This is a genomic window from Variovorax sp. CCNWLW235, from assembly GCF_037204085.1.
GTDB lineage: Bacteria > Pseudomonadota > Gammaproteobacteria > Burkholderiales > Burkholderiaceae_C > Variovorax.
Genome location: NZ_JBBCBW010000012.1, coordinates 1 through 114,079, shown reverse-complemented (window position 1 = coordinate 114,079; position 114,079 = coordinate 1). Strand labels below are relative to the sequence as shown.

103 protein-coding genes (1 of these 103 cut by a window edge) are annotated in these 114,079 nt (G+C 65.6%); 55 read left to right on the top strand and 48 right to left on the bottom strand.

The genetic code is table 11. From position 1 onward, the window contains the following. The 3 genes in view from V9L21_RS15385 to V9L21_RS15375 are tightly spaced (at most 11 nt apart) and all read right to left on the bottom strand, a layout consistent with a single transcriptional unit that may run on beyond the window. Nucleotides 1-787, bottom strand: partial view of an ABC transporter ATP-binding protein gene (locus V9L21_RS15385; RefSeq protein ID WP_337313236.1) — the 5' portion only. The gene continues 56 nt to the left of window position 1, outside the view; the window shows 787 of its 843 coding nt (coding positions 1-787); it begins with the start codon at nt 785-787; its stop codon lies off the left edge, out of view. Nucleotides 788-798: 11 nt separating this feature from the next. Then, nucleotides 799-1,650 (bottom strand): nitrate ABC transporter permease, encoded by an 852-nt coding sequence (gene ntrB, locus V9L21_RS15380; protein ID WP_337313234.1) that lies wholly within the window; start codon nt 1,648-1,650, stop codon nt 799-801. A 2-nt stretch (nt 1,651-1,652) separates the two neighbouring features. Then, complete coding sequence (locus tag V9L21_RS15375) at nt 1,653-3,185, bottom strand: CmpA/NrtA family ABC transporter substrate-binding protein (RefSeq protein WP_337313233.1); 1,533 nt, start codon at nt 3,183-3,185, stop codon at nt 1,653-1,655. A 48-nt stretch (nt 3,186-3,233) separates the two neighbouring features. Here V9L21_RS15375 and V9L21_RS15370 point away from each other — a divergent pair, with 48 nt between their 5' ends. Together V9L21_RS15370 and V9L21_RS15365 are read left to right on the top strand one after the other, a co-directional pair. After that, complete coding sequence (locus V9L21_RS15370; protein ID WP_337313230.1) at nt 3,234-4,274, top strand: carbon-nitrogen hydrolase family protein; 1,041 nt, start codon at nt 3,234-3,236, stop codon at nt 4,272-4,274. Further along, nucleotides 4,267-5,328, top strand: coding sequence for a molybdopterin-dependent oxidoreductase (locus V9L21_RS15365; RefSeq protein ID WP_337313228.1), 1,062 nt, complete (start codon nt 4,267-4,269; stop codon nt 5,326-5,328). The genes V9L21_RS15370 and V9L21_RS15365 overlap by 8 nt, the downstream gene beginning before the upstream one ends. An 86-nt stretch (nt 5,329-5,414) precedes the next feature. Here V9L21_RS15365 and V9L21_RS15360 read toward each other — a convergent pair whose 3' ends face one another. The 8 genes from V9L21_RS15360 to V9L21_RS15325 all read right to left on the bottom strand — a co-directional run bounded on the left by V9L21_RS15360 (nt 5,415) and on the right by V9L21_RS15325 (nt 14,193). Then, a complete protein-coding gene (locus V9L21_RS15360; protein ID WP_337313226.1) occupies nt 5,415-6,881 on the bottom strand; it encodes an aldehyde dehydrogenase family protein in 1,467 nt (488 codons plus the stop codon). Nucleotides 6,882-6,915: 34 nt separating this feature from the next. Next, nucleotides 6,916-8,124, bottom strand: a complete 1,209-nt coding sequence (locus V9L21_RS15355) for an ABC transporter substrate-binding protein (RefSeq protein ID WP_337313223.1) — start codon at nt 8,122-8,124, stop codon at nt 6,916-6,918. Between the two features lie 42 nt (nt 8,125-8,166). Continuing rightward, nucleotides 8,167-9,147 carry a branched-chain amino acid ABC transporter permease gene (locus V9L21_RS15350; protein ID WP_337313221.1) on the bottom strand — a complete coding sequence of 327 codons (981 nt, stop codon included), beginning with the start codon at nt 9,145-9,147 and terminating at the stop codon, nt 8,167-8,169. A gap of 1 nt (nt 9,148) precedes the next feature. Beyond that, on the bottom strand, nt 9,149-10,018 hold the full coding sequence (locus V9L21_RS15345; RefSeq protein WP_337313220.1) for a branched-chain amino acid ABC transporter permease: 870 nt from the start codon (nt 10,016-10,018) through the stop codon (nt 9,149-9,151). Then, nucleotides 10,018-10,755, bottom strand: coding sequence for an ABC transporter ATP-binding protein (locus V9L21_RS15340; RefSeq protein WP_337313218.1), 738 nt, complete (start codon nt 10,753-10,755; stop codon nt 10,018-10,020). Before V9L21_RS15340 ends, V9L21_RS15345 begins: the two co-directional genes overlap by 1 nt. Continuing rightward, on the bottom strand, nt 10,742-11,467 hold the full coding sequence (locus V9L21_RS15335; protein ID WP_337313216.1) for an ABC transporter ATP-binding protein: 726 nt from the start codon (nt 11,465-11,467) through the stop codon (nt 10,742-10,744). The genes V9L21_RS15340 and V9L21_RS15335 overlap by 14 nt, the downstream gene beginning before the upstream one ends. A gap of 253 nt (nt 11,468-11,720) precedes the next feature. After that, entirely contained in the window at nt 11,721-13,292 is a 1,572-nt protein-coding gene (locus V9L21_RS15330; protein ID WP_337313214.1) for a carotenoid oxygenase family protein, read from the bottom strand. Nucleotides 13,293-13,521: 229 nt separating this feature from the next. Next, nucleotides 13,522-14,193, bottom strand: coding sequence for a TetR/AcrR family transcriptional regulator (locus V9L21_RS15325; protein WP_337313212.1), 672 nt, complete (start codon nt 14,191-14,193; stop codon nt 13,522-13,524). Nucleotides 14,194-14,572: 379 nt separating this feature from the next. Here V9L21_RS15325 and V9L21_RS15320 point away from each other — a divergent pair, with 379 nt between their 5' ends. Continuing rightward, entirely contained in the window at nt 14,573-16,789 is a 2,217-nt protein-coding gene (locus tag V9L21_RS15320; RefSeq protein ID WP_337313210.1) for an Ig-like domain-containing protein, read from the top strand. 98 nt (nt 16,790-16,887) lie between these two features. On the opposite strand, the gene V9L21_RS15315 is transcribed toward V9L21_RS15320, so the two are convergent. Further along, nucleotides 16,888-18,489, bottom strand: coding sequence for a peroxidase family protein (locus tag V9L21_RS15315; protein WP_337313208.1), 1,602 nt, complete (start codon nt 18,487-18,489; stop codon nt 16,888-16,890). 137 nt (nt 18,490-18,626) lie between these two features. Next, on the bottom strand, nt 18,627-19,250 hold the full coding sequence (locus V9L21_RS15310) for a TetR/AcrR family transcriptional regulator (protein WP_337313206.1): 624 nt from the start codon (nt 19,248-19,250) through the stop codon (nt 18,627-18,629). A gap of 149 nt (nt 19,251-19,399) precedes the next feature. Here V9L21_RS15310 and V9L21_RS15305 point away from each other — a divergent pair, with 149 nt between their 5' ends. The 3 genes from V9L21_RS15305 to adeC are packed head-to-tail and all read left to right on the top strand — an operon-like array spanning nt 19,400 to nt 25,239. Next, nucleotides 19,400-20,608 carry an efflux RND transporter periplasmic adaptor subunit gene (locus V9L21_RS15305; protein WP_337313204.1) on the top strand — a complete coding sequence of 403 codons (1,209 nt, stop codon included), beginning with the start codon at nt 19,400-19,402 and terminating at the stop codon, nt 20,606-20,608. 13 nt (nt 20,609-20,621) lie between these two features. Then, the gene (locus tag V9L21_RS15300) at nt 20,622-23,771 is read left to right on the top strand and encodes an efflux RND transporter permease subunit (RefSeq protein WP_337313202.1); all 3,150 of its coding nucleotides are present in this window, start codon (nt 20,622-20,624) and stop codon (nt 23,769-23,771) included. Between the two features lie 10 nt (nt 23,772-23,781). After that, on the top strand, nt 23,782-25,239 hold the full coding sequence (gene adeC / locus V9L21_RS15295) for an AdeC/AdeK/OprM family multidrug efflux complex outer membrane factor (protein ID WP_337313200.1): 1,458 nt from the start codon (nt 23,782-23,784) through the stop codon (nt 25,237-25,239). A 29-nt stretch (nt 25,240-25,268) separates the two neighbouring features. Here adeC and pdxR read toward each other — a convergent pair whose 3' ends face one another. Continuing rightward, entirely contained in the window at nt 25,269-26,750 is a 1,482-nt protein-coding gene (pdxR, locus tag V9L21_RS15290) for a MocR-like pyridoxine biosynthesis transcription factor PdxR (protein ID WP_443304950.1), read from the bottom strand. Between the two features lie 84 nt (nt 26,751-26,834). Here pdxR and V9L21_RS15285 point away from each other — a divergent pair, with 84 nt between their 5' ends. After that, on the top strand, nt 26,835-27,467 hold the full coding sequence (locus V9L21_RS15285) for an FMN-binding negative transcriptional regulator (RefSeq protein WP_337313196.1): 633 nt from the start codon (nt 26,835-26,837) through the stop codon (nt 27,465-27,467). A 78-nt stretch (nt 27,468-27,545) separates the two neighbouring features. On the opposite strand, the gene V9L21_RS15280 is transcribed toward V9L21_RS15285, so the two are convergent. From V9L21_RS15280 to V9L21_RS15265, 4 genes are all read right to left on the bottom strand, one after another. Continuing rightward, nucleotides 27,546-28,049 carry a nuclear transport factor 2 family protein gene (locus tag V9L21_RS15280; protein WP_337313194.1) on the bottom strand — a complete coding sequence of 168 codons (504 nt, stop codon included), beginning with the start codon at nt 28,047-28,049 and terminating at the stop codon, nt 27,546-27,548. A 169-nt stretch (nt 28,050-28,218) separates the two neighbouring features. Further along, nucleotides 28,219-28,956: a molybdopterin-dependent oxidoreductase gene (locus V9L21_RS15275; protein WP_337313192.1), complete on the bottom strand. Its 738-nt coding sequence runs from the start codon at nt 28,954-28,956 to the stop codon at nt 28,219-28,221. Next, nucleotides 28,953-29,567: a cytochrome b/b6 domain-containing protein gene (locus tag V9L21_RS15270; RefSeq protein ID WP_337313191.1), complete on the bottom strand. Its 615-nt coding sequence runs from the start codon at nt 29,565-29,567 to the stop codon at nt 28,953-28,955. Before V9L21_RS15270 ends, V9L21_RS15275 begins: the two co-directional genes overlap by 4 nt. 2 nt (nt 29,568-29,569) lie before the next feature. Beyond that, on the bottom strand, nt 29,570-30,202 hold the full coding sequence (locus V9L21_RS15265; protein WP_337313190.1) for a DUF5666 domain-containing protein: 633 nt from the start codon (nt 30,200-30,202) through the stop codon (nt 29,570-29,572). 126 nt (nt 30,203-30,328) lie between these two features. Between V9L21_RS15265 and V9L21_RS15260 the strand changes: the two genes are divergently transcribed. Both V9L21_RS15260 and V9L21_RS15255 read left to right on the top strand, forming a co-directional pair. Further along, nucleotides 30,329-31,000 carry a heavy metal response regulator transcription factor gene (locus tag V9L21_RS15260; RefSeq protein ID WP_337313188.1) on the top strand — a complete coding sequence of 224 codons (672 nt, stop codon included), beginning with the start codon at nt 30,329-30,331 and terminating at the stop codon, nt 30,998-31,000. Further along, nucleotides 30,997-32,400: a heavy metal sensor histidine kinase gene (locus V9L21_RS15255; RefSeq protein ID WP_337313186.1), complete on the top strand. Its 1,404-nt coding sequence runs from the start codon at nt 30,997-30,999 to the stop codon at nt 32,398-32,400. The genes V9L21_RS15260 and V9L21_RS15255 overlap by 4 nt, the downstream gene beginning before the upstream one ends. On the opposite strand, the gene V9L21_RS15250 is transcribed toward V9L21_RS15255, so the two are convergent. The 4 genes from V9L21_RS15250 to V9L21_RS15235 form a co-directional block, all read right to left on the bottom strand. Then, nucleotides 32,341-33,984, bottom strand: a complete 1,644-nt coding sequence (locus V9L21_RS15250; RefSeq protein WP_337313184.1) for a sodium:solute symporter family transporter — start codon at nt 33,982-33,984, stop codon at nt 32,341-32,343. The two genes, V9L21_RS15255 and V9L21_RS15250, sit on opposite strands and share 60 nt — an antisense overlap. A 1-nt stretch (nt 33,985) precedes the next feature. Next, entirely contained in the window at nt 33,986-34,228 is a 243-nt protein-coding gene (locus tag V9L21_RS15245; protein ID WP_258506275.1) for a DUF485 domain-containing protein, read from the bottom strand. A 155-nt stretch (nt 34,229-34,383) separates the two neighbouring features. Beyond that, entirely contained in the window at nt 34,384-34,773 is a 390-nt protein-coding gene (locus V9L21_RS15240; RefSeq protein ID WP_337313182.1) for a tautomerase family protein, read from the bottom strand. 12 nt (nt 34,774-34,785) lie between these two features. Next, nucleotides 34,786-35,757 (bottom strand): NAD(P)H-dependent flavin oxidoreductase, encoded by a 972-nt coding sequence (locus tag V9L21_RS15235; RefSeq protein WP_337313180.1) that lies wholly within the window; start codon nt 35,755-35,757, stop codon nt 34,786-34,788. Nucleotides 35,758-36,078: 321 nt separating this feature from the next. On the opposite strand from V9L21_RS15235, the gene V9L21_RS15230 reads away from it, so the two are divergent. Next, nucleotides 36,079-37,005, top strand: a complete 927-nt coding sequence (locus tag V9L21_RS15230) for a LysR family transcriptional regulator (RefSeq protein WP_337313178.1) — start codon at nt 36,079-36,081, stop codon at nt 37,003-37,005. A 29-nt stretch (nt 37,006-37,034) separates the two neighbouring features. On the opposite strand, the gene V9L21_RS15225 is transcribed toward V9L21_RS15230, so the two are convergent. The 9 genes from V9L21_RS15225 to V9L21_RS15185 form a co-directional block, all read right to left on the bottom strand. Then, nucleotides 37,035-38,045 carry a hypothetical protein gene (locus tag V9L21_RS15225; RefSeq protein WP_337313177.1) on the bottom strand — a complete coding sequence of 337 codons (1,011 nt, stop codon included), beginning with the start codon at nt 38,043-38,045 and terminating at the stop codon, nt 37,035-37,037. Nucleotides 38,046-38,051: 6 nt separating this feature from the next. After that, nucleotides 38,052-38,537, bottom strand: coding sequence for a hypothetical protein (locus tag V9L21_RS15220; RefSeq protein ID WP_337313175.1), 486 nt, complete (start codon nt 38,535-38,537; stop codon nt 38,052-38,054). Next, nucleotides 38,534-39,784: a hypothetical protein gene (locus tag V9L21_RS15215; protein ID WP_337313173.1), complete on the bottom strand. Its 1,251-nt coding sequence runs from the start codon at nt 39,782-39,784 to the stop codon at nt 38,534-38,536. The genes V9L21_RS15220 and V9L21_RS15215 overlap by 4 nt, the downstream gene beginning before the upstream one ends. 7 nt (nt 39,785-39,791) lie before the next feature. After that, nucleotides 39,792-40,148 carry a DUF4150 domain-containing protein gene (locus V9L21_RS15210; protein ID WP_258506288.1) on the bottom strand — a complete coding sequence of 119 codons (357 nt, stop codon included), beginning with the start codon at nt 40,146-40,148 and terminating at the stop codon, nt 39,792-39,794. Further along, the gene (locus tag V9L21_RS15205) at nt 40,145-41,467 is read right to left on the bottom strand and encodes a DUF2169 family type VI secretion system accessory protein (protein WP_337313170.1); all 1,323 of its coding nucleotides are present in this window, start codon (nt 41,465-41,467) and stop codon (nt 40,145-40,147) included. The genes V9L21_RS15210 and V9L21_RS15205 overlap by 4 nt, the downstream gene beginning before the upstream one ends. Before the next feature lie 8 nt (nt 41,468-41,475). Then, nucleotides 41,476-43,689, bottom strand: a complete 2,214-nt coding sequence (locus V9L21_RS15200) for a type VI secretion system Vgr family protein (RefSeq protein ID WP_337313167.1) — start codon at nt 43,687-43,689, stop codon at nt 41,476-41,478. Between the two features lie 93 nt (nt 43,690-43,782). Then, on the bottom strand, nt 43,783-44,265 hold the full coding sequence (locus tag V9L21_RS15195; protein ID WP_126746719.1) for an Hcp family type VI secretion system effector: 483 nt from the start codon (nt 44,263-44,265) through the stop codon (nt 43,783-43,785). A gap of 250 nt (nt 44,266-44,515) precedes the next feature. Then, entirely contained in the window at nt 44,516-46,039 is a 1,524-nt protein-coding gene (locus V9L21_RS15190) for a tripartite tricarboxylate transporter permease (RefSeq protein WP_337313166.1), read from the bottom strand. A 10-nt stretch (nt 46,040-46,049) separates the two neighbouring features. Then, nucleotides 46,050-46,472, bottom strand: coding sequence for a tripartite tricarboxylate transporter TctB family protein (locus V9L21_RS15185; RefSeq protein ID WP_337313164.1), 423 nt, complete (start codon nt 46,470-46,472; stop codon nt 46,050-46,052). Between the two features lie 226 nt (nt 46,473-46,698). Between V9L21_RS15185 and V9L21_RS15180 the strand changes: the two genes are divergently transcribed. Next, a complete protein-coding gene (locus V9L21_RS15180) occupies nt 46,699-47,907 on the top strand; it encodes an SMP-30/gluconolactonase/LRE family protein (protein WP_443304945.1) in 1,209 nt (402 codons plus the stop codon). Nucleotides 47,908-47,910: 3 nt separating this feature from the next. Here V9L21_RS15180 and V9L21_RS15175 read toward each other — a convergent pair whose 3' ends face one another. Next, nucleotides 47,911-49,284, bottom strand: a complete 1,374-nt coding sequence (locus tag V9L21_RS15175) for a hypothetical protein (RefSeq protein WP_337313162.1) — start codon at nt 49,282-49,284, stop codon at nt 47,911-47,913. Nucleotides 49,285-49,576: 292 nt separating this feature from the next. On the opposite strand from V9L21_RS15175, the gene V9L21_RS15170 reads away from it, so the two are divergent. After that, nucleotides 49,577-51,010: a sensor domain-containing diguanylate cyclase gene (locus V9L21_RS15170; RefSeq protein WP_337313160.1), complete on the top strand. Its 1,434-nt coding sequence runs from the start codon at nt 49,577-49,579 to the stop codon at nt 51,008-51,010. Between the two features lie 9 nt (nt 51,011-51,019). On the opposite strand, the gene V9L21_RS15165 is transcribed toward V9L21_RS15170, so the two are convergent. Next, nucleotides 51,020-51,640 carry an ATP-dependent DNA ligase gene (locus V9L21_RS15165; protein WP_337313158.1) on the bottom strand — a complete coding sequence of 207 codons (621 nt, stop codon included), beginning with the start codon at nt 51,638-51,640 and terminating at the stop codon, nt 51,020-51,022. A gap of 113 nt (nt 51,641-51,753) precedes the next feature. On the opposite strand from V9L21_RS15165, the gene V9L21_RS15160 reads away from it, so the two are divergent. The 10 genes from V9L21_RS15160 (at nt 51,754) to acs (ending at nt 62,371) form a co-directional block, all read left to right on the top strand. After that, nucleotides 51,754-52,668 carry a LysR family transcriptional regulator gene (locus V9L21_RS15160; protein ID WP_337313157.1) on the top strand — a complete coding sequence of 305 codons (915 nt, stop codon included), beginning with the start codon at nt 51,754-51,756 and terminating at the stop codon, nt 52,666-52,668. A gap of 160 nt (nt 52,669-52,828) precedes the next feature. Then, complete coding sequence (locus V9L21_RS15155) at nt 52,829-54,202, top strand: SLC13 family permease (protein WP_337313155.1); 1,374 nt, start codon at nt 52,829-52,831, stop codon at nt 54,200-54,202. 40 nt (nt 54,203-54,242) lie between these two features. Beyond that, entirely contained in the window at nt 54,243-55,925 is a 1,683-nt protein-coding gene (mdcA, locus tag V9L21_RS15150; RefSeq protein WP_337313153.1) for a malonate decarboxylase subunit alpha, read from the top strand. Nucleotides 55,926-55,939: 14 nt separating this feature from the next. Further along, nucleotides 55,940-56,272, top strand: a complete 333-nt coding sequence (gene mdcC / locus V9L21_RS15145) for a malonate decarboxylase acyl carrier protein (protein ID WP_126749912.1) — start codon at nt 55,940-55,942, stop codon at nt 56,270-56,272. Next, on the top strand, nt 56,269-57,159 hold the full coding sequence (locus tag V9L21_RS15140) for a biotin-independent malonate decarboxylase subunit beta (protein WP_337313150.1): 891 nt from the start codon (nt 56,269-56,271) through the stop codon (nt 57,157-57,159). The genes mdcC and V9L21_RS15140 overlap by 4 nt, the downstream gene beginning before the upstream one ends. Before the next feature lie 23 nt (nt 57,160-57,182). Continuing rightward, complete coding sequence (gene mdcE, locus V9L21_RS15135) at nt 57,183-57,884, top strand: biotin-independent malonate decarboxylase subunit gamma (protein WP_337313148.1); 702 nt, start codon at nt 57,183-57,185, stop codon at nt 57,882-57,884. Between the two features lie 25 nt (nt 57,885-57,909). Then, complete coding sequence (gene mdcG / locus V9L21_RS15130; RefSeq protein ID WP_337313146.1) at nt 57,910-58,593, top strand: malonate decarboxylase holo-[acyl-carrier-protein] synthase; 684 nt, start codon at nt 57,910-57,912, stop codon at nt 58,591-58,593. Further along, complete coding sequence (gene mdcB, locus V9L21_RS15125) at nt 58,590-59,453, top strand: triphosphoribosyl-dephospho-CoA synthase MdcB (RefSeq protein WP_337313145.1); 864 nt, start codon at nt 58,590-58,592, stop codon at nt 59,451-59,453. Before mdcG ends, mdcB begins: the two co-directional genes overlap by 4 nt. Beyond that, entirely contained in the window at nt 59,450-60,355 is a 906-nt protein-coding gene (locus V9L21_RS15120; protein ID WP_337313143.1) for an acyltransferase domain-containing protein, read from the top strand. Before mdcB ends, V9L21_RS15120 begins: the two co-directional genes overlap by 4 nt. A 93-nt stretch (nt 60,356-60,448) precedes the next feature. Next, nucleotides 60,449-62,371 (top strand): acetate--CoA ligase, encoded by a 1,923-nt coding sequence (gene acs / locus V9L21_RS15115; protein ID WP_337313313.1) that lies wholly within the window; start codon nt 60,449-60,451, stop codon nt 62,369-62,371. Nucleotides 62,372-62,379: 8 nt separating this feature from the next. On the opposite strand, the gene V9L21_RS15110 is transcribed toward acs, so the two are convergent. The 5 genes from V9L21_RS15110 to V9L21_RS15090 form a co-directional block, all read right to left on the bottom strand. Then, a complete protein-coding gene (locus V9L21_RS15110) occupies nt 62,380-62,757 on the bottom strand; it encodes a YbaN family protein (protein WP_337313141.1) in 378 nt (125 codons plus the stop codon). Between the two features lie 125 nt (nt 62,758-62,882). Then, nucleotides 62,883-64,214 (bottom strand): MmgE/PrpD family protein, encoded by a 1,332-nt coding sequence (locus tag V9L21_RS15105; protein ID WP_337313139.1) that lies wholly within the window; start codon nt 64,212-64,214, stop codon nt 62,883-62,885. Nucleotide 64,215: 1 nt separating this feature from the next. Continuing rightward, the gene (locus V9L21_RS15100; protein WP_337313137.1) at nt 64,216-66,321 is read right to left on the bottom strand and encodes an acetate--CoA ligase family protein; all 2,106 of its coding nucleotides are present in this window, start codon (nt 66,319-66,321) and stop codon (nt 64,216-64,218) included. Continuing rightward, a complete protein-coding gene (locus V9L21_RS15095; RefSeq protein ID WP_337313135.1) occupies nt 66,318-67,124 on the bottom strand; it encodes an enoyl-CoA hydratase/isomerase family protein in 807 nt (268 codons plus the stop codon). Before V9L21_RS15095 ends, V9L21_RS15100 begins: the two co-directional genes overlap by 4 nt. A gap of 28 nt (nt 67,125-67,152) precedes the next feature. Then, the gene (locus V9L21_RS15090) at nt 67,153-68,151 is read right to left on the bottom strand and encodes a tripartite tricarboxylate transporter substrate binding protein (RefSeq protein ID WP_258506317.1); all 999 of its coding nucleotides are present in this window, start codon (nt 68,149-68,151) and stop codon (nt 67,153-67,155) included. Nucleotides 68,152-68,312: 161 nt separating this feature from the next. Here V9L21_RS15090 and V9L21_RS15085 point away from each other — a divergent pair, with 161 nt between their 5' ends. Next, nucleotides 68,313-69,098, top strand: coding sequence for an IclR family transcriptional regulator (locus tag V9L21_RS15085; protein WP_337313132.1), 786 nt, complete (start codon nt 68,313-68,315; stop codon nt 69,096-69,098). On the opposite strand, the gene V9L21_RS15080 is transcribed toward V9L21_RS15085, so the two are convergent. The 3 genes from V9L21_RS15080 to V9L21_RS15070 all read right to left on the bottom strand — a co-directional run bounded on the left by V9L21_RS15080 (nt 69,095) and on the right by V9L21_RS15070 (nt 71,954). Further along, on the bottom strand, nt 69,095-70,072 hold the full coding sequence (locus V9L21_RS15080; RefSeq protein WP_337313130.1) for a Bug family tripartite tricarboxylate transporter substrate binding protein: 978 nt from the start codon (nt 70,070-70,072) through the stop codon (nt 69,095-69,097). The genes V9L21_RS15085 and V9L21_RS15080 overlap by 4 nt on opposite strands. Before the next feature lie 43 nt (nt 70,073-70,115). After that, nucleotides 70,116-70,970: an alpha/beta fold hydrolase gene (locus V9L21_RS15075; RefSeq protein WP_337313128.1), complete on the bottom strand. Its 855-nt coding sequence runs from the start codon at nt 70,968-70,970 to the stop codon at nt 70,116-70,118. 96 nt (nt 70,971-71,066) lie between these two features. Beyond that, the gene (locus tag V9L21_RS15070; protein WP_281150838.1) at nt 71,067-71,954 is read right to left on the bottom strand and encodes a LysR substrate-binding domain-containing protein; all 888 of its coding nucleotides are present in this window, start codon (nt 71,952-71,954) and stop codon (nt 71,067-71,069) included. 70 nt (nt 71,955-72,024) lie between these two features. On the opposite strand from V9L21_RS15070, the gene V9L21_RS15065 reads away from it, so the two are divergent. The 5 genes from V9L21_RS15065 to V9L21_RS15045 are packed head-to-tail and all read left to right on the top strand — an operon-like array spanning nt 72,025 to nt 75,717. After that, nucleotides 72,025-72,864, top strand: coding sequence for an amidohydrolase family protein (locus tag V9L21_RS15065; protein ID WP_337313127.1), 840 nt, complete (start codon nt 72,025-72,027; stop codon nt 72,862-72,864). Then, nucleotides 72,861-73,661, top strand: coding sequence for an SDR family NAD(P)-dependent oxidoreductase (locus V9L21_RS15060; RefSeq protein ID WP_281150840.1), 801 nt, complete (start codon nt 72,861-72,863; stop codon nt 73,659-73,661). The genes V9L21_RS15065 and V9L21_RS15060 overlap by 4 nt, the downstream gene beginning before the upstream one ends. A gap of 44 nt (nt 73,662-73,705) precedes the next feature. Continuing rightward, a complete protein-coding gene (locus V9L21_RS15055; protein WP_337295708.1) occupies nt 73,706-74,662 on the top strand; it encodes a Bug family tripartite tricarboxylate transporter substrate binding protein in 957 nt (318 codons plus the stop codon). Beyond that, nucleotides 74,662-75,189 (top strand): carboxymuconolactone decarboxylase family protein, encoded by a 528-nt coding sequence (locus tag V9L21_RS15050; protein WP_337313311.1) that lies wholly within the window; start codon nt 74,662-74,664, stop codon nt 75,187-75,189. The genes V9L21_RS15055 and V9L21_RS15050 overlap by 1 nt, the downstream gene beginning before the upstream one ends. A 12-nt stretch (nt 75,190-75,201) precedes the next feature. Further along, entirely contained in the window at nt 75,202-75,717 is a 516-nt protein-coding gene (locus V9L21_RS15045; protein ID WP_337313124.1) for a hypothetical protein, read from the top strand. Between the two features lie 19 nt (nt 75,718-75,736). Here the strand turns inward: V9L21_RS15045 and V9L21_RS15040 are convergent, their stop codons facing one another. Continuing rightward, on the bottom strand, nt 75,737-78,085 hold the full coding sequence (locus V9L21_RS15040) for a cytochrome P450/oxidoreductase (protein ID WP_337313122.1): 2,349 nt from the start codon (nt 78,083-78,085) through the stop codon (nt 75,737-75,739). 21 nt (nt 78,086-78,106) lie between these two features. Next, entirely contained in the window at nt 78,107-79,075 is a 969-nt protein-coding gene (locus tag V9L21_RS15035; protein ID WP_258506320.1) for a Bug family tripartite tricarboxylate transporter substrate binding protein, read from the bottom strand. A gap of 135 nt (nt 79,076-79,210) precedes the next feature. Between V9L21_RS15035 and V9L21_RS15030 the strand changes: the two genes are divergently transcribed. Continuing rightward, nucleotides 79,211-80,032, top strand: coding sequence for an IclR family transcriptional regulator (locus tag V9L21_RS15030; RefSeq protein ID WP_337313118.1), 822 nt, complete (start codon nt 79,211-79,213; stop codon nt 80,030-80,032). Nucleotides 80,033-80,047: 15 nt separating this feature from the next. Here the strand turns inward: V9L21_RS15030 and fusA are convergent, their stop codons facing one another. Beyond that, complete coding sequence (fusA, locus tag V9L21_RS15025) at nt 80,048-82,108, bottom strand: elongation factor G (RefSeq protein WP_337313116.1); 2,061 nt, start codon at nt 82,106-82,108, stop codon at nt 80,048-80,050. A gap of 366 nt (nt 82,109-82,474) precedes the next feature. On the opposite strand from fusA, the gene V9L21_RS15020 reads away from it, so the two are divergent. Beyond that, the gene (locus tag V9L21_RS15020) at nt 82,475-84,316 is read left to right on the top strand and encodes a pectate lyase (RefSeq protein WP_337313114.1); all 1,842 of its coding nucleotides are present in this window, start codon (nt 82,475-82,477) and stop codon (nt 84,314-84,316) included. A gap of 17 nt (nt 84,317-84,333) precedes the next feature. Here the strand turns inward: V9L21_RS15020 and V9L21_RS15015 are convergent, their stop codons facing one another. Next, entirely contained in the window at nt 84,334-85,269 is a 936-nt protein-coding gene (locus V9L21_RS15015; RefSeq protein WP_337313112.1) for a LysR family transcriptional regulator, read from the bottom strand. Between the two features lie 112 nt (nt 85,270-85,381). Here V9L21_RS15015 and V9L21_RS15010 point away from each other — a divergent pair, with 112 nt between their 5' ends. The 4 genes from V9L21_RS15010 to V9L21_RS14995 all read left to right on the top strand — a co-directional run bounded on the left by V9L21_RS15010 (nt 85,382) and on the right by V9L21_RS14995 (nt 88,431). Then, nucleotides 85,382-86,320: a dihydrodipicolinate synthase family protein gene (locus tag V9L21_RS15010; protein ID WP_337313110.1), complete on the top strand. Its 939-nt coding sequence runs from the start codon at nt 85,382-85,384 to the stop codon at nt 86,318-86,320. Nucleotides 86,321-86,385: 65 nt separating this feature from the next. Further along, nucleotides 86,386-87,363, top strand: a complete 978-nt coding sequence (locus V9L21_RS15005; protein WP_337313107.1) for a Bug family tripartite tricarboxylate transporter substrate binding protein — start codon at nt 86,386-86,388, stop codon at nt 87,361-87,363. Then, a complete protein-coding gene (locus V9L21_RS15000) occupies nt 87,353-88,054 on the top strand; it encodes an SDR family NAD(P)-dependent oxidoreductase (protein WP_337313106.1) in 702 nt (233 codons plus the stop codon). The genes V9L21_RS15005 and V9L21_RS15000 overlap by 11 nt, the downstream gene beginning before the upstream one ends. A gap of 167 nt (nt 88,055-88,221) precedes the next feature. Continuing rightward, nucleotides 88,222-88,431 carry a hypothetical protein gene (locus V9L21_RS14995; RefSeq protein ID WP_258506329.1) on the top strand — a complete coding sequence of 70 codons (210 nt, stop codon included), beginning with the start codon at nt 88,222-88,224 and terminating at the stop codon, nt 88,429-88,431. Nucleotides 88,432-88,441: 10 nt separating this feature from the next. Here V9L21_RS14995 and V9L21_RS14990 read toward each other — a convergent pair whose 3' ends face one another. Continuing rightward, complete coding sequence (locus V9L21_RS14990) at nt 88,442-89,617, bottom strand: thiolase (RefSeq protein WP_337313104.1); 1,176 nt, start codon at nt 89,615-89,617, stop codon at nt 88,442-88,444. After that, nucleotides 89,614-90,027 carry a Zn-ribbon domain-containing OB-fold protein gene (locus V9L21_RS14985; RefSeq protein WP_337313102.1) on the bottom strand — a complete coding sequence of 138 codons (414 nt, stop codon included), beginning with the start codon at nt 90,025-90,027 and terminating at the stop codon, nt 89,614-89,616. The genes V9L21_RS14990 and V9L21_RS14985 overlap by 4 nt, the downstream gene beginning before the upstream one ends. A gap of 232 nt (nt 90,028-90,259) precedes the next feature. Between V9L21_RS14985 and V9L21_RS14980 the strand changes: the two genes are divergently transcribed. The 15 genes from V9L21_RS14980 to V9L21_RS14910 all read left to right on the top strand — a co-directional run bounded on the left by V9L21_RS14980 (nt 90,260) and on the right by V9L21_RS14910 (nt 104,845). Beyond that, on the top strand, nt 90,260-91,429 hold the full coding sequence (locus V9L21_RS14980; RefSeq protein WP_337313100.1) for a CaiB/BaiF CoA transferase family protein: 1,170 nt from the start codon (nt 90,260-90,262) through the stop codon (nt 91,427-91,429). 83 nt (nt 91,430-91,512) lie between these two features. Continuing rightward, entirely contained in the window at nt 91,513-92,550 is a 1,038-nt protein-coding gene (locus V9L21_RS14975; RefSeq protein ID WP_337313098.1) for an AraC family transcriptional regulator, read from the top strand. Nucleotides 92,551-92,741: 191 nt separating this feature from the next. Then, nucleotides 92,742-93,725, top strand: coding sequence for a tripartite tricarboxylate transporter substrate binding protein (locus V9L21_RS14970; protein WP_337313096.1), 984 nt, complete (start codon nt 92,742-92,744; stop codon nt 93,723-93,725). Nucleotides 93,726-93,766: 41 nt separating this feature from the next. Continuing rightward, on the top strand, nt 93,767-94,951 hold the full coding sequence (locus V9L21_RS14965; RefSeq protein ID WP_157613893.1) for a lipid-transfer protein: 1,185 nt from the start codon (nt 93,767-93,769) through the stop codon (nt 94,949-94,951). Between the two features lie 12 nt (nt 94,952-94,963). Then, nucleotides 94,964-95,407 (top strand): MaoC family dehydratase N-terminal domain-containing protein, encoded by a 444-nt coding sequence (locus V9L21_RS14960; RefSeq protein WP_337313094.1) that lies wholly within the window; start codon nt 94,964-94,966, stop codon nt 95,405-95,407. Between the two features lie 21 nt (nt 95,408-95,428). After that, nucleotides 95,429-95,863: a MaoC family dehydratase gene (locus V9L21_RS14955; RefSeq protein ID WP_337313092.1), complete on the top strand. Its 435-nt coding sequence runs from the start codon at nt 95,429-95,431 to the stop codon at nt 95,861-95,863. Nucleotides 95,864-95,894: 31 nt separating this feature from the next. Next, nucleotides 95,895-96,728 carry an SDR family NAD(P)-dependent oxidoreductase gene (locus V9L21_RS14950; protein WP_337313090.1) on the top strand — a complete coding sequence of 278 codons (834 nt, stop codon included), beginning with the start codon at nt 95,895-95,897 and terminating at the stop codon, nt 96,726-96,728. A 17-nt stretch (nt 96,729-96,745) separates the two neighbouring features. Beyond that, nucleotides 96,746-97,906 carry an acyl-CoA dehydrogenase family protein gene (locus V9L21_RS14945; protein ID WP_337313088.1) on the top strand — a complete coding sequence of 387 codons (1,161 nt, stop codon included), beginning with the start codon at nt 96,746-96,748 and terminating at the stop codon, nt 97,904-97,906. A 37-nt stretch (nt 97,907-97,943) separates the two neighbouring features. Continuing rightward, complete coding sequence (locus V9L21_RS14940) at nt 97,944-99,632, top strand: long-chain-fatty-acid--CoA ligase (RefSeq protein WP_337313086.1); 1,689 nt, start codon at nt 97,944-97,946, stop codon at nt 99,630-99,632. 20 nt (nt 99,633-99,652) lie between these two features. Further along, entirely contained in the window at nt 99,653-100,660 is a 1,008-nt protein-coding gene (locus V9L21_RS14935; protein WP_337313084.1) for a tripartite tricarboxylate transporter substrate binding protein, read from the top strand. Continuing rightward, the gene (locus V9L21_RS14930; RefSeq protein ID WP_337313082.1) at nt 100,657-101,139 is read left to right on the top strand and encodes a PaaI family thioesterase; all 483 of its coding nucleotides are present in this window, start codon (nt 100,657-100,659) and stop codon (nt 101,137-101,139) included. The genes V9L21_RS14935 and V9L21_RS14930 overlap by 4 nt, the downstream gene beginning before the upstream one ends. Before the next feature lie 22 nt (nt 101,140-101,161). Beyond that, complete coding sequence (locus tag V9L21_RS14925; RefSeq protein WP_337313080.1) at nt 101,162-102,703, top strand: class I adenylate-forming enzyme family protein; 1,542 nt, start codon at nt 101,162-101,164, stop codon at nt 102,701-102,703. Between the two features lies 1 nt (nt 102,704). Beyond that, entirely contained in the window at nt 102,705-103,145 is a 441-nt protein-coding gene (locus V9L21_RS14920) for a PaaI family thioesterase (RefSeq protein WP_337313078.1), read from the top strand. A gap of 35 nt (nt 103,146-103,180) precedes the next feature. Beyond that, entirely contained in the window at nt 103,181-104,017 is an 837-nt protein-coding gene (locus V9L21_RS14915; protein WP_337313077.1) for an SDR family oxidoreductase, read from the top strand. Between the two features lie 24 nt (nt 104,018-104,041). Beyond that, on the top strand, nt 104,042-104,845 hold the full coding sequence (locus V9L21_RS14910) for an enoyl-CoA hydratase/isomerase family protein (RefSeq protein ID WP_337313075.1): 804 nt from the start codon (nt 104,042-104,044) through the stop codon (nt 104,843-104,845). 7 nt (nt 104,846-104,852) lie between these two features. On the opposite strand, the gene V9L21_RS14905 is transcribed toward V9L21_RS14910, so the two are convergent. Beyond that, nucleotides 104,853-105,902: a LacI family DNA-binding transcriptional regulator gene (locus V9L21_RS14905; protein ID WP_337313073.1), complete on the bottom strand. Its 1,050-nt coding sequence runs from the start codon at nt 105,900-105,902 to the stop codon at nt 104,853-104,855. Nucleotides 105,903-106,027: 125 nt separating this feature from the next. On the opposite strand from V9L21_RS14905, the gene V9L21_RS14900 reads away from it, so the two are divergent. From V9L21_RS14900 to V9L21_RS14875, 6 genes are all read left to right on the top strand, one after another. Continuing rightward, complete coding sequence (locus V9L21_RS14900) at nt 106,028-107,047, top strand: TRAP transporter substrate-binding protein (protein ID WP_337313071.1); 1,020 nt, start codon at nt 106,028-106,030, stop codon at nt 107,045-107,047. A 6-nt stretch (nt 107,048-107,053) separates the two neighbouring features. Then, on the top strand, nt 107,054-108,961 hold the full coding sequence (locus tag V9L21_RS14895; RefSeq protein WP_337313069.1) for a TRAP transporter large permease: 1,908 nt from the start codon (nt 107,054-107,056) through the stop codon (nt 108,959-108,961). A gap of 39 nt (nt 108,962-109,000) precedes the next feature. After that, the gene (locus V9L21_RS14890) at nt 109,001-109,540 is read left to right on the top strand and encodes a VOC family protein (protein ID WP_281150871.1); all 540 of its coding nucleotides are present in this window, start codon (nt 109,001-109,003) and stop codon (nt 109,538-109,540) included. 8 nt (nt 109,541-109,548) lie between these two features. Next, nucleotides 109,549-110,820 (top strand): ribulose-bisphosphate carboxylase large subunit family protein, encoded by a 1,272-nt coding sequence (locus V9L21_RS14885; protein WP_337313310.1) that lies wholly within the window; start codon nt 109,549-109,551, stop codon nt 110,818-110,820. 8 nt (nt 110,821-110,828) lie between these two features. Continuing rightward, the gene (locus tag V9L21_RS14880; RefSeq protein ID WP_337313065.1) at nt 110,829-112,160 is read left to right on the top strand and encodes a four-carbon acid sugar kinase family protein; all 1,332 of its coding nucleotides are present in this window, start codon (nt 110,829-110,831) and stop codon (nt 112,158-112,160) included. 306 nt (nt 112,161-112,466) lie between these two features. Continuing rightward, on the top strand, nt 112,467-114,079 hold a 1,613-nt coding region (locus tag V9L21_RS14875), incomplete at its 3' end, for an NAD(P)/FAD-dependent oxidoreductase (protein ID WP_337313064.1).

The following is a 114,079-nucleotide window of genomic DNA, read 5'->3' as shown; positions in this document are numbered from 1 at the left end:
CACGCCTGCACTCCGCATAGGTCGGGTCGGTCGCCAGGCTGACGCGATCGCGCGGGCGCGCAATGGGCACGTCCAAGATCTCCCCGATGCGTGCCGCGGGCCCGTTGGTCATCATGACGATGCGGTCCGCGAGGAGCACTGCCTCGTCCACGTCGTGCGTGACCATGACCACCGTGCTTTTCGTTTTCTCGACGATGCCGAGCAGCTCGTCCTGCAACCTGGCGCGCGTGAGCGCGTCGAGCGCACCGAAAGGCTCGTCCATCAGCAGGACCTGCGGTTCCATCGACAGTGCCCGGGCAATGCCGACGCGCTGCTTCATGCCCCCGGAGATTTCGCTGGGCTTCTTGTGCGCGGCATGCGCCAGGCCGACCATCTCGAGCGCCGCCCCGGTGCGTTGATCGATGGCGGAAGCAGACTCGGCACGAAACACGCTGCGCACGGCCATGCGCACGTTGTCGAAGCAGCTGAGCCACGGCAAAAGAGAATGGTTCTGGAACACCATCGCGCGCCGGGGGCCCGGTCCGCGGATGACCTCCCCGTCGCATGAGACGGTTCCCGCACTCGGCGATGCCAGCCCGGCAAGAAGATTGAGCAGCGTGGATTTGCCGCAGCCGGAATGGCCGATCAGCGCAACGAACTCGCCTCTGCGGATTTCCAGGTTGATCTCGCTGAGTGCCGGAAAGTCGCCCTTGGGGGTGCTGAAGGTCTGCCGCACACCGCAAACGCGCAGAAATCCGGGCGTGGCGGTCGAGGCTGTCGAAACGGTTGAGAAAGCTGGCCGCAACATGGTCTGCCCTTTCATTCGCGGAAGCTCAGCTGCTTCATCAATGCGCCGAGCAACTGGTCGAGCACCAGGCCGACGATGCCGATCATCACGATGGCGACGATGATGCTGGAGATCTGCAGGTTGTTCCATTCGTTCCAGACGAAGAAGCCGATACCGCTCTGGCCCACCACCATTTCCGCCGCCACGATCACCAGCCACGCGATGCCGATCGAAATGCGCATGCCCGTGAGGATCATGGGAACCGCCGCCGGAAAGACGATCTTGCGCGCGCGCTCCATGGGCGTGAGTCCGATCACGCGGCCGACATTGGTCCAGTCCTGGCGCACGCTCGCTGTGCTGTACAGGGTATTGATCAGGATGGGCCAGATCGAACAGATGAAGATGATGAAGATCGCCGAGGCGCCGCTGTCCTTCAGCGTGTAGAGCGCGAGCGGCATCCAAGCCATGGGCGAGACGGGCCGCAGCAGCTGGATGAAGGGATTCAGCGCCTGGCCGAGCCATGGAACCAGTCCCAGCAAGAAGCCCAACGGAACGCCGACCAGCACGGCCAGGGCGTAGCCGGTGAACACGCGCCTGAGCGAGTCAAGCAGGTGCCAGGCAATGCCCAGGTCGTTCTCGCCGTTGCGGCGGAATGGATCCGCGAACAGTTCGCCGGCGCGCTTGAACACGTCGACGGGCGTCGGAATGGCCGAGCGCTCCACCGACGCGCCGGGGCTCTTGCCCATCAGCTTGTCGTAGTCTGAAAGCTCGGCCGGCGCGCTGCCGCCCCCGTTGGAGGCGAGCATCTGCCAGGCGGCCAGCAAGAGCAGGCCGATTGCCAAGGTGGCCAGCCAGGAGCGTGAATTCGAGATCGCACTCTGCATGGTCAGGCCCTGCCCAGCGACTTCAGGTATTCGGCGGGGTGGTCGGAGTCGAAGCTCTTGCCCAGAATGGTTTCCTTGCGGAACCCGACCTCGGGCGCCCTGCCGCCGCGCTCCTCGATGAGGCGCTTTGCATCGGTGGCCAGCATCACCTGTCGGGCAAGGCCTTTGTAGTCCAGGTCCTCCTTGATCATGTTCCATCGGCGCATCTGGGTCAGAAGCCACACCGCGCTCGAGTAGTGCGGGAAAGGCTGGAAGTCGATGCGGCGCGGCAGCGTCTTCACGTTGCCCAGGCCATCGGCATACCTGCCGGTGAGGACCTGGTCCACGACGGTTTCGGGTTGGTTGAGATATTGCGGCTGTGCAAGGATCTTGGCCATTCCCGTGCGGTTGGCAGGCTCGGACACATGCAGGCTCGCCGCGATGATCGCGCGGTATGCGGCCATGAAGCTGTTGGGATGAGCCTTGATCCAGGCCTCGGTTGCGGTCACCGAGCAGCAAGGATGCTCCGGCCAGATCTCGCTCGAAACCAGGTGAATGAAGCCCGCACCTTCGTACACGGCGCGTTGGCCGCCCGGTTCGCCGCCGAAGAAGCCGTCGATGTTGCCGACCCGGAGGTTGGAAACATACTCGGACGGAGGAACGACGCGGTAGGAGACGTCCCGGTCCGCATCCAGCCCCGCCGACGCGAGATAGTGGCGCAGCTGGAGCATCTGGTGCGATTGCTCGAACGGCACTGCAAACTTGAATCCCTTCCAGTTCTTCGGGTCGCGGTTGTCCTTGTGCTTCATCGCAAGGACCAGCGAGTTGCCGTTCTGGTTGAGCACGGTCAACACGCGGGCCGGAATGGGAGCGCCGCCGATGCCGGCGGACATGGCCAGCGCAACGGGCATCACCTGCTGGGAGATGTCCAGTTCCCCGTTGACCATCTTGTCTCGAATCAGCGCGATTCCGGCGATTTTTTGCAGGCTCAGTTCCAGGCCCTCGCGCGGAAAAAGCCCGAGCTGCTCCGCATAGATCAGCGGCGTCGCGCAGGTGATGGGCAGGAATCCCACGGCGAGCCGCTTCTTCTCCGGCGCACCCTTGTTGCGCTCCTGCGCGACGGCGGCAAGCTGGGTCAGCGGCGTGAGCGCCGTGAGTGCGGCCAGCGCCCCCGCCCTCCCCAGCGTCTTGACGAAGGCTCGGCGCAGGCCGCGCTCGGGAAAGAGGCCGTGCAGCATGCCCTGGGCCATGGCGCCGGCCAGCGCGTCGCCGGAATTCGCGGGCGCGTTCTCCGCGAGGCACTCCTCATCGTCACTGTGGGTACTGCCGCATGCGCAGGGGCCGGTGCGGGAAAGGCGAACATACTCGTGCGATGGGTCCATGGGGCCTCCAGGCTGGATTGAGCGGACCAGGTCCGCGACATGGCAATAGTGAGCATGTTCCGTGCAAATAGCCGCCGGGAAATTCGCAACCCTCTGTGCGCAGATCCTGCATCGACTCGAGGAGCCGGCAAAAACGCACCTGCGGTTGCGTTTTTCGGGTACTTCCGCGGCCATGCCGGCAACTATCCTGTGGGCCTCAGCAACGCACAGCGAGTACCTGACATGAGTTCATTGCCCCGGGTGAAGGTTGCCGCCGCCCACGCAGCGCCGGTGCTGCTCGACAAGACCGCCACGACCGAAAAGGCCGTGTCCATCATCAAGGAGGCCGCCCTTCATGGCGCGCAGGTGATCGCGTTCCCCGAAACCTACATTCCGGCGTTCCCCGTCTGGGCGGCCCTGTGGGCGCCCATCTACAACCACGATCTGTTCGAGGCCATGGTCGAGAACAGCGTCTACGTGCCGGGGCCCGAGGTGGCCTTGATTGCCGCAGCCGCCAAGCGCTTTGGCGTGTGCGTGTCGATGGGCATCAGCGAACGCAGCACCGTGAGCGCCGGCTGCATCTGGAACTCGAACATCCTGATCGGCGAGACGGGCGAGTTGCTCAACCATCATCGCAAGCTGGTGCCGACCTTCTACGAGAAACTGGTCTGGGCGGCGGGAGACGGACAGGGACTGCGAGTTGCCGACACGCGTTTCGGGCGCATCGGCGGCTTGATCTGCGGCGAGAACACCAACCCGCTCGCACGCTTCTCGCTCATGGCGCAGGCGGAGCAGATTCATGTCTCCAGCTGGCCGCCGATGTGGCCCACGCGCAGGCCGTCCGGAGGCGGAAACTTCGACAACGTAGCGGCAAACCGCATTCGGGCGTCCGCCCATTCGTTCGAAGCCAAGGCGTTCGGAATCATCTGCGCGAGCTTCATGGACAAGGCGATGCGCGACGTCCTGGTGGATCGCGATCCGGCAGTGGCGGAAGTGGTCGACGGCACGCCGCGCGGCGTGTCGATGTTCGTGGACCCGACCGGTACCCAGATCGGCGACACGCTCCAGAACGAGGAAGGGATCGCCTACGCCGAGTTCGACCTCAACAAGTGCATCGAGCCGAAGCAGTTCCATGACGTGGTGGGCTACTACAACCGGTTCGACGTCTTCTCTCTGGGTGTTGAACGCCGCCGCCACGAGCCGGTCGTGTGGTCGGGGCCGTCCGATCCGCAGTTTCCGCGGCTGCTCGACGACGAGGTGACCGCCGGGGTGCTGGATGAATAGCTCGGCTTTCCTGCCACCGCTGCCTGAAGGCGCGGAACGTTCGGTGGTCATTGGCCAGTCTCCCGGATTCCATCTGAAGCCGCCACCCGCCCCTGCGGCGCTGCGCGACTTCATCACCTCCGATGCACAGCTCTTCGAGACCATCCACATGGGCTCCGTCGAAGTCGACGCCAAGCGCTGGCGGCTGCAAGTGGACGGGCTCGTCCGCAAGCCTTTTTCGATCGGGCTGGACGATCTCAGGCGGCTGCCTTCCGTCTCAGTCACAGCCTTTCACGAGTGCTTCGGTAGCCCACTGGTACCGGCCGACCGCAACCTCTGGCGCGTAGGCAACGTCCGCTGGACCGGCGTGCCGCTGGCTGTGCTGCTCGAGCAAGCGCAACTCGGGCCGGGTGCCACCCATGTCTGGTCGGACGGCCTGGACAGCGGCGAGTTCGGTGGCCGCACGATGAATCGGTATCGCAAGGATCTGCCGCTCTCGAAGGCGCTGTCTCATGAGGTGCTCGTGGCTTACGAGATGAATGGCGCACCCCTGACGCGCGAGCGGGGCGGCCCGGTTCGCCTGGTGGTTCCAGGCTGGTTCGGCACCAACATGACGAAATGGCTCTGCCGGCTGTCGGTCCAAGGCAAGCGTGCGGACTCCCCTTTCACTACCCTCTGGTACAACCGCGACAAGGAACACGAAGGCGAAGTCGTTCGAGAGCCGGTGTGGGCTGTCGAGCCCAATTCGATGATCACCCATCCGGCACCCGGCGACACCATCTCCACAGATGATGTGGAAGTCAAGGGTTGGGCCTGGAGCAACAACGGGATCGGCGGCGTGGCACTCAGCGCTGATGGCGAGGCGACATGGCTTGAGGCCGAGGTCCGGCCGCGCCGGGAATTCGAGTGGCAGCAGTTCGCGGCGACGCTTGCGCTGCCGCGAACGCCCGGCTTGGTGAGCATCGTCGCGAGAGCCCGGGACGCCGATGGATCGATGCAGCCGTTCGGCGGAACACGAAGCGCGGCACATTCCGTCCAGATCCGTCGGGTTCTATCGGCGACCTCAAAGACGTAATTTGCACAAACATTGCGCCGAAGAAAACACGATTTCCATCGACTGGCCAAGGACGGCGAGGCGGTAATGCCGATTGGCCCGCATTTTCAGAGCTGGATACAAACGGCTTTTGACTCGGTGTACATCTCCAGCGCGGCAGATCCCATCTCTCGCCCCCAGCCCGATTGTTTGTAGCCGCCGAAGGGCATCGCTGCGTCCATCACGTGGTGGCAGTTGATCCACACCGTGCCGGCTTGCACGGCACGGGCCACCGCGTGTGCGCGCGAGACGTCTCGCGTCCAGATGCTGGCGGCCAGCCCATATACGCTGTTGTTGGCGTGGGCCACTACCTCATCCACTTCCCTGAAGCGCGTAGCGACCAGGACCGGGCCGAAGATCTCCTCCTGTACGACCCGCATCGACTGCCGCACATCCGTGAGAATGGTTGGCCGATAGAAGTAGCCTGGCCCGCCGACCGCCTCGCCGCCGACCGCGACACCGGCGCCCTCCTTCCTGCCAATGGCAACGTAGCCGGCTACACGCTGCAATTGCTCATCGGACACCAGCGGGCCGATCTGCGTGTCGGGATCAAGGCCGGGCCCGATCTTGAGCGCTGACGCCACGGCCGCAAGCCGCTCCACGAATTTGCCATAGATCGACTCATGCACGTACAGGCGCGAACCGGCCGTGCAGACCTGCCCCTGGTTGAAGAAGATCGCATGTGCTGCGCCCTTCACAGCGGCATCCAGATCCGCGTCGGCCATGACGATGACGGGTGACTTGCCGCCCAGTTCCAACGAAATGCGCTTGAGCGTATCGGAGCCCGAGCGCACGATCATCTTGCCGACCTCGGTGGACCCCGTGAACGCGATCTTGTCGACGTCAGGGTGCGCCACGATGGCGGCGCCCGACGTGTGGCCCAGGCCTTGGATCAGGTTGAGCTGCCCGGGTGGCACGCCGGCCTCGTGCGCGATGGCCACCAGCGCCGCAGCGGTCAGCGGCGTCTGCTCGGCAGGCTTGAGAATGGACGCACAACCGAAAGCCAGGGCCGGCGCAACCTTCCACGCCGCCATCAACAAGGGGAAGTTCCAGGGCACGATCTGGCCAACCACGCCGATGGGGTCGCGCTGGGTGTAGGCAAGGAACTGGCTCTGGGGGCGGCCCGCCAGCGGAAGCTGCTCCCCTTCCATCCGCGTGGCCCAGCCCGCCATGTAGCGGAACACATTGGCGGCGGAGGGTATGTCCGCCATGCGAGCGGCCGACACGGGCTTGCCGTTGTCCAGGGATTCAAGTGCGGCAAGTTCCTCGCCGCGGGCCTCGATCATGTCGGCGATGCGCGTGAGCACGCGTGATCGGGCCATCGGCGGTGCCTTGGCCCAGGGGCCCTTTTCAAAGGCAGCACGCGCGCTGCGCACGGCCGAGTCGACATCCCGCGCGTCGGCCGAGGCCACCTGGGCGATGGGCTGGCCGGTTGCGGGATTGACGGTGCTCAGAGTCGCGCCCGATTGGGCGTCGACCCATTCACCGTTGATGAACAGTTTCAGGGGAGGCAGTTGAGGGGTGGGTGTGGACATCGCTGAATCCGGGGTCAGGCAGAAGAAGGGCCGCTTACACGGCCAGGGGTTCACCGAAGGGTTTCCAGGTCTCGCCGTCGAAGCGCTGCAGCCACAGCTTTTCGTAGAGCTCGTGCTGGTTCGGCTGGGTGCTCAGCTGCACGCCGGGCAGCATGATGGGTGTGCGAAAACCCTTGAGATTCAGCGCCTGCTTCATGATGTTCTCGCGCGTGAGGTCATCGCCGCTTCGCCGCAGTATTTCGCGCAGGATCTGAGCGCTGTTGTAGCCGGATGCGATCAACTGATCATTGGGATCATGGCCGCTCAGGCGCTTCTTCGCGAACTCCCGCAGTTCGACGATTGCGGGATCCTTGTTCCACTGCGAATCGGAAGGCGACTTGGCCACAGCGATGGTGATGGCTCCCACCACCTTGTCGGCGCCGGCCGGTCGCATGATGGCCTGGATGGACGAACTGCCCAGGGGCAAGAACACCTGGGGCTTCCAGCCGATGTCGTGCGCCTTGCGCAGCGCCTGAACCGCGAACTTGCCGTTGCACAGCACAAAGAACACGTCGGCATTCGTACTCTTCAGGCCCACGACCTGCGAGTCCACGGTTGCGTCCGTTACCTCGTAGGTGTTCTCGGCCACGACCATGGCCTTGGCCCGTTCACCCAGCGCGCGCTTGATGGCGTCCAGGTAGTCCTTGCCGAAGTCGTCGTTCTGGCGCAGCACCGCGATCTTCGCATTGGGCTTGTTGTCCAGAAGCCAGCGTGCATACGCACGCCCTTCGGCGGAATAGGATGGCGCGCCCGGAACGACAAAGGGGGCAACCTTGGCGTCCACCCACTTGTTCGCGCCGCTGTTGACGAGCAGCTGCGGCACTTTGCGCTCGTTGAGGTAGCGGTGGATCGCGTTGTTGTTGGGGGTTCCCAGCGTCTGGTAGATCAGCGCCACGTTCTCGCTTTCCACCAGGCGCCGCGTGAGCTCCAGTGCCTTGCCGGGGTTGTATGCGTCGTCGTACTGGATCAGCCGGACCTTGCGGCCGTTGATGCCGCCCGCTTCGTTCAATTCCTCGAAGTAGGCCTGCGCGGCCTTTCCCATCATGCCCAGGCCTGAAACCGGCCCACTGAAGGGCATGGTGGAGCCGATGCGGATTTCACTGTCGGATGTGCCCGGCCCGTACTTGGGCTGTGCAAAAACGGCATGCGGAAAACTCAGCGCCGCGGCCGAGGCCGCAAGTGCGGTGCGTCGATTCATGGACATGGGCAAGTCCCTTTCGTGGTTGAAGGCGATGAAGACCGGGACTCAATGAGGGTCCCGCTGGCGTGTGGCGGGCGTGGTCCGCGAGCTCAGGCGCTGCGCCAGCGCTTGGGCGGCACCGGCCAGGCCGCCGGGGGCAATGAAGACGACCAGCAACACCGAGAACCCGAAAATGGCCCAGGGCGCTGCCGTGGAGACGCGCTCTGCCCAGGCCGGCACATACAGAATGAACGCCGCGCCGATCCATGGCCCCACCGTCGAGGCCGGGCCGCCGACCACCAGTGCCACCAGCATGGTCAGCGAGAGGAAGACACCGAAGCTGTCGGGACTGACGTACTGCACGTTCAACGCATACAGGCCGCCGCCGAGTGCCGCACACAAGCCGCTGAAGGCGAAGGCCGTTGCCTTGACGCGACCGACGTTCACACCGTGCGCCGCTGCGGCAATCGGGTTGTCGCGCACAGAACGCAGTTCCAGGCCTTTGCGACCGGCAAAGGCCCTGGCGAGCACCACGGTCAGCAGCACCGCGATGGCCAGCGCCATCCAGTACATCCAGGCATCGGAACCCAGTTCGGCAGGCACCCACGATGGCGCCTTCGGCCGCTCCAGCTGGAGCCCGGTGGCCCCGCCGGTCCACGGCGACACCGAGCCATGACGCAGCACCTGCGGAATGGCAAGCGCCAGGGCAAAGGTCGACAGCGCCAGGTAGGAGTGACTCAGCCGCAGCAACGGCACGGCCAGCAGCCAGGCAAACGCGGCCACCGCCACGGCCGAGCCCGGCAGCGCGAGCCACCAGGGCATGCCGATACCGCACGACATTGCCGTGACGTACGCGCCCAATGCAAACATCGCACCCTGCGCCAACGAAGGCTGGCCCACCCAGCCCACGAACACATTCAGTCCGATCAAGGCGATGGCGATGCCGATCATTTGCGTCAACTGGAAGACCGATGCACCGGAGATCGCAAAAGGCAGTGCCGCAGCCGCCACACCTGCGGCGACAAAGATCCATGTCCTGTTCTTCATGTCAGACTCTTTCTGCACTGGGCTTTCCGAACAGACCATGGGGCCGCCAGATCAAGATTGAAACCAGCGCGATCAGTGCGACCGTGAGCTTGAGCTGTGAGCCCACTACGTAAGTGCCCAGGAGGTTTTCGAGCACCCCAAGCACCAGCCCGCCGACCACGGCGCCGGGCACGCTGTTGAGGCCGCCCAGCACAGCCGCCGCAAAGCCGTAGATCAGCACGCCACTCATCATGGTTGGGTCCAGGTACAGCACCGGCGCCAGCAGCAGCGCGGCCACGGCGCCCAGCATCGCCGCAATGCCCCAACCCATCGAGAACATGCGCAGCGTGGAAATACCGCTGAGCTGCGCCGAATCAGGATTCATTGCGGCTGCACGCACGGCCAGGCCGACACGCGTGAAGCGGAAAAAAGCCCACAGAGCCGCCAGCAGGAAGGCCGTTGTCAGCATCACGCCCAACTGCTGGCCGGAGATGAGGCCACCCATCAGCGAGATGTCGGGGAACGGACTGGGAAAATCGCGCACGTCGTGGCCCCAGAAATAGCCCGTGAGGCTGTGGATGGCCATGAACAAACCGATGAACGTGGCCACCGTAGCCAGCGGAGAGGCCGTCTTCAGCCGGCCGACGATCAGGCGCTCCACGGCGGCACCGCCCAGGAACGACAGTGCCAGCGCACCCACGAAGGCCGCCCAATACGGCAGGCCCGCCTGCAGCATGGCGAACGCGCCATAGGCCGAAAGCGTGGCCATTTCGCCTTGCGCGAAGTTCACATGCTTGCTGCAGCGGTACACCACGACAAGGGAAAGCGCCAGCAGCGCATAGGCGCAGCCCGTGGCCAGCCCCGCAATGATCTGGTGAAGCAGTTGTTCCATCATGCCTCCCCCAGGTACGCTGCCCGCGCGACCGGGTCTTCGCGCAGCGCGCTGGCGGTACCCGCCGCGAGCACGCGGCCGTTCGACAGGACATAGCCGTCATCGGCGACCTTCAGTGCCAATGCCATGTTCTGTTCGGCGAGCAAGATGCCCATGGGAGACTCGGCCTGCAAATTCCGAAGGATCTGGATCACCTCCATCGCGATGCGCGGTGCCAGCCCGAAAGTGGGTTCATCGAGCAGCAGCACCTTGGGCTGCGCGACCAGTGCGCGGCCAATGGCCACCATCTGCTGCTCACCACCTGAAAGGCTGCCGGCGAACTGCCAGCGCCGCTCCTTCAGTCGCGGCAGCCAGCCATAGACACGCTCGAGCGCCTCGTCGAAACCCGCGGCCGCGCGACGGGCGAAGCTGCCCACGCGCAGGTTTTCCTCGACCGTCAGGTCCGCGAAGGTTCCACGGCCCTCGGGCACCTGGGCCACACCCAGCCGCGCGATCTGCTCGGTTCGCAGGCCCCGGATGCTGCGCTCACCAAGGTGGATCTCGCCTTCGGCCTTGACCATGCCGCACAGCGCACGAATCAAGCTGGTCTTGCCGGCGCCATTGGCGCCCAACAGCGCCGTGATGCGGCCTGTCTTCACGGCGATCGACACATCGGAAATCACCTCGATCGGTCCGTAGCCTGCGCGCAGGCCATGCGTACGCAGCAGCACTGTGCCTGCCTCCTCAATGGATTTCATCTTCGACTCCGAAATACGCCGCCTGCACCAGCGGATCGGCGATCACCTGCTGCGGTGACCCAGACGCGATCAGCTTGCCGAACTCCAGCACGTACAGGTGTTCGCACAGCGACATCACCAGGCCCATGTGGTGCTCGACGATGAGGGCAATGCCGCCTGCATCGCGCAGGCGCTGCACGCGCCGCTTGAGGTCTTCCATATCTTCCGGCGTGAGTCCGGCCGCCGGTTCGTCCAGCAGCAGCACGCTCGGGTTGGACGCAAAGGCGCGCGCAAGCTCCACCCGCTTGCGAATACCCAGCGGCAACGCCTTGGTGTGGTGGTCGCGCACAGTTTCTAGACCGAATTCCTCGATGAGGCCATCCACCGTGCCCAACGGATCCCCTCCCCCTGCCGCGCCTCTGGCGTGCAGTGCGCCGCACGCGATGTTTTCGTACACCGTCATGCTCTGGAACAACGCGAGATTCTGGAAGGTGCGACCGATGCCCGCACGCGCGCGCTCGTGCGCTACCTGCGAAGTGAGGTCTCGGTCGCGCAGCCGAATGCTCCCCGCAGTGGGCCGGATGGCGCCCGATATGGCGTTGATCGCGGTGGATTTGCCCGCCCCGTTGGGCCCGATGAGGCCATAGATGCGCGAGGGTTCGAGGCGCATTGAAAGCTCGTTCAGCGCCTTCACCCCGCCATAGAAAACACTAAGTTTCTCGACATTCAACACGAGTCCGCCATCCTTTCCGAGAGGCAACAGCTACGGCTCTTCGCACACCACCTGCGCAACCTGGCGCGGAGCGTGCCCAACCGGGTTGGGCATTAATCTAATCAGTGATTAGTTTAGGCCGTTAAGAAGGAGATCGACCCTAGGGTTTCCATCCCGAATCTGGGTTCGCTCTTTGACATTTGACGGATGGGCAAATCTCATCGTCGATGAGATAAACCTCGAAGCCTGATGCCCGTCGGCCGAGGTATCCCGGCTACTCGCCGTGGCGCATCCCAGACAGGCACTGCGGGTCCAACCAGCAGGCATGCACTCCGAACGGCACGCGCGCCGGCAGTTGTATGCGCGCCAGCTCCTGCAGGGTGGCGGCGCTGAAGACCACCAGGGCCGCTTCGTTCTCCTTCATGAGCAGGTCGACCAGGTAGCCATCGTCTTCGGCCGAGGCACCTTCGCGCGGCACGAACAGCGCCTCGCCGCCCAGCGCATCGCCGTAGTTCAGGTAGCCGACCTCCCTCTCCTCCTGCAGGTCGTACTTGAGCACACCCTTGCCCATGTACCCACTGCTCTCGTCAAGCAGGTAGACGTAGCGGCAAGGCAAGCCCGAGCGGGCCGGATTGATGCTCGGGCGCTCGAAGGCACCATCGAGCAGCTGCCTGGCTTCTACCGCGCCGGTTTCCAGATCCAGCACCCACTTGTGGAGCTTGCCATGCCCCTCTTCGGGGCTATGGATGGGCACACCGGCCTGGTAGTTCTTGAACAAAGGCGCGAATAGCACGATCTGCTTGTGACCGTCCTTCCCGGTCTGCTGCCAGCCGTTGACCATGTGCCAGATAAAGCCCGGTTCGTTCGTCTCGAACCAGCGAACGGTGTCACCGGCCTTGGGGTAGCGCGGCAGCACGCCCCAGCGCATTTTGTAGCCCGCATCGAAGTAGTAGATGCTTTCTTCCTGCCCGATGCGCGAGCGGTCGCTGCGCAACGAAGGGTCGGGAAAGATCACATGGTTCTCCGAGACGATGTAGTCGTGCAGATAAGCCATCCAGCCGCCAGCACCCTCCTGCTGATGGATCAGCTGGTGATCCTTCAGATCGCCATCCTCCAGCCGGGAGTAGAAGATGCCGCCGTTCTGGCGATGGATGCTGACGTTGTAGAAGGTGCCGTTCTTCGGATCGATGCGCGGATGGGCCGAGAACGGGCTTTGCAGCTTGCCGTCCCACGTCTCGAGCCGACCCGTTCCGTCAATGACCAGACGCCCTTCGACTTCGCGCGTGTTCAGCACGAATGGGAAAGCCGTTTCGTTCAGGCAGTACAGCTTGCCCTTGTGCATCTGCACGGCAGTGGAGGCGGTGCTCAGTTCGAGCGGCGTCAAGTTCGGAATGGCACCTTGCGCCTTCTTCGATTCGATCAGCTTCAGCTTCGGCTGCTGCCTCGTGGCACCGTTGGCCAGATCGGAGAACTGCGGGTAGATCTCGCGGCCCACCTTCTCTTCGAAAGCATCGCGCGGTGTTCGCACGAAGACGTTCGAGTAGGTCACCTCGCCATCGCCAATCTGCACTTGGTGCAGCATGCCCGCGCCGTTGAACGCATGCGCACGCGACATGGTCTTCTTGAAGCGGGCGTTGGCGCCGTTTCGCAGGTACACACCGCGCAGATCCTTGGGCAGTTGGCCCGAAACTTTCACGGGTACATGACGCGTCTCGTGGGACACCGGCGCATAGCCGGGCACGTTGTACACGCTGGTGCGGTTGTGGGCCTCCGCATCGGCAGAGATTTGATCGAGGAGTTGCAGCTCCTCGGCACTGAAGATGGTTTCGATCGCGGGATCGGACATGTGGTTGCCTCGTGGTTCGTATGCGCGGAAAAGTCGGCCGCCTCGGCTCGAAGCTCAGCGTCGGCTTCAATGTGTTCATTGTAAACATTGAGCGTGTTTTTGAGGTCCTTACGAGGCCACGTGTTTTCCATGTATTCAACGAATACATTCATGTGATATGCAGTCGCCGCGAAGCCATTCCCGGAAGCGCGATGGCGGGCGCGCGCGTGACACGCGGGCCGCCATGGATTCAGGACGATTTCTTCAGGTTTTCCACCTGCACGAATCCCACGGCGATCATCTGCGCCAGTTCGCGGCAATGCTGGGCAATGAGCGTTCTGTTGCCCGCGATTTTTACGTATTGCCCATCTATGGCAAGCATCGCAATTCCGTGCATCGCACTCCAGACCTTGAAGGTCAAAGGCTCGACATCCTTTTCGAAAATTCCCTCCAAGGCAAGGGCTTGCGAGAGCAGATCCATCAAGTTGCGAAGCGCTGCTGTCGAATTACTCTCCAGATCTGAATACTCCTGCCGCCGCAAGCTCTTGTACGCAAACATGAGGCGAAACAGATCCGGATTCTCAATTGCAAATTCCACGTAATTGGAAAATATCAAGCCAATGACATCTTCCAGCTTCGTCGGCTGTCCCCGCTTGCGACCCCTCCGCTTCGAGAGATCGACATGTCCGGCGGCAGCCATGGCGGCGAGCAAGGAGTTCTTGTCTCTGTAGTGGTTTCTGATGGCCGCCTGGGAAACGCCTGCGTATTGAGCCACGGCCCTCAGGGTCACTCCTTCTATCCCCTCTTCCCTGAGGATTTTCAATCCACCTTGAATCAGGGCCTCCCTGAGATTCCCGTGGTGATACCCCTGCTTTTCGCCTGCTTCCGAAGAGTTGGAAGATTTTATTTTATTACTTTGCACGAGATTAATTAAAAATATGAGCAAATATGGATGGTAGCACCGCGGCATTAAATACGTCAAGCCATAGAAAAACGCAAAGCACTCAAATGCATTGAGAATTCAATTGAATTGCGATCGAACCCTGCTCTTTATTTCAAAAAAATTGGTTCAATTGGCGAATGATGTCGATCGTCGGCAGGGTTGCGCCTTATCGGCTGCGGCGAATCTGCCCGATCTTCGCCCAGATCGTTTTTGCCAATCGCGGCGAGCGATCTTGCCATTGCCCGCCGTTGAACCAGTCAAGACACTTTGCCCCAGCTCGAGGTCGCGCAGGCGGCAGTCCAACCGCTACCGGCCCGCCACAAGCGATATGCCAAGAAACACAACAGGAGACTTCGCAATGCATAGAAAGGCAACCGTACGCCTCAAATCGGCTTTCGCAGCCGCTGCAACGGCTGCTGCAGCCCTCACAGCCTGTGGAGGATCCGGGAGTTCACCTGCGGGGTTCGGCAACTGGACGCCGGGAAACGGGGCGGTCGATTCCTCCGACAGCAAGGTGGCGGTGGGCTTTTCGGCGATTTCGCCGGACGGCGCGCCCTTCCCCTCCGATCGCTATACCGTCGCCGACGCGCAGCAGTTGTCGGGACGCCGCGTCTCGCTGCCCAAACCGGACTGCGCGGTCCAGGTGAGCGACTGCCAGGACATTGACGAGCTGGGCACGCTCGACGGCTTTTCGATCACGCCTCGCTTCACCGTGCCCTTCACTGGAGACATCGACCCTGCCAGCGTCACCAGCGAGAGCGTCTACCTGGTGCGAGTCGGCGGGGCGGACGGCTGGAGACTGGGCGAGCGCAGCGGCATCAACCAGGTGGCCTGGGACGCACCGTCGCGCACGCTGAGCTTCAAGAGCGACCAGCTGCTCCGCGAGCGAGCGCGCTACGTGCTGGTCGTGACCAACCGGGTCAAGGACTCGGCCGGAAAGCCGCTTGGCCGGGGCGAATGGCTGGATACGTCGAGTGGCATGCCCGTGGGCAGCGCCGCTGATACCGGCAGCTACCGAAACGAGTTGCGCCAGGCATTGGCGCTGCTGCCGTTCGATGCGGCCAAGCCGGTGGCCGCCAGCCTTTTCACAACGCAAACCGCAACCGCCCAGCTGGCCGGCATGGTGAACCTGGTCAAGGCTCGCCCCGCGGCCGGACTCGACTTCATGATCGGCTCGCGCAATGGCGCTACGGTGCGGGCGGTATTCGATGTTGCGAATTTGAGCAGCGGTGTAGTGAAGCGGCAGGTCGGTACGGCACCCACATTCAGCAACAGCACTTTGAGGCTCCAAGCGCTCCAGACGGTGCCCGGTGCGGTGGCGCAGGTGGCCTATGCCAGTTTCCTTTCGCCGAACTTCATCGATACGGCCACAGCCCGCATCACGCCTGTGGGCACCGCAGTGACTCCCCTTCCGCGCGGCGAGCAGGCCACGACGGTACAGATCTTCGTGCCGTCCGGCCCCAAGCCGGCAGGCGGCTGGCCGGTGGTGCTGTTCGGCCACGGCTTCGGCGATTCGATCCAAGGTGCGCCATGGGCAATGGCCTCCGTGTTGGCTTCCTACGGTCTGGCCACTGTGTCGATCAACGTGGTCGGGCATGGAGGCGGCTCGCAAGGCAGCGTGGAAATGACGGGCACCGACGGCAGCGTGATCGCTGTGGCCACGCCGGGCCGCGGCATCGACCAGAACGGAGACGGCAAGATCGACGCCACCGAAGGCAGCACGGCGTCGGCACCCTATGGCGTGATCGGGCCGCGCGACTCGCTGCGGCAGACCGTCGTCGACCTGGCCGAACTGGCACGCCGGTTCAGCAAGGGCGTCGATCTGGACGGCGACGGACAACCTGACTTCGACGGCACCCGCATCTCCTATGCAGGCCAGTCCTTTGGCGGCGTGTACGGCGCGATGCTCCTTGGCGTGGACCCAGGCATCGTTGCCGGCGTACCCAACGTCGGCGGCGGCAGCCTGATCGAGGCCACGCGCAACGGTGAGTTCCGCATCCTGCGTGCCTTCAGCCTGGCCTCCCGCAAGCCGTCGCTCATCAACCTCCCGCCTGCCAATGGCATCCCGCAGTGGGACGACAACCAGCCATTCCGCAACGAGCCGCCACTGACCAGGCATGTGGATGGTGCAATGGCTATTGCCAAGTCCTTCGACAACAGCGAATGGGCACAGCAGGCCGGGGTAGCCACCGCCTACGCGCCGCTTCTGAGATTGCGTCCGCTGCCGGGGCACCAGCCGAAGCCGGTGATCCTGCAGTACGCCAAAGGCGACAACGTCATGAGCAACCCCAGCTCAGCGTGGATCGTGCGCGGAGGCGAACTGAACGATCGAGTCAGCTTCTACCGGCACGACCTGGCACTGGCGGCGAACGCGGCGGTGGGCAGCAACCCGCACGGGTACCTGCTCGAGATCACCAATCCCGCAGCCGCACCCTACGCGCTGCAGGCACAAAGGCAGATCGGCAGCTTCCTGGCAAGTGGCGGTGCGGCCTTCAGCGACGCCGACGGCCCGCAACCTTTCTTCGAACTCGGCCTCGATCCGGCGATTCTGGACAAGCTGAACTTCGTGAAATAGCGCACCGTGTCGGCAGCGCAGGCGATTCTTGCACCGTGATGAGCGCACGCGCGACGCGGCCACTGAGACGCGTCGCCGAGGCGCCAATCAGACCGGGATCAGACTTGAGTCACGCCGTCGATGGGACTCACGTCGCCTACGAACTGCAGCAGGTCGACCATCGTAAAAGTCCCCGGCGTGCGCGAAGGAAGGGTTGGCGTCCACGCGGGGCCCTTCTTCCACAGATAGGACTCATGATCGCCGTGGACCAATCCGATGAAGACCTCCGCCACGATGCGCGCGCCCACAGGCCCCAATCGCTCGCCGCCCTCTCTGACCGACGCTTCCTTGAGGATGTAGTACCACAGGGGCGTCTGCTCATGCAGTCCCTGTGCCTTGGCCACGGCGCCGTCCGTGCCGGACGAGATCTCGGCGCTTGTCAGGGGGTTGGGCACTTCCATCGCCCGTGCCACCGATTGGCCAGAGGGCAGTCCGAGCATCACGCCCCGCTTCAGGTTCAGGAATGGGAGGCTGGCACCGCCGGGCAAGGTGTGCAGAGCCTTCACGATGAAAGGATCGATGCTGCGCGCCTGATTGAGCGTGACCCCTGGCGGGTTGTTGCCGAAATCGTAGAAGCGCCGCCAGTCGATGATCCAGTTGCTGGCAAGCTTGCTGATCGGCGTTGGCGCGGTGAGCGGCTCAGGCGCCAGGTCGCCCACAATGCCGCCGGAAAGGCCGGAGAACGCGAACAGCAGCCCCAGCGAAGCGGGCGCGAGCCCGCCCGGGGTGAAGACCCGGTTATGGCTGTAGACCTCCCGAACCATGCTGTGTCCAAGCCGGTAGGCCGCACCGGAGAACTCCACCGGCATGTAGGGCGTCTTCTTGAATCTGTAGAACTGGCGGCCCTCGTTGAGGATGCGAGCCACGATGCCGTCTTCGGTAAGCCGTTCCACGAAGTCGTGCAGAACGAGCCATTGATAGTGCCAGGTCACCTCGCGCCGGGCCTCGAAGAAGAGCTCGGCGGGCGCAGGCGCCGTCGGCGAGGCCGCCAGCAGATCGACCACCTTGTTGTGGAACTTCATGAAAGCCAGGTGGGTCTGCGCGACCAGCAGGTTCTCGTCGTTGCGGTGGTCGCCGATCAAGGCTTGGCCTTCGGGGCTTCGCGGCAAGTCGTTGGGGAACACACCGGCTATGTCGGTCGCGTTCTGTTGAAAGCCGAGCGTGGTCTTGCCGATCAGCAGCTTCGCGCTGGGTCCGTTGTTGGGGCCGCGGGCATAAAGGTGCGGACTGCCGTCCGGACCGCGCCCATAGATCGAGTCCAGGTCCAGCGCGGGCGTTCTGAAATTCTCCACCGCGGTCGGGTCTTCCAGCTTGTCGCCGATGGAGGTCAGGTCCAGCGTGATGTCGTGATCGACGAACTGGCCCAGGTAGGTGAACCCTGCCGGCACTCGCGGGTTGTTTCCGCCACCAGCCGGACCGGCATCGAGCATTGCATCGGCGAGGGCTCTCAACTTGTCGTCGGCAACCGAGAGCGGCGCGAGCCGCGGGAACATCCTGCCGAACATGCCAGGATCGCCATGCCCTGCGAGCGCATCCAGAGTGGCCTTGGTGGGATGGCGGCCGGCACGGCCGTGCTTGGGATTGACACCGATTTCTTCGGACATGATGGCTTCCTTGCTCCAAGTTGAGCTTCGAGCAACATGATCGAAGCGGATTTGCATCCTACGGAGCACTCGAAAGATTCATATACGCTGCTCGCGGTAGACAGCTCGCCGTAGACAGCTTGCGCTAGACCGGTTGCGCTAGACCGGGATTGCTCGATCGGGGGGCTATGTGCCCGACGGGCCGCGATGCACGCTCATTCCTCGGGCTTGCCGGCTGGTGCATAGCCGCACAGGAACACTTGCAAGGCGCGGCGCGTTGCGTCTCGCAGTTCACGGCGGGTGAATGGCCCCTGAATACCAAGCAGGCTGGGCTTGACAGTTTCCGAATCCAGCAGCGCCATCAGGTGGCTGGCGGCCGTGACGGGGTCCGAAGTTCGCAGGCGGCCCTTGCGCATTTGCCGCTCGAGCAAACCCGCCAGTTCGGCGACGCCCTTCTTGGGCCCGCCTTCATAGAAAAGCCGCCCGATCTCGCTGCGCCCCGCTTCGGCAATCACAGCCCTGTGCGCCTGGATGACTTCTTGCGAACACATCGCGGCCAGGACCTTCTCGCCAAAGCGTTGCAGCACGCGCTCCAGGTTTTCATCGCCCTCCTCGGCCAGCGCCGTGAAGATCGGCTCGAAGTGGGCCTTCGCCGAGGCGTGGATCACGGCAACGAACAGTTCCTCCTTCGACTTGAAGTACCCGTAGAGCGTTGCCCTCGAACCGCCCACGCGAGCGGCAATTTCCACCATCGAGGCTCCCTCGAACCCCAGTTCCCTAAAGACTTCCGATGCCACCTGGACGATGGCATCGCGCTTGGCTTCCGTCTTGACTCGCATCGCGTCTCTCTTTATTTCTATACACAGGTGCTCATTATTGATTGACAAAGCCCTCGAAGTCAAAATACATTTCAGTACATCACTGTCTATTTATGTTCGTTCAACCAACGGCCGGCCATAGCGCCCGGCCCTTCCCCAGGAGAATCGCGATGCGCCCCCCTCTCACCTATGGCCTGACCTTTGCCGCGGCCATCGTGTCCACTTTCCTGCTGGTCGCTTGCGGCAAGCCGCCAGGCGGCCCGCCTCCGGCGCCGGGCACGCCAGAGGTCGGCATCGTCACTGTGCAGCCGCGGCGCGTGGCCATCACGACGGAGCTACCCGGGCGCACCGTGCCCTATCTCATCGCCGACGTGCGCCCGCAGGTCGGCGGCATCGTCAAAGCCCGCAGGTTTCGCGAAGGCAGCGACGTGAAGGCCGGAGAGGCGCTCTACCAGATCGACCCCGCCACGTACAAGGCCACCTACGACAGCAACGTTGCCGCGCTCGCCAAGGCACAAGCCAGCCTCGGCACCACGCGTCTCAAGGCCGGGCGCTACAAGGAACTGGTTGCCATCAAGGCGGTGAGCCAGCAGGACTACGACGACGCGGCCGCCTCGCTGCAGCAGGGCGAGGCCGACGTTGCCGCGGCCAAGGCCAACGTGGAAACGAGCCGCATCAACCTCGCCTATGCACGCATCGACGCACCGATCTCCGGCCGCATCGGCAAGTCGAGCGTCACGCCCGGCGCGCTGGTCACGGCGAGCCAGTCGACCGCACTGGCGACCATCCAGCAGCTCGACCCGATCTACGTCGACCTCACACAGCCCAGCGCCGCGGTGCTCCAGCTCAAGCAGGCAATGGCGCGAGGCGATCTGCAAAAGAGCGGCGCCAATGCCGCACGGGTGCGGCTGCTGCTCGAAGACGGCAGCGCGTATCCGATCGAAGGCAAGCTCGAGTTCTCGGATGTCACGGTGGACCAGAACACCGGTGCCATCACGCTGCGCGCGGTGTTTCCCAACCCCGCTGCCGACCTGCTGCCCGGCATGTATGTGCGAGCCGTACTGCAGGAAGGCGTGAAGGAGCAGGCGCTCATGGTGCCGCAGCAGGCGGTGTCGCGCGACAGCACCGGCAAGCCGACAGCCTATGTGGTGGACGCGCAGAACAAGCTGCAGCGGCGCATGCTCGAGACGGAACGCGCCGTTGGCGACCAGTGGCTGGTGAAGAGCGGCCTCGCGGCCGGCGACAAGCTGGTGGTCGACGGTCAGCAGCGCGCCGCAGCGGGCGTGGAGGTGAAAACGGTGCAATGGATCCCCGGCTCCAAGGCGGGCACCGAAACGGCGAAGGCCGCCCCGTCGGCATCCGCCGGCGCGGCGAACTGATCGAGAGAACGCCATGGCACGCTTCTTCATCGACCGCCCCATCTTCGCGTGGGTTCTCGCCATCATCGTGATGCTGGGCGGCGTCATGTCCATTGCCGCGCTGCCCATTGCGCAGTACCCGAGCATTGCGCCGCCCGCCGTCGCAATCACCGCCAACTACCCCGGCGCTTCCGCCAAGACGCTGGAAGACACCGTCACCCAGATCATCGAACAGAAGATGAAGGGCCTGGACCGGCTGAGCTACATGGCCTCGACCAGCGAGTCGTCGGGCTCGGTCACCATCACGCTCACCTTCGAGAACGGCACCGATCCCGACACCGCGCAGGTGCAGGTGCAGAACAAGCTCTCGCTGGCCACGCCGCTGCTGCCGCAGGAGGTACAGCAGCAAGGCGTCACGGTCACGAAGTCGGCCACCAACTTCCTGAACGTGCTGGCCTTCACCTCGGAAGACGGCAGCATGAACGGCTCCGACCTGTCGGACTACGTGGCCGCCAACGTGCAGGACGCGATCAGCCGCGTGGAGGGCGTGGGCGACACCACCCTCTTCGGTTCGCAGTACGCCATGCGCATCTGGCTCGACCCGAACAAGCTCGCCAACTTCAGTCTCACGCCGCTGGATGTGAAGACAGCGGTCCAGGCGCAGAACGCCCAGGTGTCGGCCGGCCAGCTCGGCGGCATGCCGGCGGCCGGCAGCCAGCAGCTCAACGCGACCATTACCTCGCAAACGCGCCTGAAGACCGCGCAGGAGTTCGAGGACATCCTCCTGCGCACGCAGACCAATGGCGCACAGGTGCGCTTGCGCGACGTGGCTCGCATCGAGCTGGGCAGCGAGTCGTACAACACGGTCGGCCGCTACAACGGCAAGCCGGCCGCGGGCCTGGCCATCAAGCTGGCGGCCGGTGCCAATGCGCTCGACACGGTCAAGGCGGTGGACGCCCGCGTGGCCGAACTCGAGAAGTTCTTTCCGCAGGGCATGAAGGTGCAGAAGCCCTACGACACCACGCCGTTCGTGCGCATCTCCATCGAAGAAGTGATCAAGACGCTGGTGGAAGCCATCGTGCTGGTGTTCCTGGTGATGTACCTCTTTCTCCAGAACTTCCGCGCCACGCTGATCCCGACCATCGCGGTGCCGGTGGTGCTGCTGGGTACCTTCGGCGTGCTGGCGGCCTTCGGCTTCACCATCAACACGCTGACGATGTTCGCGATGGTGCTGGCCATCGGCCTGCTGGTCGACGATGCCATCGTGGTGGTCGAGAACGTCGAGCGCGTGATGACGGAGGAAGGCCTCTCGCCGAAGGAGGCGACGCGAAAGTCGATGGGCCAGATCACCGGCGCGCTGGTCGGCGTGGCCCTGGTGCTGGCGGCGGTGTTCGTGCCGATGGCTTTCTTCGGCGGCTCCACGGGCGTGATCTACCGCCAGTTCTCCATCACCATCGTCTCGGCGATGACGCTGTCGGTGCTGGTGGCGCTGGTGCTCACGCCGGCCTTGTGCGCCACGCTGCTCAAGCCGGTGCCCAAGGGCCATGCGATGGCGAGCACCGGCTTCTTCGGCTGGTTCAATCGCAGCTTTGACCGCGGAAACGGCCGCTACCAGGGCATCGTGCGGCACATGATGGGCAAGGGCTGGCGCTACATGGTGCTGTACGCAGTATTGCTGGCGGCGGTGGTTTTCGGCTTCATGAAGCTGCCGGTGGGCTTTTTGCCGGACGAGGACCAGGGCACGATGTTCGGGCTGGTGCAGCTGCCGCCGGGCGCGACCAATGCGCGCACGGAAGAAGTCATCCGCCAGGTGGAGCAGCACTTCCTGGTCGACCAGAAGGACGCGGTCTCGGGCATCTTCACGGTCGCGGGCTTCAGCTTTGCGGGCAGCGGGCAGAACACGGGTTTCGCCTTCATCAAGCTCAAGCCCTGGGACGAGCGCAAGGGCGAAGCACTGAGCGTGACGGGCGTGGCGGCGAAGGCCGGCGCCTTCTTCAACACCATTCGCGATGCCAAGGTGTTTGCCTTTGCGCCACCGGCCGTGGCGGAGCTCGGCAACGCGACCGGCTTCGACCTGATGCTGCAGGACCGGGCCAACCTGGGGCATGAAGCGCTGATGCAGGCACGCAACCAGTTGCTCGCCACGCTGGGCAATGACAAGCGCCTGGTGGCCGTGCGCCCCAACGGGATGGAGGACACGCCTGAATTCAGGCTCGAGATCGATCCGCACAAGGCGCAGGCCCAGGGTCTCTCGATGGCCGACATCAACGACACCTTCTCGGCCGCATGGGGCAGCAGCTACGTCAACGACTTCATCGACAAAGGCCGCGTGAAGAAGGTGATGCTGCAGGCCGATGCGCAGTACCGCATGCTGCCCGAGGACATCGACCGCTGGTACGTGCGCAACAGCGCCGGAACCATGGTGCCCTTCACCTCGTTCGCCAAGGCGGGCTGGAGCTCGGGCTCGCCGCGCCTGGAGCGCTACAACGGGGTTCCCTCCGTCGAGATCCTGGGCATGGCAATGCCGGGCAGTGCCTCCAGCGGCGAGGCGCTGGCCATCGTCGAGGAGGCGGTGGCCAAGCTGCCCGCGGGCATCGGCTACGAATGGACCGGCCTGTCGCGCCAGGAGAAGGCCTCGAGCGGCCAGACCGGCCTTTTGTACGCGCTGTCCATCCTGATCGTGTTCCTCTGCCTTGCCGCGCTCTACGAGAGCTGGGCGATTCCGTTTTCCGTGATCATGGTGGTGCCGCTCGGCGTGCTGGGGGCGCTGGTCGGCGCGATCCTGACGTGGAAGATGAACGACGTCTATTTCCAGGTGGGCCTGCTCACCACGATCGGCCTCGCATCGAAGAACGCCATCCTGATCGTCGAGTTTGCGAAGGACCTGCACGCACAGGGCAAGGGGCTGGTCGAGTCGGCACTGGAAGCGGCGCGGCTTCGCTTGCGCCCCATTCTCATGACCTCGCTGGCCTTCATCCTCGGCGTGCTGCCGCTGGTGCTGGGAAGCGGCGCCGGAGCCGGCGCGCAGCATGCGCTGGGCACCGCCGTGATCGGCGGCATGCTGTCCGGCACCGTCCTCGCGATCTTCTTCGTGCCTCTTTTCTTCGTGGTGGTGCGCAGCCTGTTCAAGGGCGGCGCCGCTCCGGCCGCCCTGCCCGTGCAACCGGCCGCGGCCGCATCCTGAAATGTCTGCAATGAAACTCCTTCGCTTCACCCCGCTCGCACTGGCTGCCCTGATGGCCGGCTGCAGCCTGATGCCCGCCTACCAGCAGCCGGCGGCCCCGGTGCCCGGCAAGTTCGCCGGCGATGCGAGCGGTAATCCGGCAACCACGCCCGTCGCCGACCTGGGCTGGCGAGACGTATTCACCGATCGCTCGCTGCAGCGCGTGATCGAGACGAGCCTTGCCAACAACCGCGACTTGCGCGTGGCGGTGCTGAACATCGAGAAGGCCCGTGCCCAGTACCGGGTGCAGGACGCGGCGCTTTTTCCCACCGTCAACGCCAGCGCGGGCGGCAGCGGCAGCCGCACCCCGGCCGACCTGTCGTCCACCGGCGCGGCGCTCACGGCTCACCAATACAGCGCATCGCTCGGATTCAGCTCCTACGAGATCGACCTGTTCGGCCGCGTGCGAAGCCTGAGCGCGCAGGCGCTGCAGCAGTTTCTTTCTACGGCCGAGGCGCGGCGCAGCACGCAGATCACGCTCGTGGCCGAGGTGGCGACCAGCTATCTCACGCTCGCCGCCGACCTGGACCGGCTGAAGCTTGCGCACGACACGCTCCAGAGCCAAAGCGATTCGTACCGCCTCAACCAGCGCAGCTTCGAGCTTGGCGCGGCGTCGGCGCTCACGCTGAGCCAGGCGCAGACCAGCTTCGACGCCGCGCGCGTAGACGTCGAGCGCTACACCGCGCAGGTGGCCCAAGACCGCAATGCGCTGACGCTGCTCGTGGGCGCCGAGGTGCCGGAAGACCTGCTGCCGAAAGCCCTGCCCGACACTACGGAAGCAGCGGCGAGCCCGCTGGCCGCCATACCACCTGGGCTGCCCTCGGAACTGCTGCAGCGCCGCCCCGACATCCTGCAGGCCGAACGCGATCTCAAGGCCGCCAATGCCTACATCGGCGCGGCGCGTGCGGCCTTCTATCCGCGCATCAGCCTCACTGCATCGGCCGGCACATCGAGCGACGAGCTCTCCGGCCTATTCAAGGGCGGCTCGGGTAGCTGGAGCTTTGCGCCGCAGGTCACGCTGCCGATCTTCGACGGCGGAGCCAACCGCGCCAACCTCAAGATCGCCACGGTGAGCCGCGACATCTCGGTGGCACAGTACGAGAAGGCCATCCAGACGGCATTCCGCGAGGTTTCGGATGCCCTGGCGCAACGCGGCACACTCGGGCGCCAGCTCGACGCGCAAGAGTCGCTGGTGAATGCCACATCGGACAGCTACCGGCTCTCGCAGGCGCGCTTTCAACGCGGCGTGGACAGCTACCTGAGCGTGCTCGATTCGCAGCGCTCGCTCTACACCGCGCAGCAGAACCTGATCGGCACCCGCCTGTCGCGCCTGACCAACCTGGTGACGTTCTACAAGACACTGGGGGGCGGCTGGAGCGAGACCACGGACACTCCGGTGGCCGCCCAGCATTCGGGCAAGACCTCCTGAGTGAAGGCGCTGCAGTCAGCCGAGCGGCCTCACACCCGCTCGGCGATCACTTCAGCCAGAACACGCATCCCTTGGTCGATCTCCTCGACCGACAGGCTGGCGTACCCCAGGATCAGTCCGGCCGGTCGCGGCTGCGCGCGCAGCTGCGGCCCCGCAAACAACGGCGACACCGCGTAGACCCCCACGCCCTTGGCGCGCACTGCCGCCACCAGTGAGGGCTCGTCCTGCGGCCGCAGGAACGGCAGCCAGAGCACCACATGCAACCCGGCCGCTGCGCCGATGACCGTGGCGCTGGCTGGCAGGTGGTTCGCGATCGCATCGAACAGTGCCGCACGGCGGCGCTCGTGCGCACGGCGCGTGCGCCGCACGTGACGCTCGTAGGCACCGCTGTCGATCAGCGACGCCAGCACACGCTGCTCCAGCACGGGCGCGTGGCGGTCGGCCAGCCGCTTGGCCTGCCTGAACACCGGCACCAGTTCGGGCGGCAGCACCAGGTAGCCCAGCCGGAGCTGCGGCGACAGCGCCTTGGAGAAGGTGCCTATATAGATCGCGCGGCCATCGGTGTCTATGGACTGCAGCGCGTCGATTGGCCGCTGGCCGTAGCGAAACTCCCCGTCGTAGTCGTCCTCGATCACCCAGGCGCGGTGCGTTCGTGCCCAACGGAGCAGCTCCAGGCGCCGGCCGATGGGCAGCACGCCGCCCAGCGGAAACTGGTGCGAGGGCGTCACGTAGGCCAGGCGGGTGCGGTCGTCGTTCGGCAGCATGGCGGTGTTCAGGCCCTGCGCATCCACCGGTATCGCCAAGGCCTCGGCGCCCGTGGCCTCGAAGCACCGGCGCGCCATCAGGTAGCCGGGCTCCTCGAACACGAACGCGTCGCCGGCATTCAGCAACAGCCGCGCACACAGGTCGATGGCCTGCTGTGAGCCGTGCACCACAAGAATCTGCTCTGCATCGCAGGCCAGGCTCCGCGCGCGCCGGAGGTAGCCCTGCAGCGAGCGTCTCAGCGATGCGTCGCCTTCGGGCGCAACGTAGTAGAGCCTGCGTTGATGGCGCAGCAGTTCGGCCTGGTAGGCACGGCGCCAGGCGAGCGCCGGAAAATCGCGGGTCGCCACCGCGCCATAGAGAAAATCGATGCGGCAAGGTTCCGCAGGCGCAAGCCCGGGCATGTCGGCTGCCGACACGCGGCGGCCGAAGTCCGAAAGAGTCGGCGCACTCGTGCTTTGCCGTTTCGGTTTCGCGTCGGACGATGCGGGAGCAGCCAGCGGACTTGCAACGCGGGCGACGCGACCGACAGACGTGGCAAGGAAGCCCTCGGCTGCGAGCTGCTCGTAGGCGGCGGTGACCGTGGTGCGCGACACCCCCAGGTCGGCCGCCAAGGCACGCGTGGACGGCACCTGTGCGCCGGCGGAGAGCGTGCCGTCGGCGATCTGCGAACGCAGGAGATCGTAGATGTGGCGGCCGGCTCTTTTTGCACTGGCACCTGGGCTTGGCGGCATATGAAACTGGTCCATGCAAAAGGAGTTGAACTGGACCTTCTCATTGTGCCGGTTTCACGCGACAGTTCTGTCTGCCCACACCATTTCCACCCTGACCCGATGTACATCCCCACGCACTTTGCCGAATCAAGACCCGAGGAACTCCAGCGCATCATCCGCGAGCATCCGCTGGGCGCGTTGGTCACGCATGGGAGCACCGGCCTGGATGCCGATCACCTTCCCTTCGAGTTCGATCCCGAGGCCGGAACGCATGGCTTGCTGTCGGCGCATGTCGCTCGCGCCAACCCGCTGTGGCAGCGCTGCCCCACGGGAACTCCCGTGATGGTCGTCTTCGGCGGCGCCCAGGCCTACATCTCACCCAGTTGGTACCCGTCCAAGCACGAGGCGCACCACCAGGTGCCGACCTGGAACTACGAAGTGGTGCACGCGCACGGCGTGCTCACCGTGCATGACGACGAGCGCTTCGCGCGCCGCATCATCGCGCGCCTGACGCGGCGCCACGAGGCGGGCGAACCCAGCCCCTGGAAGATGGGCGACTCCGCACCCGGGTACATCGACAGCATGGTGCGCAGCATCGTGGGCATCGAAATTGCCATCACCTCGCTGGTGGGCAAGTCCAAGCTCAGCCAGAACAAGGAAGCGCGCGACCGGCTCGGCGCCGCAGACACGCTCGAGGCGCGCGGGCACGAGGAACTGGGGGCATTGATGCGAAAGGCTGGCGGACCCAGTTGAGGAGGCCTGCCGATCAAGGCACTGAGAAGGTGTGCGCAGAGAAAGCGCCTGCGCACATCGGTCCGTCGGCTTTCGCGATCAGGGCTTCGCAGGCTTCACGGCACCGTCCCAGTGCTCGACGATCTTGCCGTTTTCGAGGCGGAACATGTCGAACCAGGTGGTCGTGTATTTGCGCGTTGCGTCCTGCGGCTCGGGGTACTCGCGCACGAAGCTCAGGATCACGAGGTCGCGCTCGGCGACGATCGAGACCAGCGGCGCCTTGATGCGGGCTTCTACCGGCAGAGGCGTCGGGGTCCGTCGCGAGACGAATCCCACCATGGCCGCACGGCCGGTGGGCACGTTGGGGTTGTGCTGGATGTAGGACTCGGCAACGTACTTGTCCGCCTGCGCCACCTGGCCCGCCTCGAAGACCTCACGCCAGAAGTCGTAGACCAGCCGCTTGTTCGCCCGCAGCATCGGATCGGCGCTTGCGAGAAGCGCCTCCTGATCTGCGGCCGGCTGAACCGGGACCTGTGCTGCCGCAGCGAGCGGCAAGATGGCGGCAAGCGCAAAGAGAAGACCTGCGAACAGAGGATTTTTCATGGTTCGAGACGGTTGTTAAGGGCGCTGGACTGCAGCCGTTATAGACGATCAGCACTGGCTTTGTGCTCAAAAACGCCAATGAAGAGATTCTGAAAACCTCTCAAAAGCTCTCCGGGCACCGCGTGACTTGTACTGGCGGAGCAGCATCGCCGGTCACCAGCTGCCGATGTCAAATTCCGCTGAACCAGTTGTATCCCTGATCTTCCCAATAACCCCCCGGATTCGTGTTGGTCACGAAGATCGCAGCGACGTGCTTTGCACTCTTGAATCCGAGCTTGGTCGGAACACTCAGCCGCAGGGGAAAACCGTTGGCCGTCGGCAGCGCTTCGTCCCCGAAGTCAAGGGCAAGCAACGTTTGCGGGTGCAGCGCGCTGGCCATGTCGAGGCTCGAGTGATAGCGGTCGGTGCATTTGAAGCCGACGAAGCGCGCCGTCGTGTCCGCGCCGATGCGCTGCAGGAATGTCTTGAGCGGCACGCCGCCCCAGTCGCCGATGGCGCTCCAGCCCTCGATGCAAATATGGCGCGTGATCTGCCGCGCTTGCGGCAAGCTACGCAGGCGCTCTACGGTCCAAGCCGTCTTGTCAGTGACAAGTCCGGAGACTTCAAGCCGCCAGTTCGACAAGTCGACCTGGGGCGCATCGAACTCTGGGTAGAACGCATTGAACGGGAACGGCATCGTGACCTGGTTCGGCGCATAGGTCGGCGCGAGGCGGCTGCCGCTGAAGAGTCGGGCCTGCACGCGGTCGTTCCAGCGCGACAGCGCCCACAGGGCCTTGTCGACCTGGTCGTTGTCCTGCAGGTTGCAGCCGGACAGCATCGAGAGCGCGCCAATCGACAGCGACGAGCGCAAGAAAAGCCGCCGCTCGAGGTTCGCGATCTGCTTCTTGTGGTCAGAGAGATTGATCATGGTGCGGTACTGTGAGAGGCCCGCGCACGTCCGATAACCATCGGCAGCAGCGTGCGCGGAACGAGAAGGACGAGCAGCAGATGGATCGCGATGAAGCCGACGATGCCAGCCATTGCCGCGAAATGCACCTTGCGCGCGAAATCAAAGCCACCAAAAAGGCCGGCCAGCCATGCCAGCTGAACAGGCTTCCAGATTGCCACCCCCGATGCGACGACGAGCACGCCAAGCAGCAGCACGATGACATAGGCGAAGCGCTGCACCGCGTTGTAGCGGCCGGCTTCGTGCGGGAGCCGTAACGCCAGCGCACGTCCTGTGTCGCGCAGCAACTCGCTGGCGCGAATCGGGAAAAACTCCCGACGAAAATGACCGCTGGCAATGCCGTAGAGCAAGTACAGCAGGCCGTTCGCGACGAGCAGCCACATGGCCGCAAGGTGCCACGCAATGGCGCCACCGAGCCAACCCCCAAGCGTCATCCAGGCCGGGAATTGGAAGGGCAGGATCGGCGACGCGTTGTAGATCGTCCAACCGCTCATCAGCATGCAGGTCATGGCGAACGCATTGACCCAATGGGCGGCGCGCACCGCCAGCGGATGAATCATCTTGCTCTTCATCGTCACATCGGCGGCGTCACGCCGTCCTTGCCCGCGGAGATGAAGCTTGCAGACAGGCTTGAATCAGCTTCCTTCTTCGCAAACAACACGACCTTGGTACCCACCGTGAGCAATGAGCGATCGCCAGGTTCGAGGTTGACGATCGGCACGTCGTCCGGCACGACGATCTTCTTCTCGCCGCCCTTGTACTTGAGAGTCAGGGTCCGGCCGTTGGCCGCGACGAGGTCCCCGACCGTGCCGTTGGTCATGGTGCTCTTGGGTGCTAGATCCCAGGCACGGTGACCATCACCGGTGCCCGCCATCGCGGGCGGGAACACATGCACTTCAAGCGCTTTCAAAGAACCGTCGGGCAGCGGAGTCGCCGCCGTTCCGATGTAGCTGCCGGGTTTGATGTCGGTCAACTTGGCGAGCGTGACCGCGCGAACCTGAGTGCTGCTGTTGATCTTGACCGTCAGGTCTTCGCCGCGGTTGGTACGGACTTTGATCGAATCGTCGCTGACGGCGGTGATCGCGCCGCGCACACCAACCGGGGGCGGGGTCTGCGCGAGCGCGGAGTAGCTGGCGCCAAGCAGGCCGGCCGTCATCAATGCCGGGAGGGCGAAGGTCCGAAAAAGTTTTCCGAGTCTGGTGTTCATGGATGGCCGTAGTAAGTGAAGACAAGCCACTCTAGGGATCGCCCGAGCTCAGGGGCATGGCATTTGGATGACAAAAAAGTCATGAATCGGCGCCGCGCTGCGAGAGAGAATGGTGGACACACTCCAATGAGCATCCTTGTCATCGAAGACGACCCGAAGACGGGCGACTACCTCAAAAAGGGCCTGAAGGAAAGCGGCTACGCCGTCGACCTTGCGCGCACCGGAACGGATGGGCTGCACATGGCGCTTGAACACGCCTATGACCTCGTCGTGCTTGACGTGATGCTGCCCGGCATCGACGGCTGGCAGATCATGCAGGCCTTGCGCGACAAGCGGGACCTGCCTGTGCTCTTTCTCACCGCGCGCGACCGCCTGGACGACCGCATCCGCGGCCTTGAACTCGGCGCCGACGACTATCTCGTCAAGCCCTTCTCGTTCACCGAACTGGTGCTGCGCATTCGCACGCTGCTGCGTCGGGGCATCGTGCGCGAAGCCGAGTTCTACGAGTTCGCAGACCTGAAGGTTGACGTCCTGCGCCGCAAGGTCACGCGCGAAGGCAAGGAGATCGCGCTGACGAACAAGGAGTTCCTTCTGCTGCAACTGCTGATCAAGCGGCAGAGCGAGGCGCTCTCGCGCACTCTGATCGCGTCAGAAGTGTGGGACATGAACTTCGACAGCGACACCAATGTCGTGGACGTCGCAATCAAGCGCCTTCGCGCGAAGATCGATCAGCCGTTCGAGAAAAAGCTGATCCACACGGTGCGCAGCATCGGCTATTCGTTCGGCGACGCGCCATGAGGTGGCTGCCGCGATCGCTGGCGGTGCGAGCCACGTTGCTGCTTGCTCTGATCGCTTGCACGGTCACCGGCATGCTCGGCGCCTACTTTTTTTATTCCGCGAGGTCGGCGATCACCGAGCAACTGGACACGCGGCTGATCGGACGCGTCGAGCACTTCCGCCGCCTGGTAGGCAACGTGCAGACGATCTCCGACCTGCACGAGCGACCTTCTCTGTTCACGGCCATGCTCGGTGCCGAGAGCGATGTGCTGCTGCTGCGTCGCCCCGGCGAAGCGCCTTTCATCGACGTCAACCCCCGCCGTTTTCCCGTGCCCGGCTCGCTCGTCGCAGTCTCGGCCGACCGCGATCTGGCGATCGGGAACGTACTGAACATGCCGATGGCGGATGGCGTGCCGATGCATTGGGTTGCGGCGCTCGCGCGTTCAGGCCGCAATGGCGATATGGTGGAGGTGGTGGCCGGCCACCCACTGACCACCGAGGTGAAGATGATTCGCGCCAATCGAGATCGCGTAGTCCTCAGCGCCATCATCGCGATGCTCGCTTCGACCATTCTTGCGTATCTGGTGCTGCGGCACGGCCTGAGGCCGCTGCACCGGGTTGCCGGGAAGGCGGCGTTGATCAACCCGATCAATCTCGCCATACGCCTGCCAGAGCATGACGCGCCGCTCGAAGTGCAGCATATGGTGGTCGCGTTCAACGCCATGCTTGACCGCATTGCCATCGGCTATGAGCGTCTTTCACAATTCTCTGCCGATCTCGCGCACGAAATCCGCACTCCCGTCGGCGCGCTGATCGGACAGACGCAAGTCGCGCTGCAACGGGCTCGCAGCGCCGATGAGTACCAGCAGCTTCTTGAATCGAACCTCGAAGAGTTGAACCGGTTACGCCAGATTGCGGAGAACATCCTGTTCCTCGCGCAAGCCGACCATGCATCGCTGACGATCGAGCGAACTCCGATTGCGCTGCATGCCGAGCTTGAGAAGATCGCCGAGTACTTCGAGGGCCCTGCCGATGAGAACGGGCTTCGCTTCGAAGTGCAAGCCAGCGGTATGGCCTTCGTCAATGCAGCGCTGTGCCGGCGCGCGGTCAACAATCTCGTCGTGAATGCAGTGCGCCACGGCACACCGGGGACGATCGTGCGGCTGATCGGTGTGCAAGACGGCGGCACGGCGACGATAGCTGTCGAGAACGAAGGCGTGCCGGTCCCGCCCGAACAGCTCGGACGTCTGTTCGACCGCTTCTACCGAGGCGACGCAGCACGCAGGCACACCGAATCCAACGGCCTCGGGCTCGCGATCGTCAAGGCGATCATGGCCTTGCACGGCGGCGAAGTGTCCGCCTCATGCCCTATGCCCGGCTTGATGCGGTTCGAGTTGCGCTTTCCCGCGATGACCGGGTGAGCGCCGCAGGTCCTCCCCTTGGGTCGGCTCCGTCGGTGCCCAGTAACGGCTGACCATCACGCAGGCAAAAAAGGCAAGAGGAACAGTAACCAAGGCCGGCGGATCGATCGGGAACACAGGGCTTGCGTGCCCAAGCACCTTGACCCAGATCGCCGGGCCAAGCACTGTAAGCAGCAGCGAAGACAGCAGCCCCACGCTCCCCCCTACCACCGCACCGGTGGCTGTCAGGCGATTCCAGTAGATCGCAAGTATCAGCACGGGAAATGTCGACGAGCAGGCGATCGAGAACGCCAGGCTGATCATGTAGGCGACGTTCTGCCCCTTGAACGCAATGCCGAGCGCAATCGCAAAGACACCGAGCGCAATCGTGGCCAAACGAACGATCCGGATTTCATCCCGAGCATCGGCCGTCTTGTGCCGAAACAGTGCGCCATAGATGTCGTGGCTGATCGCCGAAGCGCCAGACAGTGTCAGGCCGGCAACCACCGCCAGGATGGTGGCAAATGCGACGGCGGAAACCAGCCCGAACATGATTTCACCGCCAAGGATATGAGACAGATGCAGTGCAGCCGTATTGCTGCCGCCGATCAGCAAGCCTTTCGCGTCCATGTATTCCGGATGCATGCGAAGCAAGGCAAGCGCGCCGAAGCCGATGATGAAAATCATGGCGTAGAAGCAGTTCATGAAGATGGTTGCCCAGAGAACCGACGTGCGTGCAGCCTTGGCATCGGGCACGGTAAAAAAGCGCATCAGCACATGCGGCAGGCCCGCGGTACCAAGCATCAGTGCAATACCGAGCGAAAGCCCCGACAGCGGATCCTTGGCAAACGCCGTCGGCGAGAGGATGGCGTCCTTTCCTGGGTGCACCTCGACCGCCTTGCGAAGCAACGCGCCCATGCTGAAGCCAAACTGCTGCCACACCAGGAACGTGATTGCCGCTCCAACGCCCAGCATCAGCACGGCCTTGATGATCTGGACCCACGTCGTGGCCATCATTCCACCAAAGACGACGTACAGCACCATCAACACGCCGACCAGCACGATGGCGAGGGTGTAATCAATGCCGAAGAGCAACTGAATCAACTGCCCCGCGCCGACCATCTGGGCGATGAGGTAGAACGCCACAATGATCAGCGAGGCGCACGCGGAAAACACCCGTATGGCACTGCCACTGAGCCGTGAACAAACGACATCGGTGAAGGTGAATTTTCCCAACTGGCGCAGCTTTCCCGCCATCAGGAACACAACGATCGGCAAACCCGTCGTGTAGCCGATGGCGTAGATCAGGCCGTCGAACCCGCTCGAGAAGACCAGCGCGGTCAAGCCGAGAAAGGCGCCGGCAGACAAGGCATCGCCGGTGATCGCCAGTCCGTTCTGGAACCCGGAGATGCGTCCTCCCGCCGCGTAGAAGTCGCTGGTCGATGAGGTGCGGCGCGCGGCCCACCATGTGATGGCAAGCGTGATCGAAATCACTGCGAGAAAAAGCAACACAGAGGTTGCGGAGGGAGAGCCGATGCTCCCCCCCGCCGCCAACGCATGGGTCGCCGAAGCCGAAGCTGCGAACGCAGCAATCAATTTCTTCATGTCAGCCATCCATCCGGTTGGTTCGAACAACGTAGATGACGGTCAGCACGATCCCGCACAGGATCACAAGAAGACCGAAGGCGAATGCGAAAGGAATGTCGAGCACGGGCACCGTGAACGCCATTCCTCTCGCGTTGAAGCAGCACATCAGCACAAACGCAAAGTAGACAAGAACCTGCACGGCGGTGAGCGCCAGGCCGAAGCCCAGCGATTCGCCGCCTCCATCGTTGAGGTCGCGACGCATGAAAATCTCCGTCAAGTTGATTCGATCCGAGCGCAACCATATCGATGCGCCCGAGGTGCAGGAAACGATTAATTTCGATGAGACCGATCCGTTGCCCAGATGCCTGATGAAGGTGCATTGCCTGCACCAAGGCGGACGGCTTCGAGTGCTCCGAGCTAGAGCACCCCCGTCAGGAACTGGGCCTCGCCAAGGCCGAAGGACCAGTCCGCGTCCTTGTTCTCGACGAGGCTGATCACCACGTCTTCCGTACGCAGGCCGCAGTCCCTCTGCAGGTTGGCAACGAGGAGCCGGTAGAAGTCTCTTTTCTGCATGTCGGATCGGGGGCGGGTGACAACGGTCAGCAGCACCACGTTGTTCGAGCGCGGAAGATTCAGCCCCGTGTCGTGGATCACGAGTTCATTCGGTCGATGCTGCGTGACACATTGATAGCGGTCGGAGAGCGGCACCTCGAACGCTTGGACCATTGCCGCGTGGGCACTGTCGAGGAGCGCCAGCAGCTGCTCGTCGTCCCGGCCTTGAATGAGATCGAACTTCAAGAGTGGCATTTGCAACGCCTCTCAGATGCGGCGTTGCGCGTTGTGGATGATGTCGCGCGCTTGCCGCGCGGTCCGGTGCACGACATCGGCCGCCGACGGGACGTCGCCGATCAGGCCGATGGCCTGCCCCACCGTGACATTCGCGCAGTCGTAGTCGCCGGACTCATGCGCCGATTCGACGGCGCGCAGCTCCGACTCGCGCAGAGGTCGAAGCGCCTCTTCGTTCCCATGCCAGCGATGAATGAAGTCGTTGTGCATGAGGCGGCCGGTGTATTCCTTCGGCCAGGCTTTTCCGCGCACGATGTCATACACGGAGGTGCGAATCGTCTGCGATCCGCGCGCCTGCGTCACGCGGGTCTTGGCATTGGGGTGGATAAGGGCCTCCTGGGTTGCCCAGAAGCGCGTTCCCATCAAGACCCCATCGGCACCCAGCATCAATGCAGCCGCCAGGCCGCGTCCGTCCGCAATACCTCCGGCGGCGAGCAAGATTGTTTGCGGCCCTTTTGCTGCAAGGTAGTCGGCGACTTCCGGGACGAAGGTCATGGTGGTTTGCCGGTCGAAGCCGTGACCCCCCGCCTCTGTTCCCTGCGCCACGACGACAGCCGCACCGACGTCGAGCGCGCGCTGCACGTGCTCGAGCGTCTGCACCTGGCAGATCAGTGGAATCTTCGCCGCATGCACCTTTGCGGCGAAGGGCTCGGGATCGGAGAACGAGAGCATCAGGCACCGCGGCCGGCGCGCCAGCGCCTTGTCGAGCAGCGACACATCCCGCGCCATCGACCAGGTGATGAAGCCGCAGCCGATGGACGCGTCGCCCGCCAGGTCGAACTCACGCTCCAGGACTTCGTGGCTTCCGTATCCGCCGCCCAGGAGGCCGAGTGCGCCGGCATTCGACACCGCCGCAGCGAGCACGCCGCCAGAGGCAGGGTCCATGGGCGCAAGTGCGATCGGATATTGCAGGCCGAACTTTTCGGTGAAGCGGTTGGTGAGCATGGGACTCCTCGACATGGGGTGGTGGAAGGCCCGGATGCTAGGAAGCCGATCGAATCCTGGGAAACGATTTGTTTTGATGCCGCCAATCTGTTGAACAGATTGCTTACCGGGCTCTTCCGGCAATGTCTTCAGCCTCGCGATGCCGTATGCACTCAGGGCTAACCATGGGCTTGGCGCCACCAAAACTGCCTACGATGCCCCTCTGTGGGGCGCATTTGCACCAACCTGTTCGACGCGCCTCGTTTTTTGCAGGTACGCATCTTGCGGAAGCTGCTTGCTGATTGAAGTCATCAGCCGTTTCGATCTGATTTGGAGATGCATATGGAAGTTGGAGATCTCACAACCTTTGCCGCAGTGGCTCGCTGTGCGGGCATCACCAAGGCCGCAAAGGAACTTCACACGGTCCAGTCCAACGTCACCAGCCGCATCAAGGCGCTCGAGGACGAGGTCGGCCTGCCGCTGTTCGAACGCCACAGCCGCGGCGTTGCCCTCACCAGCGCTGGCATGCGCCTTTTGCCTTACGCCTCTCGCGCGGTGGCTCTGCTGCAGGAAGCGGCCGCCAACGCGCGCGACGACGGCCAGGCCAAGGGGCCGCTGGTGATCGGCTCCATGGAGACGACCATCGCGGTGCGTCTGCCGGAAGTGCTGGGCCAGTTCAACGCCCGCCACCCGGCCGTTGAGCTGGTCGTGCGCACCGGGCCCACGGCCGAGCTGATCCAGAGCGTCATCGACAACGAGGTAGACGGCGCATTTGTCGCGGGACCGATCGATCACCCCCGGCTGAAGGCCGAGAAGATCTTCGATGAAGAGCTGGTGCTGGTCACGTCGCGGCGATGGCCCCATCTTGCGGCCCTGCGCAATGAGGCAGCGCCGCTGACCGCACTCATGTTCCGGACGGGCTGCTCATACCGCCAGCGCCTCGAGCAGTTGCTCGTACAGCTCGGGCGCCCTTCCTATCGGCGGCTTGAATTCGGAACGCTCGAAGGCATTCTGGGCTGCGTTGGCGCCGATGTCGGCGTCACCCTGCTGCCCCGGTATGTGGTCGCCAGGTCGTTCGCACACGAGCGGCTGGTCGTGCACGAAATCGATGCCTCGATCTCCCGGGCGCCTACGCTGCTCGTCACGCGCCGGGACGCCTTCGAGTCCACCGCGATGCGGATGTTTCGGGAATGCCTGGCGCGTCCCGCGCTGCGCCAGCTTGGCGACTTTCCGGTGAGCGACATGTTCGAGCCAGCGGCTGCCCCGTGAGCCAACTGGGCGAGTCCGCTCGCCCCCTCCTATTGACCGGAGACTCGGGATTCGAATTCATTGCGTCGCAGATAGCCGGGTGCCAGCAGCGCAATGCATTCCACACAGTTCTGCACCGTGTCGTAGTTCACTCGCACGTCCATCTGCGGAAGAGACCATTTCGCGAAGCCCCAGACGACCATGGAGTCGTCCCACCCAAGAGGCGGTGCGGGTATCTTCTGCCGCAGCATTGGCGGCGTGTCGTCGAAGTCGAGGCCGAAAGGCAAGGTGCCTTCCCACTTCTGCGAAGGACCGAGCCGGCCCCTGGTCAGGTTCGCGCCGGCAAAGGACGGCGTGCCGTCATCGGCAGGCCTGGCGGGATCGAAGTACAACTCGAATCCGAAAGCCCGCCGGCGGTCGAGGTGTCCGTCCTCGCTCTGCGCCTTCCAGTTCTCCACATCGAAGGACCCGAACGCCTGGCGGAATTCGGGGGCATCCATCGACTTGCCGAAAAGGCCCACGAGCACTTCATGATTCGGATACTTTGCCGGCCGCACCAATTCGCTCTCTGGGTAGAACAATCCGAAGGACAGGTCGAAAACGCCCGGCTGCTCGGGCCGGGTGATGTCACCCGGCTGGTAGGTCACGCTCATGTAGCGCTCGCCGAACCACCAGCAATCGCGCAGGTAGCCGTGCAACTTGTCTTCGTGCTGGGTCATGCGCTCGCGAACCTGCTGGCGCGTATCGCTCCAGGAAATGCCGTAGGGCATTTCGCCGGCGTATGGCAAATACTTGCCTTCCACGCCCGCGGTGACCGTCACGGTGCGCAACTGCAGCGTACTGTTGCCCCATTGGCGCGGTGGCCTGTTTTCCACATAGGCAAGGTCCTGGAACGACAGGCAGAGACCATGTTTGCTCAAGCGAAAGAGAACCTCGTAAGGGCTCTTGAAGGGAGACGGTTTCTCCGGCCGCCGGCGCACGCCGAGTTGCTCCAGCGCCGTGACCAGCTGCGCATTCGTCGAGTCCGCGCCCAGCAACGAAAGAAAGCTGAACAGGCTCACCGCGCGTCAATCCTGCTTCATCCAGTACGAAACCACTCGAATCTTGCCTGGGCTCTTCCACTGGATCGTCAATCTGAAATCGGGCAGCTCCCAAAAATGGATATCGAGGCGACCCACGCGGGTTGGGGCACCCAGCTTGCCCACTGCATCGGCCACTGTGTCGGAAAACCGCAGGTCCTTCCACAGAGGGCCCTTGTAGCTCTCGTACTCGTCCTCGTGGCCCCAGAAACCGCATTGCGTCAGCAAGAACGGGCCTTCGCCCACGTCGTGATACTCCTGCTCGAACACCAAGCCTGCATCTTTGTACGTGAAGCCTATGCCCAGAGTCGGCGCGCTGACGTTGTAGATCTCCAGGCCACTATCGAGCTTGACGGCATCGGGCCATACGATGCCGAAAGGCGCCACGACCTTGCTCCCCGGTTCGCTGTCGAATGGCTTGGCGATCGCAGAGACAAAGTCCTGGGCCTCCGGATATCGATGCGGCGCTTTCATAAGATTCCTTTCCATGGATTCGTGCTTCGCTTGCCTTCGAGGGCGTCGTCGATCAAGTTGTTCAGAAATTTCTTGTACTGATCGTTCGAGATCTTGTCGATGACCTCCGAGGCCTCTTCCAGGGCCTTTGCGCAGTCCTTGTGATTGTCACTTTTTTCGATGGCGTCCCTGTGATTCCTGGTGTCGCGACGCGCCGCCCCAGCGAGGTCTTTCGAGTCTTTGTAGTTCTCGTGGTTCCCGGTGGTGGGACTTGCTCTGTGGATCTCCTTGGGCACGGCGACGGTCTGTGCGTGGGTGTATATCTTTCCGCCTTCACGCTGCCCGTTCTTTCCCACCTTTCCGAACAGCGAGTCACGCTGTGCCGGCGTCAGATCGATGCCATCCTCGCGCAGCATCTTTTCGGCCATGTCCTTGAGCGAGGCCACATTGGGAATGTGATCCCGCTCCATCTCATTGCCCAGGAAGTCGCCAGCCTGTTTGCCGTAAGTCGCCCGCCCGCCGCATTTCGGCTTCTTTCCCTTCTTGACCTGCGAGTCATTCTTTTTCGAACCACCGCCGCCGCCCGCCTCGGCCTTTTGCGCGGCCTCCTTCTCGAGCTTCTCCTTGGCCAGCCTTTCTGCCGCTTCTTTCTCCAGTTGCTCCTTCAGCAGCTTTTCGGCCAGCTCCTTCTCGGCTTTCTCCAACGCCATCTTGCCGCCCTTGTAGGCCAGCTTGCCAGCCTTCGTGGCGGCCCCGCCGCCAGGAATCAGGTTGGCGGCCGCGGAGGCACCCGAGATTGCGGCGTTGACCATGTCGCCTTCGGCCGCGTAGATGCCCGCATTGATGCCATCCGAAAAAATGCCGACGACCGGGATGGCGCCGCCCACGTCGAGCACCGTGTGCACCACCGAACTGCCCCAACTGCCCCACCAGCCCTCTTCCTTCGGCGTTTCGGGCTTCACCTCGGGGTTGGCCTGTGTCGCCTTGCCGGCGGTCGAAGGCGTCTCGCCGACCACGGAGCCGAGCGTGTTGCCGTTCGCATTGGTGCCGGGCTTGCGGGGTTTGAGTTCGGGCAGTTCCAGCGTCGGTTGAGCCTGGCGAAGCTCCTCGTACTGTTCGTGCGACATGTGCCACGTCTTTTCCGCCGGCCCAAGGTCGGAGGGAAAGTACAGCATCGACACCGAATCGGCGTTGTTGTAGCCCACCAGGCGGCCGCCACCGCCAACCGGCCTGCTGAAAGCGGGATCGATGTCGATGGTGACCGTCATCGGCGCCCTACTTCCCGTTCATCCAGAACAGATCGTCATGGCGCACGAGCAGCTTGCCTTCGGCGCGCACGGTTCCGCTGTGGTCCTTCGGGTAGCACTTGCCCTGCACGGTGCCGCTCTTCACGCCCTTGGCCGCGCCGGCGGCGTCGCCGATGGTCGTGGGCACGATGCTCATGTCGTACACCACCACCGGATGACCGTTGGCGCGCACGCTCCTGGCCACCGATGTGGTGGTCTCCAACTGCGCGGTAACCGGATAGGGCACAGGCGGAATCGAGCTGCCCATCGGCGTCTTGCAGACGTCCGGCGCAAGGCTCACCACGCGCCAGCTGCCATCCTTGCGGGCCGTGACGTTGGCGCTCATTGGTTGAGCGCCACGTTTCGCGAACGCACCAATGGCGCCTGCGGATCGGTCTCGAAACGGGCCTCGACCACGCGCACCGGCGCGTCCGACGGAATCCATGTGCGATGCACCAGCGACAGCGCCATGGCTTGCGTATCGATGAGAAGCGTGTCCGTGACCATCGGCAACGGCAGCAACGCGCCGTTGTCCAGTCTTGCCAGCACGAGCGCGCGGTGCCCCGGCAGGGTGACCGACAAATGGCCCTCCGGGGTCGTCGCTGGGTCGCTGAGGTTCCAGAGTTCGATGCACGCGTCGGGCGGAAGGTAAGGGATCTGCTGGTCGACGGGCGCGGCATTCCAGTAGCCGAAGTCGAAATCCTTCGGCAACCACGGGTGACGCTGCTCGAGCCACGCGTCGTCATACGTTCCGGCCAGCGCGAGCCGCGGCGCCCAGGCCCTGCCGACCACTCCCAGGCCGGCGGGCGTCTCGCCATAGCTCCTGGCCGTCTCGGCCATGGTCCGGGCGTCCTGGTTGACGCTCGCATGCCTGGCGATGACCGGCTGCCGCATGCGCACGCCGGCCGCTTCGATCTGCGGGGCCGCGATGCGCTCGACCTCGGGCTGTCCTGCGCTGCGCGCCTCTTCGAGTTCGCGCTGCTCGATCCAGCCGCGCCCGAGCGGATTGGAGAAGCAGACTTCGTCGAGCAGCGGCGGCTCGTCCTTTGGAGCACCGGCCCGGCGCAGCAGGCTCCGGCCTCCCAAGGCGTATTCCCAACGCATCGGCAGGCTGGCAATGGCTTCCGGCGGCGTACGCTCCCAGTTGCGCTTGTCGCGCCGGTACAGAACGGCCGGGCCGCTGATGCGGAGCCGCTTGTCGAGCACGGCCCGAGGCGCGGCAAGCGCCTGCGCACGCTGCGTCTCGCTGTCCCATTCTTGCTGCTGCCTTGGCGTCAATCGCGCGCCCGGATGAAGGGGCCGCGGCGGCTGCGGCAACTGCAGCCACTGTGGCCGCGCCGTCACTTTCACGCGCACTTCCCAGTCGGACGCAGGCACGCCGCAAGGCGCATGAGCGATGGCGTTCACGATCACGTCGCAGCGCGGCTTGTAAGGTGCAAGATCGCTCTCCTCGCGCGGGCTCGACGCGCCCTCTTCACCCCAGTATTCGTCGGCAAGCGTCAACGGCACGGGTCGGTCGTCATTGACTTCGGCTTGCCACTGGCCGTGCCGCCCGCGCACGAGCCTGTAGCCAATCTTCATGGCGACGACCCGGTATTCGCGGTCGCTTGGCGTTGCGGCGCGAAAGCACATCGCATCGAAAGGCGTGAGGTTGCGAAACTCCACCGCGGCGCTCAGTTGAAGTCGATGTCGTTGCCGCTGATCTGCACGGGACCGCTGGCCGTGAAATCGAACGACGAGCCGCTGATGGTGACCGCGCCGTCCGACGTCATGACCAGCGAGCTCTTGCCGCACACCAGTTGGATACGGTCACCGGCCTGCAGGGTCAGCGTGTTGCCCACGTCCACACGCTTGGACTGGCCCACCTGCTCGGTCTGCATCAGCGCAACGCTGGTGTTCATGGCTGCGCCCACGGTAATCTGGTAGCCGAGGCCGATGGTCAGCGCCTTGGCCAATCCGATGGTCTCGGCCTTGGCCAGCGCAATGGTTTCCATCTTCGCGCCGCCGATGGTCACCGTCCGGTGCTCACCGATGTGAATGGTCTCGTTCAGGCCCACCTTCTCGGTCCGGTTCATGCCGATGCCGATGGTTTCGTTGAGATCGACGGTCTCGGTGCGGTTCTTGTGGATGGTGATGGTCTCGTCGCCGTCCACCGTCTCGGTGCGGTTGTTGTGCACCGTGATGGTTTCGTCATGATCCACCGTCTCGGTCCGGTCGTGCTTCACATGCACGGTCTCGTCGTGGTCGATGGTTTTGCTGCGGTCGTTCCCCACCCAGTGCGTCTCGTCGTGCTCGACCTCGATGTCCTGGTTGCGTTCGGCGTGCAGCCACACCTGCTCCTGCCCCTTCTTGTCCTCGAAGCGCAGCGCGTTGGCATTGGCATCGGTCGCGCCTTCGGAGCTGCGTGTGAGCAGCCCGCTCTGCGTGGCGTTGTCGGGCAGGCTCCACGGCGGCATGTTGTCTGCGTTGTAGACGCGACCGGTGACGATCGGACGGTCCGGGTCGCCGTTCTCGAAGTCGACGATCACCTCCTGGCCGATGCGCGGGATCTGGATGCCGCCGAAGTTGGTTCCGGCCCAGGGCGAGGACACGCGCACCCAGCACGAGCTGTTCTCGTCCTTGGTGCAATAGCGGTTCCAGTGAAAGCTCAGCTTCACGCGGCCGTATTCGTCGGTCCAGATCTCCCGGCCCGCGGGCCCGGTGACGATCGCCGTCTGTGGGCCAGTGGTGCGCGGCCTCGGCACCGGCGGTGCCGGCGCCCGGAACACCTTGTTCGCCGGAATGACCTCGAAATCGACGCGGCACTCGAACTCTTGCTGCGCGCTGGCATCGCCCACGTCTTGCAGCCGGAGATGGGCTTCCGTCACCAGGTACTGCCGGTTCGATTCGTTGTGCGGATGGCGCTCCAACGTGAGCAGGCAGCCCGGCACCACCGCACGCAGGTTGCCCGAGCCGCTCGCGCGTTCGCCGCGGCTGCCGGTTTCTTCCATGCGCGTGCGCACCAGCTGTTCGCCTTCGGACTCCACCACGTAGTCGCCCGGCCAGCCATAGCGCTCCCAGGTGTTCTGCGCCGTCTTGCGCGGCATGGCGCTGACCTGCTGCAGTTCGGCTTTCGGGCGCTTGAAGTCGAAGTCGCTGGTCACCCAGCGGCCGCTTTGCAGCTCTTCGCACGCATTGAAGCGGTCGCAGTGCTCTTCGCGCACGGTGGCCTCCGCTGCGTGAAACGGAACGGTCTGGTAGCCCGCATGAGCAAAGGGCTGGTGCGAGGCCATGTCGTCGACGATCACCAGCTTGTGGCTCTTCTCTTCGTGCTCGAAGTAGAAGTACAGGCCCCACTCGTGCAGCAGCCGCGCGACGAAGTCGTAGTCGCTTTCGCCGTACTGCACCTGGAACTCCCGCGGTGGATAGCTGCGCGTGGCCCGCACGTCGAAGGGCAGCCCGTATTTGCCGAGCACCTCCCGCGCGATGTCCAGCACGTTCTGGTTCTGGAAGATGCGGTAGTCGCTGGTGCGCGTGGCCAGGGTGAGCCAAGGCTCGATCACCGCCTCGTACAGTGCGCGCCGGTTCTCCAGCCGCAGGAAGCGCACGCGCGTCACAAGGCCCGAGATATGGCGGCGCTGGGGGCCCGAACCCGGCCGCCCGTCGAGCACGATGTGCGCGGTGAGCGCCTCGCCCACCAGCTGCTTGATGGCCACATTGGCGGCCTGGCGCTCGTTGTAGCCGGACTGCTCGGGAGTGGCCAGGGTCAAGGTATAGCCGAACAGGCTGCTCAGCCCTTCACTGCCGTCGATGGCTATCGGCTCCAATGCCGGTTCGCCGCCCAACGTGGGCATGGCCGACGATGAAACGCTGAGAACACGCGCAAGCTGCGCGGAGCCTGTTGGCATGGATTCCCCCTGAGTTGACCGGCGGAAAGAAGCACGCTGCGCAACGCCCGGGACCTCAGAAACGAGGCCCCGAGACGTCGGACGGCAAGAGGCTCAAGCCTCCCGGTTTTCCTTGATGTTCCAGGCCAGAACGGTTTCGGCGCCCTTGCCGCCCTTGTCGGTCTGTTCCCAGTACTGCTGCTTCACCTTGGCGGCCTGGAAGGCAAACTGCACCAGCACCGCATCGCTGCCCTGCTCGGCCGTGTACTGCACCGAGGTCACCAGCACTTCTTCGAGCGTGACGCGGGTGTATTCGATCTGCGAGCCGCCGGCCTTGCACACCGACACTTCGACCTTGCTCAGGTGCTTGCCGCTTGCGCAGTTCTTCATGACGGACGGGGCCGCCTTGTCGATGCGTGCAAGAACCTGCAGGTCGTTGAAGCTTGCCTTGCCCACGCCGCCGCCACCGCCGCTGACCATGTTTCCAGGCTGCGTCGCTCCCCATGCAAACGACTTGATATCCGTCCAGTCCTTATGGTTCGAGTCCTTGGATTCGCCGTTTGCGCCCTCGACGCGCATGAACATGTCTACTGCCATGGTGATTTCTCCTGAAGTCATTGAAAGCAAAAAGCTGTCTGGTGCCGACAGCGCGATATGCATCAATGAGCTTCCCTCCGGAGTCATTGATCACGCATGTGACTCTAGAAAAAGTCCGTTACTCATGCGTGACGAAAATTTCTACTTGCATTCATTTGTCGAACATTTGTGAAATTTTTCCATCAGAAATTGGGAGTAATTTCCAACTCGATATTGCTTTCTGTTTAGTTCTCAGCAGGGCAGCGCAAAGTCACTCCTCTGCCAACGCGCCATGCACGATGCCTGTGCCGGCATTCTTCTTCTGTGCCTTGATGACGAAGGCCACAATCTGCCACGCGGTGAAGACGGCGATCAGCGCCATGAGCGTGCCGCTGATGGGCCGGTTGATGAACACATTGAAGCTTCCGCGGCTCAGCAGCATGGCCCGGCGGAAGTTCTCTTCCAGCATCGGCCCGAGGATGAATCCGAGCATGAGCGGCGCGGCGTCCAGTTCGAGCCGCATGAACATGTAGCCCATGAAGCCGAAGGCGGACGTGATGAAGACGTCTTCGAGATTGTTGTTGACGCTGTAGGTGCCAATGCAGCAGAAGAACAGGATCGACGGAAAAAGCACGCTGTACGGAATCTTGAACACCGAGAGCCAGTAGCGCACCAGCGGCACGTTCAGCACCAGCAAGAACACATTGCCGATCCACATGCTGGCCACCAGGCCCCAGAACAGCTCGGGGTGCGCGCCGATCATGTTGGGCCCCGGCTGGATGCCCTTGATGATGAAGGCCGCGAGCATCAACGCCATTACTGCGTTTTCGGGAATGCCGATGCTCATCAGCGGAATGAAGCTCGTGCGCGCGGCCGCTTCATCGGCCGCCGCTTGGCCGGCCACACCCTCGATGCAGCCGGAGCCGATCTCATGCTTGTACTTGCTCACCTTCTTGTCGAGCGCGTAGGCCGCAAACTGCGCAATGGTCGGGCCGCCGCCGGGCAAGATGCCCAGCAGCGAGCCGACCACGCTGCCGCGCAGCGCGCTGGGAATGATCCGCTTGAACTCCGCCCAGGTGGGAATGAGGTTGATCTTGCCGTTGAAGGGCGAGCGCTCCTCGCGGGAGTCGAGGTTCTTGGTAATTTCTGCAATGCCGAAGCACCCCAGCGCGATGCTCACGATGCCGACACCGTCGGTCAAAAACGGCATGTCCAGCGTGAAGCGCGCCATGCCGCTGTTCACGTCGGTGCCAATGGTTCCCAGCAGCACGCCAATCATGCACATTGCCAGGCCGTTCAGCAGGCTGCCTGTGGTGACGAAGCTCACGCACACAAAGCCCACCAGCATCATCGCGACGTAGTCCGCCGGGCCGAACAGGAAGGCGACCTCGCCCAGCATGGGCGCGAAGAACGACAGCACCAGGATGGCCACCGTGCCGCCGATGAAGCTGGAGAAACCGGCCGTGAAGAGCGCCAGGCCGGTCTGCCCTTTCAGCGTCATCGCATACCCGTCGATGCAGGCCACGATGCTGCTCGCATGCGGGATCTTCATGGTGATGGCGCTCACGCTGTCGCCATATTGCGCACCGTAGTAAATGCCGGCCAGCATGATGAGTGCGCCGGTCGTGGGAATGGAATAGGTCAGCGGCAGCAGCAGGCTGATGGTTGCCAGCGGTCCGAGGCCCGGCAGCAGGCCGACCAGCGTTCCCACCGTGCAGCCGATGGCGCAGAACAGCAGGTTCTGCCAAGTGAGGGCGTGCGAAAAGCCGAACGCCAGGTTGTTGAGGACTTCCATATCTCGCCCCTCAGAAAAGTGGCAGGTTCAAGCCGAGGAGTTTCTGAAGCGCGAACGCCATGGCGATCAGCCCGGCGGAAATCTTGACGTTGCGCAGCCACGAGTTCGAGCTGCCCGCAAAGGCCGAACAGAACACCATGAAGACGATGCCCGCGGCCATGTCCAGGTACATCGAGATCAACGCGAAGCCGCAAAGGCTTGCAAGAATGAGTGCGATGTTCTTGAAGTGAAGGTCCAGCCGAACCGGCTCGACAAAGAACGACCGCACCACGGTCGACACGCCGATCAGCAGCAGCAGGCTGCTCACCATCACCGGAAAAAGCCCCGGCCCCGCACGGCTCAGGTCTCCGATGGGATAGCGAAGCGCCGTAAGGCCGAAGGCCAGCGCAATTGCCATGAGGAAGAGCCCCCTGGCAAGATTTCTGTTTTTCATACGTGCCCGATGTGGTGGGTTGTCGAACGCAACGGCATGCTCTTGCGCCGGCCTGATCGCAATCTGACCCAGCCGCGAGGGGAACTACGTATCTGCGGACACCGACGCCGTTGACCGCGATGGCCGGCTCATGTATCAAGCGAGCCTGGAGACGTCCCGCCCTTCTCCAGCTTCTTCCATCCTTTTCATGGAGTGATTAGTGGCACAAGAAAAAGTCGATCCAGGTTTGAATAGTTCGGTACTACGCCGGAAGCTTCTTGGCGGCGTGGGCGCCGCGGTAGGCGCCTCCTTCGTCTTTCCGCGATGGACGCACGCGCAAGCTGCCTCCGGCAAACCGGTTGCACCGCCGAGCACCATCACCCAGCCGCCGCGCGACTTCGGCCCGGGCGGGACGCCGACCACCTACTTCACCGACCCCGACGTGCTCACCGTCGACCCGGCCTTCGATGGCCTGCGCCAGCCCAACGCCCCCATCCAGCGGCTGTGGACCGGCGCGCTGTGGTCCGAAGGGCCGGCGTGGAATTCCGTCGGCCGCTTTCTGGTGTGGAGCGACATACCGAACAACCGCCAGTTGCGTTGGAGCGAAGACGACGGGCACGTGAGCGTTTTTCGTGCGCCTTCCAACAACAGCAACGGCAATACCTTCGACTACCAGGGCAGGCAGTTGTCCTGCGAGCACCTGACGCGGCGCGTGGTGCGCTACGAGCTCGACGGCTCAGTCACCGTCCTCGCCTCGAGCTTCAACGGCAAGCGGCTCAACTCGCCCAACGACATCGTTCCTCACCCTGACGGCAGCTACTGGTTCACCGATCCGCCCTACGGCGCCCAGCTCTACGAGGGCGCGGTAGATGCACCGGGCGGGCCCGCGAACAAGGCCGGCCGGCTCAACCCGAGGCTTGGGCAGCCGCCCGAGATCGGCTCGTACAAGCGCGAACTGCCGACCGCGGTGTATCGCCTGGACAAGAGCGGCACGCTCACGCAGGTGGCCGGAGAAGACCTGGTGCCAGACCCGAACGGCCTGTGCTTCTCGCCGGACTTCAAGAAGCTCTACATCGTCAGCACCGGGCAAGGACCGGGCGACACCATCGCAGGCGGCAAGGGCGACATGTATGTGTTCGATGTCGGCTCCGACAACAAGCTCAGCAACGGCAAGCTCTTCAGCAACTTCATGGTCGACGGCGTGAAGTGCGCGCCCGACGGCGTGCGCGCCGACGTCGACGGCAACCTGTGGTGCTCCAGCAATGCGGGCCGCAACGTGGGCTACAGCGGCGTCACGGTATGGACGCCGCAAGGCCGGCTCATCGGACGTATCCGGCTGCCGGAAGTCTGCGGCAACGTCTGCTTCGGCGGCCCCAAGCGCAACCGCCTGTTCATGGCGGCGAGCCAGTCGCTGTATGCCGTCTACACGGCCACCCAGGGCGCGGCGCCGGGCTAGGCGCTACTTCAGGGTGGCGCCGCCTCGCGCGAGATACTGACTCGAGAGGCGGGCAAACTGGCCGCCATCGGTGCTGATCGACGTCTGATGGCTGCCGCCCGGACTGAAGACGATCGCGAACGTGTGGGTATCGCCGTACTCCTGCGTGTTGCGCAGCATGTAGTCGACATGGTTGTTCCGGTAGTGCTGATCGGTACCGCCGGGCGTGTCGGACGGCACGCCCATCGGTGTCTGCCACCACAGGATCGGAAGGCCATTGCCCAGGGCCGCGCGATAGGCCGAGATCTGGCTCTGCGACTCATGGAAATTCGGAGAGGCCTGGTTGGTTGCGTCCCAATAGAACGGCCCGCTTCGCCCCGTGCATTCCTCGGGAGGCGACGGGACTTCGCGGCAGCCCGCGTCACGGTCGCTCGTCTGGGCAACGATGAAGTCCGCCTGATGTGCCCCGACCGCTTTCATCTGCGCGCCGATCTCGGCAGGGGTGCCGCTCCAGAAGGCAGGCGGAAACCCCATCAGCGCCTTGGGCGCGATCTGCCTGCCCATCTGCACAAGGCATTGGCCGAGGCCTGCAACGGTGTTCGGCAACCCTGCGCACTCGGGCTGGTTGTTCACGGCGGCTGTCATCCGCGTCGCATCGCGACCGGGTGCTTGCGACGCGACGAATCCCCAGAAGTCCGGCTCCAGATTGACCAGAACGGGCGTACCGAGGGCTGCAATGCGCTGGTACATCAGGCGCACCTGCGCCCAGTAGTTGTTCATGAAGGTGGCATCGTTGAGGATGCTCAGATTGCCCTCACCGCTGGTGGCCATCTGGTAGAGCGTGAACATCGGAACCGCGCCGTAAGCCTGGATGGCCTGCGCGGTGAATGTGACATAGGCGCCGTCCGGGCTGTTCCAGCTGGGCCAGGCGCCTGAGCCAACGCCCACGAGGTAGGTGTCGACGATGTCCGGGTGAATGTCCTGGCTTTTCATCAGATCGATCGGACTGCCTGCACCTAGCCCAAGCAGCACCCGCGCGGGCTTGCCGAGCGTGGTCACCAATGCGGTGGTTGCCGGGATGGGCGGAGTACTTCCTCCTGCATTGCCGGCGCCACTTGCTCCACCTGTGCTGCCCGTGTTCCCTGCCCCGCCGGTACTCTGGCCATCGCCGCCTTGGATAGCACCGTTGCCGGCGAACCCGGCCAGACTGCCCAGGCCGCCACCCTGACCGCCACCACCACTTCCTCCGCCACAGCCAAACAGAAGCACCGAAAACACCAGTGCTGAAATGCACCCTCGAAAAAACATGATCATGAAAAGCGCTTGTTGATTTAAAAAAGAGTCCACCGCGGCAGTCAGCGCACGATCCATGCCCGCGTTGCGCTCGAAGAAAAGCACGCGAATTACCTCGAAAAGGTGACACGCAGCGTCGCTTCAGGCTCGACGTGCGACAAAAAAGAAATACCGCAGCGCGAGTAGAGACGGCGACCGACGTTTTTTTTGTAGAGTCGAGCCTTCGATGAAAAAAGCGCCCTCTCCTCCGTCGCCCGAGACGGCTCCAGATACGTCCATTGGCCCGAGGTCATCGAACGACGCGAGCTCCCTCGCCCGAAAGACGGACGCGCAAAAAAGCCGAGTCATTTTCGGTACTACTTTGTTTGTAGTCTTTGTGTGCGTGGCGTTGCTGGTCATGAACGCGTGGCTGGTCATTCGCGCGCGCACCGCAGAAAACGAGCAGATCGAGCGGGCGAACACCAACCTCGCACGCGCGGTGAGCCAGCAGATCGACAGCACCGTCGCCCTGGCCGAACACATCATCTCGGGCATCGTCTTCGAACTCGAGCGCGCGGACATCACGCCCGAGACGCTGCAGCGTCTTCAGCCGGTGCTGGTGAACCATGCCTCCGAAGTCCAATCCATCAAGGGGCTCTTCATCTACGACGAGCAAGGCCGCTGGCTGGTCTATTCCGAGGCATCTCCGGCGGGTACCAAGAACAACTCGGACCGCGAGTACTTCATTTACCACCGGAACAACCCGAGCGCGCGAACGCTGATCAGCGGGCCCATCGTGAGCCGCTCTTCGGGCGAATGGGTGATCCCGGTCTCGCGAAGAATCAACGACCCCGACGGCAACTTTGCCGGCGTGGTGCTGGTCACGCTCAACGTCAAGCACCTGCTGAGCGTGCTGGACCGTTTTCAGATCGGCGAGCAGGGAGCGATTGCGCTGTTCGGAACGGACCAGCTCCTGGTTCGCCGCCCCTTCAGGGAAGCCGATATGAACCGGCGCAACACGGACTCGCCGTTCCAGAAGCGCTTCCAGGCTTCGCGCTCGGGCACTGTCGAAGGAAGATCGGCGATCGACGGCGTGACGCGGATCATCAGCTTCGAACACCTGCTGGACTATCCGCTCTTCGTGACCGTTGCCGTCGGCAAGGACGAGGCGCTGCAGGAATGGAAATCCGCATCGATCTATCAAACGACCTGGGTGGTCCTTCTGTGCCTGATCGTCGGCGTCTCGGGCCGCTACCTGATCCGGTCGATGCGGAGGCGGCTGGTGGCGGAACTGCATTTGCGAAGCGCCCGCGACGCACTGACCGAAGCCAATGAGCGCCTGGAACATCTTGCACAGGAAGATGGGCTCACAGGCCTGGCCAACCGCCGCTACTTCGACGCCCGCCTGCTCTTCAACTTCCAGCAGGCGCTGGAAGGCCAGACGCCGCTGGCGGTCGTCATGGTCGACGTCGACGAGTTCAAGAAGTACAACGACCTGTACGGCCATCTCGGAGGCGACGAGTGCCTGCGCCGGATTGCCCACGCGCTGCGCTCGGCCGTGTGGCGCTCCGGCGACCTGGTCGCGCGCTACGGCGGCGAGGAAATGGTTCTGCTGTTGCCCGCGACCGACGCCGAAGGTGCGCTCGAAGTTGCACAGAGGGCGCGGCTGGCCGTGGCCGATCTGCGTATTCCCCATGCGGCGTCGGCGCTGGGCACGGTGTCCATCAGCCTTGGCGTGGCGGCCGGAGTGCCGCAGCCCGACAGCACGCCGTTCGAGCTTTTGAAAGCCGCGGACGAGGCGCTCTATCTTGCCAAGCAGGAGGGGCGAAACACGGTCATGGTGCACGAGTGAACTGTTGAGTCAGGTTCGCGCAAGCCGCCCCGCCGGGATGACGCTGCGTTTAACCTTTACCCAATCGCTCGACCGGACGCCCGGCTGGTAGACGCTGCCCGCGCGCTTGGCCACCAGGCCTTCCAGTTTCATCGGCATCACGACGTCGGCGAAAAGCTGGGCAGCGCCCGATTCGAAATGGTCGACGTACATGATGTATGGCCGCGGCCTCTTCTTGAAAATCGCGGCGAGCGCGGCCTTGCGCTCGAGCAACGGCTGCTGCGTGATGTCGACGCCGCGGTGCACCAGCAGATCGAAGACGCAGTAGACGACGTTCGGGCCACCCGGATAGCGGCCCCGGGCCCCGCGATCCTGCAGCTGGCTGAAGTCGCTGCGGCCCGCCTGGTCGAACACGCAGACCTCGCCGTCGACCACGCACTGCCCGCTTTTCAGCATGCCCAGGCTTTGCGTGACCTCCGGAAACCACGTGGTGGCATCGGTTCCATTGCGCGTGCGCAGCTGCACGGCGCCGCCGAACTCGGCCAGCACCCGATAGCCGTTCAACTTCAGTTCGTAGATCCATCCCGGCTCGTCGAGGACGATGGGACGTTCGTCGAGCAGCATCGGCTGGTAGCGGTCGAGCTTGGCCATGGCGGGACGCTGTACCTCGCGGCATCGGCTGGCTGTCAGCCAATGTCGCAATCTGAAGCCGATGCCGTCCATGATCGCCAGGGGTACGATCCGGTGTCATCCGCAGGCCGCCCATGCTCCTCCACGTCGACGAAGAAATCACTTTCCGCAAGCTCGAGATCCTGCTGGCCTTCATGGAAGCCGGCAATCTGGCCCGCGCGGCGGAAAAGCTCGACATCAGCGCCGTCAGCGTGCACCGCGCCCTGCATTCGCTGGAAACCGGTTTGCGCTGCGCCCTGTTCCGGCACGAAGGCCGCAACCTGCACCCGACCGAAGCCGCCCATGCGCTGGCCGAGGTAGCGCGCGATGTGCTTCGCACCATGTCCGAGGGCGTTCGCGCCACGCGCGAAGTTGCCGGCTACTCGGCCGACCGCATCCGCATCGGTTCGCTCTATTCCCTGACCAGCCGCACGGTGCCGCAGCTCATCATGGGCATGAAGCTGCGCAAGCCCGACCTGCACACCGAGCTTGTGCTCGGCTCCAACGCGCACCTGCTGCAGAAGCTGCGGGACGGCGCAATCGACGCCGCGCTCATGGCCATTCCCGAAGATGTTTCCGACGTCGAATCGGAACCGCTGTTCGAAGACGATATCCAGTTTGCCGCCCCCGTAGGCTCCCCCTACTCCGCGCTGGCCGAGATCGACCTGAGCAGCTGCGCCGGCGAGCGCTTCGTGAGCCTGAGCGAAGGCTTCGTCACCTACAGGGGGTTTGTCGAAACCTTCCGCATCGCCGGATTCACGCCCAACGTGGTGATGAAGACCGACGACATCTTCTCGCTGATGAACCTGGTGAGCGGCGGCGTCGGCTACACGCTGCTGCCGGGGCGGGTGCGCGGTGTGATGCCGCAGAAGGTGCAGCTCATTCCGCTGCAACCCCGGTACTTGATGCGCCAGACCATCGCGCTCAACTTCCTGCGCACGCGCGAGCGCGACCCGAACCTGCTGGCGCTGCTGTCGGTGTGCCGCCTGGCAAGAGCCGAACTCGGCTGAGGGTTAAGCACCCGGCCGATCAGGGTTAACCCTCGATCGTTTCACAAGGCGTAAAGGTCGACAACGCCGCTTCATTGATCGTCCCGGAGGGGGTGCGTACCGTACGGACCCAGACGCGTGGTGCCATGTGCGTCGTACCTAAAACACCGGAGACGCATCGATGAGTTCACATTGGATTTCGATTTACGCGCTGGTCGGCATGTTCGTGCTGGCCACCGTGCTGCCCATCAACATGGGCGTGATCGCCTTCGTCGGCGCGTTCCTGGTCGGCACGCTGGTGGCCGGCATGAACACGAAGGCGATCATGGGCGGCTTTCCGGCCGACCTGTTTCTTACGCTCGTCGGCATCACCTACCTGTTCGCGCTGGCGCAGAACAACGGCACCATCGATTGGCTGGTGAGGCTGGCGGTGCGCGCGGTGCGCGGTCGCATTGCCGCCATTCCCTGGATCATGTTTCTCATTGCCGCGCTGCTCACGGCGGTGGGCGCGGTCAGCCCGGCGGCTGTGGCCATCATTGCGCCTATCGCGCTTGGCTTTGCCGCCAAGTACGGCATCAACCCGCTGCTCATGGGGTTGATGGTGGTGCACGGTGCTCAAGGGGGCGGCTTTTCGCCGATCAGCATCTACGGCGGCATCACCAACAAGATCGTCGCCAAGGCCGGCCTGCCGCTGAACGAGGTTGCCACCATGCTGGCAAGCCTCGGGGTCAACCTGTCGGTGTCGCTGCTGCTGTTCTTCCTGATGGGCGGCATGAAGCTGCTGCGGCAGCGAGCGAACGCCGATGGCAGCGCCCCGGTCGTGCCACGTGCATCGCACGGGCAGAGCGGCGCGCAGGTGTATGGCGATGCCGAGGGCGAATCGTTTCCCGAAGAGCGGCGCATCGCGGCGCGGGCAGAAAACTCGCTGATGGAGTCATCGCGCGCCGAAGCCGCGCAGCCTGGCTCGCATGCCTACCGCATCGCCACCGTGGCCGGACTGCTTGCGCTCGCCGTGCTGACGCTGTTCTTCAAGCAGGACATCGGCTTCGTCTCGATCAGCATCGGCCTCGTGCTGACGCTGATGGCGCCCAACCTGCAAAAGCGCGCGCTGGGCCAGGTGTCGTGGCCGGAAATCATGCTGATCGTGGGCGTCAGCACCTACGTGGGCGTGATGGACAAGATGGGCACGATCGACTTCGTCGGCCACAGTGTGGCCGGGCTCACCTCTCCCATGATTGCCGCGCTGCTGCTGTGCTTCGTCGGCGCGGTGGTCTCGGCCTTTGCCTCGTCGACCGCGGTGCTCGGCTCGCTGATTCCGCTGGCGGTGCCGTTCCTGCAGGGCGACAGCGGCGTCAGTGCCATCGGCTTCATCGCGGCAATGGCCGTGTCCTCGACCATCGTGGACGTCAGTCCGTTCTCCACCAACGGCGCGCTGGTGCTTGCCAACGCCAAGGGCGTAGACCGGGACGTGTTCTTCCGGCAGCTGATGGTGTACGGCGCCATCGTGACGCTGGTGGCGCCGGTGGTGGTGTGGCTGCTCTTCGTGGTGCTGTGAGGGCGCCGCGGTTTTCGATCGAACTTCAACTCATCTTCCTATGATCTCCAGATCCTGGACCTCCAAGGCCGACGACCGCAGCATGCGGTTGGCACGCGCGGCCGATGCACTCGGAAACCGGCTCGCCGGCAAGTGCGTCGACACCGAAGCCATTGCCACCCTGCTCGAGTCGGTGCTCTCGCCCGGCGACCGCGTCTGCCTGGAGGGCAACAACCAGAAGCAGGCCGACTTCCTTGCGCGCGCCCTGGTCCAGGTCGATCCGGCCAAGGTGCATGGGCTGCACATGGTGCAGTCGGTGCTGGCGCTGCCGGAGCATCTGGACGTTTTCGAGAACGGCGTGGCCGCCCGGCTGGACTTCAGCTTTTCAGGGCCTCAGGGTGCGCGGCTGGCCAAGCTCGTGTCTGCCGGGCGCATCGAGATCGGCGCCATCCACACCTACCTGGAACTGTTCGCGCGCTACTTCGTCGACCTGACACCCAAGGTGGCGCTGGTCGCCGCGCAGGCGGCCGACGCGGAAGGCAATCTCTACACCGGCCCCAATACCGAAGACACGCCAGCCATCGTCGAGGCCACGGCGTTCTCGGGCGGCATCGTCATTGCGCAGGTCAATGAAATGGTCGACGGCAAGACGACCACCCTGCCGCGCATCGACATTCCCGCCGATTGGGTGAGCTTCGTCGTGAAGGCGCCGCGGCCCAATTTCATCGAGCCGCTGTTCACGCGCGACCCGGCGCAGATCAGCGAGGTCCAGATCCTGATGGCGATGATGGCGATCAAGGGCATCTACGCCGAGTACGGCGTGCAGCGCCTGAACCACGGCATCGGCTTCGACACCGCGGCCATCGAGCTGCTGCTGCCGACCTATGCGGAGTCGCTCGGCCTCAAGGGCAAGTTCGGCAAGCACTGGGCGCTGAACCCGCATCCGGCGCTGATTCCGGCCATCGAGGCGGGCTGGGTCGAATCGGTGCATTCCTTCGGCTCCGAGCTGGGCATGGAAGACTACATTCGCGCGCGCTCCGACGTGTTCTTCACCGGCCCCGACGGCAGCCTGCGCAGCAACCGGGCGTTCTGCCAGGCGGCGGGCCATTACGCCTGCGACATGTTCATCGGCTCGACGCTGCAGGTCGATCTGGACGGCAACAGTTCCACCGCCACACTGGGCCGTATCGCCGGCTTTGGCGGTGCGCCCAACATGGGCGCCGACGCGCGCGGACGCCGGCACTCGAGCCCGGCCTGGCTCAAGGCGGGGCGTGAAGCGCGCGCCGGGCGCACGGGCGCAGCCGGCACGCCGCGCGGGCAAAAGCTGGTGGTGCAGATGGTGGAGACCTTTCGCGAGCACATGCAGCCGGCCTTCGTCGACCGGCTCGATGCCTGGACGCTGCAGGAGCAGGCCGGCATGGAGCTGCCGCCGATCATGATCTACGGCGACGACGTCTCGCACATCCTCACCGAAGAGGGCATTGCCAACCTGCTGCTGTGCCGCAGCGACGAGGAGCGCGAGCAGGCGATTCGCGGCGTGGCCGGCTACACCGCGGTGGGCCTGGCGCGCGACAGGCGCGCGGTCGAGAACCTGCGCGACCGCGGCGTGATCCGCCGGCCGCAGGACCTGGGCATCGATCCCCGCCAGGCCACGCGCAATCTGCTGGCCGCACGCAACATGCGCGACCTGGTGCGCGCCTCCGGCGGGCTGTACCAGCCGCCCAAGCGTTTCAGAAACTGGTAGCAGGAGATTCAACGATGAGCGACGTTCCCGCAGGGCTTGAAACCCTGGACTTTTCTTTTTCCGGCGGCCGCCAGGCCGGTGCCTTTGCGCCGGTGCTGGTCGGCGTCGTCGGCTCCGGCAACCTCGAGGTCATGCTCGAGCCAGACGCCGGCAACGGCTGCGCGGTACGTGTCGAAACGTCGGCACGTGGCTTCGGCCCCATCTGGCAGGCCGTGATGAACGACTTCCACGCCCGCCATCCGCTGGCCGGCGTGCGCGTGTCGATCAACGACATGGGCGCCACGCCCGCGGTGGTGAGCCTGCGGCTCGACCAGGCGGTGGCGGAGATCGCAGGAGGCCGGCCGTGATCAGCTATGCCGAATGCTCGGCGCGCGAGCGGCTGGCGGTGCTGCTCGACGCCGACAGTTTTCATGAATGGCTGCCTCCGAGCGAGCGGGTCACCAGCCCGCATCTGGCGCAGCTTGGCGTGCCCTGTGCGTTCGACGACGGCGTGGCGGTCGGCCGCGCAATGCTCGACGGCCGCAGCGTGTTCGTGGCCGCGCAGGAAGGCGCATTCATGGGCGGCGGTGTCGGCGAGGTGCACGGCGCCAAGCTGGTCGGCCTGCTGCAGCGGGCGCTCCGCGACCGGCCGGCGGCCGTGCTGCTGCTGGCCGAATCGGGCGGCGTGCGCCTGCACGAGGCCAACGCCGGGCTCATCGCGGTGTCGGAAGTGATGCGTGCCCTGCTCGACGTGCGCGCCGCCGGCATCCCGGTGATCGTGCTGATCGGCGGCGCCAACGGTTGCTTCGGCGGCATGGGCATCGTCGCGCGCTGCGCCGACTACATCGTGATGAGCGACGTCGGCCGGCTGGCGATGTCAGGCCCGGAGGTGATCGAGGCCTCCCACGGCGTGGATGAATTCGACTCGCGCGACCGCGCGCTGGTCTGGCGCACCACCGGCGGCAAGCACCGCTGGCTCACTGGCGACTGCGATGCGCTGGTGGAAGACGACGTTGCCGCTTTTCGCGCGGCGGCCATTGCGGCGCTATCCGCTTCGAAGCCATTGACCTTGGCTGCGCTGGAGCAGGAGCACGTGCTGCTCACGGAGCGCTTGCATGCCCTGCCCTCCACCGGCGCCACCGGCTCCACTGACAGCGACGAAGCAACCCTGCTCTGGACCGCGCTCGGCATTCCCGATGCGCAGCAGGTACCCGAGCTTTCAGTGGATGCCGTCCGCGCGCTGCGCACCGTTTGAACAAAGACAGAGAGAGGCAATCCATGCAGTGGAATTCACTCGTCACCCAGCTCTTCGGCCCGTACCACGGCATGCGCGAAGACGGCGATTTTCTGCAGGGCGAAGTCATCTTCGAGGGCGAGCCTGTTGCGGTGATCGGCACCACGAACCACGCACCGATCGGGGTGCGGCTTGCACTGGCGCAAGCCCGCGTGGTGCTGGACACCGTCACCAAGCACCCGGGCCGGCCGATCCTGCTCTTGATCGACACCCAGGGCCAGCAACTGCGCCGGCGCGACGAACTGCTCGGCATCAACCGCGCGATGGCGCACCTCGGCGCGAGCATCGACCTGGCGCGGCGGCGCGGCCACCGCGTGATCGGCCTGGTGTACGACCAGGCGCTGTCCGGCGGATTCATCACCTCGGGCTTGATCGCCGACGCCTGCTACGCGCTGCCTGACGCCGAGATCCGCGTGATGCGCATTCCCGCCATGGCCCGCGTGACCAAGCTGCCGGAAGAAAAGCTCACTGCCCTGTCGCAGTCCAACCCGGTGTTCGCGCCCGGTGTGCAGAACTACGTGGCGATGGGCGGCGTGCGTGCGCTTTGGCAAGGCAACTTGCAGGCCTGCCTGCGCGAGGCGCTGGCGCACACGCCGACGGAAGACCAACGTGCGCAGGACGGCGCCGAACGCGGCGGGCGCCGCATGGCCGCCGCGGTCGTGCAGCGCGTGCTTGACGCGGCCTGACCGCGCCCGGATACGAAAAACCGCCATGGCTCCGCTGCATCGCCATCAACTCGCCCGGCTTTCCACCAGCGGCTGGGCCGCCGTGCTGGGCCGGCCATGGGACGAGCAGGCACGCGAATGCCTTGGGCATTGGGCGTCGCATCAACTGCCGCTGGTCGTGACGCGGCAGCCAGCCGATTCCGCTGCCAGCGAGCGGATCGCACTCGGCTTGCCGGCGCCCGCGCGCTGGGCGAAGCGCCGGCTTGCACTGCAGGTGCCGCACGCCGCGGTGCTTGGCCTCGACGAGTTCCCGCGGCTTGCCGACGTGCAAGGCCTGCTGCCACCGCCAGCACAAGGCGCGATCCGCGAACTGCTCGGCAGACTAGACGAACGCCACGCCACGGCGCGCGTGTTCGGCAGCTACGGCTGGCAGGCAATCAGCGGCCTCGATCACGTGCACGCGGCCTCCGATCTCGATCTGTCGGTCACCGTCGAGGGCGCGGCGCATGCAGATGCCGTTGCTCGGGCGCTTGCGTCGTTCGAGTTGCCACTGCTGCGGCTGGACGGCGAGCTTTTGTTCAACGACGGCTCGGCGGTGGCGTGGCGTGAATGGAACGAGTGGCGCGCCGGACGTGCACGGGCCGTGTTGGTCAAGCGGCTCGATGGCGTGAGCCTGCAACGCGATACCGCGTGGTGCGAGCATGCCCAAATGACGGAGCTGACCGCATGAAAAGCTCCGCCCTCTTGCTGCAGGCGCAGGCGCCGCTCACGCCGCCGATGATCGGCCGCGCCGCCACGCTCGCGCTCTACGACGAACTCTCGCTGTCGCCCAAGCCCGGGCTGGTCACGCTGATCGACCGAGGCAGCCACGACGACATGGACGCGCACACCTTCATGCGCAGCCTGTTCTCACTGCGCCGCTACTTCGTGCAGATTGCCGAGGCCGGCGCAGAAGGCGCGGATTTTCCGGTACTCGAACGGCATGGCATTGCGGCCGAGGCGCGCATGCTGGCCGCCACCGGTGGCGTCAACACGCACCGCGGCGCCATCTTCATGCTCGGGCTGCTGTGCGCCGCGGCGGGTGCCGCGCTGCGAGAGCAAGGCGGCGCATTGCACCCGGCCGGCTTGCGTGATGCGCTGCGCCGCCACTGGGGCGAGGCACTGGCCAGTCGCAGCCAGAGGCCGTCCGCATTGCCCGGTGGCATCGCTGCGCGGCGCCACGGCCTGCGCAGTGCATCCGAAGAAGCGGCGCTGGGTTTCCCGGTGCTGTTCGAAACAGCCCTGCCGGCATTGCAGCGCGCGCTGGCCCGTGGCCTCACGGCTCGCCAGGCCCGGCTCGATGCCTTGTTCCACATCATCGCGGTGCTGGACGACAGCAACCTGGCGCACCGCGGCGGCCTTGCGGGCCTGCGCGGCGCCCAACGCGCGGCGCAAGGCTTCCTGGACCGGGGAGGCATCGCACGGCCCCAAGGGCTCCGGGAGGCGCAGGCCATTGCAGACGATTTCGTGCGGCAGCGGCTGTCGCCCGGCGGCGCGGCAGACACGCTCGCCGCCGCCTGCTGGGTCCAGCGCCTGTGTTCGGCCCCATGAGCTACGCGCTGCTTTTCTCCGGCCAGGGCACCCAGCACCCTGCCATGCTTCCCTGGCTGGCGGACGACGCCATCGTGCGCGGCATGTGCTCGCAGCTTGGCATCGACGATTGGCGCGGTGCACTCGCCGATCCGGAATGGGCCCAGCGGAACGGCAACGCGCAATTGCTCCTGACGAGCCTTGCATTGGCAGCCTGGGGGCAGCTCGCGCCCCTGGTGCCACCGCCGGCCGCGGTGGCGGGCTACAGCGTCGGCGAACTGGCCGCCTTCAGCGCGGCCGGCGTCATCGATCCCGGCGCTGCGGCAGCGCTTGCGCCGCAACGGGCCGAGGCGATGGACCGTTGCGCCGCGCATACGCCCGGTGGCTTGCTGGCTGTCAGCGGCCTGCCGGAGCGGAGCCTCGAGCAGTTGCGCATCGAAACGGGACTCGAGCTCGCCATTCGCAACGGCGATGCCAGCGTGGTTCTCGGCGGCCCGGTTGCCGCGCTGGACAAGGCCGAGCGCACGGGCATGGCAGCCGGTGCGCACTGCACGCGCCTGCGGGTCAACGTCGCGTCCCACACGCCCTGGATGCGCGAGGCGGCAAAGAGCTTTTTCCACACCCTCGCGCAGGTGCCTTTTCGCGCGCCTCGCGTCGTGCTGTTCAGCAACACGGGGGAGCGCATGCACGATGCGAACTCTGCGCGCACGGCATTGGCGGCCCAGATTGCGCAGACGGTTCGTTGGGACGAATGCATGGAAAACATCATGGCGCGGCAGGTGCGCTGCGTGCTGGAGGTGGGGCCGGGCCAGGCGCTGGCACGCATGTGGAACCAGCGCTATCCCACCGTTCCGGCACGCGCCTGCGACGACTTCCGCAGTGCCGCGGCTATTGCAGCCTGGCTGAACAGCCATGCGGACTGATGAATCAGTTCGCTCGACGTCTTTGAATCGAACAACAGGAGATCCATCGTGAGCACCAAAGAACCTTCAACCGCTTTCGTTCCCACTCCGGAGATGAAGGATGCCCACGTGTACGGCATGGCCGCGTACGACAAGCTGGTCGCCGAGGTGGAGGCCGACTACAGCGGCTACTGGTCGCGCCTTGCACGCGAGTTCCTGAACTGGAAAACCCCGTTCACCCAAGGGCTCGACGACAGCCAGGCGCCCTTCTTCAAGTGGTTCGAAGACGGCACGCTCAACGTGTCCTACAACTGCCTCGACCGCCAGGTGGAGCGCGGCCTGGGCGACAAGACCGCGATCGTCTTCGAAGCCGACGACGGCCAGGTCACCCGCGTCAACTATCGCAATCTGCTCGCGCGCACCTGCCGCATGGCCAATGCGCTGAAGGCGCGCGGCGTGAAGAAAGGCGATCGCGTCGTCATCTACATGTCGATGAGCATCGAGGGCGTGGTCGCCATGCAGGCCTGCGCGCGCATCGGCGCCACGCATTCGGTGGTGTTCGGCGGCTTCTCGGCGCAGAGCCTGCGCGACCGAATCCAGGACGCCGGCGCGGTGATGGTCGTCACCGCCGACGAACAGGTGCGCGGCGGCAAGCAGCTTCCGCTCAAGGCCATCGTCGACGAAGCCCTTGCACTGGGCGGCTGCGAGAGCGTGAAGAACGTCATCGTCTACCGCCGCACCGGCGGGCCCATTGCATGGGTTGCCTCGCGCGACCGCTGGCTGCACGAAGAAACGCAAGCGCAGCCGGAGAGCTGCGAGCCCGAATGGGTGGGCGCCGAGCATCCGCTGTTCGTGCTCTACACCTCGGGATCGACCGGCAAGCCCAAGGGCGTGCAGCATTCCAGCGGCGGCTACCTGCTGCATGCGGCGCTCACGACCCAGTGGACCTTCGACCTGAAGCCGGACGACGTGTTCTGGTGCACCGCCGACATCGGCTGGGTCACGGGCCATACCTACATCGCCTACGGCCCGCTGGCGCTGGGCGCGACCGAAGTCGTGTTCGAGGGCGTACCCACCTACCCGGACGCCGGCCGCTTCTGGAAGATGATCCAGGACCACAAAGTGAGCGTGTTCTACACCGCGCCCACGGCCATCCGCTCGCTGATCAAGGCGGCCGAGGTCAACGAAGCCGTGCACCCCAAGCGCTACGACCTGTCGAGCCTGCGCATCCTGGGCTCGGTCGGCGAGCCGATCAACCCGGCCGCCTGGGAGTGGTTTCACCAGCATGTGGGCGGGGGGCGCTGCCCCGTCGTCGACACCTTCTGGCAAACGGAGACGGGCGGCCACATGATCACGCCGCTGCCGGGCGCCACGCCGCTGGTGCCGGGCTCGTGCACCCTGCCGTTCCCGGGCATTGCGGCGGCCATCGTCGACGAGACAGGTGCCGACGTGCCCAACGGCCAGGGCGGCATCCTGGTTGTGAAGAAGCCCTGGCCGAGCATGATCCGCACGATCTGGGGCGACCCGGAGCGCTTCAAGGCAAGCTACTACCCGCCGGAGCTCAAGGGCTACTACCTCGCGGGCGACGGCGCCATACGCGATGCGAAGACCGGCTATTTCACGATCACCGGCCGCATCGACGATGTGCTCAACGTCTCGGGCCACCGCATGGGCACGATGGAGATCGAATCGGCGCTGGTGTCTTGCACCGCCCTGGTGGCCGAAGCCGCCGTGGTCGGCCGGCCCGACGACACCACGGGCGAGGCGATCTGCGCCTTCGTCGTGCTGAAACGCTCGCGCCCCACCGGAGAAGAAGCGAAGAAGATCGCCAACGAACTGCGCAACTGGGTTGCCAAGGAGATCGGTCCCATCGCCAAGCCCAAGGACATCCGCTTCGGCGACAACCTGCCGAAGACGCGCAGCGGCAAGATCATGCGCCGGCTGCTGCGCTCCGTGGCCAAGGGCGAGGCCATCACACAGGACACCTCGACGCTGGAGAACCCGGCCATCCTGGAGCAGCTATCGGAACGGAACTGAGGGCAGCATCACGGCTCCGGCCGCCTCCATAGCCAGATAGCAACCACGGCCATGAGCAGCGGCGCGCCGATCTTCACGGCGATGTGGGCGCTGGTGGCAAGCAGCAGGGCCGAACTGAAGGCCATCATCCAGCTGGCCGCCCACTTCGCGCGTCGTGGTACGCAGCCTCCCTCCCGCCATTGCCGGATGTACTTGCCGTAGCGCGGGTGCCCGACAAGCCACTGCTCCAAGGCAGGCCAGCCGTGTCCGCCGGCCCAGGCGGCAGCAAGCAGAAAAGGCACCGTGGGCAGAACAGGCAGAAAGACGCCGAGCAGGCCAAGAGCAACCAGCATCAGCGCCAGCACACGCCAAAGCACTCTCGCGACGGAAGCGCCGAGGCGCCTCAACGGGCGCCTCCTCTGGAATGCTCTGACGAGAACGAGGGTTGCAGCATCGGCCGATGGTAGGCCACGGCCGATGGAAAAGGCCGGCCTGAGCTGCGACGCCCAGCTGAAAAGGGCGCCGGCCCAACTCAGGCGGCAGGCAGCGCTGCACTGGTATCCAGCGCCCAGATGCGTGCGAGCAGCGCGCCAGCACGTTCGCTCCCGATCACGGGCGACGCCAGTTCGAGAAACTTGCCCTCCAATTCGCCGTCGGTCAACGCCTGCTCGGGGTCGCCCTTGCGGTTGGGCTGAAGATGTTCGAGACGGCGCCCGTCGCGGGTGTGGATGACAACGCGCGCGGCGCGCTGTCCCGGAAAGGCCGCGTCCAGTTCCGGGTCGACGGCCAGGTCCATGCGCTCCATCAGCGCGCGCGTCCCCGGGTCCGCCAGCCGGGTCGGCTCGTACGCCGCCAGGCGCACGCTGCCATGCGCCAAGACCGTCGCCACAACGTAGGCGAGGCTGAAGCGCGCTTCGTTGGCCGTGGCCGGATGCGTGTAGCAGGCGATATCGAGCGCGGGGCGGTAAGTTGCCACCTGCACGCGCTCTATATCGCCGGCTTCCAGGCCATGGCGCTGTTTCAGTTCCAGCGCGCCGTCGATAGCGGCAAAGGTGTGGCCGCAGCCGATGTGGTTCTTGAAGGTCAGCCGCGTGATGTGAAAGTCCTGCCCCAGCGTCGCGCCGGCCTGCGACCAATCCGGGCCACTGCTCATGGCTTGGCCCAGGCCGATTTCTCCGTCCAATACGTCGAGCGAGCCGGTCACGCCCCGCGCCGCAAGCTGCGCCGCGAGCACCCCCGCCTCGGCGGCCCGGCCCGCATGCAGCGGCTTGGACATCGAGTCCATGCGGAACGCCTGTTGCAGGCCGGCAGTGAAAGTGGCGGCCGTTGCCAGCGCGTGCGCAAAGGCCGCTTCGTCGAGCGACATCAGGCAACCGGCGGCGGCCGCGGCGCCAAAGCTGCCGATGGTGCCGGTGCTGTGCCAATACTTGTAGTGCGCGCGGCCCATGACGACACCGATGCGCGTCGACACTTCATACCCCAGGACGACACCACGCAAGAACTCGATGCCGCTGGCGCCCGCATCCTGGCCGGCGGCCAGGGCGGCCGCAATGGTCGCGGCGCCTGGGTGGTACATGGCCTCGCGGAAACTGTCGTCCACTTCTGCCGCATGGGCGGCCGTTCCGTTGATGAGCGCCGCCGCGCGCGCTGTCGCCGGCCGGCCGAGAATGAGCGAAGCCCGGCCGCAGCCGAGGTCATCGGCCAGGACTTCTTCGAGCTGCCGAACAGGTGCAGCCGCCAGGCCGGGGAACACGGAGGCGTACCAATCGATCACTGCGCGCTTGGCGTGATGGATGACCTCGGGAGGCAGCGGCTGCCGATGGAAATCGGCTGCGTAGCGGGCAAATATTTCTGTCGCGTGCATATCAACTCTCCGAAGACGCGAGCACCACCACCCCGTCGGCGGCGCACACGCCCTGCCCCTGCGGCAGCACGAAGATCGGGTTGATCTCCGCTTCGAGCAAGCGGTTGCCGAGCTGGGCCGCCATTTGCGAGAAGGCGACGATCGCATCGACCAGCGCGTCGACATCGGCCTTGGGGCGGCCGCGAAAGCCGTCGAGCAAGGGCCATGTCTTCAGCTCGCGCGCCATCGAAAGCGCCTCCTCGCGGCCGAGGCCCCCCTGAGCAGGAAGCAGCCGCATCGCGGTGTCCTTGAACAGCTCGGCGGTGATGCCGCCCATGCCCAGCAGAATGGCCGTGCCCAGGGCGTCGTGGTGCACGCCCAGGATCAGCTCGGTGCCGCCGCCGACCATTTCCTGCACCAGGAAGCGCTGGGGCCGCACGCCAGTCTTGCTCTCGACTTCGGAGGCCATCACCAGCAGGCGCGCGCCCACCGTCTCAACCGTCATGTTCACGGCAACGCCGCCGACGTCGCTTTTGTGCGTGATCTCGGCCGAAAGAATTTTGAGCACGACGCGTCCGCCCAGTTCGCGGGTCGCGCCTTCGGCCTCCGCCGGCATGGTCACGACCCGCTCGCGCGCGCAGGGCATGCCAAAACGGGTGAACAGCTGCTTGGCTTCTGCTTCGTCGAGGGAGCCCTCGGGCAGATCGTCGATGCGCACGTCGGCCGCAGGCTCGCTGGGCAGCTTCGGCTCTTGCCAGCTGCTGGCATTCAGCATGGCGCCGAGCGCGCTGGTGCAGCTTTCGGCAGCCGCAAATGCCGGCACGCCGCGCTGCGTGAGCAAGGCCGCCACTTCGGGTGCGTGCGGGCTCACGTAGGCGATCACCGGCTTGTCCGAATTGGGAAGGCAGTCCTGGATGGCACCCGCCATCAGCTCCGGCATGGCCAGGCTGGAGGAGCCGACGATGATCGCCAGCGCGTCATAGCTCGGGCTCTTGAGCAGAACGTTGATGGCGCCGCGCAGCAGGTCGGGTTGCAGGCCGGCCAGGGTCACATCGATGGGGTTGCGGTCGAGCACGGCGTGGTCGCCGCTCTGCAATGCGCGCAAGGCCTCGGCCGTTGCGGCGTCCGGCGCGGGCGTCTCGAATCCTCGCATGCCCAGGTCGTCCGAAACCAGGGTTCCCGCTCCGCCGGTCGAGGTCAGGATGGCCACACGCTTGCCGCGCAGCTTGCGGCCCGTGGCCAGTGCGACCGGAATGTCGAGCAGGTCGCCGAAGGTCTGGGCGCGAATCACGCCAACCTGCCTGAACAAAGCGTCGTACATGCTGTCGGCGCCCGCCAGTGCGCCGGTATGCGACACGGCAGCCTTGGCGCCGGCCTCGGAACGGCCGATCTTGAATGCCACCACCGGTTTGCCCGCGCGAGCCGCCTTCAATGCAGCGGCCCGAAATTTCTCGGCGTTGCGGACGCTCTCCACGTACAGGGCAATGACTTTCGTGCCCGGGTCGTCGGCCAGGTAGTCGACAAAATCGGCCAGGTCCAGATCGACTTCATTGCTGGTCGAGATCAACTTCGACAAGCCGATGCCGCGAGCCGCAGCACGCGAAAGCAGCGCACCCAGAATGCCTCCGCTTTGCGAGACCACGCCGATGCCGCCGACCGGAAAGTGGTCCATCTCGAGTGCGCCGCTGGCAGAAAGCACGATGTTGTCGGTCAGATTGACCAGTCCGATGGTGTTGGGACCGAGGATGCGCATTCCGCCCGCCGCCTCGATGAGTTGCTGCTGGCGCCGTGCGCCCTCCTCTCCGGTTTCCGTGTAGCCGCTGGCAAGCACGATGGCCGCGGCCGTGCCCTTGGCCGCGAGTTCGCGCACAGCCTGATGCGCCCGCTCCGCGCCCAGCAGCACGATGCCCACATCGGGTGTGCCGGGAATCGAGGCGATGTCCGGGTAGCAGGCCAGGCCGCCGACGGAGTCGACGCGCGGATTGACCGGGTAGATCTCGCCCGTGAATCCGTGCTTGCGCAAATAGGCCACGGGCCGGCCGGCGGTCTTGGCCGCATCCGCCGATGCGCCGATCACCGCAACGCTGCGCGGCTGGAGCAGCCTGGCGATGGCGTTCATCTCAGTCATTTCGTCATCCCGTTCTTTGCACTGCTCCTGGCCAGGAAGGCCATCACCGATTCGCGGTGCTCTGTGCTGGTGTAGCAAATGCCCTGCGCCTGGCTTCCCTGTGCAAACACCTGGTGCGCGGAGAGTTCGAAGCTCTGGTTGAGGATCGTCTTTCCAAGGGCCAGCGCGGTGGCCGATCCCTTGCTCATCTCGGCCGCCCAGCGCTGCGCATCGGCAACGAGTGTTTCGGCACTCGCCTGGCGATCGGCAATGCCGAGGCCGATGGCCTCTTCGAGTTCGACCTTCCGGCCGCTGAAGATCAGCTCCTTGGCTTTCGAGAGGCCGACCCGGCGCGGCAGGAAGTACATGCCGCCGCCATCGGGAACGATGCCGCGATTGATGTACGACCACGTGAAGCTTGCCGCATCAGAAGCGATGATGAAATCGCACGCCAGCGCCGTGTCCGCCCCCAGGCCCGATGCCGCACCATTGACCGCAGCGATCGTCGGCTTGGGCATGGTGTGCAGCAGCGACTGGGTGTGGTGCACGCGCTGCTGGCGGCTCCAGCCATTGAAGCCGACCTCGCCCGCCGGAGCCTGCATGCGCCGCTCCATGCCGGCAACGTCTCCGCCGGCGCAAAAGCCCTTGCCGCGCCCCGTGAGCACCAGCGCGCGAATCGACTTGTCGTTGGCCACATGCTCCAGCGCCGCGATGAATTGCGTGCGCATATCGTCGCTCATGGCATTGCGCTTTTCGGGCCGGTTCAGCCACAGGGTGGCGATGCCGGCTGCAACTTCGAGCTCGATCAGTTGTTCATCAGTCATTTCGCCGTTCCTCCATTCGTTTGTTCATTCATTCGTTGGTGATGTTGTTTTCCTTGACGACCTTGCGCCAGCGCGCTTCCTCGCCCTTGGCGTACTTGTCGAAGTCCGCCGGCGAGCCCGCGTTGATCACAAGGCCCTCTCCTTCCACGCGCTTGCGAAAGGCCTCCGTCTGCACGGCCTTCCTGGCCGCAGCGTTCAGGCGCGCGACGACATCTGCGGGAGTGCCTGCCGGCGCATACAGGCCGTACCAGCTGTCGGCCACGTAGCCGGGTACGCCGCTTTCGGCAATCGTCGGCACCTTGGCAAGGGCATGGGCCGGTGATCGCGTGGCCGTGGTTACCGCGAGCGCGCGCAGCTTGCCGTTTTCGATGAAGGTGCCCACCGCCGCGGCGGTTGCGAACATGACATCCACCTGGCCGCCCATCAAATCGTTCATGGCCGGACCGGCACCGCGGTAGGGAATGTGGGTGATGTTCGTCTTCGTCAGGTTCCTGAACAGTTCGCCGGCAAGGTGCGCCGAGGTTCCCGCGCCTTGCGATGCGAACGACAGCTTTCCCGGGTTCGCCTTGGCGGCGTTGATGACGTCCTGCACCGACTTGAGCGGGCTTTCCGCCCGCACCACCAGCACGTTCGGCGACACCCCGACGAGCATGACCGGTGCAAAGGCCTTCTCATGGTCATAGGGCAGCTTGCTCTGGATGCTGGGGTTCACCACATGCGCCACGGTGGCCATCACCAGCGTGTAGCCGTCGGGCGGTGCCTTTGCCACCGCGTCCGTTCCGATGATCGTGCCGGCGCCAGGCTTGTTGTCGATGATGATGGGCTGGCCCAGCTCCTGGCCCATCGCAATGCCCATGGTCCGCGCGACGAGGTCGGTGCCGCCGCCGGGTGCGAACGGCACGACGATCTTGACGGGCTTGTCGGGAAAGGCTGCGAGCGCCGCCGTCGAAACAGTCGCGGCTGCCGCTGCGGTCGAGAAAAGAACCAGGGCGGTCCTGAAGCGTGCCCAGAGCAGGCGTTTTTGCATGGTTGTCTCCAATTGGAATAAGGGCGGAAAGAAGCAGGATCGATGGCGGATCGGTCTTCTCATCGAGTGCATCGAGCTTAGGTTTTCAATGCGTCTCGCGCAGCCCCCTATTTCCAAGCAGTGGAATTAAACTGAAGCCCTTTCCTTCAGTCCTGAAACTCGTGCCCACGCCCGCCAGACGCCAACATTTCGAAGAGCCGACGCTCAACCGCTCGCTGGAGCGCGGAATCGAGATCCTTCGGGCCTTCAGGCCCGGTGCCGATCTGCTGGGAAACGGAGACATCGCCGAGCGCACCGGGCTTTCGCGCGCCACCGTGAGCCGCCTGACCCAGACGCTGGTCGAGTCCGGAATGCTCGAGCACGACCGCACCCTTCGGGCCTACCGGCTTGCGGCGCCGGTACTGAGCTTTGCCCACGCCATGCGGGCCGGCTCCCCGGTGTTGAACACGGTTGCTCCGCTGATGCGGAACCTGGCGGAAAAGCTTCGCATCAACGTCGGCCTGGCTGTCGCCGACCGCGACGAGATGGTCTACCTCGAATCGGTGCGCTACAACCGCAAGGTTTCACTGCGCAACGTGGTTGCGGGCCAGCGGGTGCCAATGGAGCTCACGTCGCTCGGCCGGGCTTACCTGGCGGTCGCCGAAGAGCCCAGGCGGCGTGCCCTCATGGCGCAGTTCCGCGAAAGGCGCGAAAGCGGCTGGAACCGGATTCGCGACGAGATCCGGAGCGCGGCCCGAAGCGTGGCCGAGCGCGGCTTTTGCGCGGCGGCCTGGCAACCGGAGGTGGTTGCCCTTGCCACGCCGGTCGTGGCGGAAGGCCGGCCTGTCTACGTGCTGAACGTGAGCATCACCACAAAGGCCGATATTGCCGAGGCCGAGGCGATGCTCGCAGGCCCGCTGCTCGCGCTTTCGGCGGATGTGAAGGCCGCGCTTGCTAGTTCCTGCTAGTCGATCCTGATGTTGGCTTCCTTCACCGCCTGACCTATCTTCGAAAGGTCCTCGCGAATGAGCTTCCTGAACTGCTCGGGATTCGACTTGGCGGGAACGAAGGAAAGCTCCGCGAACTTGGCCTTGAGCGCGGGAGTGTCGACCGCCTTGGCAATTTCTGAATTGAGCCGGTTCGTCACGGCCTCTGGCATGCCTGCCGGCCCCCAGATGCCATACCAGGAGAGAAGTTCGAAACCAGGAATGCCGCTCTCGGCCACGGTGGGTACGTCTGGCATGCTGGCAACGCGGGTCTTGCTGGTAATGGCTATCGCACGCAAGCGTGCGCCCTGCACGAACGAGCGCACGCCGGGCATCGGCGAAACCGCCGCCGACACGTGGCCACCAACCACGTCCGTCAACTGCGGAATCGCGCCTTTGTAGGCGATGATTTCCATGTTGAGCTTCAGCGCCCGGTTGATCATTTCCTCGCTCAGGTGGCTGGTCGTTCCCAGGCCCGAGGTCGCCCAGGTGTATTTGCCGGGGTTGGCCCTGACCAGCGCGGCAAACTCGCCGAGGTTCTTTGCGGGAACATCGTTGTTTACCGCCACGAGAAGGGGCACATAGCCGATCTGCCCGACAGGCGTGAAGTCCTGCTCCGCGTCGTAGGTCTTCTTTGCCACCACGAGGGGCATGTAGACCTGGCTCGACGCGTTGAACAGCAAGGTATAGCCGTCGGCCTTGGCCTTCTTGACATTCAACGAACCGAGCACACCCGAGGCGCCGGGCAGGTTCTCGATGACGATGGGCTGGCCCAACTGCCTCTGCAACTGGTCGGCAACCATGCGTCCCACCGTATCGATCGATCCGCCCGGCGTGTAGGGAATGACCATCTTGATGGGCTTGTTCGGGTATTCGCTTGCCGCACATAGCTGGGCACCTGCGAAGGCGGCGCCCAGCAACACGAATTTTGCGAACGAAGCAGTTTTCTTGAACATGGAGTGTCTCCTTGGATTTGTATGGCCTTGAACAGATAGGGCGTCACGCGGAATAGATCGCGCGGGCAAAGACCGCGATGGCGTCGCTCATCGCCTGCGGTTGTTCTGGGGCCATGGCATGCCCCGCATCGCGAATGACCTGCACAGTGACCCGGTCGCCCAGATATGGCTTCATGACATTCGGGATCACCACGGCATCGTGCTCAGCCTGCAGGTCCAGGATGGGCACGCTGTCACCGCCAGAGAAATAGTCATCGACCGGCGTCATCTCGCGCGCCCTGCCCTGTGCCTCGTGTGCCGCGGGATACCAGCCATCGAGCCATACGGCCGGGTCATGGCCCGGTGCAAAGAAAGCCTTGCGAAGGCATTCCAGCCGCCGTTCGATTGGAAGGCTCAGGTCGCCGGCTCCGTCGATCTCGTCACGAAGCCGGCTGTACGGCTTTTCGGTGGACCCCGGAGAAAGCTTTCCCGCGGAGGCCGCGGCCATGACGATGCCGCGCACCAGGTCGGGCCGATCGGCCGCGAGGGTGCGCGCCGGCTGGCTGCCCCACGCATGCCCCACGACGACGATGCGGCCGGTTGCCTCATGGTCGAGCACCGCGGCGACGTCGCGGGCAAAGTCGTGAAGGTCCAAGTTCTCCATGGGGCCGCGGCTCGAGCCCACGCCTCGAGGGTCGGGGCGCAACACGCGGAACCCCGCGGCTGCCAGCTTGGCGGCGACTTCGTCGTAGTCACGTCCCGAGCGTGCAAGCGACGGAAGAATGCAGATGACCGGGCCTCGGCCTTCGTCGCTGAATTCGATCTGCACCTCTGCACCCGAAGGGGGCGAGCGATACGCGATGAGCTTGCGCTGCAGTGGCGCCGTACGCGCCGGATTTGTTTGGGTTTCGGTGGACATGGAGGCGAGTTTCCCCGGCACTGCCATCACCGGTAAGGGCATGGAACCTATATCAGCTATGCCTGGCGGCTATGCCCCTCTCTCCGTCTCTTCTGGTCAATAGCGCTGGCGAAAGTCCAGTTCCTGCAGCAGTTGCGCTGTCCCTCGGGTGAGCCGGGTTGCGGGGCGCGCCTTGGGAGTGGCGAGTACCAGCGCATTCCAGATCGCTGGTGGCCCGATGGGCGCACGGGGCAGCAGCTCGTCGCCAGGCGAGCCCAGCGCGCTCTCGGGAAGCACGGTGCAGCCCACGCCCGTTTGCACGAGGGAGATGACGGTACGAACCGCACCCACCTCGGCGAGCACCTTCAGCTGGATGCCGCGTGAACCAAGCACCGAGTCGAGCAGATGCCGGATTGCGTTGGGGGCACTCGGCAGCACCATCGGGTAGTTGGCAAGCGCAGCCAGGCCGACCCGCGGCGGCAGCTTGCTCTTGGGCGGCGCAACCAGCAGGAGCTTTTCGCGCATCAGCGGCTGGAACGCGAGCTGCGGCGACGTTGCCGGGTCGAAGAGAAGTGCCAGGTCGAGTTTGCCCGCGAGGAGCGACTCCCGAAGCGCGACGCTCAACCCTTCGAGCACCGTAATCACCGCGCGCGGAAACCGTTCGCGAAACCTCTGGACCAGCGGTGTGCTCAGACCCAGTGCCACCCGCGGCGGCATTCCCACGATGATCCGGCCGCCGGGGCTTTCATCCATTTCCTGAAGCTCGTCTCGCGCTCGCCGCGAAATGTCGAGCATTGCCCGCGCATGGACGAGCAAGGCATCGCCCGCTTCGGTGGGGGACACGCCGCGCCCGGTTCTTACAAGCAGGCGCTGCCCGAGATCGGCTTCCAGCAATGCAATTTGCCTGCTGAGGCTGGGCTGCGCAAGGTTCAGTTCTGCGGCGCCGCGGCTGAAACTGCCCGCGTCCGCCACGGTCACGAAGTAGAGCAGCTGGCGAAGTTCCATAGCCAATGAGCATAGCTGATATAGAAGCAATGTCCTTACGAGGGCGCAGTGGCTTCGCGACACTGGCGCCATGACAACCACCCTGCCCCCGCGCGCGTGCAACGCCCACTGCCATGTCTTCGGGCCACGTGCGCGCTTTCCCTACGCACCCGATGCGACCTTCGTTCCGAAGGAAGATGATCCCAAGGAGCAGTTGTATGCGCTGAACGACAGCCTCGGCCTGGAACGCTGCGTGGTCGTGCAGTCGGCCTGCCACGGCTTTGACAACCGCGCGACCGAAGATGCCGTCGCCTCCCGCCCGGCGAGCTATCGCGGCATCGCGCTGCTGCCGACCGACGTTGAGGACGCCGAGCTGAAACGTCTCGATGCAGCGGGCTTTCGCGGTGTCCGTTTCAACTTCATGGGGCACCTCGGACGGCACACGCCCATTGAAGATGTGTTGTCCCTGGCGGGCCGGTTCGCGTCGCTCGGCTGGCACCTGCAGATTCACGGCGACCCTGCTTTGCTGACTGAGCTCGGACCGGCATTGCGGCGCTGCCCCACGCCCGTGGTGATCGACCATATCGGCCGCATCGACGCGGCGCTCGGCGTGAACCAGCCCTATTTCCAGGCCTTGCTGAAGCTCATGGCCGATGAGCGCTTCTGGGTCAAGGTGAGCGGCATGGACCGCATCACGCGGCTAGGCCCGCCTTATGCCGATGCCCAACCGTTCGCGCGGATGCTGGTTGCGGAGTTCGGCAGCCGGGTGGTCTGGGGCAACGACTGGCCGCATCCCAACCACGCAGGGCCGGTACCCGACGAGCAGCAACTGGTCGACCTCATCGCAAAGATCGCGCCCACGCCGTCCGCGCGCGACGCGCTGCTGGTGCACAACCCTGAACGCCTTTATCAATTCGGAGACAACACATGAGCCTTCGCTTCAAGGACAAGATTGCAATAGTCACGGGCGCCGGATGCGTTGGCGCCGGCTGGGGCAACGGCCGTGCCATTGCGGTGCGGCTCGCGGAGGAAGGCGCCAAGGTGCTGGCGGTCGACCGCGACCGCGCGCGGCTGGACGAAACGCTTGAACTGGCCGGCGAAGCGCGCGACTCCATCACGCCCTGGGTGTGCGACGTGACCAGCAGCGAGAGCGTTGCCGCCATGGCTGCGGCATGCGTGAAGACTTACGGGACCATCGACATCCTGGTCAACAACGTCGGCGGCTCCGCTGCCGGGGGCCCCGTCGAGCTCTCCGAAGAGGTGTGGGACTCGCAGGTCGACATCAACCTGAAGAGCGTGTTCCTCACCTGCAAGCATGTGCTGCCGACCCTGCTTGCCAAAGGGGCCGGCGCCATCGTCAACATCGCGTCCACCTCGGGCCTGCGGTGGACCGGGAGCGCGCAGGTCGCGTACGCCGCCACCAAGGCCGGGGTGATTCATCTCTCGCGGGTGGTGGCGGTGCAGCATGCCGCGCAAGGCGTGCGCGTCAACTGCGTCGTGCCCGGCCAGCTGCATACGCCGATGGTCGAGACCCGCCTGGCCAAGCAGCGTGCGGGCGGCGACGTCGAAGCCCTTCTGGCCCAGCGCCAGAAGCGCATTCCGATCGGCTTCATGGGCGACGGCCGCGACACCGCCAGTGCGGTGCTGTATCTCGCCAGCGACGAGGCCCGGTTCATCACGGGCACCGAGCTCGTCGTGGACGGCGGCATGACGGCGCGCTGCGACTGAACGATCAAGCAGCCAACCCAACAGAACGAAGAGAGACATTCACAATGGTCAAACGGTATCTGCTCACCGTCGCTCTTTCCGCCGCCCTGGCGGCCACCGCCCACGCCCAACCCAAGACGACGCGGATCGTCGTCTCGTTCACTTCCGGAGGTCCAGTCGACGCCGTCGCGCGCGCCATGTCCGAGCAATTGGGCAAAGAGCTGGGGCGCACGGTCATCATCGACAACAAGCCCGGAGCCAATGGCGCGATCGGCGCGGTCGATGTCATGAAGTCGGCCCCCGACGGCGGAACGCTGTGGTTCACCAGCGTCGGGGCGGCGGCCATCAACTCTTCGCTCTACGACAAGCTCCCCTACGACATGCAGCGCGACTTTGCGCCGGTCTCCCTGGTCGTCAACAACGTCGAGCTGCTGGTCGCGCAGCAAGGCAACCCGGCCAGGGACGCGGCGGAATTTGTCGCGGCAACCAAGAAAAAGGCCGACCCGACGCCGATGGGCTCGTCGGGCACGGGAAGCATTCCTCACCTGGCCATCGAGCAGTTGGCCGACTCGACCGGCGCCAAGCTGCTCCACATACCCTACAAGGGTGCCGCGCCCGCGATCGCCGACCTCATGGGCGGGCAGGTCAGCGGTTTCTTCGGCGACGTGCCGGGCCTGCTCGGGCATCTGCAAGGCGGCAGGCTCAAAGCGCTCGGCGTTGCATCGAGCAAGCGCCACCCTTCCCTGCCTGACGTGAAGACGCTCGAGGAGCAAGGCATCCGCGGCGTGGACACCAACAACTGGTACGCCCTTTTTGCCCCGGCCAAGACGCCGCCGGACGTGATTGCGGCGCTCAACAAGGCGGTGCGCAACACCTTGGCCGAGCCTGCCGTGCGAGAGAAGCTGCTGAAGACAGGTACGGAGCCCGTCGGATCGACTCCCCAGGAACTGGCGGCCATCCAGAAGCAGGATTCCGACAAATGGGCGAAGCTGGTGCGCGCCAAGAACATCAAGGCCGAATGATGACGAACACCTCCATTCGTGTTCCCCTCGTTCAGCCAGGCACGCGGCCTGAACTGGCCGAAGTCGAAGCCCGAATCATGGCCGAGCGCGGCCGCGTGTCGCTGCTCTATCAGGTGCTGCTCAACAGCGGGCCGATCGCATCCGGCTGGGAACGCATGCTTACCGCGGTTCGCAACCAGACCGGCGTGCCCGCCGATCTTCGCGAGCTGATGATTCTTCGCGTGGCGGTACTCAACGGCGCCAGCTTCGAGTTCGACGCCCACGTGCCTCATGCGCAGAAGGCGGGCCTCAGCATGGAGAAGATCGACGCCGTCCGAGACGCTTCGATTGCAGACGTATTTGCGCCTCCTGAGCGCCTTGCTCTTGAGCTGACCGATGCGATGACCCGCGACATCAAGGTGCCCGATGCGCTCATGGCCAGGGTCCAGCAGCATTTCGACCCGAAGGGCGTGGTCGAGGTGGTTGCCACCGTTGCCGCGTACAACATGGTGTCGCGCCTGCTCGTGGCGCTCAATGTCGCGCACTGAGGAGAGCGGCAAATGAAAGATCTCTGGCTTTTCAAGCATGATGCCGCGACCGGCGCGCTGCCTGACGCCGTCCACCTTGCACCCGGCACGCAATGCTGGCAGTCGCTGGAAGGCCCCTGGACTTACGTGTACGCACCGGACGGCGCCGATCCGGAAAGGCATGCCACGGGGTCAGGCACATCGCGGCACCGGTTGCGGTGCCTTCAGATGCTCGATGGCGCGTCTGCGGGCCAGGGCGCGCCCTATCACTACATCGTCGAAACCGATGTGCTGGCGGGGCACGAAGACGACTTGAACGCCTGGTATGCACAGGAGCATCTGCCTGGCCTGGCTTCCGTTCCCGGAACGGTACGCGCAGCGCGCTACCTCGACGCAACGGGCTCTCCGCGCTACTACGCTTGCTACGACCTCGCGAGTCCAGACGCCCTGGGCAGCCCCGCATGGCTAGCCGTTCGCGCAACGGCGTGGAGTGCAAGGGTCCGGCCGGCTTTCCGGAACACGCGACGAACGATGTTCCGCCGGGGCTGAGTTGCCGAGTCTTGCTTGCCTAGAGCTCCAGCACCAACCGCCCCTCGCAGGCACGCGAACAGCAGGCCATCATCCGCGTGTTGGCCTCTCGCTCCGGGCGGGTCAGCACCATGTCGCGATGGTCCACCTTGCCGGACAGCACCCGCACTTCGCACGAACCGCAAAGGCCCTCCTCGCAGTCGCTCTGCACATCGACGTTTGCCGCGCGCAAGGCGGACAACAGGGTCTGGTCCGGCGGCACGGTGACGACCAAGCCTGAATCCTTCAGCTCGACTTCGAACGCATGTTCCTTCGAAGGGTCGAGCGTGGCCAGCGTCGATTCGAAATGCTCGACGCGCAAGGCGCCTTCGGGCCATGCGGCGCAGCAGCCTTCGAGCGCCTCGAGCATCCGCAGCGGACCGCAGGCATAGACCTGGGCACCGGCCGCCGGTTCGGCGAGCAGCGACGGCAGATCGCAGCGCCGGCCTTCGTCGCCCGCATAGACGTGCAGCCGTTCGCCGTGCAACGCCGCAAGCTCGTCCAGAAAGGCCATGTGCGCGCGGCTGCGGCCGCTGTAGTGCAGCTCGTAGTCGATGCCCAGCGCCTTCGCGCGGTGCGCCATTGCGCTCACGGGCGTGATGCCGATGCCGCCCGCGATGAAAATCGCCTTCTTCAGCGACTCGTCGAGGCGGAAGTGATTGCGAGGCCCGCGAATGCGCAGCCGGTCGCCGGCTTTCACTTGCGCGTGCACCCAGGCCGACCCGCCGCGGCCCTCGGGCTCGTGCAGCACCGCAATCTCCAGCACGCCGGCTTCGTCCGGGTCACCGCAAAGAGAGTACTGGCGCGACAGCTCGGGCGAGCCGCATTCCACGTCGATGTGCGAACCCGCGGTCCAGCGCGGCAACGGCTTGCCATCGGGCGACACCAGGCGCAGCTTCACCACCCCCTCGGCCACGCGCGTCACGCGCTCCACCACCACGGGCCGCGACACGGCGTGCCGCGATGTTTCGCCGACGCGCACCGGCAACTGCGCCTCGCGGAGCGCCGGATTCCTGCGTTCGGGGTTGGCGGCAGGGTCCCACTCGACCCACAGGTGCTCGGGTCCGCGGAACGAGGTGTTCGGCACATAGGTGAAGCGCTGCTCCGCAAGCCTCATATGCGGCAGCCTTCGCGTGAACTCCGAGAGGAAGACCTGCATTTCCATGCGCGCAAGGTTCTTGCCCATGCACTGGTGCGACCCGTAGCCGAAGGTCAGGTGGTCGCTCGCGTTGTCGCGGCGGATGTCGAACAGGTCGGCGTCGGCGAAATGCGCCTCGTCGTGGTTGGCCGACGAGGTGACGATCAGGAGCCGCGATCCCGCCGGCAAATCGACGCCGCCCACCTGCGTGTCCCTGGTGACAAGGCGCCGCCACGCGGCCACCGATCCGTTGTGCCGCAGGCACTCTTCCACCGCGTTGGGAATGAGGCCAGGGTCTTCGCACAGCTCCTGCCACGCCTTGGGGTGCTGCAGCAGCAGCTTCACCGCGTTGGCGGTGGCATTGGCGGTGGTCTCGTGCGCGGCCACAATGCCGGCCATCATCATCGAGTGCAGGTACGAATCGGTCACCACCTCCGGGTGCTGCTTCTGCTTGCGGATGCCGTACTGCATCCAGCCGGGCGCGTCGGGGTCTTGCCGCATCTTCTCGAGCACCTTGCCGGCGTACTGCCAGAAATTGCCCACTGCATGCGCCACGGCCACCTGCTCCTCAGGCTTGGGCCGGCCCCAGGTGTTGACGGTGTGCGCAATCGAGTATTTGCGCAGCGTGTCCATGTCTTCCTCGGGCACGCCAAGGAAATGCAGCGCCACCGTCAGCGGAATTTCCCACAGCATCTGGTCCACGAGATCGGCCTTGCCGTCGTCGATGAAGCGGTCGACATAGGTGCGGGCCAGCTCGCGCACCATCGGCTCGTGGTGCTTGAGCGCCTCGGGCGTGAACGGGTCCATCAACACGCGGCGGCGCGGCATGTGGGCGGGCTCGTCCTCGTTCACCAGCGTGCGGTTCAGCGCAAAGCCATAGGAGGCGAGCACGGCATTGGCCTCGTCGCTCGTAGGCGTGATTTTCTCCAGCGCATTCGAAGGACTGAAGGTGATGTTGTCGCGAAACACAGCCTTGATGTCGTCGTAGCGCGTGATCACCCAGTAGCCGAGCCTGGGGCTGTAGAAGATCGGCTCCTTCTCGCGCGCCCAGCGCACGTACTCGGGAGGGTCCTGCTGGTAGCCGTCCTCGAAGGGATCGAACTCGGCGGCGCGCGCGCTCACGGGGCAGCCGGTGGGCGTGCGCTCTGCCGACAGCGGCCCGTGCGCGACAGGACAGCCCGACGAACGCGAGGGAATGGCGGTATCTGACATAGGCGGTGTTCCCCGGTCGCGTCAGTCGAGCGTGATCTTCAGATCGCGAATCAGCTTGTGCCAGCGCGCCGTCTCGCTCTTGAGCAGCGCGGCATATTGGGCGGGCGTGTTGGCCACGGGCTCGACGCCGAAATCGACCATGCGCGTGCGCACCGAGGGCTCGTTGATCGCCGCCACCAGTTGGCGATTGAGCGTGTTCACCACCTCCGGCGGCGTGGCCGAGGGCACCACCACGCCGACCAACGCCGCGGCTTCGACGTTCTTGTAGCCGAGCTCGGCGAAGGTGGGCACATCGGGCAGTTGCGGCAGGCGCGTGGGGTTGGCCACCGCCAGCGCGCGGACCTTGCCGCCCTTGATGAAGCCGGCACCGGCCGCCAGGTCGACCATCATGGCCGGCAGCTGTCCGCCCACCACGTCGGCCAGCGCCGGCGCGGCACCGCGGTACGGCACGTGAACCATGAACAGGCCGGCCTCTACCTTGAGCAGTTCCATCGCCAGGTGATGCGGGCTGCCCGCGCCTGCCGAGGCATAGCTCACGTCGCCGGGCTTGGCCTTTGCCTTGGCGATGAAGTCCTTGGCCGTGGCAATGCCGGAGTTGGCACCGACCACAAGGATCATCGGGAACTTGCCCATCAGCGTGACAGGAGCCAGGTCCTTGGTCGGACTGTACGAGAGCGACTTGTACAGCGCCGGATTGAACACCAGCGTGCCGTTGTCGGCCGACAGCACGGTGTAGCCATCGGCCGGTGCGCGTGCTGTTTCAGCCGCAGCGAGCGCGGTGTTGCCGCCGGGCTTGTTGTCCACCAGCACCGGCTGGCCCACCTGGGTGGAGAGTGTCTGCGCCACCGTGCGCGCCAAGAAATCGGAGCCGCCACCTGCCGCATAGGGAACGAGCCAGCGGATCGGCTTGGCCGGAAAACTCTGGGCGCTGACGCCGGCCGCGGCAAGAAGGGAAAGAGCAGCAAGGCACCGGACAAGACGTTTTTTCATGGGGGAGTCTCCAGTTAGCGTAGTTTCGTATTGCGTAAATATCATACGCATTGCGTAATGATGTACTTTCAGGGCTAACCCTGCATCCGAGCGCTCCCCTTGCCGCCCAGCCCCAGCAACTAACATCAAGTGCACATGACCAAAGCCCTGGAGCCCTCCTCCCTTCCTCCCGCAACCCGCGAGCGCCGCCAGCGCGTGCAATCGGCCGAAACGGGCATGGCGGTGCTCAAGGGCCTTGCCCACTTGGGCGGCCGCAGCAGCCTCACCGCACTCTCGGCCCATGTCGCCGAAAGCCCGGCCAAGGTGCACCGCTACCTTGCGAGCCTGATGGAGGAAGGCCTGGTGCTGCAGGATGCCGTCTCGCAGCACTACTACCTGGGAACCGAAGCCATCCAGATCGGCTTGGCCGCCATGCGCCAGGCCGACCCGATTCGCGCGGCCGAGCCGTGCCTTGTGCGGCTGCGCGAGTCACTGGAGGTCACTTGCTTTGTCGCGGTCATGGGCAACAAGGGGCCGACCATCGTGCGCTTCGAGGAGCCGGGCCTGCCCGTTACGGTGAACGTGCGCGCCGGCTCGGTGATGTCGATCCTCTGGTCCGCCACGGGCCGCGCGTTCCTGGGCTTGCTCGATGAGTCGCGGGTGCTCGCGCTCGCCGAGCAGGAACTGGCCGATTCGCCTGAAGACATGCGCGCCACGCTCAACGCGGCCGACCCCATCGGACAGCTGCGCCGCGACGTGCAGAAGGCGCATTGCGCGAGCGTGAAAGACACTTACCTGCGCGGCATCAGCGCCGTGGCAGCGCCGGTCTACGACTATGCGGGCCGCGTGTGCGCGGTGCTGACGGCATTGGGAGCGACAGGCGGATTCGACCCCGCCATCAATGGCCCGATTGCCACCGCGGTGCGGCGGGAAGCCCGCGCGGTCAGCGAGCTGCTGGGCTACCGCAAACCCGGTTAGCGGCCATGCGTCTTGCTATTCCTCTTCGTGCGCCCGGTACTGCCCCGTCAGCGTCTGCTGAACCCCCGGCGGCACGGCTTCGTAGTGCGACAACGCGATGGTGTAGCGGCCCTGGCCGCTGGTCATTGCATTGAGCCTTGACTGGTAGTTGGCCAGTTCGGCCATGGGCACATGCCCGCCGACGCTCACGGTGCCGGCCCCGACATCGGACGTACCGGTGACGACGCCGCGCCGTGCAGACAAGTCGCTCGTGACATCGCCGACGGAATGCTCGGGCACGTCGATCCCTATCTGCACGATCGGCTCGAGCACCACGGGCCGGGCCTCGCGGATCGCGGCCATGAAGGCCTTGCGGCTGGCCGTTGCAAAGGCGATGTCCTTGCTGTCGACGCTGTGGTGCTTGCCGTCGTACACCACCACGCGCACGTCGACCACCGGGTAGCCGGCGATGGCGCCGCCTGCCAGCACCTCGCGCACACCCTTCTCCACCGCGGGAATGAACTGGCCCGGAATCGCGCCGCCCCTGACTTCGTCGGCAAACTGAAAGCCGGCGCCGCGCGGCAACGGCTCGATGCGCAAGAAGACCTCGCCGAACTGGCCTGCGCCGCCCGTCTGCTTCTTGTGGCGATGGTGGCCCTCGGCCGGTGCGGTCACGGTCTCGCGGTAGGCAATGCGGGGTGGCCGCGTCAACACCTCGAAGCGGTACACCTCGCGCAGGCGCTCGAGCACGATGCGCAGGTGAAGCTCGCCCAGTCCGTAGAGCACCGTCTCGTTGGTGGCGGCCACGTGCTCGATGCGCAGGCACGGGTCCTCGGCCGCCAGCTTGCCGAGAATCTCCCACGCGCGTTGTTCATCGCCATGGCGCTTGGGCTCGACTGCCAGGCCGTACACCGGCACCGGAAACGCGAGCGGCGCGAGATGAACATGGCTGTCTTCCGCGGCGTCGTGCAGCACGGCATCGAAATGAATGTCGTCCACCTTGGCCACGGCCACGATGTCGCCCGGCACCGCATGCGACACCTCCACATGGTCCTTGCCCTGCAGCATGAAGAGGTGCCCCACCTTGAAGGGCTTGCGGCCGTCGCCGATGTAGAGCTGGCTGTCGCGCGTCAGCGTGCCCTGGTGCACGCGAAAGATGCCCATCTTGCCGACATAGGGGTCGACCGTGACCTTGAACACATGCGCCAGCACGTGCAGCGAAGGATCGGGCCGGACTTCCATGGGCCTGGCCTCCGCGCCCTCGCCAAGCAGGAACTCCGGCGGATTGCCTTCGGTCGGGTCGGGCAGCAGCTTGACGATCACGTCCAGCAGCTCGGCCACGCCGGCGCCGCTGCGCGACGAGACGAAGCACACCGGTATCAGGTGGCCTTCGCGCAGCGCCTGCTCGAGCGGCGCATGCAGTTCCGCCGGGTCCACGTCGCCCTCTTCGAGGTAGCGGTCGACAAAGGCCGCATCGACCTCGACCACCTGCTCCACCAGCGCGCGGTGCGCCGCTTCAACGGGGCCGAAGTCGGAGCGCCCGAAGCGATTGAAGAAACAGTCGACCACCTGCCTGTTGACTCCGTCGGGCAGGTTGAGCGGCAGGCATTCGCGGCCGAAGGCGGCCTGGATGTCGGCCAGCAAGCCCTGCAGCGAAACGCCCTGCGAGTCGATCTTGTTGACGATGATCATGCGCGCGAGATGGCGCGATGCCGCGTACTCCATCATGCGCACCGCCATCGGCTCGATGCCGGTGGCGGCGTTGATGACCACCGCCGCAGTTTCAACGGCCTCCAGCGCCGGCAGGCTCTGGCCTAGAAAGTCGGGGCCGCCGGGCGTGTCGATGAGGTGGATGCGCGTGCCGGCGTGCTTGAGATGCATCACCGATGCATTGAGCGAATGCAGCATGCGGCGCTCGAGCGGGTCGTGGTCGCTGACGGTGCTGCCGCGCTCGATGCTGCCGCACGCGCCGATGGCACCCGCCTTGTGCAGCAAGGCCTCGGCAAGGGAGCTCTTGCCCGCGGCGGCGGGCCCGACGAGCGCCAGCGTTCGCACTGCTTCCATTTCGGCCGCGAGGCCGTTCGATCGGCTTGGCATGGCGTGGACTCCTTGGCGTCCGGGAGGCCGGCCCGGCGGCCTGCACAGGCTCGGGCACGGCGTGTGAACGCTGAGAACCAGCCTACGGGATTGGCAGTGCCGGCGCAACGGCGCCAACCCCGGCGGCGTTCGTTGGCAGGCACCGGTGAGCAAACGTGTGCCCCTACCCAACAACTCATACGTTGTCCTACAACTATGTAACTACTGGTGATACTTTGAAGCGAATTTCTCCGCAATTCCTGATTGACGCGGTAGTGAAGCTGCCCGAATAATCCGCGCGCCGCGTCATAAGACAACTGAAGTCGTATGACATCTGACGACGCTGCCCGACCAACCCCGGACATTCGATCAACAAAGGGAAATGCCATGAAACGCCGACAGTTTGCAATCTCGGTCCTGTCTCCCGTCGCGCTCGCCGCCTGTGGCGGTGGCGGCAACGACGGGCCGACCTTCCCGATTCCCCTTCCGCCGCCACCGCCCCCTGCTCCCCCTCCCGCGCCAACCCCGCAGGCCACCGCCGCGGCAGGACTCAAGCGCGCAGCAAGCTACATGGACGAAGTGGTCTCCTACAAGGGCGGCTATGTGTGGTCGTACTCGCCCGACCTCACGCAGACCTTCGGAGAAATGGAAGCCAAGCGCACCATGCTGTGGCTGCAGCCGCCGGGCACTTCTTCCATCGGCCATATCTACCTGGATGCCTACCACGCGACCGGCGACGAGCGCTTCTACCAGGCGGCGGACCGCACGGCCAAGGCGGTTGCCGCGGCCCAGCACAGCTCGGGCGGCTGGAACTACATCTACGACTTCAACGGCGAGGCATCGCTGCAGCACTGGTACGAAACGGTGGGCATGAACGGCTGGCGCCTCGAAGAATTCCAGCACTACTACGGCAACGCCACCTTCGACGACGCCACCACCGCCGTCGCATCGCAGCTGATGCTGCGCATGTACCTGGAGAAGAAAGACCCGGTCTACCAGGCCGCGACCGAGAAGGCGATCAAGTTCATTACCGATGCGCAGTTCGGTCCCCAGTTCGGCATTGCCGACGGCGGCTGGCCGCAGCGCTTTCCGCACAACCCGAACGCGATCACGTCGATGCCCTTGCCCAACCCGCAGCAGTTGCCCGTGGGCGCGCGAGCAGGCATGGAAGACAGCGACTACACGCTGCACGTCACCTTCAACGACGACGTCATGGGCGAGAACATCAAGTTCCTGACCATGTGCGTGATGACGCTGGGCCGCACCGACCTGGTGGCCAACATCATCCGGGCGATGGACTGCATGCAGCGCATGCAGTGGACCTCGGGGGTGCTGCCGCTGCAATCAGGCTGGAGCCTTCAGCACCTGTCACGCGAAACCAATGGCCGCCCGGCGGGCGCTCCGGCCGGTGCGCGCTCCTACGAGCCGCGCTCGCTGGCCACGCACACCACGCAGACCAACATCCAGCAACTGCTCGGCTACTTCACGCTCACGGGCGACAAGAAGTACCTGTCGCAGCTGCAGAAGGCAATCGACTGGCTGAAGTCGCCATCCATCCAGCTTCCGGCCGATGTTGCGACCATCAACCCGCTGCTCGCCGGGCGCAACGTGGCCACGTTCATCGAGCTCGACACGAACGAGCCGCTCTTCGTTCACCGCTACGGCTCCAACATCCACAACGGCGCGTACTTTTTCGACAAGGACATCACCAACACGATCAGCCACTATTCGTCTGGCCGCTCGGTGAATGCCGCGGCGCTGCAAACGCGCCTGGACCAACTCAACGCGATGACGCAGCCGCAGATCGATGCCATGGTTGCCAAGTCGCCGCTGCGGGCGACCACGCCACGGCCCCTGCCAAAGTACTTTGCCGCCGTTCGCGAAGTGGATTTTCCAGACCTGTTCGAAGGCGCGGTGCTGAAGACGCCGGTGGTGCCCGAATCGGAAGTGCAGACGATCCTGGCCGCGCTGGTGGACGGCAACTACTGGACCGCGCCCGTGCCAGAGATCGTGAACCCGTACCGCGGCAACGGACCGACGACGCCGTATACCGGCACGGCGTACCGCAGCCGCCACGTGGGCGACATCTACGACACCTCTCCGTATCCGGCCGATGCGCCGCCGGAGATCGACCCGTATGTGAAGCGCGAAAAACCGCAGTTCATCGTCACGTCGAACTTCATCGCCCGCATGGGACGGTTGATCTCGTTCATTTCGCCGGTGGCCTGAGCCGGGCAGGCAATCACCTAGGCGGTGAGTGTCCCGTCGCTCACCAGTTGCCACAGCGCCTCTGCCACAGGGGCCATGCTTGCAGCCTGGCGGTACAGCCGGATGTCCACCGGCACCCGCCAGGCGCCCTTCCCCGCATCCGCCAGCGCACCGCTGCGCAGGTCGTCGGCAACCAGGCTCATGGGCAGCCATGCAAGGCCGCGCCCCTCGAGCGCCATGGTTCTGAGCAGTGCGGCGTGGTGCGCCGTAAAAACCACCGAGAGCGACGATGCGAAGTCTTTGCCGAACTCGCTGTCCTGTATGGCACGCATGATTCGCCCCAAGCCGGAGGCTTCGCTGTAGGCCAGCACCGAAGGCGCCTGGGCAGTGCCAAGTGCATGCAGCGGCGCCCCGTGAACATCGGGTGCGGATACCGGAACCAGCACGTCCTCACTCAACCGCAGAACCGGGTACTGCGCTTCGTCGAGCCGGCCCGGCGCGCCGGCATGGCCGTGGCACAAGACGAATTGCACACGCCGCTGCAGCATCAGGTCTTCACAGGCCTGGGAGCTGTCCGACATCGTCTGGATCGGCCCCAGGCTCAGCCGGCTCTCCACGCTCCCCAGCCAGCGCGGAAAGAAGGTCAGCGACAGCACATGAGTGGCGGCAAATCTCAGGCTTGCCGCGGCCATGTCGTGTGCCGCACGCGCCTTGATGCGGGCGGCTTCCAGGCCGGCCAGCAGTTCCTTCAGCAGCGGCTCAAAACGCTTGCCGGCGGCAGTCAGCGCCGCGGGATGCGCGCTGCGGTCGAACAGGTCGACCCCCACCCACTCTTCGAGCGCGCGAATGTGCCGGCTGAACGCGGGCTGCGCAATGGAACGCACCTGCGCCGCGCGCGAGAAATTGCCGGTCTCGGCCAAGGCAATAAAGTCTTCCAGCCATTCGAGGTCGAGGGGGCGGTTGCCGGGGCCCATGTGCTGCGCAATCGGTTGAATAGTTGTATGCGATTCGAGTATTGGACGGTGCATGCCCCGCCGGCAAAAGATGCACCCATTCCTGCACCTTGAACCACAACGGAGACACAGCATGCCTTCCATCGCGAATTATCGCGGGATCATTCCCGCCATTTCCTGCCCCTTCACGTCTGACCACCGCATCGACGAACCTGCGCTGCGCAAGCTCGCCTCGTGGCTGGCGGGGCACGACGGCGTGGTGGCGGTCATGACCAACGGCCACACCGGCGAGGTGTTCTCGCTCACCCCCGCCGAGCGCGCCGAGGTCACCCGCATCGTGGCCGACGAGCTGCGCGGCCGCACGCCGGTCATCTCGTCCATCGTGTGCGAAGGCCTGGCCGAAGCCGCCGAGCATGCGCGCGCCGCGCAGGCCGCCGGCGCGGTGGCGCTCGACGTGATGCCGCCCCACCACTGGCTGCGCTTCGGCTTCACGCCGGGGCATGCGCTGCAGTACTTCGAGGCCATTCACCGTGCCGCGCCGGAGCTCGACCTGGTCTGCCACGTGTACCCGGCCTGGACACGCGCGTCTTACTCTTCGCAGCTGCTGGCCGAACTGGCGCGCCTGCCGTACCTGCAGGCCTTCAAGGTCGGCCAGCGCGACATGAACAAGTACGCCCGCGACATCCAGGCGATTCGCGAGGCCGATGCCTCGAAGGCCATCCTCACCTGCCACGACGAATACCTGCTCGCCTCGATGGTGCAAGGCGTGGACGGCGCGCTGGTCGGCTTTGCCACCTTCATTCCGCAGTTGATCATCGACCTGTGGAACGCCGTGAAGGCCGGCGACCTGAAGAAGGCCATGGCCGTGCAGGCCCTCATCACACCGCTGAAAGACGCCGTGTATGGCGGCGGCGAACCGACCGGCGAAGCGCACGCCCGCATGAAGGGCGGCATGTTCCTGGCCGGCGTGCTGGACAACGCCACGGTGCGCCCGCCGACCGAGGCGCCGAACGAGCGCGAGATGGAGGCGCTGCGCGCCGCCGTGCGGCAAGCCGGTTTGTCGAAGCGCTGATCAAGTACAAGCGGCCCGGCACTGCCGGCGCCGTTCCCCCAAAAAACCAGAAGGAGACAAGAGACATGCAACGCAACCATTTCCTGCGTGCCACGCTTGCGGCCCTTGCGCTTGCCGCGGCGTCCCCAGGCTTCGCGCAAACGCAAACGCAGTCCTGGCCCACCCGCCCGGTGCGCGTGGTGATTCCGTTTCCGCCCGGCGGCACGCTCGACACGGTCGGCCGCCTGCTCGCGCAGAAGCTCGGCGACCAGACCGGCCAGCCCTTCATCGTCGAGAACCGGCCCGGCGGCAACGGCGTGATCGGTGCCGACGTGGTGTCGAAGGCGCCGGCCGACGGCTACACGCTGCTGTTCAACGCATCGACCTTCACCACGGCGCCGATGACGATGAAGTCCGTGCCCTATGAGATCGTGCGCGACTTCACGCCGGTGGCGCTGGTGGCCAAGGCGCCGCTGTCGGTGGCCATCAACAAGAACCTGCCGATCACCGACGTCAAGTCGCTCATCGCGTACGCCAAGGCGAACCCGGGCAAGATGACTTTCGCGGTCGGCTCCATCGGCTCGGCCGGCCACCTGTCGACCGAGCTGCTCAAGCGCGCGGGCGGACTCGACTACCTCATCGTGCCGTACAAGGGCACGGCGCCGGCCTTCCAGGACCTGATCGGCGGGCAGATCGACGGCTTCATCGACCCCATCCTCGGCTCGCTGCAGTACCACAAGAGCGGCATGTTGCGCGTGGTTGCCGTTACCTCGGCCAACCGCGCCACCAGCCTGCCGAACGTGCCCACGGTGGGCGAAAGCATTCCGGGCTACGAGTTCTACAGCTGGTACGGCATGTGGGGCCCAGCCAAGCTGCCGCCAGCCATCACGCAGCGGCTCAACGCCGAAGTGAACAAGGCCCTCGCCACCGACATGCGCGAAACGCTCAACACGCAGGGGCTGCTGCTCACGCCGGGCAGCGTCGAAGACTTCGTAAAGTTCCAGCAGGCCGACATGGAGCGCTCGAAGAAGATCATCACCGAGGGCAAGATCCGTGTCGAATAAGGTCGCCCCGCACGCCGTGGTCACGGGCAGCAGCAGCGGCATCGGCCGCGCCATTGCCTCGCATCTGCTGGGCCAGGGCTGGCGCGTGAGCGGGCTCGACCTTGCGGCGCCCACGCTGTCCGACGCGGCCTTCGCGCACACGGCGGTAGATCTGTCGAATGCCGAGGGCATCGCGCGCGCCGCAGCCGCCCTGCAAGACGCCGATGCGTTGGTGCATGCCGCCGGCGTGCTGCGTGTAGGCCCGCTGGGCCAGCTCGACCATGCGGGCGGCGAACTGATGTGGCGCCTGCACGTCGACGCGGCCGCGCGCCTTGCAGATGCGCTTGTGCCCGCGATGGCCGCGCGCGGCAGCGGCCGCGTGGTGCTCGTCGGCAGCCGCGTGGCCCAGGGCCTGCCCGGCCGCGGGCAGTACGCCGCCACCAAGGCTGCGCTCATCGCGCTTGCGCGCAGCTGGGCCGCGGAGGTTGCCGCAAGCGGCGTCACCATCAACGTGGTGTCGCCCGGCGCAACCCAGACCGCGATGCTGCAAGACCCGGCGCGCGCGGGCAGCGCACCGCGCCTGCCACCCATCGGGCGGCTGATCCAGCCCGATGAAATTGCCGCACTGGTCGCCTTTCTTCTCTCGCCGCCAGCCGCCGCGATTACCGGCCAGGACATTGCCATTTGCGGCGGCGCGTCGCTGCACCGCTAATACCAATGCACCCATGCCAGGCGCATTGAGTCGAAAGTGGTGCGAGTTTTCCGACACCTCTTGTAGCGTGTTCCGCACGATTACTGGGGTGACACCCTGAGCACAAGCCGAAGCTGTTGGGCTAGTATTTCCAGACAGTGCCAGCAACACCCAGACCCATTGAGTACTTGCTCGAACTCGAGCACGCCAGCCTCCCGGTGCATATCCGGGACCGCGATGCGATCCAGGCCATCGCGGTTCTGAAGGCGATCGGCTGCGTCGAGGCGGAGATTTCTCCGCCCCTCGATCTGTGCAGTTCGTTCGAAGACTACGAGTGCGCTGTGGTGAGGGAAATCACGCCCGTGGGCCGCACCGAACTGGCGGCGGAATACGGCTGACGCAACTCCATCACAGCGTTTGCGCCAGCCCGAGCACGGCCGTGGCCTGGCTGGACAGCGTGCCGCCGTTGCCGTGCGCCAGCGCCGTGCGGGCACCGGCCACTTGCCGGTCGCCGCCTTCTCCGCGAAGCTGCCGCACGGCTTCGATCAACGCGAAGATTCCATACATGCCCGGGTGCACGCAGGACAACCCGCCGCCATTGGTGTTGACCGGCAGCCGGCCGCCAGGCGCAATGGCACCGCCGCGCACGAAGGCGCCGCCCTCGCCCTTGGCGCAGAAGCCCAGGTCTTCAAGAAAAAGCAGCACGTTGATGGTGAAGGCGTCATACAGCTGCACCACGTCAATGTCTGTCGGCGCCAGGCCGGCCATGGCAAACGCGGCGCGCCCGCTGTCGCGCGCAGCCGTCGTCGTCAGGTCGTGCATCGATGAAATCTGCCGGTTCCAAACCGCCGTGCCGGTGCCCAGCACATGCACCGGCTCGCGCGGCAAGTCCCGCGCACGGTCGGCGCGCACCAGCACGAAGGCGCCTGCGCCGTCGGTCACCAAGCAGCTGTCGCGCACGGTCAGCGGGTCGCAAACCATGCGCGCGCCCAGCACGTCGTCTATGGAGAGCGGGTCGCGCATGAACGCCTCGGGGTTCAGCCGGGCCCAGGCGCGCGCGGCCACCGCCACCTCTGCAAGGTCGCGCCGCGTGGTGCCGAACTCGTGCATGTGGCGCGATGCGGCCAGCGCATAGGCCGAGAGCGGCTGCATCGGTTCATAGGGCGTTTCGTAAGGCTGCGGGTCGAGGTAGCGGCGGCTTGCCACCACTTCCCGGCGCCCGAAGGTGGCCGTGCGCTGCGCGCTTCCGTAGCAGACGAGCACCGCGTTGCACTGGCCGCTGGCCAGGGCCTGCATGGCCGGCAGCAGGTGCGCGATGAAGCTGGAGCCGCCGAGCATCGTGCTGTCGATGTAGGTCGGGCGAAGGCCCAGGTACTCGACCACCGGCATGGCCCACATCGTTGCGCTTGCACTGGCGGTGCAGAGTCCGTCGATGTCCTTCATGGCCAGCCCGGCGTCGGCCACGGCGCGGCGTGCGGCTTCGGCCAGCAATTCCATGTCGGTGTGGCCCGGCGACTCGCCGCAGCCGTAGGTGGCCACGCCGGCGATGGCGGCGCTGCCGCGCAGTTGCTTCATTGCGGTCATGCGGCGTCTCCCGTGGCGGCATCGAAAACAACCATGCCGCTCCCACCCGCCGGCACCACCACGCGCGCCCGCACACGCAGGCCGATGCGCACGTCGGCCGGCGGCATGCCTTCGACGCGGCTCATCAGGCGCACGCCTTCGTCCAGCTCGACGATGCACACGTTGTAGTCACCGCCGGCCTCGGGCTTGCGGCGCACCGTGGTCGCGGCATACACGGTGCCGGTGCCGGCCGGTGCCACCAGCGCAGGCTCTTCGGCGCCGCAATGGGGGCACAGCACCCGCGGAAAGTACACCGCGCGCTGGCAGGCGCCGCAGCGCTGAATGAGAAAGCGGCCCGCGTCCAGTTCGGCCTGGTGCCGCGCCAGCACACCGGTGCCGGTCGGTTTTGATGTCGTCGATGAATTCGTCATTGAGTCATTGAAATCGCCGGAGTCCGGCATGGGTTGCGTCGAGCATGCCGGCTACGCCCCATCTGCGCCATTCGCAAATGCCGAAGGGCCCCCTCGGCGTGGCCGAACCGACCGGAGCGTGTGTGCAAATGATTCTTTCTGCCAACGGCTTTCAGGCTTTGTGCCATGGGCACGCCAGGCACCTGTTTTTAGACTGCAACGCGCCCGTTCCAAATTCACCAGGAAAAACTCGATGGAGACAACCGGCGCATCGCGCCCGCCGCTGGCCGGCATTCGCGTACTCGACCTGACCCGCCTGCTGCCCGGGCCGGTCTGCACGCTGCACCTGGCCGACCTCGGCGCCGAGGTGCTCAAGATCGAAGACACCGGCCTCGGCGACTACGCCGCACCGGCCCTGCGCGCCATGGTCCAGCGCAACAAGAAAGGCATGCGGCTCGACCTGAAGCAAGCCGACGGCGTGGCGCTGCTCCACCGCCTGGCCGAGAGCGCCGACGTGCTGGTCGAAGGCTTCCGGCCGGGCGTGATGGACAGGCTGGGCGTGGGCTATGCCGCGCTTTCCGCGGTGAACCCGCGCCTGGTTTATTGCAGCATCACCGGCTTCGGCCAGACCGGGCCTTACCGCGACGAACCGGGGCACGACCTGAACTACTGCGCGCTCAGCGGCGTCAGCGACCAGATCGGCCGCGACGACGCGGGCCCCGCGCTTTCCAACCTGCCCATCGCAGACTTGCTCGGCGGCTCGATGAATGCGGTAATGGGCATCCTCGCGGCCCTGTTCGATGCGGCGCGCACCGGCACCGGCCGCCATGTGGACATCTCCATGGCCGACGGCGTGCTGGCGCATGCGCTGGTGCCGCTGGTCACGCTGGCCACGCAGGGCGCCACGCGCCGCGCGGGTCTCGACAAGCTCAGCGGCGCCCTGCCCTGCTATGCCATGTACCGCACGCAGGACGGACGGCATCTTTCCGTCGGCGCGCTCGAGCACAAGTTCTGGGAGCGCTTCTGCGATGTGCTCGGCCGGCCCGACCTGAAGCCGATGCACATGCCGCCCGACCGCGCCACCGCCGAGCGGGTTCGCGCCGACGTGGCCGCCCTTATTGAAGCGCGGCCGCTCGCCTACTGGGCCGACGTTTTCCATGGCCGGCAGTGCTGCGTCACGCCCGTGCTGCGGCTCGAAGAGGCGCTGGCGCATGAGAACTTCATCGCGCGCGGCATGGTGCATCCGCAGGCCACCGAAGGCGGTGCGCCGCAGCTGGCCTGCCCCGTGAAGATGACCGGCTTCGAGTTTTCGATCGAGCGGCCGGCGCCGTCGCCGGGCCAGGACACCGATGAGGTGCTAACCGCGCTGGGGCACGACGAGGCCGCCCGCGCCGACCTGCGCCGGCGCGGCGTGGTGGGCTGAGAGCGCGCCGCCGCCCGGTGCAGCTGCTCCTAGAATCCGGCCATGCGTGCGCCGCACGGGGCGCTGCCGCACCTCGAACGCTCATGGCCATCAGGCACACACCGACACACAGCACGCGCCACACCATCGGCATCCAGCACGTCGACCAGATCCTGATCGGCGCGCGGGTGCGGGGTGCCGATATGGATGCGCTGCTGCAGCGTGCCGGCATCTCTGCAGCGCTGCTCGATGCACCGCTCTCGCGCGTCACGCAGGACCAGTTCGCGGCCCTCATCTTCGCGCTACGGCATCGGCTGCGCGACGAGCTGTGGGGTCTGTGCAGCCAGCCGGTGCCGACGGGGAGCTTTGCGCAGGCCACGCGCCTCCTCATTCGCTGCCGCACCCTCGGAGAGGCCTTGACGCTCGGCCTGCGCCACTACCGTCTGCTGCTCAGCGACTTCGTGCCGCGCCTGCATGTGCAGCAAGGCGAGGCCACGTTCGCGCTGGTGCCGCGCGTGCCGCTCACGGCTTCGGTGGCTTATGCGCAGCGGGCGTTTTCTTTTCTTGCCTATGGCCTGGTCTCCTGGCTGGTGGCGCGGCGCGTGCCGCTGCTGCAGGTGGATTACCCGCACCAGGACGAGCGTGCCAGCGATGCGCCCGCGCTGTTCCAGGCGCCGGTGCGTTTTGGCGCCGGCTGCACCGGCTGGCGCTTCGAGGCGCGCTGGCTCGAACTGCCGGTGGTGCAGAACGAGCAAAGCCTGGAGGAGTTTCTTCGCCAGGCACCGGCCAGCCTGCTGGTGAAGTACCGCGACCAGACCAGCATGACCGAGCGCATCCGCCGCATCTTGCGGCGGCAGCTGGCCGATGAACTGCCCTCGCTCGAAGCAGTCGGCAAGCAGTTGGCCGTCACGCCGCAAACATTGCGCCGCCGTCTGGCCGAAGAAGGCCAGGGCTACCGCGCCATCAAGGACGACCTGCGGCGCGATGCCGCCATCGAGTACCTGGCGCGGCCCGAGCTGAACCTGGTCGAAATCGCGCAGCGGCTCGGCTTCTCCGAAGCCAGCACCTTTCACCGTGCTTTCAAGCACTGGACCGGCGTGGCCCCGGGCGAATACCGCACCACGCGGCTGCGCGAGCACTGAGCCCGCCGGATCGGCACGCTGATCGAACGTGCCAATCCGAATCATCGGTTCGGCCATGGGCCGCACTGCATCGTCTCCCTAAACTTTCCTCATCGGTCCTGCGAACTTCGCAAGGTTCGACATGACACCGGCCACCGCCGATGATCGCCCACAGGCAGCGGAACAGCTGCCGAAAAAGACAGGAGACAGAGATGACGTATCGCGCTCTTTCCCGCCGCCAGGCCCTTGGCGCACTTGCCGCATCGGCCATGTGCCTTGCAGCGCCGGCCGCCCTGGCCCAGCCGCCTGCGTATCCGCACAAACCTGTGACGCTGATCCTGCCCTTTCCCGCGGGCGGTGCAACCGATGCGCAGATGCGCGCCATTGCGTTGGCGCTGGGCAAGGAAATCGGCCAGACGGTTGTCGTGGTCAACCAGCCAGGCCTGGCCGGCACGCTGGCGCCCGCGGCCATGGCGCGCAGCGCCGCACCCGACGGCTACACCATCTCCGTCGTTCCGGCCACGCTCTTTCGCCTGCTGCATCTGCAGAAGGTGAACTACGACCCTGTGACCGACTTCACCTACATCATCAATCTCACGGGCTATACCAACGGCCTTGTCGTTCGCGACGACGCGCCGTGGAAAACGCTGCAAGACCTGCTCGACGATGCCAAGCGCCGTCCGGGCCAGATCAGCTACAGCTCCACCGGCGTGGGCAGCGGCGGCCACATTGCAATGGAACGCCTGTCGCGCGCCGTAGGCGTGAAGCTCAACTTCATTCCGTTCAAGGGCATGGCCGAGGAAACCAGCGCGCTGCTCGGCGGGCACATCGACGTCATTTCCGACCCCGGCTGGGGCGCGCTGGTCGAAAGCGGCAAGGCCCGCGTGCTCGCCACGCTCGGCGACAAGCGCCTGAAGCGCTGGCCGCAAGTGCCCACGCTGAAAGAAATGGGCCACGACATCACAGTCAATTCGCCGGTCGGCATCGTCGGCCCCAAGGGCATGGACCCGGCCCTGGTGAAGACGCTGCACGACGCATTCCAGCGCGCAATGAAAGACCCCGCGTACCAGCGCGCGCTGGAGCTCTACGACCAGCCCGACCTGTACATGTCCAGCGCGGCATACCAGCAATACGCCGCCGAGCAGACCGCGCGCGAAAAAACCTTCATCGAACAGCTCGGCATCAAGCTGCAGTAGCCGAACTTCCTTTTCTTCCATCCCGTGATCCAGGAAAGACCATGAAACGCAAAGTCATCGTTGCCGGCGTCGGCATGATTCCGTTCAGCAAGCCGGGCAAGAGCGAGCCCTACCTCGTGATGGGCGAGCGTGCCGCGCGCCTTGCGCTCGACGATGCACGCGTGCCGTATGCCGAAGTGCAGCAGGCCTACGTGAGCTATGTGTATGGCGACTCGACGGCCGGCCAGGCCGCCATCTACCGTGTGGGCCTCACGGGCGTGCCGGTGTTCAACCTCAACAACAACTGCTCCAGCGGATCGAGCGCGCTCTTCCTGGCGCGGCAGGCCGTCGAAAGCGGCATGGTCGAATGCGCGCTTGCGCTCGGCTTCGAGCAAATGGTGCCGGGCGCGCTGAAGGGCGCCTACGACGACCGGCCCTCGCCGATGGCGCGCTTTGCCGAAGAGATGACCGCGCTGCAGGGCTTCGACCCCGCCGCGCCGCGTGCCGCGCAGTTCTTCGGTGGCGCCGGGCGCGACTACATGAAGGAACACGGCATCCGCGCCGACACCTTCGGCCGCATCTCCGTCAAGGCGCGCCAGCATGCGGCGCGCAACCCCATGGCGGTGTTCCGCGACACCGTCACGCTCGACGAGGTGATGGCCGCGCCGACCGTGTTCGAGCCCATGACGCGACTGCAGTGCTGCCCGCCCACCTGCGGCGCCGCCGCGGCGGTGGTGTGCTCGGAAGACTTTGCGCGGCGCCACGGCATCGACACCACGGTTTCGATTGCCGCGCAAGCCATGACGACCGACACGCCCAGCACCTTCGACTCGCACGACATGCGCAAGGTGGTCGGCTACGACATGACGGTGGCCGCCGCACGCCAGGTGTACGAGGCAGCCGGCATCGGCCCCGAAGACATCGACGTGGTGGAGCTGCACGATTGCTTCACCGCGAACGAGCTCATCACCTACGAAGGGCTCGGTCTCACGCCCGAAGGCACGGCGGAGAAGTTCATTCTCGAGGGCGACAACACCTACGGCGGGCGCGTCGTCACCAACCCCTCGGGCGGTTTGCTCTCGAAGGGGCACCCCCTGGGCGCGACCGGACTGGCCCAATGCGCCGAACTCACCTGGCAGCTGCGCGGCCAGGCCGATCAGCGGCAGGTGGAAGGCGCGCGCCTCGCGCTGCAGCACAACCTCGGGCTGGGCGGCGCCTGCGTGGTCACGCTCTACCAGCGCGCTTGAGGGGGCTGCCGCATGATCGACCGTAGCTTCATCGGCCACGCCCTGCCCGCCTTCGATGTGCGCGTGGAGGCCGGCCGGCTGCGCTTCTTCGCCAAGGCCACGGGGCAGACCGATCCGCTCTATGTCGATGAAGAAGCAGCGCGCGCCGCCGGCCTGCCCGGCTTGCTCGTGCCGCCCACATTTCTGTTCTGCCTGGAAATGGATGCGCCCGATCCCGCGGCAATCCGCAATCTTCTTGGCATGGACTACCGCAAGCTGCTGCACGGCGAGCAGCAGTTCGAGTACCACGCACCCGTGCATGCCGGCGACACCTTGCGCTTCGAGCAACGCATCGAAGACATCTATGACAAGAAAGGCGGTGCGCTGGAATTCGTGGTGCGCCGCACGCAGGTGCATAACCAGCGCGATGCACGCGTGGCCGAACTGCGCACCGTGACCGTGCTGCGCAACGGCTGAACGGGTTTGAACCGCATCACCATGACTTCAACACCCTCGCACACTCCCCGGTTCGACAGCCTGCATGTCGGCGACACGCTGCCCGCGCTGCAACTCGAACCCGTCTCGCGCCTCATGCTCGCGCTGTACTGCGGCGCATCGGGCGACCACAACCCGATTCATGTCGACATCGACTTTGCGCGCAGTGCCGGGCAGGCCGACGTGTTCGCCCACGGCATGCTGTCGATGGCCTGGCTTGGCCGGCTGCTGACCAACTGGGTGCCGCCCTCGGCGCTGCGCAGCTACGGCGTGCGCTTTGCGGCCATCACGCATGTGGGCGACCGCGTGCGCTGCGAAGGCCGCGTGACGGAGAAGTTCGAGGCGGGCGGCGAGCGCCGCGTGCGGCTCGAGCTCTCTACCGTCGACCAGGACGGCCAGGTCAAGCTCACGGGCGACGCCGTGGTGGCCCTGCCTTGATCTCTTCATCTTCTCGAACGCATTCCAATCCATGAACAAGTTGAACAAGTTGCACGACAAGGTCGCCCTGGTGTCGGGCTCGGGCCGCGGCATCGGCCGCAGCATCGCACTCAAGCTCGCAAGCGAAGGCGCTCGCGTGGTGGTCAACGATCTCGACGAGGCTCCGGCCGCTGAAACGGTGGCCACCATCCGCGAGGCCGGTGGGCAGGCGGTGGCCTGCATCGGAAGCGTGACGCAGGCCGACTTCGGCGCGCGCTTCGTCGGCACCGCAATAGAGACCTACGGCGGGCTGGACATCATCGTCAACAACGCCGGCTACACCTGGGACAACGTCATTCAGAAGATGAGCGACGAGCAGTGGGAAGACATCCTCGCCGTACACCTGACCGCGCCCTTCCGCATCCTGCGCGCCGCGGCCGATTTCATCCGCGAAGCGTCGAAGCGCGAGGCCGAGGCCGGCACGCCGGTGCTGCGCAAGGTGGTGAACATCTCGTCCACCTCGGGTGTCTACGGCAACGCGGGGCAAGCCAACTACGCGGCAGCCAAGTCGGGCATCAACGGCCTGACCAAGGCGCTCGCAAAGGAATGGGGCCGCTACAAAGTCAACGTGAACAGCGTGGCCTTCGGCCTTATCAAGACGCGGCTGACCGAGGCGGATGCCAATGCCGACGCCAGCATCGACATCGACGGGCGCCAGATCAAGGTCGGCGTCAACCCGCAGATCCTGAAGAACGCCGAATCGCTCATTCCGCTGGGCCGCGGCGGTACGGCCGAAGAAGCAGCGGGCGCTGTTTACCTGTTCTGCATTCCCGAGTCGGACTACGTGAGCGGACAAGTGCTGGTCTGCGGCGGCGGCCGCCCCTGAGCCGGAGCCGAGAGCAAATGCCCTTGCCCACTGCCGCACGCCCCTGGATGGACGCCGAGTTGTCCATGCTGGCCGACACCGCACGCCGGTTCTTCGAAACCGAATGCGTGCCGCGCCAGGAAGAATGGGCGCGCCAGCACCACCCCGACCGCGCCATCTGGCGCCGCGCGGGCGAGCTCGGCCTGCTGTGCCCCGGCATTCCGGAGGCCTACGGCGGCGGTGGCGGCGGCGTGCTGCATGAGGCTGTGATCTGCGAAGAGCAAGGCCGCGCGCTGGTCAACAGCTTCAGCCTCAACGTGCACAGCGGCATCCTCGCGCATTACCTGCTGGGCTACGGCTCTGAGGAACAGAAGCTGCGCTGGCTGCCGAAGATGGCCACCGGGGACATGGTCGGCGCCATTGCCATGACGGAGCCCGGCGCGGGCACCGACCTGCAGCGCATCAAGACCACGGCGCGGCCGGACGGCGACTGCTATGTGCTGAACGGCGCCAAGACCTTCATCACCAACGGCCTGCATGCCGACCTGGTGTGCGTGGCGGTAAAAACCGACCCGGCGCTGGGCGCCAAGGGGGTTTCGCTCTTGATGGTGGAAACGGCCGACCTGCCGGGCTTCCGGCGCGGCAAGCTGCTCGAGAAGGTCGGGCAGCGCGGCCAGGACACGGTCGAGCTGTTTTTCGACGACGTGCGCGTGCCGGCGTGCAACCTGCTCGGCGACACCGAAGGCCGTGGCTTCGTCCAGCTCATGCAGCAGTTGCCGCGCGAGCGGCTGCTCATTGCGGTGGGCGCTGCCGCCACCATGCAGCGCGCGGTGGACGACACCGTGGCCTACGCCACGCAGCGCCAGATCTTCGGCGACACGCTGATGAGCCTGCAGAACACCCGTTTTCGGCTGGCCGAATGCCAGACGCAGGCCGCCATTGCGCGCAGCTTTGTCGACGACTGCATGGCGCGCCTGCTGCGCGGCGAGCTCGACGCCGCAACCGCCGCCATGGCCAAGTGGTGGATCACCGACGCACTGTGCCGCGTGGCGGACGAATGCGTGCAGATCCATGGAGGCTACGGCTACATGACCGAGTACCCGATTGCGCGCATCTGGGCAGACGCGCGCGTAGGCCGCATCTACGGCGGTTCGAACGAGGTGATGAAGGAAATCATCGCCCGCGCGATCGAGCCCTGACCTCGAAGCCATGCAGCAAGAACCGGTTCCGCCGCCCATGACCGACCGCCCCGCCGCCGCCGAAACCCCGCCGCCGCACTGGCCGCGCGGGCTGCCAGCGCGCATCCACGTGCCGCGCATCACGCTCTGGCAGCAGCTCGAATCGGCGGCGCTGCGCTTTCCGGACAAGCCCGCCATCTTCTTCTGCGAGAACGCCGTCAGCTATGCCGCGCTGCGCGACCAGGCCGTGCGGCTGGCCGGCCACCTGCAGCAGCACGGCGTGAACCGCGGCGACCGGGTGTTGCTGCTGAGCCAGAACTGCCCGCAGTTCGTCGTCGCGTTCCACGCCATCGTGCGTGCGGGCGGCGTGGTGGTTCCGATCAATGCCATGAGTACTGCGGCCGAGGTGTCGCACTACCTGGCCGACAGCGGCGCCCGCGTGGCTTGCGTGGCGCAGGAGCTGCTCGCGGCAGTGGCTCCGGCGCTGCAGGACGGGCGGCTCGCACATGCCGTCGTGCACACCTATTCGGATGCGTTGCTGAACCCGCCCACGCAGCCGGCGCCCGATGCCGTGATGGCGCCCCGCATGCCGCTCGATGTGCCTCGCGCGGTGGCGTGGCAGACCGCACTGGCCGACGCACCGCCGCCGGATGGCGTAGACGTACAGCCCGAAGACCTGTGCCTGCTGCCCTACACCTCGGGCACCACGGGCCACCCCAAGGGCTGCATGCACACGCACCGCACCGTGCTGGCCTCGACGTACGGCGCCGCCCTGTGGCGCGGCCTGCATGCCGAGGCGGTGGTGCTCGCGGTGGCGCCGCTCTTTCACATGCTCGGGCTGCAGAACGCCATGCTGATGCCGCTTTCACAAGGCGCGACTGTCGTGATGCTGCCGCGCTGGGATGTGGCGGCCGCGGGCCGCGCCATCGAGCGCTACCGCGTCACCACCTGGGCCGCACCGCCCGCCATGCTGAACGACTTCTTCGCCCACCCGGAAACCGCGCAGCGCGACCTGCGCAGCCTCAGCATGCTCAACGGCGGCGGCGCGCCGATGCCGCAGGCCGTTGCCACGCTGCTGCGGGAGCGCTTCGGCATTTCGTACGTGGAGGGCTACGGCCTCACCGAGACGGCCTCGTTCCTGCACGGCAATCCGCCGGGCAATGGCAAGACGCTGTCGCTGGGCCTGCCGGCCTTCGGCGTCGATTCGCGCATCGTCGATCCGGTCACGCTGGCGCCGCTGCCCGACGGCGAAGTCGGCGAACTGGTCACGCACGGCGAGCAGCTCATGCTGGGCTACTGGAACAACCCACAGGCCAATGCGGCCGCCTTCTTCGAGCGCGACGGCAAGCGCTTCTTTCGCACCGGCGACCTCGCCTGCCGCGACGCAGACGGCTTCTTCTTCATGCGCGAACGGCTCAAACGCATGATCAACGTCAGTGGCTACAAGGTTTGGCCGGCCGAGGTGGAAGGCCTTCTTCACCAGCACCCGTCCGTGCACGAGGCGTGCGTGGTGGCCGTGCCGGACGCCCGCCAAGGCGAAGCGGTGCGCGCGCTGGTGGTGTGCAAGCCAGGTGCGCAGGTTGACGCGGAAGGCATCGCCGCGTGGTGCCGCGAGCGGCTTTCGGCCTACAAGGTGCCGCGCAGCGTGGTGTTCCGCAACGCCCTTCCCAAATCCGAGACCGGCAAGGTCCAGTGGCGGCTGTTGCAGGAAGAAGCCATTGCCGAAGCCGAACGCGCCGCGCATTGACGAAAACAAAGGAGACAAGCATGCAGACCTCATCTTTTTCTTCCGCTCCTGCGGGCCTGACACGCCGGGCACTCGGTGCCGGTGCGCTTGCTGCGTTCGGCGCGGCGGCACTCGGGCGGCACACCGCGGCACTGGCGGCGGAGTTTCCGACCAAGCCCATCACCGTCATCCTCCCCTTTCCGCCGGGCGGCATGCTCGATGCGGTGGTGCGCGCCATGCTGGACGCGGCCTCGCAGGAGATCGGCCAGCCCTTCGTGCTGACGCACAGGGCGGGCGCAGGCGGCGTAACCGGCACGGCCAGCCTCACCACCATGGGCGAGGCCGACGGCTACACGCTGGCCGTGATGCACAACACCGTCATCCGCCAGCCGCACATGATCAAGGTGCCGTGGGACCCGCGGACCGACTTCAGCTACGTGATCGGCATGGCCAGCCTGGCCACCGGCATTGCCGTGGCGGCCGATGCGCCCTGGAAGAGCCTTGCGGACCTGCTGGCCGACGCGAAGAAGCGCCCGGGCGAGATCAGCTGGGGCAATGTCGGCAGCACCAGCATCAACCGCATCTATGCCGAGCGGCTGGCGCGCGCGGCGGGCGTCAAGTTCAACTTCATTCCGTTCAAGGGCGGCAACGAGCAGCTCACCGCGCTCATCGGCCGCCACCTCGACGTGTCGGGCGACCCGGGCTTCGGCGCGATGGCAATGGGCGGCAAGGTGCGTGTGCTGGCCACCTTCACCGAAGAGCGGCTGAAGCGCTGGCCCGCGGTGCCGACCGTGAAGGAACAGGGCTACGACCTGGTGATCCAGTCGCCTTTCGGGCTGGTGGCGCCGAAGAACCTCGATGCGAAGATTTCCGCCCGCTTGCAGACGGCCCTGCGCAAAGGCATGGAAGACCCGGCCTACCAGCGCCTTTTGAGCGACTTCGATCTTGCGGCCTGGCCGATGGACAGCTCGGCGTTCCGCGCCTACGCGCAGGCCCAGTACACACGCGAGAAGCAGATGCTCGATGAAGTCGGCTTCAAACCCGAATGAACCTCGTGCAGATGAACGAAACCCTCGCCCCACCCGAATCCGAATCGGTCTCGCGCCCCGTGGCAGGTCCGGAGCGCCACGTGCCCTTTCTCGAACTGCTGGCCGCCAGCCGCGACTTTGCCGCCGACGGCAAGGCCATCGTCTCGCTCGAGCTGCGCCCCGATCTGTGCAACAACCACGGCGGCGGCCATGGCGGCGTGGTCATGACGCTGCTCGACAGCGCCATGGCGCATGCCGCGCTCAGCCGCATCGACTACAGCCGCGAAGTGGTGACCATCGACATGCACATCGGCTTCATGCGTCCCGCGGCGGGCCGGCTGGTGGCCACCGGCCGCGCGACGGGCGGCGGGCGCTCGGTGTGCTTTTGCGAGGCCGAGCTGGTCGACGGCAGCGGCACGGTGGTGGCCAAGGCAATGGGCACCTTCCGCTACCGCGCGCCGGCCGATGCAAACGCCAGCGGCGCACCTCGCCCCAACTGAACCCACTCGGCTGGAGACACACATGTACCTGACACAGGGCCTGCACCGCGCCGTGCAGCGCCACCCCCACAAGACGGCCCTCCGCCATGTGGCGGAAGACTCGGAGCGCTCGCTCGACTTTGCCGAGCTGCTGGATACGGTCGCGCGCCATGCCGCGGCACTGCAAGCAAGAGGCATACGGCCCGGCGATCGCGTGGCGCTGCTGGCGCCCAACAGCGACCGCCTCATCGTGGCGCTGTGGTCTTGCTGGTGGCTGGGCGCCGTGGCATGCCCGCTGAACACGCGCTGGAGCGTGCCCGAACTGCGCTTTGCACTGGCCGATGCGGGCGCCCTGCTTCTGGTCACCGATAACGCACTGGGCGAAACCGCCGCACCGCTGGGCGACCTGGCACCGGTGATTCCATTCAGCACGCTGGCCGGCGAGGCTGCGGGCTGCGCCCCGCTGCCCGACAGCCGCACCGGGGGCGACGCGCTGTGCACCCTGCTCTACACAGGCGGCACCACCGGGCGCTCGAAGGGCGTGATGCTCTCGCATGCCAATTTCTGGACCGCTTCGATGACGCGCGCCGCCGAGCTGCCGAACGCGCCCGACAGCGTGTCGCTGCTGGTGGCCCCGTTGTTCCATGTGGCCGGCATGGGGCGGCTGGTGGGCCAGTCGATGGTCGGCGGCACCTGCCTCACGATGCCGAGCTTTCGCGCGGAGCCTGTGCTCGCGGCTATAGAACGCCACGGCATCACCGACACGGTGATGGTGCCGAGCATGCTGCAGAGCGTGCTCGACTGGCCGCATTTCGACCCGGCGCGCGTGCAGTCGCTCAACCGCATTGCATTCGGCGCCGCGCCCATGCCGCCCGATCTGCTGGACCGCGCCCTCCAGGCCTGGCCCGAGGCGGAGTTCTTCCAGGCCTACGGGCTGACCGAAACCGCGGGCGCGGTCTGCATCAACCCGCCGCAGAACCACCGCGGCGAGGCGCGCCTGGGGGATCGGTGGCGCTCGGTCGGCCGCGCGGGGTTGGGTGCGGAGATTCGGATCGTCGACGAATCAGGCGCCGAGCTGCCGCGTGGGGCGGTCGGAGAAATCGTGGTGCGCGGGCCCATGGTCACGCGCGGCTACTGGAACCTGCCGGAGACCACCCAGCAGGCGTTCCGCGAGGGCTGGTTTCGCACCGGCGACGCGGCGCGCATGGACGAGGATGGCTACATATTCATTGCCGACCGGCTGAAGGACATGATCATCTCGGGCGGAGAGAACGTCTATTCCGGCGAGGTCGAGGCGGCGCTGCGCGGCCATCCGGCGGTGTCCGACGCCGCGGTGATCGGCGTGCCCGACACGCGCTGGGGCGAAGCGGTGCATGCGGTGGTCGTGGTGCGCCAGGGACATCCCGCGGCCGAAGCGGCGAGCGATGCCATCGCCGCGGAACTCATCGCCGAGCTTACGGCGTGGTGCCGCCGCGAACTTGCCGGCTACAAGTGCCCGCGCAGCATCGCCTTTGCCAGGGAGCTGCCGATGAGCGCCGCCGGCAAGGTGCTCAAGACCGCGTTGCGCGCCACCTATGGCGGATGAGATGTCCGCCGAAATGTCCGCGGAGATGGCCGATCAGGTGGACCGACGCAACGCCTACGCCCGCGTGCCGTTCACGCGGATGATGGGTGTGGAGCGCGCCTATTCGGAAGGCGGCCGGGCGCGGCTCTTGATCGATGCGCGGCCCGAGCTGCAGAACGTGATCGGTGCCGTGCATGGCGGCGTGATCCTCACCATGCTCGACGTGGTGATGGCGAGCGCGGCCGTCTCGCTGGTCGACTTCACCAAGACGGCCGTCACGCTGAACCTGAACACCAGCTTCCTGCGGCCCGGCCTCGGCCGCATCGTGGCCGACGGCTTTGCGCTGGAGACCAACGACGGCGTCGTCTCGTGCTCCGCCGAAGCGCGCGACGCCAGCGGCGAGCTGGTGGCCAGCGCGCTCGGATCGTTTCGCTACCTGCCGCTGCCGCCGTCGGAAAGCTGAGCGCAGCGGCGTCTTTCTTCATTCACACATCGCTCATGACCGAACACGCAGAAGCTTCTCTCGCACCGCCGCCCGAAGCGGCCTTCGACTTCCAGGGCCGCACGGTTTTCGTCGCCGGTGGAAGCAGCGGCATCAATCTTTCGATTGCCGAGGCTTTCGCCCGTCGCGGCGCCCGTGTGGGCATTGCGAGCCGCTCGCCCGAACGCGTGGCCGCTGCCGTCGAGCGCCTGCGCAGCCACGACGGCCGCGCCGAGGGATGGAGCGCCGACGTGCGCGATGCGGACAGCATCGGCGCCGCGCTGGCCGCCGTGCACGAAGCCTTTGGCCCCATCGATGTGCTGGTATCAGGTGCCGCCGGCAACTTCGTGGCGCCGGCGCTGGGCATGTCGAGCAAGGGCTTTCGAACCGTGGTCGACATCGACCTGGTGGGCACCTTCAACGTACTGCGCTCGGCGCATGAATTCCTGCGGCGGCCGGGCGCATCGGTCATCAACATCTCGGCGCCGCAGGCGGCCAACCCGACGCCCTACCAGGCGCATGTGTGCGCCGCCAAGGCCGGTGTCGACATGCTCACGCGCGTGCTGGCCATGGAATGGGGCGCCGACGGCGTGCGCGTCAATTCGATCGTGCCCGGCCCCATCGGCGACACCGAAGGCGTGCGCAGGCTGGCTCCTGGCCCCGAGGCGCTCGCAGCCATGGCCGCCTCCATTCCGCTCGGCCGCTTCGGCCGCACCGAAGACGTCGCGCTGATGGCGCTGATGCTGAGCTCGCCCTGGTCCAGTTTCGTCACGGGAGCCGTCGTTCCGGTGGACGGCGGCAGTTCGCTGGCAGGTGGACGCGACCTGAGTTCCGCGCTCAAGCCGACGGCCTGATCCGACATTCGCTCCTTCAACACCATGACCACACCCGAAGCTTCCCCTACCTACGAGCGCATCCGCTTCGAAACCGAGGGCTCGACGGCCGTGTTGACGCTCGACGACCCCGCCACCCGCAACGCGCTCGGCCCCGCCATGCGCGAAGAAGTGGCCGATGCGGTACAGCGCGTTCGGCGCAACCGCGGCGTGCGCGCGCTCGTCATCACCGGTGCCGGCGGGCACTTCTGCTCCGGCGGCGATCTGCGCAGCATTGCAAGCGCGGGGCTGGACAACCAGGGCTGGCGCGAGCGCCTGCACGATCTGCACGGCTGGCTGCGCGACCTCATCACGCTCGACCGCCCCGTGGTTGCCGCGGTCGATGGTGCGGCCTTCGGCGCCGGCTTCGGGCTGGCCATGGCCGCCGACTTCGTGATTGCCACGCCGCGCGCGCGCCTGTGCGTGTCTTTCATCAAAATCGGGCTCGTGCCCGACTGCGGCACCTTCTATACCCTGCCGCGCATCGTCGGTGCGCAACGCGCCAAGGAGCTGATGCTTTCGGGCCGCGAAGTCGGCGGCGAAGAAGCGCTGCGCCTCGGCCTGGCCATGGAGCTGCAGGCGCCCGGGCAATTGCTGCCCCGCGCACGCGCGCTGGCCGACAGCTTTGCAGGCGCATCGCCCTCGGCGGTGAGCCTCATCAAGCGCAGCCTGGCTGCTTCGGACGACCTGGACACCCGGCTCGAACTGGAGGCCAGCGCGCAGGCGCTGGCCATGGGAACCGCCGGCCACCGCGACGCCGTGGCGGACTTCCTCGCCAAGCGCGCGCCGCGCTTCCAGTGGCCCGGCTGAACGGCAGCTAAGGCAGGTTCTCGCGAAAGATCACCTGGCTGCGGGTGGTTTCCACCCCGCTGAGTGCTTCGCGCCCGTCGCGCAGGTTGGCAAAAATGCGCACGCAGTTCATGAGGGTGGTGTGCGGGCTTTGGGTAATTACCGCGTCCATGCTGCCGTCGATCAGCAGCGTGCGCGTATCGGGCGTTAGGCCGTGCCCGATGAAGACGACCTTCTGTTCGCGCCCCGCTTCCTTCAGCGCCCGCGCCACGCCATCGGATGCGCCACCAATGTTGTAGATGCCGCCCATGTCGGGGTATTGCTCCAGCAATGCGCGGGTCTGGCGGTAGTTCTTGCCGGCGTCGTCCTGGCCCTCGCGCAGGCCCACCACTTCGAGCCTGGGGAACATCTCGTCGATCACGTGCAGAAAGCCGGCTTCACGCTCTTCGTGGGCCTTGTAGCTCAGGCTGCCCGCGATGAGAGCAACCTTAGCGGCACGCGCGCCGATGAACCGCCCGATGAGATAGCCGGCCGTGCGCCCGGCGGCGCGGTTGTCCAAGCCCACAAAAGCGGCGCGTTCGGAGTTCGACAGGTCTGAAATGAGCGTGACCACCGGCAGCCCGCGCGCGGCAAGCGCCGCCACCGCCTCGCGCACCGCGGGGTGTTCCAGCGCCATCATCGCAATGCCGTCGCAACGCTGCCCGTGGCGCCGCAGCGCATCGGCCAGCTCATGCGGATTGAAGCTCTCGATGAACACGGTGCGGCACTGCACGTTGAACGGCGCCCAGTGCTCCTGCGAATACCCCACCATGTCGCCAAGCATGCGAATGAAGCGGTTGGTGCCGGCCGGCAGCAGGAACACCAGCCTGAGCGGCGGCGGCGTGAGCGCGGCATAGAGCTCGGGGCCGGGCAGATAGTCGAGATCGCCGGCGGCCTTGAGCACGCGCTGCACCGTGGCGTCGCGCACGCCGGGCCGTTTATTGAGCACGCGGTCGACGGTGGCGGTCGACACTTTGGCCGCACGCGCGATGTCGACCACGCGGGCGCGCCGCGCATCGGTTGAAGGGTTATCCCGCATACATCAAAAACCATCAGGATCGAGTTTGACCCGGATGATGCATCCTTTTATCTTCGCTGTGGCTCGAATCCAATGGTGCATCAGATTGCATCAGCCGCATTCCGAAGATCCAGGAGACAAAAGACATGACATCACTGACCCGCCGCAGTGCCTTGCGCACCCTTTCCGCACTCCCCGCCGCCGGCATCGTGTCGGCCGTGCCACGCATCGCGCGCGCCGCGGAGTTCTCGTACAAGTACGGCAACAACCTGCCGCTCAGTCATCCGCTGAACATTCGCGCGCAAGAGGCGGCCGACCGCATCGCCAAGGAAACCAACGGCCGGGTCGAGATCAAGATCTTTCCCAACAACCAGCTCGGCGGTGACACCGACATGCTGGCGCAGGTGCGCTCGGGCGGCATCGAGTTCTTCACGCCTTCTGCGCTCGTCATTGCCACGCTGGTGCCGGTGGCGGCCATCAACGCGGTGGGCTTTGCATTCAGCGACTACAACCAGGTGTGGGGCGCAATGGACGGCAAGCTCGGCGCCCACGTGCGCGGCGCCATTGCCAAGTCGCGCCTCTACGCCTTCGAGAAGATGTGGGACAACGGCTTTCGCCAAACCACCAGCAGCAAGGCCGCGGTCTCCAACGCGAAGGACATGGACGGGCTGAAGATCCGCGTGCCGGTGAGCCCGCTGTCTATCTCGATGTTCAAAGGCCTGGGCGCCGCGCCGGCAAGCCTGCAGTTCAGCGAGGTCTACTCCGCGCTGCAGACCAAGATCGTCGATGCGCAGGAAAACCCGCTGCCCATCATCCAGGTGGCCAAGCTGTTCGAGGTGCAGAAGTTCTGCTCGCTCACCAACCACATCTGGGACGGCTACTGGTTCGTTGCCAACGGCAGGGCGTGGGACGCCCTGCCCGCCGACCTCAAGACCATCGTGGCGCGCGCCATCAACGACGCCGGCATGCAGCAGCGCGAAGACATTCGCAAGCTCAACGACTCGGTGGTCGGCGACCTGCAGGCCAAGGGACTCACCATCAACCGCCCGACTGCCGAGAGCTTTCGCGCCAAGCTGCGTGAATCGGGCTTCTACGGTGAATGGAAGGGCCGCTTCGGCCCCGAGGCGTGGGCGCTGCTCGAAGGCGCCGTCGGCAAGCTGGCCTGATCGCCCATGGTGCATGAATCCACTCTCGAGGCGACGCCCCTCCTGAACGGGGACGCGGGCGCCGGCCCATCGGCCAACGCGCTGAGCGGCATGGCCGGGCGCGCAGACCGCATGCTCGGCGGGGCCGTCGAAGCGCTTGCCGCGCTGCTGGTACTCGCGGAGATCTGCGTGCTGTTTGCGGGCGTGATCTCGCGCTACGTGTTTCACGCGCCGCTGGTGTGGTCGGACGAACTCGCATCCATCCTGTTCCTGTGGCTCTCGATGCTGGGCGCGGCGGTGGCGCTGCGGCGCGGCGAACACATGCGCATGACCGCGCTGCTGCAAAAGGTGCAGCCTTCGACCCGCGCCCTGCTCGATGCCTTTGCCATTGCGGCGTCTGTCACCTTTCTGGTGCTGATCGTGTGGCCGTCTATCGACTACGCGCATGAAGAGTCGTTCATCGTCACTCCCGCGCTGGAAATCAGCAACGCATGGCGCGCCGCAGCAATTCCTGCCGGCATCGGCATCATGGTGGTCATGGCGCTGCTGCGCCTGCTGCGCGTATGCACCGGCCGGCAGATCGCGGTCGCGGTGCTGGGCATGGCTGCGCTGGTGGGCGCCTTCTGGCTGGCGGCGCCGCTCTTCTCCACGCTGGGCAAGTTCAACCTGGTGATCTTCTTCGTGGTGGTGGTGGCGGCCACGGTGCTCTCGGGCGTGCCCATTGCTTTTTCATTCGCTCTGGCAACCTTCGGATACCTGGCGCTCACCACGCGCACGCCGCTCCTGGTAATGGTGGGGCGGCTCGACGAAGGCATGTCGCACCTCATCCTGCTTGCGGTGCCGCTCTTCATCTTCCTGGGCGCACTCATCGAGATGACCGGCATGGCCCGCGCCATGATCCAGTTTCTTGCCAGCCTGCTGGGCCATGTAAGGGGCGGCCTCTCGTATGTGCTGATTGGCGCGATGTACCTGGTGTCTGGCATTTCGGGCTCCAAGATCGCCGACATGGCAGCCATTGCGCCCGTGCTGTTCCCGGAAATGGTGAAGCGCGGCGCCAAGCCGGGCGACCTGGTGGCGCTGCTCTCCGCCACCGGCGCGCAGACCGAGACCATTCCGCCGTCGATCGTGCTCATCACCATCGGCTCGGTCACCGGCATTTCCATTGCGGCGCTGTTCACCGGCGGGCTGCTGCCGGCCGTGGTGCTGGGCGCCGCACTGTGCGTGGTGGTGTGGTGGCGCTACCGCCGCGAAGACCTGAGCGGCGTGCAACGCCACAGCAAGCGCGAAATCGGCAAGCTGCTGCTGGTGGCGCTGCCCGCGGTGCTGCTGCCCTTCGTGATTCGCGCCGCGGTGGTCGAGGGCGTGGCAACGGCCACCGAGGTGTCGACCATCGGCATCGTCTACTCGGCGCTCGTCGGGCTCTTCGTGTACCGGCAGTTCGACTGGAAGCGGCTCAAGCCGATGCTCGTCGACACGGCATCGCTCTCGGGCGCCATCATCTTCATCGTGGGCTGTGCCACCGCCATGGCCTGGGGTCTCACGCAGTCTGGCTTCTCGCAAGATCTGGCACGCATCATGGGTGCGCTGCCGGGCGGCACCTACGGCTTTCTTGCGGTGTCGATCGTCGCCTTCATCGTGCTGGGCAGCGTGCTCGAGGGCATTCCGGCCATCGTGCTCTTCGGGCCGCTGCTCTTTCCCATTGCCAAGGCGGCGGGGGTGCACGAGGTGCACTACGCCATGGTCGTCATTTTTGCGATGGGCATCGGCCTCTTCGCCCCGCCCTTCGGCGTGGGCTACTACGGCGCATGCGCGGTGAGCAAGGTCAACCCCGACGAAGGCATCAGGCATATCTGGGGCTACATCGCCGCCATGCTGGTGGGCCTGGTGATCGTGGCCGCGTTCCCATGGTTCTCGACCGGTTTTCTCAAGTTCTGACACCACAACAACACACTCACATCAACGGAGCCAACCGCAATGAGTCGATTCCTCGGCGAGATTCGCCAGCTGGGCTATGTCGTGCACGACATCGAGGCCGCCATGGACTACTGGAGCACCAAGCTCGGCGTGGGCCCCTGGTTCTACAACCCCAAGGTGCCCATCAAGAACTACCGCTACAACGGCGAGGCGCACGAGCCGCACAACTCGGTTGCGCTGGCCAACTCCGGCTATGTGCAGGTCGAACTCATCCAGACGCGCAACAACGTGCCTTCGATGTACCGCGACTTCCTGCAGGCCGGCCGCACCGGCCTGCAGCACGTGGCCTACTGGACGGCCGACTACGACGCCGACCTGGCGCGCCTCACCGCGCAGGGCTTCAAGCCGGTAATGAGCGGCGAAGTGGGCGAGCGTGGCCGCTTCATCTACTTCGACACCGAATACCACCCGGGCACGGTGATCGAGCTGTCCGAAGTGGCGGGCCCCAAGGGCAAGATGTTCGACCTGATCAGAAGCGCCTCCGAAGGCTGGGACGGCAGCGAACCGGTGCGCCCCTTTCCGGACCTGAGCAAGCTGTGAGCATGACGATGGCGCCTGCTGAACGCATCCACGCGCGCTACCTCATCGAAACGCCGCTGGAGCCGGCCGCCGTGGCCGAGGTGATGGCGGGCGAGCAGTCGTGCGGCACCTTCACACGCGTGGAGGGCGAGACCGATGCGCTGCGCGAGCGGGCCCGCGCCACCGTCGAGGCAATTGCCGAAGTTGCTCCGGCCGAGGCACCAAGCCTGCCCAACGCGCTACTGGAGCGCAAGGGCACGCGCGGGCCATGGCGTCGCGCGTACATCGACATTTCGTTTCCGGTGGCGAACATCGGTGCCAACCTGCCGACGCTCGCGGCCACCGTGTCGGGCAACCTGTACGACCTGGGCGAAGTAACGGGCCTGCGGCTCGAATCGCTGCGGGTGCCAGCCGCCTACCGCGCGCAATTCGAAATGCCGCGCGCCGGCATCGTGGGTACACGGCGCGCCACCGGCGTGGCGAGCGGTGCGCTGGTCGGCACCATCATCAAGCCGAACGTGGGGCTGTCCGCAGCCGAGACGGCAGAGCTGGTTGCACGGCTGTGCGCCGCGGGGGTCGACTTCATCAAGGACGACGAGGTGTGTGCCGACCCCGCGCATGCCCCGCTTGCCGAGCGCGTGCCCGCGGTCATGGCCGTGGTGCGCGCGCACCAGGAGCGCACCGGCAAGCACGTGATGGTGGCCTTCAACATCACCGACGAAACCGATGCCATGAAGCGGCATGCCGACCTGGTCGAGCGCGAAGGCGGCTCGTGCGTGATGGCCAGCCTCAACTGGTGCGGGCACTCGGGCATCCAGACCTTGCGGCGCCACACCGGCCTGGCGCTGCACGGCCACCGCAACGGATACGGCGCACTGTCGCGGCATCCTTTGCTCGGCATCTCTTTCCAGGCCTATCAAACGCTTTGGCGGCTCGCCGGTGTCGACCACATGCACGTGCACGGCTTGCAGGGCAAGTTCTCGCAGGCCGACAGCGAAGTGATCGAGTCGGCACGCGACTGCTTCACGCCGTTGACCGATGCAGCGGACGACCGCGTGATGCCGGCTTTCTCGTCGGGCCAATGGGCCGGCACCGTGCCAGCCACCTGGGCCGCCATCGGTAGCGACGACCTGCTCTTCATGGCCGGCGGCGGCATTCTTGCGCATCCGGACGGTGCGGCCGCAGGCGTGGCCAGCATCCGGCAGGCATGGTCGGCCGTTCGCAACGGTGTTGCGCTGGAAGACGCGGCCCGCGGCGCTCCCGAGCTTGCGCGTGCCCTCGCCTTCTTCGGCAAGCCGTGAGGCCGGCAGTGCCCGCCCCGGCCATCGTCTACTACGGCGATGACTTCACCGGCGCAACCGACACGCTCGGCACCGCGGCGCGGGCAGGCCTGCGTGCGCTGCTGTTCCTCAAGACGCCCGATGCCGCACGGCTCGCCCGCACCGGGCCGCTCGACGTGCTGGGCATTGCCGGCGCGGCCCGTGCCATGGGGCCAGAAGCGATGCAGGCCGAGTTGGCCCCGGTGGCCGCGCTGTTCCGCTCGCTCGGCGCCCGCGTGCTGCACTACAAGACCTGCTCCACCTTCGACAGCGCGCCGCACATCGGATCCATTGGCGCGGCCGTTCGTGCGCTGCGTACCGCCGTGGAACAACCGTGGACCGCGATCGTGGGCGGCCAGCCCAACCTTGGGCGGTATTGCCTTTTTGGCAACCTGTTCGCCGCGGCGGGTGCGGGAGGCGAGGTGTTTCGCATCGACAGGCATCCGACGATGAGCCGCCACCCGGTCACGCCGATGGATGAGTCGGATCTGCGGGCTCACCTGGGCAGGCAGGGCCTGGCCGACGTGCGCTCCATTCCCTTCACGGCCGCCGTGCAAGGCCCGGATGCGCTTGGCAATGCACTGCAGCGCGCATTGCAAGCGCCCTTCTCTGACGCCGGCACCGGCGCCGTGCTGTTCGACGTGGCCGAAGCACCGCAACTGGCAAGCATCGGCCAGGTGTTGTGGGCACAGGCACGCAATGCCACGCTGCTTGCCGTGGGGCCGAGCAGCGTGGTCGGTGCGCTGGCCACGGCGCTGGGGCCGCACCTTGCCGATGCCCAGCCGGGCGCGCCCCGCGTGACGCCCGCGCAAGGCCCGGTGCTGGTGCTTGCCGGCAGCCTCTCGCCTGTGACGGCACGGCAGGTGGCGGCGGCACGGTCGTTCGATACGGTGTGGCTCGATGCGCCGCTGCTCGCACAGCGGAATGCAGCCGCGCTCGAACGCCATGCCCAGGACATTGCACGCGGTCTGGCCGGAGGCCGCAACGTGCTGGCCTGTACCCGCCCCTCTGAACAACAGTTGCGGCCCACCACCGAACTCGATGCGCAGGCGCTCGCACGCGCGGGCGGCGATCTGCTGGCCGCGGTGCTGGCGATGGCGCCGCTGCGGCGCGTAGGCATCGCCGGCGGCGACACATCGAGCCACGGCGTGCAGGCGCTCGATGCGTGGGGGCTTTCCTATGCGGCGGACATGGGCGCGGGCGCATCGCTGTGCCGGGTGCACAGCGACGATGCCGCGCTCGACGGCATGGAGATCATGCTGAAGGGCGGCCAGATGGGCTCGAACGACGTGTTCGAACACCTGGTGCACGGCATCGCCTAGCCCTGCGCCGCCGCACCAGTTGCGAGCGCGGGCTCCGTTCGGGTGCCTGCTTGACCCCCGCACAAGGCGCCTCTTACAGCGAAACAGCGATTCGCGCATGCAGGCACGGTCTTTGCATGACCAGGAAATCACGGTGTAACGAAGCACCGCTTTGGTGTGGTTTTCGCGGTCTTGCGAACACCCGGCGCAAATAGCGCCAGCACCTTCAGCCCGCACTCAGCGGGCGCCCCTCCCCCCAACCCCGCTCGTCAATGCAGCCCTGCAAGGCTGCGTTGCGGCATTTGCATTTTCGAAAGGCCCCACCCCATGCACAAACTCAAGCTCGTGATGGTCGGCAACGGCATGGCCGGCGTGCGCACCCTGGAAGAGCTCTTGAAGCTCGCGCCGGACATGTACGACATCACCGTCTTCGGTGCCGAGCCGCACCCCAACTACAACCGCATCCTCCTGTCGCCCGTCCTGGCCGGCGAGCAGACCGTGGACGAGATCGTGCTCAACAGCTGGGAGTGGTACACGGACAACGGCATCACCCTGCACGCGGGCAAGAAAGTCGTCGAAGTCGACCGCGTCAAGCGCATCGTGCGCGCCGTGGACGCCCAGGGCGCCGTCACCGAGGCCGCCTACGACCGCCTCCTGATGTGCACCGGCTCCAACCCCTTCATGCTGCCCGTGCCCGGCAAGGACCTGAAGGGCGTCATCGCCTACCGCGACATCGCCGACACCGACTACATGATCGAGACCGCCCGCACGCACAAGAACGCGGTCGTCATCGGCGGGGGCCTGCTGGGCCTGGAGGCGGCCAACGGCCTCATGCTGCGCGGCATGAGCGTCACCGTGGTGCACGTCATGCCCTGGCTCATGGAGCGCCAGCTGGACGACGTGGCCGGCAAGCTGTTGCAGAAGTCCCTGGAAGACCGGGGCCTGAAGTTCCTCATCGGCGCCCAGACCCAGGAGCTCGTCGGCGACGCGGACGAGGGCAAAGGCGGCCGGGTCAAGACCATCCGCTTCAAGGACGGCACCGAGGTGGCCGCCGACCTGGTCGTCATGGCTGTCGGCATCCGCCCCAACACCGCGCTGGCCGAGAAGATGCGCCTGCACTGCAACCGCGGCATCGTGGTCAACGACACCATGCAGACCGTGACCGATGCGCGCATCTACTCGGTGGGCGAATGCGCGGCCCACCGCGGCATCGCCTACGGCCTGGTGGCCCCCCTCTTCGAGCAGGCCAAGGTCGCGGCCAACCACCTGGCGCAGTTCGGCATCGGCCGCTACCTGGGCTCGCTCACCTCCACCAAGCTCAAGGTCACGGGCATCGACCTCTTCTCGGCCGGCGAGTTCATGGGCGGCGAAGGCACCGAGGAGATCGTCATGAGCGACCCCTTCGGCGGGGTCTACAAGAAGCTGGTGATCAAGGACGACAAGCTGGTGGGCGCGTGCCTGTACGGCGACACGGTGGACGGCAGCTGGTACTTCAAGCTGCTGCGCGACGGGCGCAGCGTGCACGACATCCGCGACAAGCTGATGTTCGGCGAGTCCAACATCGGCGACACCGGCCACGAGGGCCACAACAAGGCCGCCAGCATGCCCGACGAGGCCGAGGTGTGCGGCTGCAACGGGGTGAGCAAGGGCACCATCTGCAAGGCGATCAAGGAAAAAGGCCTGTTCACGCTGGACGAGGTCAAGAAGCACACCAAGGCCAGCGCCAGCTGCGGTTCCTGCACCGGGCTGGTGGAGCAGATCCTGATGTTCACCGCCGGGGGCGACTATTCGGCCACGCCCAAGAAGAAGGCGGTGTGCGGCTGCACCGATGCGAGCCACCAGGAGGTGCGCGACGCCATCCGCAAGGACCACCACCTGACGCACGACGCGGTGTACCGCCACCTGGGCTGGCGCACGCCCAACGGCTGCGCGACCTGCCG

Bases quoted from the DNA above. Each gene is read 5' to 3' on its own strand.
- ntrB (WP_337313234.1), bottom strand. From the start codon at position 1,650: ATGCAGAGTGCGATCTCGAATTCACGCTCCTGGCTGGCCACCTTGGCA.
- V9L21_RS15375 (WP_337313233.1), bottom strand. From the start codon at position 3,185: ATGGCCGCGGAAGTACCCGAAAAACGCAACCGCAGGTGCGTTTTTGCC.
- V9L21_RS15370 (WP_337313230.1), top strand. From the start codon at position 3,234: ATGAGTTCATTGCCCCGGGTGAAGGTTGCCGCCGCCCACGCAGCGCCG.
- V9L21_RS15365 (WP_337313228.1), top strand. From the start codon at position 4,267: ATGAATAGCTCGGCTTTCCTGCCACCGCTGCCTGAAGGCGCGGAACGT.
- V9L21_RS15360 (WP_337313226.1), bottom strand. From the start codon at position 6,881: ATGTCCACACCCACCCCTCAACTGCCTCCCCTGAAACTGTTCATCAAC.
- V9L21_RS15355 (WP_337313223.1), bottom strand. From the start codon at position 8,124: ATGTCCATGAATCGACGCACCGCACTTGCGGCCTCGGCCGCGGCGCTG.
- V9L21_RS15350 (WP_337313221.1), bottom strand. From the start codon at position 9,147: ATGAAGAACAGGACATGGATCTTTGTCGCCGCAGGTGTGGCGGCTGCG.
- V9L21_RS15345 (WP_337313220.1), bottom strand. From the start codon at position 10,018: ATGGAACAACTGCTTCACCAGATCATTGCGGGGCTGGCCACGGGCTGC.
- V9L21_RS15340 (WP_337313218.1), bottom strand. From the start codon at position 10,755: ATGAAATCCATTGAGGAGGCAGGCACAGTGCTGCTGCGTACGCATGGC.
- V9L21_RS15330 (WP_337313214.1), bottom strand. From the start codon at position 13,292: ATGTCCGATCCCGCGATCGAAACCATCTTCAGTGCCGAGGAGCTGCAA.
- V9L21_RS15320 (WP_337313210.1), top strand. From the start codon at position 14,573: ATGCATAGAAAGGCAACCGTACGCCTCAAATCGGCTTTCGCAGCCGCT.
- V9L21_RS15315 (WP_337313208.1), bottom strand. From the start codon at position 18,489: ATGCAAATCCGCTTCGATCATGTTGCTCGAAGCTCAACTTGGAGCAAG.
- V9L21_RS15310 (WP_337313206.1), bottom strand. From the start codon at position 19,250: ATGCGAGTCAAGACGGAAGCCAAGCGCGATGCCATCGTCCAGGTGGCA.
- V9L21_RS15305 (WP_337313204.1), top strand. From the start codon at position 19,400: ATGCGCCCCCCTCTCACCTATGGCCTGACCTTTGCCGCGGCCATCGTG.
- V9L21_RS15300 (WP_337313202.1), top strand. From the start codon at position 20,622: ATGGCACGCTTCTTCATCGACCGCCCCATCTTCGCGTGGGTTCTCGCC.
- adeC (WP_337313200.1), top strand. From the start codon at position 23,782: ATGAAACTCCTTCGCTTCACCCCGCTCGCACTGGCTGCCCTGATGGCC.
- pdxR (WP_443304950.1), bottom strand. From the start codon at position 26,750: ATGGACCAGTTTCATATGCCGCCAAGCCCAGGTGCCAGTGCAAAAAGA.
- V9L21_RS15285 (WP_337313196.1), top strand. From the start codon at position 26,835: ATGTACATCCCCACGCACTTTGCCGAATCAAGACCCGAGGAACTCCAG.
- V9L21_RS15280 (WP_337313194.1), bottom strand. From the start codon at position 28,049: ATGAAAAATCCTCTGTTCGCAGGTCTTCTCTTTGCGCTTGCCGCCATC.
- V9L21_RS15275 (WP_337313192.1), bottom strand. From the start codon at position 28,956: ATGATCAATCTCTCTGACCACAAGAAGCAGATCGCGAACCTCGAGCGG.
- V9L21_RS15270 (WP_337313191.1), bottom strand. From the start codon at position 29,567: ATGAAGAGCAAGATGATTCATCCGCTGGCGGTGCGCGCCGCCCATTGG.
- V9L21_RS15265 (WP_337313190.1), bottom strand. From the start codon at position 30,202: ATGAACACCAGACTCGGAAAACTTTTTCGGACCTTCGCCCTCCCGGCA.
- V9L21_RS15260 (WP_337313188.1), top strand. From the start codon at position 30,329: ATGAGCATCCTTGTCATCGAAGACGACCCGAAGACGGGCGACTACCTC.
- V9L21_RS15255 (WP_337313186.1), top strand. From the start codon at position 30,997: ATGAGGTGGCTGCCGCGATCGCTGGCGGTGCGAGCCACGTTGCTGCTT.
- V9L21_RS15250 (WP_337313184.1), bottom strand. From the start codon at position 33,984: ATGAAGAAATTGATTGCTGCGTTCGCAGCTTCGGCTTCGGCGACCCAT.
- V9L21_RS15245 (WP_258506275.1), bottom strand. From the start codon at position 34,228: ATGCGTCGCGACCTCAACGATGGAGGCGGCGAATCGCTGGGCTTCGGC.
- V9L21_RS15240 (WP_337313182.1), bottom strand. From the start codon at position 34,773: ATGCCACTCTTGAAGTTCGATCTCATTCAAGGCCGGGACGACGAGCAG.
- V9L21_RS15235 (WP_337313180.1), bottom strand. From the start codon at position 35,757: ATGCTCACCAACCGCTTCACCGAAAAGTTCGGCCTGCAATATCCGATC.
- V9L21_RS15230 (WP_337313178.1), top strand. From the start codon at position 36,079: ATGGAAGTTGGAGATCTCACAACCTTTGCCGCAGTGGCTCGCTGTGCG.
- V9L21_RS15220 (WP_337313175.1), bottom strand. From the start codon at position 38,537: ATGAAAGCGCCGCATCGATATCCGGAGGCCCAGGACTTTGTCTCTGCG.
- V9L21_RS15215 (WP_337313173.1), bottom strand. From the start codon at position 39,784: ATGACGGTCACCATCGACATCGATCCCGCTTTCAGCAGGCCGGTTGGC.
- V9L21_RS15210 (WP_258506288.1), bottom strand. From the start codon at position 40,148: ATGAGCGCCAACGTCACGGCCCGCAAGGATGGCAGCTGGCGCGTGGTG.
- V9L21_RS15200 (WP_337313167.1), bottom strand. From the start codon at position 43,689: ATGCCAACAGGCTCCGCGCAGCTTGCGCGTGTTCTCAGCGTTTCATCG.
- V9L21_RS15195 (WP_126746719.1), bottom strand. From the start codon at position 44,265: ATGGCAGTAGACATGTTCATGCGCGTCGAGGGCGCAAACGGCGAATCC.
- V9L21_RS15190 (WP_337313166.1), bottom strand. From the start codon at position 46,039: ATGGAAGTCCTCAACAACCTGGCGTTCGGCTTTTCGCACGCCCTCACT.
- V9L21_RS15185 (WP_337313164.1), bottom strand. From the start codon at position 46,472: ATGAAAAACAGAAATCTTGCCAGGGGGCTCTTCCTCATGGCAATTGCG.
- V9L21_RS15170 (WP_337313160.1), top strand. From the start codon at position 49,577: ATGAACGCGTGGCTGGTCATTCGCGCGCGCACCGCAGAAAACGAGCAG.
- V9L21_RS15165 (WP_337313158.1), bottom strand. From the start codon at position 51,640: ATGGCCAAGCTCGACCGCTACCAGCCGATGCTGCTCGACGAACGTCCC.
- V9L21_RS15160 (WP_337313157.1), top strand. From the start codon at position 51,754: ATGCTCCTCCACGTCGACGAAGAAATCACTTTCCGCAAGCTCGAGATC.
- V9L21_RS15155 (WP_337313155.1), top strand. From the start codon at position 52,829: ATGAGTTCACATTGGATTTCGATTTACGCGCTGGTCGGCATGTTCGTG.
- mdcA (WP_337313153.1), top strand. From the start codon at position 54,243: ATGATCTCCAGATCCTGGACCTCCAAGGCCGACGACCGCAGCATGCGG.
- mdcC (WP_126749912.1), top strand. From the start codon at position 55,940: ATGAGCGACGTTCCCGCAGGGCTTGAAACCCTGGACTTTTCTTTTTCC.
- mdcE (WP_337313148.1), top strand. From the start codon at position 57,183: ATGCAGTGGAATTCACTCGTCACCCAGCTCTTCGGCCCGTACCACGGC.
- mdcG (WP_337313146.1), top strand. From the start codon at position 57,910: ATGGCTCCGCTGCATCGCCATCAACTCGCCCGGCTTTCCACCAGCGGC.
- mdcB (WP_337313145.1), top strand. From the start codon at position 58,590: ATGAAAAGCTCCGCCCTCTTGCTGCAGGCGCAGGCGCCGCTCACGCCG.
- V9L21_RS15120 (WP_337313143.1), top strand. From the start codon at position 59,450: ATGAGCTACGCGCTGCTTTTCTCCGGCCAGGGCACCCAGCACCCTGCC.
- acs (WP_337313313.1), top strand. From the start codon at position 60,449: ATGAAGGATGCCCACGTGTACGGCATGGCCGCGTACGACAAGCTGGTC.
- V9L21_RS15105 (WP_337313139.1), bottom strand. From the start codon at position 64,214: ATGCACGCGACAGAAATATTTGCCCGCTACGCAGCCGATTTCCATCGG.
- V9L21_RS15100 (WP_337313137.1), bottom strand. From the start codon at position 66,321: ATGACTGAGATGAACGCCATCGCCAGGCTGCTCCAGCCGCGCAGCGTT.
- V9L21_RS15095 (WP_337313135.1), bottom strand. From the start codon at position 67,124: ATGACTGATGAACAACTGATCGAGCTCGAAGTTGCAGCCGGCATCGCC.
- V9L21_RS15090 (WP_258506317.1), bottom strand. From the start codon at position 68,151: ATGCAAAAACGCCTGCTCTGGGCACGCTTCAGGACCGCCCTGGTTCTT.
- V9L21_RS15080 (WP_337313130.1), bottom strand. From the start codon at position 70,072: ATGTTCAAGAAAACTGCTTCGTTCGCAAAATTCGTGTTGCTGGGCGCC.
- V9L21_RS15075 (WP_337313128.1), bottom strand. From the start codon at position 70,970: ATGTCCACCGAAACCCAAACAAATCCGGCGCGTACGGCGCCACTGCAG.
- V9L21_RS15070 (WP_281150838.1), bottom strand. From the start codon at position 71,954: ATGGAACTTCGCCAGCTGCTCTACTTCGTGACCGTGGCGGACGCGGGC.
- V9L21_RS15065 (WP_337313127.1), top strand. From the start codon at position 72,025: ATGACAACCACCCTGCCCCCGCGCGCGTGCAACGCCCACTGCCATGTC.
- V9L21_RS15060 (WP_281150840.1), top strand. From the start codon at position 72,861: ATGAGCCTTCGCTTCAAGGACAAGATTGCAATAGTCACGGGCGCCGGA.
- V9L21_RS15055 (WP_337295708.1), top strand. From the start codon at position 73,706: ATGGTCAAACGGTATCTGCTCACCGTCGCTCTTTCCGCCGCCCTGGCG.
- V9L21_RS15050 (WP_337313311.1), top strand. From the start codon at position 74,662: ATGACGAACACCTCCATTCGTGTTCCCCTCGTTCAGCCAGGCACGCGG.
- V9L21_RS15045 (WP_337313124.1), top strand. From the start codon at position 75,202: ATGAAAGATCTCTGGCTTTTCAAGCATGATGCCGCGACCGGCGCGCTG.
- V9L21_RS15040 (WP_337313122.1), bottom strand. From the start codon at position 78,085: ATGTCAGATACCGCCATTCCCTCGCGTTCGTCGGGCTGTCCTGTCGCG.
- V9L21_RS15035 (WP_258506320.1), bottom strand. From the start codon at position 79,075: ATGAAAAAACGTCTTGTCCGGTGCCTTGCTGCTCTTTCCCTTCTTGCC.
- V9L21_RS15030 (WP_337313118.1), top strand. From the start codon at position 79,211: ATGACCAAAGCCCTGGAGCCCTCCTCCCTTCCTCCCGCAACCCGCGAG.
- fusA (WP_337313116.1), bottom strand. From the start codon at position 82,108: ATGCCAAGCCGATCGAACGGCCTCGCGGCCGAAATGGAAGCAGTGCGA.
- V9L21_RS15020 (WP_337313114.1), top strand. From the start codon at position 82,475: ATGAAACGCCGACAGTTTGCAATCTCGGTCCTGTCTCCCGTCGCGCTC.
- V9L21_RS15015 (WP_337313112.1), bottom strand. From the start codon at position 85,269: ATGGGCCCCGGCAACCGCCCCCTCGACCTCGAATGGCTGGAAGACTTT.
- V9L21_RS15010 (WP_337313110.1), top strand. From the start codon at position 85,382: ATGCCTTCCATCGCGAATTATCGCGGGATCATTCCCGCCATTTCCTGC.
- V9L21_RS15005 (WP_337313107.1), top strand. From the start codon at position 86,386: ATGCAACGCAACCATTTCCTGCGTGCCACGCTTGCGGCCCTTGCGCTT.
- V9L21_RS14990 (WP_337313104.1), bottom strand. From the start codon at position 89,617: ATGACCGCAATGAAGCAACTGCGCGGCAGCGCCGCCATCGCCGGCGTG.
- V9L21_RS14985 (WP_337313102.1), bottom strand. From the start codon at position 90,027: ATGACGAATTCATCGACGACATCAAAACCGACCGGCACCGGTGTGCTG.
- V9L21_RS14980 (WP_337313100.1), top strand. From the start codon at position 90,260: ATGGAGACAACCGGCGCATCGCGCCCGCCGCTGGCCGGCATTCGCGTA.
- V9L21_RS14975 (WP_337313098.1), top strand. From the start codon at position 91,513: ATGGCCATCAGGCACACACCGACACACAGCACGCGCCACACCATCGGC.
- V9L21_RS14970 (WP_337313096.1), top strand. From the start codon at position 92,742: ATGACGTATCGCGCTCTTTCCCGCCGCCAGGCCCTTGGCGCACTTGCC.
- V9L21_RS14965 (WP_157613893.1), top strand. From the start codon at position 93,767: ATGAAACGCAAAGTCATCGTTGCCGGCGTCGGCATGATTCCGTTCAGC.
- V9L21_RS14960 (WP_337313094.1), top strand. From the start codon at position 94,964: ATGATCGACCGTAGCTTCATCGGCCACGCCCTGCCCGCCTTCGATGTG.
- V9L21_RS14955 (WP_337313092.1), top strand. From the start codon at position 95,429: ATGACTTCAACACCCTCGCACACTCCCCGGTTCGACAGCCTGCATGTC.
- V9L21_RS14950 (WP_337313090.1), top strand. From the start codon at position 95,895: ATGAACAAGTTGAACAAGTTGCACGACAAGGTCGCCCTGGTGTCGGGC.
- V9L21_RS14945 (WP_337313088.1), top strand. From the start codon at position 96,746: ATGCCCTTGCCCACTGCCGCACGCCCCTGGATGGACGCCGAGTTGTCC.
- V9L21_RS14940 (WP_337313086.1), top strand. From the start codon at position 97,944: ATGACCGACCGCCCCGCCGCCGCCGAAACCCCGCCGCCGCACTGGCCG.
- V9L21_RS14935 (WP_337313084.1), top strand. From the start codon at position 99,653: ATGCAGACCTCATCTTTTTCTTCCGCTCCTGCGGGCCTGACACGCCGG.
- V9L21_RS14930 (WP_337313082.1), top strand. From the start codon at position 100,657: ATGAACCTCGTGCAGATGAACGAAACCCTCGCCCCACCCGAATCCGAA.
- V9L21_RS14925 (WP_337313080.1), top strand. From the start codon at position 101,162: ATGTACCTGACACAGGGCCTGCACCGCGCCGTGCAGCGCCACCCCCAC.
- V9L21_RS14920 (WP_337313078.1), top strand. From the start codon at position 102,705: ATGTCCGCCGAAATGTCCGCGGAGATGGCCGATCAGGTGGACCGACGC.
- V9L21_RS14915 (WP_337313077.1), top strand. From the start codon at position 103,181: ATGACCGAACACGCAGAAGCTTCTCTCGCACCGCCGCCCGAAGCGGCC.
- V9L21_RS14910 (WP_337313075.1), top strand. From the start codon at position 104,042: ATGACCACACCCGAAGCTTCCCCTACCTACGAGCGCATCCGCTTCGAA.
- V9L21_RS14905 (WP_337313073.1), bottom strand. From the start codon at position 105,902: ATGCGGGATAACCCTTCAACCGATGCGCGGCGCGCCCGCGTGGTCGAC.
- V9L21_RS14900 (WP_337313071.1), top strand. From the start codon at position 106,028: ATGACATCACTGACCCGCCGCAGTGCCTTGCGCACCCTTTCCGCACTC.
- V9L21_RS14895 (WP_337313069.1), top strand. From the start codon at position 107,054: ATGGTGCATGAATCCACTCTCGAGGCGACGCCCCTCCTGAACGGGGAC.
- V9L21_RS14890 (WP_281150871.1), top strand. From the start codon at position 109,001: ATGAGTCGATTCCTCGGCGAGATTCGCCAGCTGGGCTATGTCGTGCAC.
- V9L21_RS14885 (WP_337313310.1), top strand. From the start codon at position 109,549: ATGGCGCCTGCTGAACGCATCCACGCGCGCTACCTCATCGAAACGCCG.